This window comes from Ktedonobacter racemifer DSM 44963 (genome assembly GCF_000178855.1).
Taxonomy (GTDB): domain Bacteria; phylum Chloroflexota; class Ktedonobacteria; order Ktedonobacterales; family Ktedonobacteraceae; genus Ktedonobacter; species Ktedonobacter racemifer.
This window is the reverse complement of the sequence record NZ_ADVG01000001.1, coordinates 1,268,775-1,384,117: the sequence shown is the minus strand read 5'-3', so window position 1 is coordinate 1,384,117 and position 115,343 is coordinate 1,268,775. Positions and strand designations below refer to the sequence as shown.

Below are 115,343 nucleotides of genomic sequence, written 5' to 3'. Positions count from 1 at the left end.
AGCCGCGCTGGCCGTGGGCACGGTCCAGACAATCATCTATCCCAGCTTCAATTTTCTCTACCCAAGCAGCGGCAATACCTGGTTGGATGCCCAGGCAACTCCCGTCAAAACGGCAACCCTTTCCTCAACCGTCGAGGCTGAGGAGGCTGTGGCGCGCTTCGCAGAAAGCGATCCGACCAAGCAGCGCCGCGGGATCTCGCTGCGGCTGGGCTCATTTTACGGGCCGGAAGCGCCTTCAAGCTGGGAGATGTTGGACTACGCGCGCAAAGGGATTGGTGCTCTTCCCGGTGCACGTGCTGGCTATCTACCACAAATCTGGTTGCAGGATGCCATCAGTGCTCTGCTGCTTGCGCTGACCGAACCGGTGCCTTCCGGCGTCTATGACATTGTCGATGATGAGCCTGTGACGCGCGCACAGATGTTCACGCTCCTTGCTCACGCTGTCGGTCGCAAACGTCTGCTGGTCCTGCCGGATCTGCTGATGCGCCTGATGACGGGGGCCAAGTATGCCGATATCAGCCGCAGTCTGCGCATCTCCAATCGTTTGTTCAAAGCAGTCAGTAGCTGGCAACCCACCGTCCCCAATGCGCGAATAGGTTGGGATCTGATGGCACAGATGCAGAACAAGTAGGAGGGAACAATGGCAGTCGAAGAACATAAGAAAAACGATGAAGCAGTAATCCAAGGACTCCTAGACGATTGCATCAGATCGCTTCATGACAAGAATATCGAAGGCATCATGTCTCTCTACGCGCCGGAGGTCGTGTCGTTCGACATCGTGCCCCCGCTGCGATATGTGAGAGCAGATGCATTCAGAAACGTTTGGGAAGAAGTATTCTCGTCGTTCCAGGGTCCGATCGGCTATGAAATGCACGACCCCACCATTACTGTGGGCTATGACGTTGCATTCGCCCACAGCCTCAACCAGATAAGCGGAACCATGAACACCGGGCAGAAGACCGATCTCTGGCTGCGTTGGACCGCCTGCTTCCGTAAGATCAATGGCACGTGGCTGATCGTGCATCATCAGAACTCGGTGCCTGTCGATCTGCAGCATGGCAAAGCGGTGCTCGACCTCAAGCCATAGGAAACTGGCTCAATCTTGGTGAAAGCATATCAGCAAGAAAAGCATGGCGCTTCATTCTCTGCGGAGAAAAAGAAGCGCTACCCCAGATAAGCTCATCATATAAAGTTGATAATTAAATGGGTGGATTGTCAAAATTTCCGCTCACAGAATTCCAAAATTTACAATGACAGGCCCGAAAGGACCGAGGTAACCGTCAAGGAGAGAACTCATGAACCTCACTCTGTGGATCATCGCTGGCCTGCTGTCCGCTGTCTTCCTACTTGCGGGCGCTAACAAGCTGTTCATCTCTCAGGAGAAACTGGCCAAGGCTCCTGGCGGGGGATGGGTCTTGGATTTCAGCGCCGGCTTCGTCAAGGCCCTCGGAGCAGTCGAGATCCTGGGCGCCGTCGGCCTGATCCTGCCTGCCCTGCTCAACATCGCACCGATCCTGGTGCCGCTGGCGGCCGTCGGTCTGGCGTTGATCATGGTCGGTGCGGCGATCGTGACGTTCCGCCGTCAAGAGTTCAAGCACATGCTGTTGAACCTGACCTATCTCGCCCTGGCCGCCTTCGTTGCGTGGGGCCGCTTCTGGTAAAAGACCTGAAGGATCGAACGAAAATGCAGGTCTGAGCACCTCTGTGTCGAACCTTCGCCCCTAAAAATTTTTGGCTGAATATTCGACGCAGAGGCAATCCACGCTCAATTTCCGTCAAACCTTCAGCCAAATTACCACTTACAGATTGCTTGCTTGATATATCGAGCAGGATGTTTCTTTAGGGAGTGTGCTCTTTGTGCAGGGCAAGCAAGCCGTAATCCCCAAATCTGTTACTGGTGGCGAAGTCAAAAATCATGCTCCATGTCAGACACTCCGTCATATGAGTGTTGACAGGGGTGGTCACTCAATTTGAGCAAAAAACGAAAGCTTCTTTGGGCTTATAAAGCCGACTCAGACAGTTGACCTCCTGGCGTTTTTGCTCATTTCGACTGCCCACGGGCGTCAATACTCATGTGACGAGGTGTCCCATGTCAGCTTGAATTCATTGAATCCCAAGCGTGAACATCGACTTCGCCACCAGTAATAAATCTGGCTATGAGCCGAATAATGTTGGGATTTACAGATAGAGTTGCAACAGGGTGATAGAGTACGCGTAGTAGTGCGCCTTTGTGCCACAAATGTCTCCCTTACCCGTCGGGGTAAGCTCACTAGAGCAAGGTGAGTAACACAGCGACTTACCCGTTCTCATAGAGAGCGGGGACACCTTCACCCGAAAGGCGTGGGGGGAAAATAGCATGTCGTGTCAAAGGTGAGTGAAGCTCCAGTCCCAGGAGCCAGAGGCTCATCAGTGAAGCTGTATAGGGTGAAGTCTTGATTGGCTGAATTCAAGTCACGGCGGAAATGGAGCAGCCCACAGGAGAAGGGACTATCGCCTGTGTCCAACGTGTAGGGGAACGGTACTACTTTCCCTACAAGCTCTCGTTGGAGCCAGCCCTCACGGAGAGGGAAATGACGAAATGGGCACCTACGTACAGACTGAGACATTTGATGGAACTAAGGGATCGCCTAAACCCCGTAAGGGGCATGGTGACGGAGCGACCATACGAGTTGGGTATGTACCCAGCAAAGGGTTGCAGGAGGCCACACTCAAAAATGGTGGTTGACACGGATGTGTCAGAAGACCACTGTGGGAGTGGTGTTGAAAAGACACTGGCCTCTGGAGAGCTTCATGCATCGAAAGGGTGCACGTGGAGTTCGGAGGGGAGGGGTTGATGCTCCCGAGCAATCGGGACTTGGCCTCTTACCCTACCTCAACGGGCAAGTTATATCAATTCATCATTGAGCAAAGGGAGAAACACATGGAAGAACGAGACGAACGAGACGCGGCAGAGGTCGGTGAATGTTCCTTTCTCGGTAGGCAGGCCGTGGGCGGGAAACCCACACACACGGAATCGAAGGAGGACAGGGGAACCGGGTCGGAATCGACACCGCGCCTCCAACTACCCATGCCAGACCTTCAGTTGGTCCGCCACGCGCCAGCCCTGCTTGCGTTCGAGCGGGAGAATCGGGCCTACTTCGCGGCGTCGGTGCCGGATCGGGGGGACGAGTTCTTCGCCGAGTTCGACACGCGGCATGCGCAACTGCTCGAGTGGCAGGCCGCCAGGACGGATTACTTCCACCTGCTGGTGGCCGAGCGCGGCGAGGTGGTGGGGCGGGTGAACCTGGCCGAAGTGGCAGACGGGGCGGCGGAGCTCGGGTACCGGATCGCGCAGAAGGCCGCGGGGCAGGGACTGGCCACAGCGGCGGTGCGCAAGGTGCGCGAGCTCGCCGCCACAGAGTACGGACTCACCAGGCTGCGCGCGAGGGTCACGCTGGACAATCCGGCCTCGCGCAAGGTGCTTGAACACAACGGATTCGTCGCCGGAGGTTCGCTAACGCTCAACGGCAAGCCAGCCATGTCCTACATCTGCGAGCTCCGGTGACGCAACGCACTCGCCGTATGACCAACCGTCAGATCACGAACGAGAACTGGAGTACTAGGCCGCGGAGACCTTCTGACCTTCAGTGCAAATTGTACGGATAGGTAGGAGCTTACGCCCTTTCCCCCCGTCCACACCGGACATGCGACTTTCACCGCATCCGGCGTTCCAGTACTCGGATAAACACTCTTACGTGTACCTCAGGGGGAGTCGATGGATTGGGGTTTTACCCCCCCAGAGCGCACCAGCCAGAGCACAGCTTCACCTGTTGCATGGAGTCCCCCGCTATGCCGGAGAACAAGGCTCCACTACTCTGACCGTCATTTGCTTTCTCTGGTTCATCCATTTCTTCTCTCTTCAGGTTCCTTTCCCTGGCGAACCTTCGCCCTGTCCAGCCCATTACAGGCTGGCATTTGACTACTACGCCGCCGCCGCCCTCTCTCCCGCATGCTGGCATTCTCGCATCCCTTTCGGGTAAAGCGGTTTGAGAGTTCCCTGTCTTTCTCCTTATGGAGTTATAGTGATCCGTAGCTGCCTTCTATACGCCGCGCGAACAAAGGAAGAGTCCCAGATATCAGTGGAACATATCTGGGCAGTCGCGATACCATTTTGGTCAGAGTGTGTCAGCCAGTTTCACTCTTCACTGATCACGACGCTTCAGATGAAGGTTCCTCTCGTCAGCATAGATCACAGGGTTTGCCCTTCTTTCCCTTCTGACTAAGTTGGTCGGGCGTTATCAGCGGGCTTCACACCCCCGGAAATGCCGTTTCCAGACGCATGCCGCCTAACCCTAGCACCACTCTTCAATTGCTGCTCTTTTGAGCAACTCCATAAAGCCTTGCAGGCGCACCCCACCCTTCAGTGCAAAATCGGTCAACCCTTCAGTTAATTTACCAATTAAGCAATAATAATAAGCAAGAAAGAGCGAGAGGCGCGGGCATGTATGCCGCGCCTCTCGCTCTTTCTTGCTTATTGGGAGGCGCTTTCGATATCGGTACCGCTCTCATCGGGCTTGTTGACCCAGCCACGATAGGGGCGTTTCCCCGGCGTGGGTTCTAGCGTCTTGGCCTCGTGTGCCAGGCGCACGGCCTCGGTAATGGCCCTCTCCAGTTGGGGATCGGTGTTATTCATATAGTCTTGAGGTGCGATATCCACCTCGATATCGGGTTCGGTGCCATAGTTCTCAATGTCCCAGCCGACATCGGCGAACCAGTTAGCAAACTCGGGTTGTGTTGTTGTGGTGCCGTCGACGAGCTGGTGATTGAGTGTATAGCCTACAACTCCGCCCCAGGTACGTGTCCCGATCAGGGGACCCAGTTGCAGGAGTTTGAAGCTATGGCTAAAAATGTCGCCATCGGAGCCGGCGTGCTCATTGGTCAAAGAGACCATGGGGCCGCGTGGTGACTCCTTCGGGTAGGGCATCGGTTTGCCCCAGCGTGAGAACTTATAGCCAATACGGCGGCGCGAGAGCTTTTCCAGGAGCAGGCTGGAGACATTGCCACCGCCATTCCAGCGTACATCGATAATCAGGGCAGGATAGTCATATTCGGCCAGAAAGCCGCGATGAAACTCGGCGAAGCCCTGTGGCCCCATATTGGGTACATGGATATAGCCTACCAGCCCGCGTGACTTCTCATGTACCACCCGCCGATTTCTGTCCACCCAGTCGCGATAGCGGGCCGCGCTCTCAGTTGCAAGTGAGATGGCATTGACCGTCACAACACGCCTGGTATTGCCTTCGACGGGTTCAATAATCAGGCTGACCGCGCTGCCGGACTGATTGACGAGTAGCTCCTGGGGACTCAGGCGTGGGCCGACGCGTTGTCCATTGACCGCGATGATCGCGTCTCCAACGGCAACACCAAGACCTGGCTCACTGAGTGGTGAGGTCGCATCTTCATCGGAAGGATCGCCCACGATGATGCGCCCGATGCGGTAGCGCTCAGTTGTGGGATCATAGCTCCAATCGACGCCGAGCGATCCCTGGCGGTAGTATTGACCGCGTCGGTATTCGCCACCATATTCAAAGGCGTGAGAGGTTCCCAGCTCGCCCTGTAGTTCATGAATGAGGTCAGAAAGCTCTGAGCGTGATCCCACGCGTTCGATCAGTGGAGCATAGCGCTGGTAGATGCTCTCCCAGTCTACGCCCGACATATCTTCGGTCCAGAACTGTTCGCGTTGGAGGCGCCAGGCTTCGGCAAACATCTGTCTCCACTCAGCGGCAGGGAGCACTGAGACCTTGATACGCCCCAGATCGATCCAGCCAGTTTCACGTCCGGGAAAATCGCTATCCGAGCGGGGTTTCTCCGCATTGCGTAGCACGCGCAGGCGAGCGCGCGAGCGATAGAGGAGCGTATTGTGATCGCGGGAAAGCATGGCTTCATTGACATTATCGAAGATGCGTTCCAGGCGCTGGGTCTCGATATCAAAGCTCTCAATCCAGCCGCGACTCTGCCCATCGGAGAGCGCGCCGGTAAGCGGATGGACCAGGAAGAGCACGCGTCCCCGCATCGCGAGAATCCCTGAATAGCGTGCCTCGCCCGTGGGGAAGGCCACGGCGCGACGGGTGATACCATCCAGGTCGATATACACGCGATTGGACGTGTTAGGAGGCTGTGTAGTCGGAGCTGGTTGTGGTTCGGTGCCGTTGCTGTCGTCGGCGGTGGCGGCGGGGGCAACTTCAGGCACAAAGCCCGGGCGACGGCGCAGGTCTTGCGTGAGTCGGGTCTCGGTCACAAAGGGGGAGCGAACATCTTTGCGCAAAGGAACGGCGTAGGGCTGGACCCCACGTGGAAAGCTCCACTCAAACTGTAAGTTATCCGAAAGGGGATTAAAGACGCGATAGCCCAGGAAGTAGAGGTAGCGCCCTTCGGGATCGAAGGCCGGGCTAACATCCGCCAGGATAGGTTCGGTCGCGAAATGTGTCTCGCCTGTTTCAAGGTTACCCAGCTTAATGGCGCGTTTCTGGGCACTGCAGGCAAAGCTATAGGCCAGCCAGCGTCCATCTGGCGACCAGGCCAGGTCATAGATGCGGCCATGTTCGCTATGGTCGAGGACTCCATGCTGCCCTGATGCCAGGTCAACTACAATCAATTCTTGCCGATGATTAGTGATAGCCACAATATTCTCGACCGGGCAGACTGTAAGCTCAATCACGCGCCCAAACTCGATATCGGGCAGGAGCTTGTATTCATTATCGCTTGCAGGATCGATAATCACGAGGGTTTCGCGTCCGGGGGAATCGCAGATGGCGACGAGCCGCCAGCCGTCATTGAGCCACTCAAGGAAGCGATAACGCACGCCATCCCGGATACCATGCTGGATGGAGGCCCCCTCCCAATTGCTGAGACAGAAGGCTTTCCCACGCGTGGTAAGTGCGAGCGCATGTCCCTGGGGGTGGAGCGCGAAGGTATCGATATACTGGTCGGCGGCCACGAATTTGCGGCTAAGCTGTGTGCGCTGACTTGGTAGGGTCACGGTGAGCTGGCGTACCTGATTGGTTGCTGGATCAAAGACGTAGAGATCGGCGGCCGATTGCAAGACCAGGCGCTCGCCATCGGTGGAGAGGTGACGGGCGTAGAAGGTGTCGAAAAAGGTGTGGCGTGTAAGCTCCTCGCCCAGGGGCGTGCATGAGTAGATGTTGCCTACCCCTTCATGATCAGAGATGAAGTAGATGCGCTTTCCAACCCAGCAGGGATCGGCGACGTTGCCATGAATATTGAGCAGGCGTTGAAAGGTGCCGCTACCTGTAGTATCGCACCATAGGTGGCCTACGGTCCCGCCTCGATAGCGTTTCCAGTAGGCAGGTTCCTCGATATTGCGCCCAATAACGACTCCCCCCTCCGGGCCGTAGGAAATGGCGTTAGCCATGCCAACCGGCAGTTGCTGGGGTGGGCCGCCAGCCGGGCTGATCGCGTAGATGACGGTATATTTTGCCGTGAACTGGCCGGAGCTGCTTGCGTAGAGAATCGCGCCCCCATCGGGCGTCCAGCCAAGGACGGTGCAGGTGCCTCCATCGAAGGTAAGGCGACGCGCGGGACCACCGAGCGCAGGCATGACGTAGACCTCGCCCGGCCCCTCTTCGCGTCCAACGAAGGCTAACCAGTTGCCGTCTGGCGAGAAATGGGGATGGCTCATGCGCCCCTGTCCCGCGGTGAGGCGCTCGGCCCGGCCTCCTTCACTGGAGACGAGCCAGAGATCATCCTCAGTCACAAAGACGATATAGTCTTTGTAGATGGTGGGATAGCGGATATATCCCTGCGCTGGAACGTGGGGAATGTATTCAGTTGTGGTGAGCTGTGTCAGCTCTTCTTGTTCGTTTGTTGTCATGATGAAAATGAATGTGCCTGTATCGCTAGGTTAAAAAAGGTATTCGCAGTACTTATGATACCAAAGCCTGACAACTTGATGGGTGTGGTTTTTAATTATAGCATACTTCGGAAAAGGGGGCTATGAATTGTAGAGTTAGTAGAGGTAAAAAATATGGTAGAGCCAGAGGGAGTGAAATTTCATCTTACCGGGCCCATTCCTCTCCCTTTTGGAGTTTGGGCAGGGTGGGAACCATATATTCTTTCACTCGTTTTCTGTATTTGACAGGTGGGTGAACATTTGATATACTTCTCTATTATGAAGACGACAATCAGTGCGAAAATCAAATTACAAACGACCCCAGAGCATTTTACCGCATTGCGCGCAACACAACTGGCGTATCGCGAGGCATTGAATGCCGTCAGCCACTATGCCTTTACGCAAGGAAAGATCAGCAATGCCAAAAAGCTGCATAATGGCATGTATGCTGAGATTCGCACCCACTTTGGTCTTCCCTCACAAATGGCCTGTACAGTGTCGCGACAGGTCAGCGCAACGTACAAGGGGCTCTGGACCAAGGTGAAGCACAACGCCACTCAACGCAAAGCGGGTCTCACCAAGAAACGCTACAAAGGGCTGGACAAGGCTCCGAAGTATGTTTCGCCTACACTGACCTATCAGTATGGTTACGACTATAGTTTCAAGAAAAACCAGCGAGTCAGTGTGCTGACGCTGAATGGACGCATGGTCGTTCCCTACACGGGCTACGATACACACGTGGCTCTCATCCAAAAGGGCGCGGACATCGGCGGAGCCAAACTCTGGTATGATAAACCTCGCAAGCAATTCTATCTGCTGGTCTCCCTAGAAATCGAAGTGGCGGACCCCACGCCGCAAACGCAAACCAGCGTCGTCGGTGTGGACGTCGGTGTCCGTTATCTGGCCGTCACCAGCGATACGACAGGGGCCTGTTCGTTCCATTCGGGCAAACAGATTGTCCCCAAGGCTAACCACTACGCGAGACTGAGAAAGCGTCTGCAAAAGAAAGGCACCCGTTCGGCCACCAGGAAACTGGTCATCATCAGTGGACGGGAGAGACGGTTGAAGCACAACGCCAATCATGTGGTCTCCAAACGCATCGTGACCCAGTATCCCCACAGCCTTATCGGCCTGGAGAACCTGACAGATATCCGAGAGCGAACCCGGCGACGCAAGGGGAAGAACACCACGAAGAAGCAACGGAAAGCCAACGCTACGTACTCCAAGTGGAGCTTCGCCGAGCTGCACACCATGATTGCCTATAAGGCCCTCATGCAGAACTCAATGGCGATCAAAGTGGACGCCCACTACACGAGTCAGGCCTGTCCTCGCTGCGGACATACCGCGCCGGAGAATCGTCCCAAGAAGGGGTTGCTCTTCGTTTGCAAGCATTGCCAATATACGCTGCATGCTGATCTGGTGGGCGCCAGGAATCTCACGATGCGAACGTTGCTCGCCCGGCAGGACTGGGCAAGCACGGGGCACTTGTGTGCGCCCAGAGAGGCGCAGTGAACTTTGCCGTCAGAGGACGGTGCCACTGAAGCGAAGTGGCTAAAACAGCACCTTACCTTCTCCCGAAAGGACAGAGGGGACAACAGCATGGTGCCAAAAAGGCCAATGACGTTTGAACGCTACAAACCAGAAGTTGGTCAGTTAGGTCGTATATGGCGAAGACTGGATTGTCTAAACCCAAGTCGTGGTGATGCTACCCCCATCCGCAGGCCCAATTAGCGTCGATGCCTGCTGTTCGATGCCGCAGAGGATGACAAGTACTCCTGCGGAGCTTCCATCGAAACCAGCCTCTAGGGAAGAGGAAACGACGAGCGGGAACCTACGTACGAACCGAGTTCGCTGTGTAACCTGGGGATCGCCTACACGTCGCGAGACGCAGGGCGACGGAGGAGTCATAGTAGTGCGCCTTTGTGCCACAAATGTCTCTCTTACCCGTCGGGGTAAGCTCACTAGAGCAAGGTGAGTAACACAGCGACTTATTCGCCCACGTAAGTGGACGGAGATACCTTCAACCGAAAGGACTGAAGGGAAAGTAGCATGTCGTGTAAAATGCTGGTGAAGCTCCAGTCCCAGGAGCCAGAGGGAAGTCAAGCGAAGCTGTATAAGGTGAAGTCTTGATTGGCTGAATCCAAGTCATGGCGGAAAAACGCCAGCCCACAGGAGAAGGGACTATCGCCTGTGTTCAACGTGCAGGGGAACGGTACTACTTCCCCTGCAAGCTCTCGTTGGAGCCAGCCTGCAAGGAGCAGGAAGTGACGAAATGGGCACCTACGTACAGACTGAGACATTTGGAGGAACTGAGGGATCGCCTAAACGCTGTAAAGCGCAAGGTGACGGAGCGACCATACGAGTCGGATTTTATCTGACAAAGGGTCGCAGGAGGCCAGACTCAAAAGTAGCGGTTGACATGGATGTGTCAAAAGACCGCTGTGGGAGTCGTGTTGAAAAGACACTGGCCTCTGGAGAGCGTAGTGCATCGAAAGGTGCATGCTGCGTTCGGAGGGGAGGGGTTGGTGCTCCTGAATCATCAGGACCCGGCCTCTTACCCTACCCCAAACGCTCACCGTAATGGGTGAGACACGAGGAAGGACTCCAGAGAGTACATTCCACTCGAAAGGGGTTGACTCGGATGAGTCACAAGATCCCAGAGAGACTGGAAACTTGAAAAAGGTACTCTTGGCGAGCCGTGTGCATGGAAAGCGTGCAAGCACGGTTCTGTGGGGGACCGTTGGAAAAGGGTCTTATGTCGTTGTGAGTGCAACGGATAAGGCACCTCGCTGGCGGTCTACCCTACCAGTTGCCCCTCCTGATGGATCAAGCGACGAAGCCAAAGCCGCACGTCTTTCGAGATATGCTGAATTGAGGTGGAGCTTAGATCCAAGCCCCTCGTCTTTAGACCGGGGTATCTGACGTCAATAAGTACTTCCTTGTGTTTCCCTCTTGTCAGATAGAAGAAATAATGGTAACCTCAACCTGCAATTATTCTACATAGATACGAGGAGAGAATGTGCTATGTCGCAGACTATACGCCGTGAAAACAACCCAACATCGGGCCGTCCTGGCCAGCGCCAGCAAGAGCGTTTGTATCGCAGGGAGCGCCGTCGGCGCCGCATTCGGATCTGGACCTCCGCTATTGTAGCGGTTGCGTTGATTGTCATTGGTGTTTTTGGTGTCTTGCAATATCAGCAATACAATAACCAGTTGATCGCAACCGCCAATAAGAACGCGACGGTAACCGCGAATGCCAAAAGCACCGCCAGTGTGCACGCGACCGCAACAGGTGTCGCAAACGCCGTTCTGACTGCGACGGGTGGCTCTCCTACGCCAAGCGCGGGTCCAAACACACCTCCTCCCGCGGATGACAGCAAAATTGTGAAGCTTCCTGATGGATTGCAATATATCGATGTAAAGACGGGCGAAGGGAAAGAAGTGGCCAAGGGGAGCACCGTCAATGTAGAGTATACGGGCTGGCTGCAAAAGGATGGCAAAAAGTTTGATAGCTCCTATGATCGCAAGGGCGCACTCTTCAATCTGCAAAACGTTGGACAGGCCCAGGTCATTCCGGGCTGGAACGAGGGCTTGATTGGGATGAAGGCTGGTGGTACGCGCCGCCTGATTATTCCCCCCGCCCTGGCGTATGGTGCGCAGGGGAGTGGCCCTATCCCGGCGAATGCCACCATTATCTTTGACGTAACCGTGGTGACTGTTGCCTAACTTTCTCCTCGCTTGACTTTTCGCGCCTATGGCGCTCGCTTTGAAAGGAATATTGTGGCACGGTGGTCGCCATCGGCAGACCACCGTGCCACAATATTTCTGGTAGGAGGGGTGGTGTGCCTGAGTAGTGCTACTCAGGCACACCACCCCTCCTACTTATTGAAGAAGAGAGAGGGGGTGTCGATTAGAACATAGTGAGGAGAAGAGCATTGCATTGGCGTGGGGGCGCCAGACCTATCCCTGGTCTCAGGAGGCAGGCAAAAAAAACCTTTATTTCCCTTGACTTTTGCGAAATCAGAAGGTATACTTCTAGCAATTTGAGACCAGTTCCCAAAAACATTTACACTGAAAAGGTGCGGTATCGTCATGGCTTCAAACATACGGGGGAGAGCAATACAGACAACGGCAGTAGCCGGGTATTGGTATTTCCATTGGGAAGTCGATTCCGCCATTGGAAAATTTTCTAGTTTCTCCTCTCTCCTTTCATTTGGAGGTGAGGAATTTTTTTTGCCCAGAAATACAACCTGACGAGATAAGCTACGGGAAGAGAAGGGGAGGAGCCGGGCGGAGACCATCTTACCGGGCTGGCAATCGGAGAAGGTTTCAATGATGACCTATCAACCGGTTGTGTTTTAACACGCGAAGCGTACAACGTCTGCATACATTAGCTATTAGGGGGATCTATGAGCCAGATTGCTGTTGAGAAGACATATGACACGTTAGCGATGATCAATGGAGATTTCAAGGGCAAGGACATTGTCTCGTTCGACCAGTTCAGTGCCGATGATGTGCGCCGGATCTTTGCCCTGGCGGGTCATATGAAGCAGCTTGTGCTTGGCAAAGAGCCATGCCAGTTGCTCGCGGGCCAGCTTGTCTCGCTGCTCTTCTTCGAGCCTTCGAGTCGTACCTTCGGGTCTTTCGCGGCCGCAGTGAAGCGCCTGGGTGGGCAGACGCTAGAGATCCAGAATCCTGAGACGGTCTCCTCGGTCAACAAGGGCGAGACCTTTGAGGATACTATCCGCGTGTTTGAAGCCTACTCAGATGCAATTGTGCTGCGTCATCCCCGCCCGGGTGCCGCGTTGCGGGCTGCGGAAAGCGCTGAGTTCGTCCCGGTCCTTAATGCTGGCGATGGCAACAACGAGCATCCTTCGCAGACGGTGCTGGACCTCTATACGCTCTATGAGCGCTTTGGCCGCCTGGATAATTTGACAGGCGTTATGGCGGGTGATGCGCTGAACAGTCGGACGATACACTCCCTGATGCGTGGTCTCTCGCTCTTCGAGAATAATACAGTCTATCTGCTCTCTCCTGAAAAGCTGCGTCTCAAGCGCGAAGATCTAAACATGTTCCGCTCCCGTAATATTACTATCCATGAAATCACGAGCGAGAGAGATATCCCTAGGGATTGCCAGTACTGGTACTGGACGCGTATTCAAAAAGAGCGCTTTGGCTCGCTGACGGAATATAATGAAATGGTCGCACAACGTTTTACGGTTACCCCTGCCTTGCTCGCAGAATATGCCAGCCAGGAGATGATCCTGATGGACCCCCTGCCGCGCATTGGTACAATCGACACAGAGGTCGATAAAGATCACAGGGCTGTGTATCTACGTTCGCAGGTTCGTAATGGCTTGTATACCCGCATGGCGCTGCTGGCCCTCGTTCTGGGCCGCGCCTAAGCGTGGGGACTCTTACTAGTTACACTGACTCTGGAAGGATATCCAATGATGCTGCAAATTGACACTGCTAATAAGCTGCTAAAAGATGTTGTGGAGGATAGTTTGGCGTTTTCGGCAACGGCTCGTAAAGGCGTATTGTTATTAGAAGATGGAACGCGTTTCGAGGGCCTCTCCTTTGGCTACGAGCAGGCAACCGCCGGTGAGGTGGTTTTCTGTACCGGGATGGTGGGCTATCCAGAAGCCCTGACCGATCCCTCGTACACGGGCGAGATCCTCACAATGACATATCCAATTATTGGCAATTATGGTGTGCCTGATGCCAGGCGCTGGGAGGGTGATCGTATCCACGCGGCCGGGCTGATTGTCTCAAACTATATCCCGACGCCCTCTCACTTCGAGAGCACTATGGATTTGAGTACCTGGTTGAAGCGTGAGAAGATTCCCGCGCTGGAGATCAAGGATACCCGCCTGCTGACCCAACATATTCGTAAGCATGGCACGATGCTGGCAAAGATTGTTTTTGATGAAGATATTCCTTTCCATAACCCCTATGCCGATAACCTGGTCGCGCGTGTCTCTACCAGCGAGGTGCGCGAGTATGGTTCAGGCGAGACTACTATCGCCCTCATCGACTGTGGCGCCAAGCATAATATCATCCGCAGCCTGGTGGCACGCGGCGTACGCGTGGTAGAGGTACCATGGGATTACGATCTCTTCGCGGACGACAGGCCTTTCGACTTTGATGGCATCCTGGTCTCCAATGGTCCAGGCAACCCCAAAGTGGCTGAGAAAACCATTCAGACGCTGCGCGCCGCGATGGAGCACGAAATTCCGATTATGGGTATCTGTCTGGGACACCAGTTGCTGGCCCTGGCCGCAGGCGGCGATACCTACAAGCTGAAGTTTGGCCATCGCAGTCAGAATCAGCCTTGCCTGCTTGCTGGTGAGAAGCGCTGCTACATCACCACGCAGAATCATGGGTTCGCGGTAGGCACGGTCCCAGAAGGGTTTGAGCCCTGGTTTATCAACGCGAATGATAATACCAATGAAGGCATGCGCCATCGCTCACTTCCGTTCTTCTCGGTCCAGTTCCATCCCGAGTCTACACCGGGACCCATGGATACCGAGTGGCTGTTTGATCTCTTCCTGGAGAAGGTATACGAGGCAAAGGGGGCATTGATCTAAGTGAAGTCGCTAAAGAAAGTGTTGGTGTTGGGAGCGGGCGCGCTCAAGATTGGACAGGCTGGAGAGTTTGACTACTCCGGCTCGCAGGCCCTCAAAGCTCTTCACGAGGAAGGCATCTCAACGGTCCTCATCAACCCAAATATCGCAACCATTCAGACCTCGAAGCAGATGGCGGACCAGGTATATTTCCTGCCCGTGACGCCATTCTTTGTCGAAAAAATCATTGAAAAAGAACGCCCCGATGGCATTCTACTCTCCTTTGGTGGCCAGACCGCGCTCAACTGTGGTATCGCGCTCCACCAGAGCGGTGTGCTGGAGAAATACGGGGTGCAGATCCTGGGCACACCGGTCTCGGCGATTATCCTGACCGAGGATCGCGAGGAGTTCGCGCAACATCTCCGCTCGATCAATATTTCCACGCCCCAGAGCCACGTCGCTGAGACGCTGGACGAGGCCTTGCGCATCGGGCATGAACTTGGCTTCCCGCTGATGGTCCGTGCCGGGTATGCCCTGGGTGGACAGGGATCTGGTATCGCGCATAGCGAAGACGAACTGCGCCAGATTGTGGATGGCGCGCTGGTGTTTGCGCCCCAGGTCCTGGTTGAGCAGTATCTGCATCACTTTAAAGAGGTCGAGTACGAAGTCGTGCGCGACGCCTTTGATAACTGCATCACCGTCTGTAACATGGAGAACATGGACCCGCTGGGCATTCATACTGGTGAGTCGGTGGTTATCGCTCCCAGCCAGACCCTGACGAACAGCGAGTATCATACGCTGCGTGCGGCGGCGATCAAGATTGTGCGTAGCCTGGGCATCGTGGGTGAGTGCAATGTACAGTACGCGCTAGATCCCCAAACCTCGCAGTACTACGTGATCGAGGTCAACGCGCGCCTCTCGCGCAGTTCTGCCCTGGCGAGTAAGGCGACCGGATATCCCCTGGCTTATGTCGCGGCGAAGCTGGCGTTGGGTTACTCCCTCACTGAGCTGACGAACAAAGTCACAGGCGTCACCCAGGCCTGTTTTGAGCCGAGCCTGGACTATGTCGTGGTCAAAATTCCACGCTGGGACCTGGAGAAGTTCAAGGGCGTTAGTTGGACCATCGGCACCGGCATGAAGTCGGTGGGCGAGGTCATGGGTATTGGGCGCACCTTTGAAGAGGCCTATCAGAAGGCCATTCGTATGCTGGACCTGGAGCTGGAGGGCGCGACCGCCGAGCAACCTTTCTCCGGCTATACCTCGACAGAAGAGGTGCTCCAGCAATTCCTGCACCAGCCCACGCATAAACGCATGTTTGCCTTGCCGTTCGCCATGCGTCATGGCTACTCCATTGAGCAGATCCACGATATCACTGGTATCGATCACTGGTTCCTGACGCGCATCTGGAACATTCTCTCGCATGAGGAGACCCTGCGTCAGACGCATGATCTCTCCGCGGAGATGCTGCGCCGCCTGAAGCAACTGGGTATCTCAGATAAGCGCATTGGTCAGATGGTTGGCAAGGCAGGGCTGGAGATTCGTGAGCTGCGTAAGCAGCACGGTATTGTGCCTGCGATCCTCCAGATTGATACCCTGGCGGGCGAGTTCCCTTCGGAGACAAACTATCTCTACACGACCTACAATGCGCAGCATAATGACATTCAGGCCCTGGGCCAGAATGGTGTCGTGGTGCTGGGATCTGGCCCCTACCGCATCGGCTCCTCGGTCGAGTTTGACTGGACCTCGGTAAGCGCCGTCGATGCGCTCAAGAAGTACCAGAAACAGTCCATTGTGATTAACTGTAATCCCGAAACCGTCTCGACCGACTATGATACCTCGGATCGCCTCTACTTTGAAGAACTGACCTTCGAGCGTATCGCTGACATCTGCGAGTTCGAGTCGCCCCACGGCATCATTGTCTCGGTAGGCGGACAGACGCCAAACAACCGCGTACAGGCGCTTCATCGTTACGGCTTCTCGATTCTGGGTACCAGCGCCGAGAATATCGATGGGGCTGAGGACCGCAACAAGTTTTCATACCTGCTGGACACACTGGGGATTCGCCAGCCGGAGTGGGCATCATTCAGCAGCCTCGAAGAGCTGCGCTCCTTTGTGGAGGGCGTTGGCTATCCCGTCCTGGTCCGCCCTTCCTACGTGCTCTCGGGCAGCGCCATGAACGTCTGCTATAATCAGGAGCAGCTGGAGCGCTATGTAGGCGAGGCCGTGGCTGTCTCGCGTGAGTATCCCGTAACCGTGAGCAGGTTCTTCCAGAAGGTTAAGGAGATTGAACTGGATGCTATCGCGCAGCGGGGCGAGGTCAAAGCCTTCGTCATCTCCGAGCATGTTGAGAACGCGGGCGTACACTCTGGCGACGCAACCATCGTACTGCCCCCGCAGACGATCAATGAGGAGACCAAAGCGCGTATCGAGAAGGTTGGGCGCGCCATCGCCAGGGCCTTACAGATCACGGGTCCCTTTAACATCCAGTTCCTTGCTAAGGATAACGAGGTCTACGTCATCGAGGCCAATCTGCGCGCCTCGCGCACCTTCCCCTTCATCTCGAAGGTGACCGGCGTCAACATGATTGAGCTATTCGTCGACGCTCTCTTCCAGGAATCTATTCCTGACGTCAGCATGCCGCGCCCGTCCTTTGTCGCGGTGAAGGCGCCACAGTTCTCCTTCTCGCGCCTGACCGGAGCTGACCCCATCCTGCGCGTCGAGATGGCTTCCACTGGCGAGGTTGCCTGCTTTGGTGACGACCTGGAGGAGGCCTACCTGAAGGCGATCATCGCCACCGGCGGTCATGTGCCGCAGAAGGGCATCTTTATCAGCCTGGGTGGTGACGACAAGAAGGCCAAGTTCCTCGAAAGTGCGCGCCTGTTCGCGACCCTGGGAATTCCCCTGTACGCGACAGAGAAGACCACAGCCTTCTTGCATACCAACGGCATCGAGGCAACCAGGCTCTACAAGTTACATGAGCAGCAAGAGCCCAGTGTTCTGACCTACTTCCGCGAGAATAAGATCGACCTGGCCATCAACATCGTGGATCGTCATATCATGAAGGATATCGACGATGACTACGCGATGCGTCGCCACGCGATCGATCATAATATCCCGCTGTTCACAAAGGTCAAGCAGGCCCGCCTCTTTGCGCGAGCCATCACGCAGAAGCAGCTGAAGACGATTCCGATCAAGTCCTGGAACGAGTACACAGTTGATGAGGCCGTTGCTCAGAGCTAGTATTCTAGCTTGAGAGAATCTCATAGACATATGGGTAGGTAGTGTGGTGGGCTGTGGCTGCCTGCGGCAGCCACAGCCCACCACACTACCTACCTAAGCGAGCGCCGCAAGCGCGAGGGGTCAGTTAAGAACCAGAATGAGAAGGTGGGAAATATGAGTAGTGATGCAACATTGATGGAACTCTTTGAGCAGGCAGGCGCGATTATCACAAATAGTCATTTTGTCTATAGCTCGGGGCGCCACAGCTCGGTGTATGTGAATAAAGATGCGCTCTATTTAAGACCAGAGCTGATTTCATCGCTCTGCGAGCGCATGGGACAGCCCTATGATCCTGAGCAGATCGACGTGGTGGTAGGTCCAACGATTGGCGCGGTAATTCTCTCGCAGTGGACGGCCTATCATTTGACGCGGCGCAAGCCCTCGGGCGAGATCCTGGCGGTCTTCGCGGAGAAGGGGTCCGATGGCGTGGATAAGCAATTTTTCTTTGGCCGTGGCTATGATAAGTTTGTCAAGGGCAACAACGTTCTGGTGGTAGAGGATATTTTGACTACGGGCGGCTCGGCACGCCAGACGATTGAGGCGGTGCGCCGTTATGGTGGTAACGTGATCGGCTTGAGCGTGCTGTGCAATCGTGGCAATGTGGGACCTGAACAGGTTGGAGGCGTGCCTATTCATGCGCTAGTCGAGCTTCCGCTGCAAACCTATACCGCCGAGGAGTGCCCCTTCTGCCGTGAGGGGGTTCCGGTCAACACCGAATTGGGGAAAGGGCGTGCCTTCCTGGCCAAACAGCAAGCCGTCGACGCACAGAAGTTGTAGGGGCCAAGCTGGCTTGGACTTCAAGCGCTGAGGGTGCGGATCTCGTGGGAGCATGTCCATGCAAGCATGGACCCTACAATACCACGTATCCGCCGATCAGGTTATCAAACCGCGCCAGAAGACCCCTGTTGCGCAAACATGGGAATGAATGGCGCGTTCCTTTTTGGGGTGGATAGGGTGGGAAGACGTATTGCCTTTTTACACTGTAACTGCTACAATGTAACGTATGAAACAGAAACGCGCTTTCAAGTATCGGGTGTATCGTGCGACCCGTTTTGCTCCAAACCATGATAAATGGGGGACGAGCAGCGGTGTTTTTTTTGAAAGACACTGACAACTGTTTCTCTGACGAGAGGCGCAATTCCTCTCTCATTCGATAGGAATGGATAGCATCATCCCCACTGTAGCGACTGGCCCTCAATCAGTGAAGCGGGATGAAACGGGGGATGCCTCATAAACCTGATATGAGGACACCTTCTAGCTGGCTACTACGGTGAGAAGCCTGTCTAACAAGGCAGATAAAACGAATGCATGACTGAACCATCGTTACGGAAAACTGGCTTACGCAGGATAACAAGCCAGCCCAAAACGGGAACGAGTCGAGTACACAATGGAGATGGTACAGCTCCATTGCCTATCTGTCAGGACTCCGGTGGAGAATGCACACCTACGGTAGCGAAAAACAGAGCAACGGAACGGAGTAACCGCGTGTTTGCTCTCATGGGGGTCGATACCATGAGCAGGTGCCAACCGCAAGCAGCACGACGGAAGGATTGTCCAAGAAGCGAATGCCTCTCGGAAAGCGAGAGGATAGGCTGACGTGGACACAGTTGTATGGAAAGTAGAAGATCAAGTACGATAGCAAATAGGAAAGCACCCAGGATCAAGAAGAAAATTGACCCTGAGAGTGAGGCTTGGAACAAGTTGCCCTGGCGCAAGTTTGAGCAGCATGTCTACCGCATCCAAAAGAGAATCTACCGAGCCAGTCAACGTGGCAATCAACGTGCAGTCCAAAAACTTCAAAAGCTCTTGATGAAATCGGAAGCAGCAAGGCTTCTTGCTGTACGCCGCGTCTCACAGGATAACCAGGGCAAGAAAACAGCGGGGGTTGATGGAGTGAAGAACTTGAAACCTCAACAGAGGCGACAGGTGGCATCGCTCATTCATCCCAAACAATGGCCGCAGAAAGTAAAACCAGTCCGAAGGGTATTTATCCCCAAGCCTGGAAAAAACGAACAACGGCCTTTAGGGATTCCTACGATGTATGAGCGCGGACGACAATGTCTTGTGAAATCCGCGCTCGAACCAGAATGGGAAGCTCGCTTTGAGGTGAACAGCTATGGTTTTCGCCCTGGACGATCCTGTCACGATGCTATCGCAGCAATCTTTCTGGATATCGGAAAAAAGGCAAAATATGTCCTTGACGCTGACATCCGGGGCTGTTTCGATAACATTGACCAGACAGCACTCTTGAAAAAACTTCAGACCTATCCACGTCTGAGACAGGCCGTCCAGGCCTGGCTCAAATCGGGAGTCATGACAGAGGGGGAATTCACACCTACAACCAGCGGAACCCCGCAGGGTGGCGTTGTCTCTCCTTTACTCATGAATATAGCGTTGTACGGGCTGGAAGAGGCTCTCAAAGGCGTAAAGAGGACCACAAGGGATAAACCCCAAATGGTACGATACGCCGATGATCTAGTGGTCTTTCATTCAACGCTAGAAACCATCCTTGAAGTGAAAACAAGAATCAATGACTGGTTAAGGGACATGGGACTGGAACTGAAGCCAAGTAAAACGAGAATAAGCCACACGCTCACACCCTATGAAGGAAATGTGGGATTCGAGTTTCTAGGATTTTCCATCCGGCAATATCCGGTAGGAAAGAACCGTACAGGGACAAACTCACAAGGCACTCCGCTTGGCTTCAAAACGATCATCAAACCGAGCAAAGAAGCCGTCAAACGACACATAGCCCAGATGAAGCAGCAAATCAACAAACGGAGATCAGCGCCGCAAGGCCAACTGATTAAGGAACTTTCTGCCATCATCAGGGGATGGTCCAACTACTACAGAACAGTCTGCTCCAAGGCTGAGTACAGTAGATGTGACTACATTCTTCAGCAACAGCTATGGTCGTGGGCAATTCGTAGGCACCCAAACAAAAACAGACATTGGATTAGGCAAAGGTACTGGAAGAGAGGCGAAGGCCAATACAGCATCTTTGCAACCTCCGAAGATTATGACCTGAGAAGGCATGATGCGACGAAGATCCAACGACATGTCAAAGTAAAAGGTGCTGCCAGCCCCTATGACGGAAACCTCATGTATTGGAGCCAACGACTGAAAAACCACCCAACAACGAGAGGAACACTGGCGATGCTGCTTCTGAAGCAGCAAGGCAAGTGTAGATGGTGCGATTTGCAGTTCCGCGAAGGAGATCAAATCGAGATAGACCACATCACTCCTAAAAGTGAGGGAGGAGGAGAGGAACTGAGTAACAAGTGTGCTCTCCACCGACATTGCCACGACCAAAGACATGGTACCCATAACAAGGGCCATATGATTGAGGAGCCGAGTGAAGAGAAATCTTCATGCTCGGTTTTGCAGACGAGCGGATGGGGCGACCCATGCGCTTAGTTTATCCCACACCACAACAGCAACAGATGCTTGCTCAGACCTTTGGGTGTTGTCGCTTCGTCTATAACTGGGCCTTGCGCAAGAAAACGGATGCCTATTACAAAGACCATCAGCGACTCTACTACAAAGAGTTAAGTATCCTGTTAACTGACTTGAAAAAGCAAGAAGAGACGCACTGGTTGAACGAGGTTTCCAGTGTGCCATTGCAGCAGGCTCTTCGCCACCTGGACAAAGCGTTTCTCAACTTCTTTGAAGGTCGTGCCAAATACCCGACCTTCCACAAAAAGCGAAATACCCAATCCGCCACGTATACAGCCAATGCTTTCACCTGGCGCAATGGCTCTCTTACGCTTGCCAAGATGAGCGAGCCTCTCCAGATCGTGTGGTCGCGTCCTCTGCCAAACGAGGCCATTCCTTCGAGCGTCACTATCACCAAAGATTGCGCTGATCGCTACTTCATCAGTCTCCTTGTGGAAGAGGAAATTGCCCATCTGCCTTGCAATGAGAAGGCGATTGGTGCTGATCTTGGCTTGAAGTCCTTTGTGGTTCTCTCGACGGGTGAAGTAGTAGGCAATCCCAGATTCTTTCACAAGGACGAAAAGAACCTGGCGAAAGCTCAACGCCGCCATGCCAAGAAGAAAAAGGGCTCGAAAAATCGAGACAAGGCGCGTCTCAAGGTCGCACGCATTCATGCTCGTATCGCTGATCGTCGCCGTGACTTCCTGCACAAGCTCTCTACCCGCCTGATTCGTGAAAACCAAACGATGTGCGTGGAGAGTTTGCAGGTCAAAAATATGGTCAAGCACCCAACCCTGAGCAAAGCGATCAGCGATGTGGGATGGAGTGAGTTTGTGTCTCAGCTCGAATACAAGGCAGACTGGTATGGTCGAAATCTTGTCAAGATCGACAAGTGGTATCCCTCCAGTAAACGGTGTTTCGAGTGTGGTCATATTCTCACCTCCTTACCGCTTGATATTCGCCAATGGGATTGTCCTGAATGTGGTGTCCATCATGACCGCGATATCAACGCTGCCAAGAATATTGTGACCGTGGGGCTCACGGTCCTCGCCTGTGGAGAGTCCATAAGACCAGGACGGGTTTCGTCTCGTTCTGGCAAGACTCAGCGAAGCAGGAAACCCTAGAGGTGACTCTAGGAATCCCCTGGCTTTTAGCCATGGGGAGGATGTCAATTCATAGAAGAGGGTAAAAAGATGAACTTTGTCGAGAAGCTTCTAACCGCCTCACGCCGACAGGAAAGCCTGCTCTGTGTTGGACTGGATCCCGAGCCTGGACGCTTGCCTGCTTCGCTACGCCAGGAGCCGGTGATGAGTGCGATTGTGCGTTTCTGTCAGGACATTATCGCGGCGACGGCCCCATATGCGTGCGCCTTTAAGCCGAACCTGGCCTTCTTTGAGGTCCTGGGGCCGGCAGGCCTCCAGGTGTTCCAGGAAGTAGTCCAGGCTGTACCCGCTCATATTCCTGTGATCGCGGACGCCAAGCGCGGCGATATCGGCAATACCGCGCGCGCGTATGCGAAAACCTTTTTTGAGACCTATGGCTGCGATGCCGTGACGATCAATCCCTATATGGGTCGTGATAGCGTGGCTCCCTTTCTGGAGTATCGCGACAAGGGTACGCTCCTGCTGTGCCGTACCTCCAATCCGGGGGCGCGCGACATTCAAGATCTGCGCGTGCAGGATGAGGGCGGGACACTGCGTCACCTCTATGAAGTTGTCGCTCAGCTCGTTCAGTCCTGGAATACTGCGGGCAACTGCGGGCTGGTGGTTGGGGCGACCTATCCCGAGGAACTGCGTCAGATTCGCGCTATCTGTGCCCAGATGCCAATTCTGATTCCGGGCATTGGTGCGCAGGGAGGCGACCTGGAGGCGGCGGTCCAGGCGGGTGTGGACGCGCAGGGTGAGCTTGCGATTATCTCTTCCTCGCGTGCCATTCTCTACGCCAGCGAGGGCGAAGACTTTGCCCAGGCCGCGGCAGCAGAGGCCCGGCGCACACGCGACCAGATCAACGCCGCCCGTCAGAAGAAGGATTAGTTGTTTCGGCTCTGACGCCTGACCGGGAGCGCCTGCGGCGCTCCCAAGAATGAGAGAATGGGCATGATTTGTGGACGAATGCCCACAAATCATGCCCATTCTCTCATTCTTCTTCTGCTTTATACTTCCAGGTACGATGCAGATTCTTGGCCATTTTCTCCAGGTAGGCCTGTTGTAGATCGACGCCGGTATAGTTGGCTAGTTTAAAAATGTAGGCCAGGCAATCGGCTAGCTCCTGGCCCAGGTTTTCACGATGGATAGTCAGGGCCTCCTCAAGTGTTTTTACTTCTTGATTCGTGTGGGCAGGATCGATCATGAAATAGACCTGCTTCAGTACCTGTGCGACTTCACCAATCTCTCCACTTAACATCGTCATATTTAAGAAGATGTCAGTCGCGAAGCCTTTCTGGGCATCCAGCCAACGGTGAAAGGCCTGAAAGTCTTCGATGGTATGCATCTCATTGGGAAAGTTCGTTGTCTCGCCTTGCATTTTTTGATCCCTCAAAGGCAACGTGGAGGTTGCCACACTTGCCACAAAAAATTTTGTAGAGAATGCCGCGTGAGCGTAGTGAGTATCGCATGATGTTCCTAATGGTCCATGCGATACTTGCTACGCTCATGAATAAAAGACGTCTGATTAGTGATCTCGATTAGCAGACGGAGAGTTGCTCAAAGAGATGTGGGTAGTTAATGACGAGGCCGTCGTCATCAATTGTGATCTCGGTGCTGAACTCGCTATCCAGCGACTCATAGCGGTAGACGCGCTCGCCTGGAAGATCGCTCAAACAGGTATAGCGCTGGCGAATAGGTGTGACCTGCATGTCAGGCAGGGCGACATACGCTACCAGGATTTCCTTTGACTCATCGACTGCCAGTTGTAGGCGACGAATGGGCAGCGTATTGGTAAAAGGGGAGATGGAGATGTCGATATCGATGCAGCCTGCCAGGTCTGGGATGGGTTCTCCTTCTGCAAAGAACCAGTTTCCTTTCCCATCGGCGCGCAAGTGGAGGTCAGCCTGCAAGCGTCCCAGAATATCGATATCGAACTGGGTAACTTGCCAGTCGGAGTTACAACGGACAACATAGTGGGCGCGTAGGGGCATCCCTTGTTCCATGGTAATGGCCTGCCCATCGGCGAGCACCTCCTCTTCACGGGCATGGAGGAAGAGGTGCTCAAGACCGGGCTGACCGAGATGGGACCATAAAACAGAACGTTTCACGGTAACTCTCCGCAGTGGTGTCTAGATGCGCTCCAGGGGTTCAAAACCTAGAATGCGCAGAACATTATTCATTGTTTGAACCGTGGCTTGAACGAGCAGGGCGCGGAAGGCCTTCATCTGTTCGTTCTCTTCTTTCACGATTGGAGGCGTATGTTCGTAGAAATCGCTGATATGAGCTGCCAGGTCGTAGGCATATGCGGCTAGTGCCGAGGCCGACATCTGCTCAGCTGCCTCCGCTAGGCGGCGTGGGTAGGCATCAATGTGCCGCAACAGTTCCCACTCGCTCTGCTCAAGCTGTTCTGGTAGACCATTCAGCCTGGTAGGAATAGTATAGCCAGAGGCCTGCAAACGGCGCAAGATGCTGTTTGAGCGTGCGTAGGAGTACTGGAGGTAGACGCCGGTATCGCCATTGGGGCGGAGCACCTCGTCTATATCCAGGGTGATGATCTGTTGCAGGTTGAAGCGAATCATGAAGTAGCGAATCGCCGACGCTGCCAGCACAGAGGCCGTCTTCTCATCGATCTCGGGGCGTTCATCCTGGTGGCGAACCTCGCGCATGCGCTGTTCCGCTGTGTTGATCAGGTCATCGGCCTTAATCTCGATGCCTTTGCGTCCCGACATGGCGTAGAAATCGCGGCCATCGGAGGTATCGATGCCCAGGCTGGCGGCGGTCGCGGCCGAAAGCGTGACGACCTCGTAGCCCAGGTGCTTTGAATTCTCGGCCTGCTCGGTGTAACCTAAGCGGCGCAGGCTTTCGTATACAACCTGCTGCGGGTAGGACTGGCGCACATCGATGACGTTGACCACGTGCTGGGCATGGCCAAAGCGTTTGGGATCACTCTCTTGCTCGGGATGGAAGGCGTCCTTGGGTGTGCGCATGGTCCAGAGCTGGCGTCCATCATGCTGGGTGCCCCAGGGCACGAAGTGGAACTGAACGTTGAACTCGGGATCGTCGGTAAGGCCAAACTTCCAGAGCTGGTTGGCGATATCCTTGGCGGTATAGGTCGCGGTCCCATCGCTACGCACCAGAATCTTATCGCTCATGCGCTCGCCATCGCTCTCGCCGTCGCCAAAGGGGAGAATCCAGCAGCCAGCGGCGGGGCCAGTCTCAGGCTTTTCGAGCAGGTTATGCTTGCGCAAGAAGTCGAAGGTATGCTGCCAGAGTCCGGCCTGCAAAATCGCCGACTCCCAGGTCAGGAGATCATAGGAGATGTTGAGGCGTCCCATGGTCTTGAGATGAGCTTGCACGATCTGGTGCGAGAGATCAGCGGCCATCGCCGGGTAGTCGGGGCCAGCCTCTGGCTCATCGCCATGTTCAATGGAGTGTAGCACCTGGCGGCGTAGCTGAATCGCGGCGATACCTCGCTCCGACTCCTTCTGCTCATAGAGCCTGTTCACGGCCACATAGATGCGTGAGCAATAGTAGTCAAACGACTCGTCGGGATGCTGCTCATTGCCTTCGGCCAGTTGTAGCTCGCCCTTTTGCAGGAGCAGCATGCCAACTACCACATCCGCGACCTGGACGCCCGAGTCGTCGATATAGTTCTCAGCCTCGACATGGTAGCCCTGTGAGCGGAGCATACGCACGACGGTATCGCCCAGGCAGGAGTTGCGCAGGTGGCCGACGTGCGCGGCCTTATTGGTGTTGATCGCGGTATGTTCAACGATGATGCGTTGATTAAGCCCAACTTCGTTCTGGCCAAAGTCGGGACCCTCTTCGAGCACACGCTCGATAATGCTGCGGCCCACACCTGCGCGGTTCAAGCGGAAATTCACAAAGCCGGGCTTGGTCGCGTTGACATTCTCAAGCTCAGGAACATGTAGTTCGTTAATATAGGTTGCCAGCGCCTCCGCGATTTGCAGAGGGGGGCGACCGAGCTTATTCTTGACCCAGGGCATGACGGGAATAGAGTAGTCGCCAAAGCTAGATTGGGCTGAGAAACGCAGGTCGATGGGAAGCTGTTTGGCGTCGTAAGCGATTCCCTCGCGTTCAATGTATGCAGCTGCTGCACGCTTGATTAGCGCGGTCAAATAGGCATGAAGATCTTGTTTTTGCTGTACTTCGGGCATATGGCTCTGCCTCACTCACCTGGCGGGCGACATGCGAGCCTCCTGGATAGATGGAAAAGGCTCTGTCGCCACGCTTTCCTTTCGTGTGTTCACCCTTAACAGGGAGGCGTTTTTACAGAGGAACGTGCCAAACCTCGCGAACCCCCTCCAACCATCCCAGAAAAGAAGATGCATGTGGGGGCCTAAAAGGAATATCTTCTCTTCTTAGTATATAGACTGAGTTGTGTTCTACTATAACCTAGCTTTGATGTACGGTCAAGATTCGAAGGCGAAATAGCAGGGCTTGCCAATTCTAGTCGGCATGAGACACGACATAAAAAATAAGTTGATGGTGAGGTGCCCTGTGCAGCCTACGGCTGCACAGGGCACCTCACCATCAACTTATTTTTTATAATCACTAGGCGTCGAGCGTGCTGGTATCGCCGACTGGCTCACCAAGCTCACGGGCGCGAATGACGCGGCGCATGATCTTACCCGAGCGTGTCTTGGGCAGGCTGGAGACAAACTCTAGCTCATCAGGCACGGCCAGCGGGCCAACGTTGGTGCGGACATGGAGTTTCAGCGTCTTCTCCATCTCGTCGGAGGCCTCATGGCCGTCTTTGAGGATGACGAAGACCTTAACGTGCTCACCCTTGACCTCATCTGGCTTGCCAATAGCGGCGGCCTCGGCTACCGCGGGATGGCTGACCAGGCTGGACTCGATCTCCATAGAGCCCAGGCGGTGTCCGCTGACCTTGATGACGTCATCAACGCGGCCCTGCACGCGGAAGTAGCCATCCTGGTCTCTTGTCGCGGCATCGCCAGCGAAGTAGACATCGGGAATGGTATCCCAGTAGGTCTGGTAACGCGCGGGATCGCGATAGATGGTACGCATCTGCGAGGGCCAGGGATGGCGTACGATCAGGAAGCCGCCTTTGTTCTCTCCGACCGCCTTACCGTTTTTGTCCACGATATCGGCCTCGATGGTGGGGAATGGACGCGAGGCGCTACCGGGCTTGAGCGGCAGGATGACGGTTGGACTGATCAGGATTGCTCCGGTCTCGGTCTGCCACCATGTATCCATGATGGGGAGTTCGTCGTGACCGATGTTGCGGCGGTACCACATCCAGGCCTCGGGATTGATGGGTTCACCCACAGAGCCGAGAACGCGCAGGCTGGAGAGATCATGCTTCGCGGGCCACTCTTCGCCAAAGCGCATCAGGCCACGGATACCGGTGGGCGAGGAGTAGAAGATGCTGACCTTGAACTTCTCGATGATGCTCCACCAGCGGTCGGGGGCGGGATAGGAGGGGGTGCCCTCGAAGAGGACGCTGGTCGCGCCATTCATCAAGGGGCCATACACGATATAGCTATGTCCCGTGACCCAGCCGATGTCGGCCGAGCACCAGTAGACATCCTCGGGCTTCATATCGAAGACAAACTTCGTCGTGGTGTAAGTGCCCACGGCATAGCCAGCCTGGACATGCACAACGCCCTTGGGTTTGCCGGTGCTGCCGCTGGTATAGAGGATATAGAGTAGATCTTCGCTGTCCATGGGCTCGCAAGGCACAACCGTGTCTTCGGGAATCTCTTGAAAGAGCTCATCAAGGTAGAAGTCGCGCCCCTCCTGCATGTTGACCTCGCTGTCCAGGCGACGTACAACAAGCACCTTTTCCACGGTTGGCGTCTCTTCCAGGGCCTCATCAGTGATCTTCTTGAGCTGGATATGCTTGCCGCCGCGATAGTTGCCGTCCGCGGTAATCACGACCTTGGCTCCCGCGTCATTGATGCGCTCACGCAGGGCGTTGGCGGCGAAGCCACCGAAAATGACGGTATGCACCGCGCCCAGGCGCGCGACCGCCAGGAGGGCGGCAACCTGTTCGGGAATAGCAGGCATGTAGATGGCGACGCGGTCACCTTTCTGGATGCCCAGGTTTTGTAGAGCCTTAGCCATGCGGTTGGTCAGGACATAGAGCTGCTCGTAGGTCAGCGTGCGGTTGGAGCCATCGTCACCCTCCCAGTAGAAGGCAACCTTGTGGCGCGTCTCGCTCTCCAGGTGGCGATCCAGGCAGTTGTAGACGATATTGAATTTGCCGCCGGTGAACCACTTGAAGAAGGGCTTCTCCGTCCATTCAAAGGTTTTGGTCCATGGCTCGAACCAGTGGAGTTCTTTGGCCATGTCCTCCCAGAACTCGAAGCGGTTCTCCAGCGACCACTGATAGAAAGATTCATAGTCATTGAAGCCCTTGGATCTCATATAAGCGGTAATATTGGCATTCTCTACGACATCGCTGGGTGGGGAAAATAGGCGATCCTCAGTTAAAATAGTGTCTGTATCCTCGAAGTTGAGGTTGTTACCCATCGCGATTCCTCCTGGTTAATTCCTATCGGAAACCTGAGTGCGAAGCGCTAGTCGCGAAAGCGACGTTGGTTTCCGAATAAGAAGTTAGTAAGATACGTCGTTGTCTTTCAATAGATACCCTTGAATGCAACGTGTGGCACGTGTAGATGAAAGGCGCTGAAGTCCACTGTTCACCGTTGAAAAGCGGTCCTTATCGCATCCCTAGTAGTAGCTCATTATAGCATATAAGTGGGTTTTTCTGTCTCCTCGCGCTTACGGCGCTTACCCAAAAGGTGAGATGTTGTGCAGTGGCAGCCGTCAGCTGCCACTGCACAACATCTCACCTCTAAAAATTCTTAGCCAACGTTCTCGAAGACGGCTGCGATGCCTTGCCCGCCACCGATACAGAGGGAGGCGGCGCCATATTTTAAGTGATTGCGGCGAAGCTCATTGAGCAGCGCGAGAGTGATGCGTGCCCCGCTGGCGGCCAGGGGATGGCCGATGGAGATACCACCGCCGTTGACGTTGGTCTTGTCGCGATCCAGGCCCAACTCTTTCTCCACGGCCAGGTACTGGGCGGCAAAGGCCTCATTGACCTCCACGCGGTCCAGCTGGTCGAGGCTAAGATCTGCGCGCTTGAGCGCCTGGCGAATGGCATTAGCGGGACCAATGCCCATGATTTCGGGCGGTACGCCGACAACGCCCCAGGAGATAACGCGTGCCAAAGGCTTGAGGTTATGCTGTTTGACTGCCTCCTCGGTGGCCAGAATCACGCAGGCGCCGGCATCGTTGATGCCGCTAGCGTTGCCTGGAGTGACGACGCCGCCTTTGCGGAAGCGTGCTGGGAGCTTAGCCAGGGCTTCAAGCGAGGTATCACGAATGCCCTCATCCTGGGCAAAGGTGATTTCGTTGCCTTTGCGATCCTTAATCGTGACGGGAACGATCTCTTCGGCCAGGTAGCCTGCTTGCTGAGCCTTGCGTGCCGCGACCTGGCTGCGCAGGGCATAGGCATCTACCTCTTCGCGTGAGAGTTGATACTTCTCGGCCAGGTTCTCGGCTGTGATCGCCATGCCGCAGCCGATATAGCTGTCAACCAGGGCCTCCCACAGGCTATCTTCGAGTTGGGGCGCCGAGCCGAGCTTGAAGCCGTTGCGGGCGCCACGAATGACGTGAGGAGCCTGGGTCATATTCTCGCCACCGCCCGCCAGCGCGATCTCTCCCTCGCCCAGGCGCAGCATTTGGGCGGCATTGACAATGGCTTGCAGGCCAGAGCCGCAGAGACGATTCACGGTGAGCGCTGGAGTCTCGATAGGCAGTCCTGCTTTAAGCGCCACGTGCCGCGCGAAGTAGATCGCGTCTTTGCTGGTTTGAATGACGTTCCCCATCACCACCTGATCCACCTGTTGAGGATCGACACCACTACGCTGGAGTGCCTCCCTGGCTGCAATGACACCCAGGTCGATAGCCGACACATCGGAGAGCGAACCCTGGAGGACACCCACAGGAGTTCTCGCGCCCGCGATGACATAAATATCTTGCATGTACCACCTCTCTGTGTTTACAAAGCACCTTGCTCATCTTTCCTCAGTCTAGCACCTGGGACGAATTCTACGCAAGAATATGCTAATTAGCCAGGCCCTCCCATTCTCCTCTGGCGTCTGCCCTGGCTCGCAAGCTCGCCTTCGAGTAAGGTGTATCTGGTGATGGGCTGGCGGAGCCAGCCCATCACCAGATACACCTTATCCTCAAGCGCCGCAGGCGCGAAGGCTTCTCAGGAAGGGTAATAGGATATAAAAATTGTGTATACTTGTATATGAAGTGTGCCTAGCATCTAGGTACACAAGGAGGGATACGATGAAGGCTGTGACGAGTTTGCCGCAGGGATATACCCTGTGTGGCGAGGTGAATTTCGCGAAAGATAAAAAGCTCGCCTGGATACTCAATGGCGTTGGTTTGCTGCTCTTTATCTTGTTCGCCCTGGCTTTTGCTTATATTGCTTTCTTGTTTCATCGGGAGAGTCTGGGCCGGAGTGCATCGGTGACGATTGGCGGCTGGCAGTTGTTGGAGGGCATTCTGGCGATGGCATTTACCGTGTTTGGTTGCATACTTGTGCATGAATTAATACATGGAATCTTCTTCTGGGTGTTTACGCGAGCCTGGCCACACTTTGGTTTTAAGTGGATCTACGCCTATGCCTCGGCGCCGGAATGGTACATTCCGCGTACGCCGTTTCTCATTATCGGGCTGGCGCCTTTTCTCCTCATCACCCTCATTGGCGTTGCTGTACTGCCGTTTGCCTCATTGGGTCTAAGCTTGTTTCTCTGGCTGCTGCTGACGCTAAACGCGGCGGGCTCTGTCGGCGACTTCTATGTGATTATACGCTTGCTCTTCGCGCCTACTCCCCTGCTGGTGCATGATTATGGGGATGGCATGACCTGGTATCGTGGTATCTAAGCATTTCTCGCGCTCTACGCTTGACTTTATTCACCTGTTTCGAGTACCATTGCTATAAGCTATTATGCGTAACATGTGTTACGTGTGCCGCTCAACGAATGAGGTGTAGCGAGAAAATGCCCGAGCATGATGCGATGCGCTGGTTACAATTGACGTACAAAGTACCAAGCGAGCCGTCCCAGAAGCGCGTTTGGGTATGGCGACGCCTGCAAAACCTGGGTGCATATGCCTTGCAGAACTCGGTGTATCTCTTGCCGCATTCGGAAGAGGTGGAGAAGCATTTTACGCAGCTTGCCCATGATATCCAAGAATTGGGGGGCGAGGCCAGCCTCTTCTTTGTGGTCGCGCTGGATGCAGCCGATGAGCGACGCATCTTGCAGGCTCTCTTAGATGCACGTAACAGCGAATATTCTGCTGTGGTACAGACCTGTAGTCAGTTTCTCTCACAGGTGGCGTCGGCGCTACAGGAGCCACAGGAAGAAACTCCCCCTTCACACGAGACCCTGAGCGATCTCCTGGAGAAGGTTCACTCCCTCTTTCGCTCCGCTCGGAGGCATGATCTGCTAGGAAATATGACTGCGACCAGGCGCGCCATGGCCGCCGAGGCCTTGATGCTCTGCGAACAACTCTTCCGCGTCTCCCTTGAGCGCGATCATGTCAAAGCACGGCGTGTGCTTGAACGCTACCAGGATACAATCTCACCTTTGCCAGATCCAACTCTGACAAAATTGCCATAACGTAAGTCATCCCGGCATTGCTTTTCCGCCGCCGTTTGGGTACAATTGCTGTAATGTTACAACCGATTACGAGCCTGAATCGTATCATTTGTACAGAGGTTACTTACCACCCTGAATAGATATTCACTAAGGGGAAAAAGATGCAAAAACAAATACCATCGCGCAAAGCTGGCGCTAAAGCGGTTGCTCTTGATCGCAGCAAAGAACTCAAACGTTACTATACCTATGTGCTTATTGCGACTCTCCTATGCGCGGCATTCGCCCTTAGTCTCCACGCGATCTTTGGTCTTTAAACTGTCTTAAGACTGGTTGCATACAACGCTGGCACTCTGACTGCAAAGAGGGGTGCCTTTTTCTATGTCCAAAAGTGGGAAGCGTTGTTGGGTGCGTGGAGGCTTCTGTGTGCAAGACATCCACCTATGAGATACAATAAGGCTATGCATGTATGCACATCTTCTCTAATTAAGTGGAAATGCCTTTAGTCTGGCGAGGAAGCGATGCGTTCACCCAATTCCAGGCCCGGCAACTCAATTAAGGCACGCCCCTCACGTGAGGTTGTGCCTCGACGGCTGATTGTAACTGCTGGGGTAGCGGCCTTTGCGGTCTGTGATTGGTCGCTATGGGTCCTCTTGCGTGATGGCCCGTGGGGGCCTCCTATGCGCCTGGTGCTGGGGAATGAACTGGTTTCCGATGCCGTAGAGCGAACCCTGGAGGCATTGTTACTCTGGCCGCAGGATGCTTCGTTAGTACAATTGAAGGCGGATTGGCAGGAGCAGAAGGTGCAGGTGTGGGGAAGCGATGAACAAGGGGCAGGTATTACGCTGATCCATAGTATTTTGCTGCGCGCCAATCGGGATCAGCTACGCCCAAATCTGCACCATCAGCCAGTTCCAAGCCTGCATGTGAGCTGGGTGCCTGTGGTAGAGATTGAGACGGGAGAGCGCGAACTAGATCCCGAGGTGCGTCCGGGTTTGCTCAGTGCCCTCTATACATTGCGATCCTATGTGCAACGCGAGCCAGAGGTAATCCTGCGTTACCTGGCTGATATGGATAAAATGAGTATAGGGGCATCGCCAGAGGAGTGGTGGCAACAGGAGGGGCGCAAAGTAACTGGCGGTCGCGAGACACTACAACTCAACGTCATTCGCGAGCCGGAGAGCGGGGATGGGATGCTGACCCTTGCCGAGGCCGCTCTGCTCTATCGAGCCTTCTTCCCGCCCGACGAACCTATTGACCTCTCAAACCTGCGGCGTCGCTTCCTGGCAACTAACTGTTTGCTCCCTGGGGAGGAAGAGCGTCCCGTGCGTGGACGAGAGATGGATTGGCGGCGAGTAAGCCGGGCGTACCGTTATCTTGCGCAAGAAGTTGAAAGAGAAGGATAAAACATGGCGAAAGTAACCACCGGGACAGGCGATGCCGGGTATACCGGCTTATTGGGGGAGCAGCGTGTGCCGAAATATGATCCACGTCCTGATACCTTTGGAACCGTCGATGAGGCAACGTCAGCCCTTGGCCTGGCCCGCGCCGTCGCGCAAGATCCACATGTGAAAGCCATTATTTTTCAGGTGCAGCAGGAACTTTATCTCCTGATGGGAGAATTGGCGACGCCTCCAGAGAACTATGAGACCATGGGGCTGCGGATGACGATTGAGCATGTCCAGCGTCTCGAACAGGTTGAAGAGGAGTTGAAGCGGGAGGTCGAGATCCCCAACAAATTCATCATTCCAGGGGACACGGTAGATGGGGCCGCGCTGGACCTGGCGCGCACGATTATTCGCCGCGCCGAGCGCATGGCGGTCAAACTCCTGCACGACAACGTTATTCAGAATGGCGAGGTGGTGCGCTATCTAAATCGCCTTTCAGATATGATCTTTATCCTGGCGCGCTATATTGAGGTGAAGTCCTCGCTCGCACAGAAACCTAAAGAGATGAATGATCCCATCGCATAGCCTCCTGTGAGGTTAATGAGAACATAAGTTGAAGCTGGAGAGGGGCTAGACGTGTCTGTTTTACATGCGACGTGGCAAACGGTTGAAGAAGGGAAACTTTTCCTCTGGGGAGAGCGCGCGCAATTACGGTCAGAGGTGGAGGCGACAAACTCTGATGCCGCACCTCTCCATCCGTTTTGTTTATCGACACAGGAACTGCGTGCCCAATTTGAGATGATTTTATCGCAGTCGGGAAGCCTGGAAGCCTCGGATGATGTGATGGCTGTGCGCTTGCCTTCGACGAGCAAATACCCTCTTCCCTCGCCCAGGCTTGTGCTAGAAACACCTATTACAAGTAAAAGCAAGCCGCAGCTACGCGACTGGTCGGTAGAGGCGCTCTCTCTTGATGATTCCCATGCCTGTGACATGTTGCTTGCTCTGCCCGAGCAGCCACCCGCCTCTGGCGAGTATCACAGCTATGGCAGCGATTTACGCTTCTGGATGAAAGCGGCCCAGCTGGCCCTGGAACTCGTGCAGCGCCAGAGCTTTTTGCCCTCCCTAAAGATTCCCGAACCCGCCAGGGCGTCGAGCCGGGGAGGTAGTAAACAAGCTGTAAAGATGAAAGCCGCAGCCTCCTGGTCATTGGCGCTCATGCCAGAGGATCAGGAGCGTGTGGCACGCCTGGCACGCGCTATGCCACCTGCCTGCCGCGCCTTTCGCGTAGCTGGTACGATACAGCCTGTAGAGATTGATCCGCAGGAGCTTTTACTCAACTTCTTACAGCGCAGCGTCGACGCGCTGGTACGAACCTCAATGGAAAAGATGGAGGACCAGGGGCGCCTCCCACGAGGAATGTCTCTCTCGGCCCAGTGGGTGCAGGCGCTTGCCTCATCACATGGAGGGGAACTGGCCGCCTCCAAAGAAGACTTGCAGGCTTTTACTGACGCTGTAGTAACCTGGTTGCGGCCCGTTGTGACCCGCGCCGAGTTTCGCCCCTTTCGTACCTGTTTCCGCCTGGAGCAGCCAGGGAGAGAGCAGACAGACGACCAGGAGGCGCAGGAAGGGGAGGCAGACCAGGCGGTAGCCTCCTGGAAGCTGAGCTTTCATTTACAGGCCAACGATGATCCCAGCCTCTTAGTCTCCGCCGAGCAGGTCTGGCAGGCGCGCGCTGGCTCCTCCACCTTTCTCAACCGCGCCTTTCAGCATCCTCAAGAATCTTTACTGACGGATCTCGGGGTTGCCATTCGTCTCTTCCCACCTTTGGAGCGAGGTCTGCGTTCCGCTCGCCCCACTGAGGTAACTTTAAGCACGGAAGAAGCCTATCATTTTCTCAGCGATGCAGCTCCTCTCCTGAAACAGAGCGGCTTCGGGGTTCTGGTGCCATCCTGGTGGGGAAGCCGTGGCGCTCGCCTGGCAGCTAAATTGCATGTGAAGGGAAAAGAGTCAACTGCGAAAGAGAGTAGTGGCTTCCTGACGCTGGATAGCTTGTTGCAATATAACTGGCAGATGTCATTAGGGGGAGAGGTGCTCAGCGAGCAAGAGTTTCTCGAACTGGTAAGCTTAAAGCAGCCCCTGGTCAAGGTGCGGGGTCAATGGATCGAGCTACGGCCAGAAGAACTGGAGGCGGCGAGCGAATTCTTCGCGAAGAAGCTCATGCGTAAAGAGGAGCTGAGCTTGCGCGACCTGCTGCGCTTAGAGGCCGGGGCCGAAGAGCAGCAGTCCTTTGGCGTATCGCATGTTGAGGTTGAGGTTGAGGGCTGGTTGGACGACACGCTCAAACGCCTACAGGGGAAGGAGCAGTTGGAGGTGGTGGAGATTCCCACTACATTCCAGGGACAACTGCGCCCCTACCAGGTTCGTGGTGTCTCGTGGATGACTTTCCTCAAGCGCCTGAGCCTGGGCGCCTGTCTGGCCGACGATATGGGCCTGGGAAAAACCGCTTCGCTAATTGGTCTCTTGCTCTATGAGCGGGCGCATCTGCCCCAGGGCGCGCGGGCCTTGCCGACGCTGGTTATCTGTCCTATGTCTATTGTGGGCAACTGGCAGCGTGAGGTCCAGCGCTTTGCTCCCTCGCTCTCCGTGCATGTCCATCATGGCGCTGAGCGGCTCTCTGGCGAGGAATTTGTGCAGGAAGTGCGCCAACATGATGTCGTGTTAACAACCTACGCCCTGGCGTTACGTGACCAGGAATTACTCAACCAGGTAGCGTGGGAGAATATTGTCCTTGACGAGGCGCAGAATATCAAGAACGACGAGGCGAAGCAGACGCAGGCTATCAAGAAGCTGAAGTCACGCTATCGGCTGGCCTTGACGGGCACGCCCGTAGAGAATCGCCTCTCTGAACTGCGCTCCATCGTTGAATTTCTCAATCCTGGCTATCTTGGCTCGGCACAGGACTTTCGCCAGCGCTTTGTCTTGCCGATTGAGCGCTATCACGACACGGAGCGCTCGCAAGTGCTCAAGCAGCTTGTACAGCCCTTTATCTTGCGCAGAGTCAAGACCGATAAAAGCATTATCCAGGACCTGCCAGAGAAAATGGAGATGAAGGTGCTCTGTAACCTGACGCAGGAGCAAGCCTCGCTCTACGACGCTGTCGTCAAGGAGATGCTGGAAAAAATCGATGATGCTAAAGGCATTGAGCGCAAGGGCATGATCCTTTCGGCCCTGTTACGTTTGAAGCAGGTCTGCAATCATCCAGCGCATTTTATGGGAGACGAGAGTGCTCTGGGCAAGCGCTCGGGCAAAGTATTGCGCCTGGAAGAGATGCTGGAGGAGGTGCTGGCGGAAGGCGATAAGGCCCTGATCTTTACTCAATTCGCCGAGATGGGTCAACTGTTGCGCCGGCACTTGCAAGAGCAACTGGGGCGTGAAGTCCTCTTCCTTCATGGCGGCACGCCGAAGAAGGTGCGTGATCAACTGGTAACGCGTTTCCAGGATGAGCGCGACGACGCCCCGCTCTTTCTCTTGTCTTTGAAGGCGGGTGGCGTTGGGCTGAACCTGACGGCGGCCAATCACGTCTTCCACTTTGACCGCTGGTGGAATCCCGCAGTGGAGAACCAGGCGACGGACCGCGCGTTTCGTATCGGGCAGCATCGCAACGTCCAGGTACACAAGTTTGTCTGTGTGGGGACGCTGGAAGAGCGTATCGACGCCATGATTGAGAGCAAGAAGGCGTTGGCCGAGAACATTATTGGCAGCGGTGAGAACTGGTTAACGGAGATGTCGACCTCGCAATTGCGTGAATTGTTTGTGCTGGGTCGCGAGGCCGTAGGAGAGTAAGAACTATTTTCAAAAAACTCAAATGTATTAAATTTGATCTGCCTTCTAAAAAATAGAGTGGGATTTTCCTTTTCGCCACAATATCTATCCTGGTCCTACCTCTGAAACGAATAATCTGTTCCATTCGTGAAAGAAGTACGCCCCTTCCCGGCGATCGCGATAGAAAGGACCACGAGTCAATGCAAGCACCCGATACCCCATCTTCCCAGGAGGACCCAGGACCTGTTAAAACAATTCTCATTATCGAGGCGGTAAATAACCTAAAGGGTTAGCAGCTTACGTAGCACAGGGCCTGATAGGCCAGCAATTTTCTACTTGGTTTGCTTGATCTGTTGGACGTTCCCAATGTGGCTCGTCAGATGCACACTTTTGATGCTTGTCCCAGTTGCACCCTTCACCTTTTCCTTCTCCCTTTGGAGAGCATCACATTGCCTGAGCAGCTAGCAGATCTCGTTCTTTGGCCAGATCATTTCCTGGGCTATACTGGGCACTATATGTGATGCAAACACATCCTCGGACGCTTATCTTGCCTCATCATTCCAAAGATCGTCCGTCTTCCATACACCGTCTACTACTTGCCAGAGACCGTAGGAGTAACTAGCTCAGGAGAGCCATACTTATGCATTTGCATCAACCCCTGGAAGAACTGGGTATCTACGAGGCCATCATTGCTTCTTCCGATGATGCCATCGTTAGTAAAACACTTGAAGGTATCATTACCAGCTGGAACCCAGCAGCCGTATCACTCTTTGGCTACACGCCCCAGGAAGCGATTGGACAATCGGTTCTGCTCATCATTCCCGAGGAATTGCACGCTGAAGAAAAGGAAATCCTTGCGACATTGCGTCAGGGCAAGCGCATTGAGCATTTTGAAACCGTTCGGCAGCGCAAAGATGGCACCAGGATCGAAGTTTCCTTGAGTATTTCCCCCGTCAAAGATCGGAACGGTACCATTGTTGGGGCGACAAAAATTGCCCGTGATGTTAGCGAACGCCGCCAGGCAGAACGCGCTCATCTCCATCTTGCTGCTCTGGTCGAATCAGCCGATACGCCTATCATTGGGAAAACGAGTGAGGGCATCATCACCAGTTGGAATCGAGCGGCGCAGCACCTCTATGGCTACAGCGCTCAGGAGGCGGTGGGCCAACCAATCACCCTTATTTTCCCGGTTGATCGTCAGGATGAATTTATTACGATCATGGAGCGTATTCGCCAGGGAGAACGGGTCGAGCTCTATGAAACGGTCAGGCAACGCAAAGATGGCACACGTGTGCCGGTCTCCGTCGCTGTTTCTCCTATTTATGACCATGCGGGTCTGCTCATCGGAGCCTCTGACATTGCCCATGACATTACTGAACGCAAGCGCATCGAGGCCCAGGAGCAGATGCTCGCCCAGCTCAGTCAGGTATTGGCCTCCACTCTTGACTACCAGGAAACGCTGACCGCCGTGGCACACCTGGCGGTCCCGCGCATAGCCGATTGGTGTACCATTGAGCTGGTGAATGCGGCGGGACACCTAGAACTGGCCGAGCTCGCGCACATCGATCCCGAGCAGGTGCGCTGGGCGCGCACCCTATGCGAGCGCTTCCCTGCCGATCCTGATGCGCAACGAGGGGTAGCCCAGGTGCTGCGCAGCGGACACGCAGAACTCTACCCCGAGATCACCGATGATCTGCTGGTAGAAGCGAGTAGGAACGAGGAGGAGTTGGCGCTGGCACGGCAGATTGGTTTTACCTCCGCTATGCTGGTTCCCCTAACCGCACGAGGGAAGATCACGGGGGTGCTCTCCTTGGCAACCACCGCATCCGGTAGACACTACAACGCGTTTGATCTTGCTCTGGCGGAAGAAGTGGGACGGCGCATCGGTTTAGCCCTGGAGAATGCACGGCTCTATCGAGAAGTCCAACAGAGCCGCGACCAATTCGACATTATCTTGCAGGGCGTAGCAGACGGCATTATCGTCTACACACCCAATAATCGCGTCCTCTATGCCAACGAGGTTGCGGCCCAGATGAGTGGAGTGACCTTATTCCACGAGCTGCTGGACCAGCCAGACGAAATCCTGCTTACCACCTCTCCACTCATTGACGAGCAAGGACATGCATTATCTCTCGAGGCGCTTCCTCACTGCCGAGTTCTGGCCGGAGCACAGGAAGCGCAGGCCACACTCAGGGTTCAAGGAACTGAACGTTGGGTGCAGATCATCTCCCGTCCAGTACGCACACAGAGTGGTGCTGTAGCCATGGTCATTTCCATTTGGCATGATATTACCGAGCGAATGCGGGTTGAGCATCGCAAAGACGAGTTTATCAGTATGGCTAGCCATGAACTCAAAACGCCAGTCACCAGCTTGAAAGGATTTACCCACGTCCTGCAGCGCCGCCTGACAAAACGGGAAGACGAGCAAGGCCTCTCCTACCTGGCACGCATGGATGCCCAGCTCGATAAGCTTACCAGGCTTATCAGCGACTTGCTCGATATCTCGAGAATGCAGGCTGGCAAGCTTGCATTGCGCATCGAAGCTTTTGAGCTGGATGAGCTGCTCAACGAGATCGTGGACAATGTGCAGGCGACCACCACGAGCCATCAGCTACGTATCGAGGGACACACAGGAGCACAGGTGATAGGTGATCCAGATCGTCTGGGGCAAGTGTTCATCAATCTGCTGACCAACGCCATCAAGTATTCTCCAGAGGCTGAGCACATCATCATCCATCGTTTCCACGAGGGGAAGCAGGTCATCATAAGCGTCCAGGATTTTGGCATTGGTATTGACCAGAGCCATCATGATCGCATTTTTGAGCGCTTCTATCAGGTAGGCCCTGAAGAGAAAACGTACCCAGGGCTGGGTATTGGCCTCTACCTGGCTCGGGAGATCGTATCGCGCCATAAGGGGCGCATATGGGTAGAGAGCCGCAAAGGGGCTGGGAGCGCCTTTTTTGTCGCGTTGCCACAGATGGAGCCAAAAGAGTATACAGGGCCAGCAGACCCAACAGAGAGAGAAGGGTAGGAAGAAAACGATGCCACATACAACGCAACGTATTCTCATCGTGGATGATGACCCGGATATTCTCGAGTTCCTCCACATCATCCTGGAAGATGAGGGCTATGAGGTGGTGACGTCAGACAAAGGGGACTTCCTCATGCAACTGCACAACGGCGAACTTCCCCACCTTATTGTCCTGGATGTCTTGCTTTCAGGCAAAGATGGGCGCGATATTGTGCGATGGCTGAAGAGCCAACAGGAGACTCGAAAGATTCCTGTCCTGATGTTCTCAGCGCATCCTAGTGCTGAGCAAACCGTACGACAAGCGGGAGCGGATGATTTCCTGGCCAAGCCCTTCAACATTGAGGCATTCCTGGCAAAAGTCGCTCGCCTCACCTGCTGCGCTTAGAGGCCGGGGCTGAAGAGCAACAGTCCTTCGCTGGTCATCTGTCCTATGTCTATTGTGGGTAACTGGCAGAAGCTAATGGGTGGCCAGTGGAAAGGGGCGCCAACCAGAAAGGTAGGCGCACAGGAATGTGAAGTGGGTGTTTGTTTATCGACTACTTTTACCATCCGTTTATCTTACTTTCACCCAGATTGTCTCTTTCTTCGCGTCTCTGAACCACTATGCTAGCTGGCTCGCCGTCTCGTGTCTGGGCATCGCGCCCGCCACAGTTCGCCAGCCAGGCCACCATCATGAATAGAATGCCCTCGATCGTCCAATTTAATCCGCCAGCAGCAATATATGTCCAGAAGTGGCCTGCATGGATATTGAGAAAAGCAACAATAAAGTAGCTAAGCCCGTAGAGGGTCATCCCAATACCGAAGGTCCAGGTTGCAAAGGTCACCAACCAGCTTGGAATATTCTGGTTGCGAGGTCGTATAAAAGCAATGGGAATACTGAGAACGCTGACAGCAAGGCTGAATAATACCAACATATTATCGTGCCTGATCATACCGGTCAGCGCAAAGAAGAACAGACTTGCATATGCGTATATAAGGGTAAAAATCTGTATTCGGCTCTGGCTGATACGCTTTCCTCTCCATATCAGGGCGAGAGGGAACAAAGCCAGGACAGCAAACACCATAACATCTACGGCCCAACTGATGATATACGACGCGGGATTTTCGGCAAACTGACGTTGGAGTTCCTGTGTTGACCCAGAAGCCAGAAGCCAGGTGCCTCCAAAGGCCCAGTAGGCGTGTTCCATGGCAAACAGCAGTGCCCAGGCGCACGCAGCGTAGCCTGTCCACACGATCCACCGCGATGGCAAAAAAGACGGACTTAATAATGATATGTTGTCAGGTTTGGTTTTCATAATGCACTCTTTCATCTCTGCACGCTATCGACAGAGGGGGTAAATTGAAATCTCATGCCATCCTGGTGAGCCCTTTTCTAAAAAGCACTGTCCGCGTGAGCAGAAGAATGCCGGAGCGCTGGACCAGGACCACATGTGTTTGTTCTAGAGAGAGCATACAGCAGGAGTGGTATTTTGTGATGCATCAGATGGCCTGTTTAGAGCAAGACATTTGGCGTAGTGCTCGTCACAGTCAATCGCGATGGATGAGTCCCTGTTGCCAGGCAAAGACAGCGGCCTGCGTGCGATCCATCAGATGGAGCTTCGAGAGAATATTACTCAGGTGCCCTTTGACAGTCTTCTCGCTGATGGTGAGGCGCGCGGCAATCTCAGTATTGGAGAGACCGCCAGCGATCAGACGCAGAACTTCAAGCTCGCGCTCGCTCAGTTCGACAAAAGGATTGGGCGCCTCGCTTCTGGTGCCACGCAGTTCGCGCACCACGCGCGCGGCCACACGGGGATGCAGCACAGATTCACCGCGTACTGCCTTGCGCGCGACCTCCACTAGCTCATCGGGAGGGATACTTTTGAGGATATAGGAGAGCGCGCCGGCTCGCAGTGCTGGGAAGATATGCTCATCGTCGTGGAAAGAGGTGAGCACGATGATCTGCGAATGCGGACTTACCTGTTTGAGGCGGCGCGTAGCTTCCACACCATCCATGCCAGGCATCATCAGGTCCATCAGGATAACGTCGGGGACCAGTTCTGCAGCCAAACGCACCGCGTCCTCTCCCGACTCAGCCTCACCAACTACGCTACAGTCGGGCTGAATAGCGAAAAACGCGCGGATGCCTTCACGTACAATGGCGTGGTCATCGGCGATAAGGATAGTAATCAGTTCTGTTTCCGGCATGTTGTCTTTCTCCTGAAAAGAGTCCACTGCTCTTAGGAAGCATCTTTCTCTGTTTGTGGACACCAGACGATAATTGTTGTGCCCTGGCCTTTGCTACTCTGGATGTCGAGATGCCCACCAAGGGCCTGGACCCGCTCGCGTATAGAGGAGAGGCCAACGCCTCGTTGTTCTCTGTTGTGCACGTCAAAACCGCAGCCATTATCATTGATCGCGAGTGTTACAACCGTAGCGCAGGTCAGATGGAGCTTCACGAGTGATGCCTGACTATGGCGTGCGACGTTTGCCAGTCCTTCCTGCGCGATCCTAAAGAAGGCATTCTCAACCTCCAGCGACGTTGCTATGTCTCCGTCCACCTTTAGTTCAACAGGGATGCCCGTCTGTTCCTGCCAGGAATGTGTGTAATCCTGTAGGGCTTGCGCCAGGCTTCTGTCCTCCAGATCAACCGGGCGCAATTCGCGAATGAGCGTCATCAGTTCGCGCTGGGTCTGGCGGACCAAAACTTCTGCTTTGAGCAAATGTGCCTGCGCGGCCCGTTCATCATGTCTCATTAGAGCCTTTGTGGTGCTTACATGCAAAGAAACCGCGAAAATCTGTTGCTTGACACTATCGTGCAGGTCGCGAGCCAGGCGATTGCGCTCTTCTACAGTTGCCAGATCCTGACGCATCCTGAGCAACTGCTGCAATTGCTGAGCCATATGATTGAGGCGGTGTGCCAACTGTCCCACTTCGTCGCGAGAGGGATCGCTGACAAAAGTGGAGAAATCACCCAGGCTCCAGCCTTCGACGGCTGCTGCGATTTGCTGAAGTCGGCGGACCAGGCCGCGGGCCGTGACGGCACCGAACGCCAGGCCAACTACTCCCGCGCCGAGAAAGAAGATGACGGCACTCACCCCGAAGAACAGGAGGAAAGTAAGCACGTTCTCCCAGGAAAAGCGCACATAGTGCCCACTGACGACCAATATACCCTGAGTGGTTGTTCCTTCCAGTAGCGGAGCGACGACATACTCCCTACCCTGCTCAAAAGAAGTGCGGAGCAACGCGCTCTGAGGAGAGGATGGAGAAGCATGGGAGGAGAGCAATCCTCGGGTATCTTGCTGAACGCTGGCTGGTAACGCTGACCGCAGATCATATCCAGGAACAGGGGCGTGATTCCCGGCGGCCACAATCACGCGTCCTTGTGCGTCAACGGTAGCTATATAGCCCTGAAAGGCAGGGTTACTTTCCTGGAGTAGTTCCCATGCCGCTTGCAATTGCTGCTGGTGGGCAACCCTCGTCGCGGGAAAAGTTGGACCCGCGATGCGTGCGAGGAGCTGTGCGTGGTGTTCAAGTGTCCCTCTGTCTTGAGAGAGGGTCACACCAACGCCTATCAGGGCGACGAGCAGTTCAAGCAAACACAAGACGATGACACAAGTTATCAAATACGAGATCGTTAATTTCCATTGCAAGCGATGGAACCGCTTCAGCACAAAGGTTGGGAACTTCACTGTTATCATCTCTCTCCAGGCAGGTCATTCAGACGGCTATGCTCGTCAGGATATGCACCCCTGCTCATTGGAATGGATACGCCGCACTCCACACGAATAATGGTACCTCAGAACTACCGATCTGTCATGCGCCAGACGTTCTGGCAAGAATATGAAACGGCATCTTCTTTTTTTCGGTCTCCCCACTCACCAGGCTTTAGCGCTCATCGAGCGAGTGGCGTGCCAGCCAGGCGAGGGCACAGAATAGGATGCCTCCGAGCAGAAACCACGAGCCCCAGATGAGGTTTTGATTGATAAACTGCTGTACTGTGAGCGGAGCCTGTGTGGCAGGAGCACCTATCATGAGGTGTTCCTGTTGCCAGCCAATCATACCTGACACTGCCATTCCCTGTAGGATCCCGCCGTAGAGTTCATGAACTATCATAATCACACCACCGAGCCAGGCAAGCAGAAGCAACAGCCAGCGCGGAATGAAGCGCCCCCAGGGCTGGATCAGCGATAGCGAGATCGCCGCCCCGAACACACAGAGGGTACCGGGAGCTATGATCCACGCAAAGCCATTTATGGTAAAGCAATAGACCACATAGGCCGTCATAGTCACTACTCCTACTGCGGTTGCACTGCGTTGCATACCGTGGGACATCCTCTCGCCTCGTATGCGAAACAACGCGATGAGCCCACCCAGGATGCACAGGATGCCAACAGTCACGACCCAGGCCAAGATGACTCCACTACCAGTAGCAGGGCCGTTCTCCAAATGTATATTGCCACCAGGGACGGTGAGCACTCCCGTAGTGGCGGCCTCGATCCCCCAATAGAAGTGCGCGAGGGAGAAGAGCAACGACCAGGCACATGCGGCGTACCCAAACCATGTAGCAGCGCGTCTCCGCTTGCTAATCTCCGAAGCGCCTGAGATAGTATTCACTATTGTATTCTTTCTTTCTGAAATTACATAAAGACAACATACCATCGTTACGTCGAGAACACGCTTACGTGCTCGTCTGGTCTCATCGTTGCCGGGTGGTATGTCCAGCCTTCTTGTTCATCAGGCTGTTCTTCTGAACATGCTGTCTCCGCATTCGTTCACATGCCAAGCATACCGCAAGGAGGGAGTTTAGTGATGCGTCAAATGCCCTGTTGAGAGCAAGACATTTGATCTGTTCCCACTTTCATTGAGATATGAAATGCGTGTATACTTGCCATGAAAGAGGGGAAAGATGAAAAAAGCCAAAAAGAGCTTTTATGCCCAAGTACAAACGAGAAGCGTTGGTAGGGGGGCGATGGTCCCAGTGCAAGATGAAGCTCTGGTTGAGAACGTCTTATGTATGGCCTTGCTTCGCCGCCATCCCGATCCTGGTTTGCTACATCACTCAGATCGCGGCTCTCAATACACTAGTTCAGGGTATCAACGAGCTCTGGGAAACGTTCTACAATCGTCAGCGTCGCCATTCTTTTTTGGAGTATCTCAGTGCGGTGTGCGGATGTTTTCACCGCAATCGAAGATGTGGAGACTTCTCAAAACATTTAGAAAGGCAGAGTGAGAAGATGCCCAGGCGCAGATCATCTTATGGCAGCAGGCCATACCGCTATGATGACGACGATGAGGGATATTCTGGCTATGGATGGCGTGCCACCACTCCTATACGCAGCGAGCAGGGCATTAAGGCCAGGAGCAAGCGTGGGCAGATCGGGACCCGGTGGTGGTCGCAACGCTGGCTTGAGACGCTAGAGGCCCTGGGAATAGGGTCACGCCTGGCCCGTGGGCGCAGTTATGCCCGCTCAGGCCAGGTGCTCGCGCTCGAAGTAAAGGCCGGCTGTGTGACTGCAAGTGTGCAGGGAAGTTCTCCCCGCCCCTATAAAGTGGCTATTTATCTTTCTCCTCTCAGTGACCAGGATTGGGAGCATATTCTCGACATCATGGCGCAAGACGCCTTGCTGGCGGCGCGCCTGCTCTCAGGAGAGATGCCCCAGGAGATCGAGGCGCTTTTCGTACGTGAGCGGATCTCGCTCTTCCCCGAAGTAAGCGATGATCTGAGCACGAGCTGTTCCTGTCCAGACCCGGCCAATCCCTGCAAGCATATCGCGGCGGTCTACTATTTACTGGCAGAGCGGTTTGATAGCGATCCCTTCATGTTATTTACCCTGCGTGGGCGTAGCAAGGAAGCGGTTGGTGAGGCGTTACAGCAGCGCCGCAGCCAGGTGGAAGAGCTCTCTCAGGCTGAAGACTTTCTCCTGGCTGCGCAACCAGTGCCACTTCAGCCGCTAGAAGAACGCCTCGATACATTCTGGCAAGAGGGCGAGGAGCTTGAAGATTTCGCGCCCCGTCCAGCTCAATTGCCAGGTCCCAGCCCTATGTTGCGCGAGCTGGGAGATGCTCCCTATACAGTCGTGGGCGAGAATCTCACCAACTGGTTTGAACGCATCTATATGAAGGCTGCCCAGTATGCGCGTGATCGATTGGAGAACGAATAAGCAGGAAAAGAGGAGGAGGTGTGACAAGCTGAACGAATGAGCCGATTGGCACGAAATTGTGAAGTAGCTCACTGTAAAAATGTGAAAAATCAGGAATAATAACTCACAGGGGGCTTGACCCTGGACTAAATGATGTGGGGAAGAGGCAATTTGATATTGGTCTCAATATATGAATAAGCGTCAATATAATTCTTGATTCGAAACAAACATATGGCAACTTGCATTGTAGAAGGTAGAGGCCTAGAGCACAGCACCATCGCTGATGCGCGAGGGACGATGAACGCGGTATTCAATGAGCCTCAACTTGTCGAGGAGGCGTGTCAGGGGTCTATTCCAGCCTTTGAGGCTCTGGTAATGTACTATGAGCCTAAGATTCGGCGGATGCTCTATGGCATGACTCACGATGAGCAATTAACCCAGGATCTCTGTCAGGAGACGTTTTTAGCGGTTTACCGTGCTTTGCCACGTATGCGTGGGGCCGATTTACGCTTTGCTCCCTGGTTGTATCGCATTGCGCTCAATCAATTGCGGAGTGAATGGCGGCGTAAGAAGCATGTAACGGTAGTCTCGCTTGCTTCGTCTGTAGATTATGATGAAGAGTCTGGTGAGGGGAATCTTGAAGATGCGGCTCTCATGGCTCCTCGCTTTGAGGACAATGTTGTGGAAATGGATATGGTCAGGCGCGTCCTGGCGCGTTTGCCATCCAATTCCGCGCTCTACCTGCTGCTTGATGCTGAGGGCTTCTCCTACAGTGAGATAGCGGATATGATGCAAGATACGTTGGCAGCGGTGCGCAGTCGCCTTTCGCGTGCGCGCCATGCCTTTCAACGCCTGTATGCTGGTCTCGACCAGGATTCTACAATCACATGATTCCCCTCTTGATTTTCACCCCTGTGGGAGGCTTTATCAACCCTCAATTCCTGAGTGCCTACCTCTCCTCTACAGCGCTAAAAGCCCATCAATCATAATTGATGGGCTTTCTGTTTCTTTGGCTCCCCCTGTTTTTCCTCTAGCACCATCTTAGCCCATTCCACCTGAAGCTCCCCGCGCTAAAGCGACGGGGGTTCCAGGGGTTCGGCCCACGCTTCCCGTCCTTCTCGCTTCAGCAAGAAAGCTGGCTCTAGTGGTGGTCCCCCTGAACTTTCGGGCAGACGCGCTCTCGCACGAGTCAAACCCATGCTTCGGGGCAAGGTCTGCCCCTCTTTCGCGCGTTGTGTGAGACGCTCGTGTGCTGCCCGCAGGCGCGCTTCCGCACCTTCCCAATACTCCTGGTATCGGGCACACGAGGGAATGGGGTCTGCTGGATCAAGGTAGGCAGCCAGAAACGCCGAATACAGGTCGCGTTGCACGGGACCCACGCCACACGCGCACTGATGCCAACGCTGCGAAAGCGGCTCTTGAGCTTCTTGCCACAGCCATGACACCACTGGCTCAGCGCGGTGGTGCGTGTGGGGACTTCTACCAGGATGCCGCCCGTACTCTCAACGGTGCGCCTCAACAGTTCGACAAACATCCCTGGCGCTCGCAGTCCCACACTCTTGCCAAACTGCCTCTGCCATGCCTTATAGGAAATCTTTTCGATGATGATGGTGGTGCCCAGTTTCACTACCTGATGCACTTTGTGCCCATGCAGGCTCTTGCGATGCGCTACGAGTTTGCGCTCTTTGCTCGCCTTGCGTTGCCGGGTGGCCTGGTAGCGCTTACTCTGCTTCCAGTGCCGCTTTTTCTTGCCTTGTTTTTTGATGCGCCCCTTCTCGTCGTAGTTCTCAGGATTGGCCGCCCTTCGTTGCCGCTCCATCTGCCGTTGCAAGCGACGAATGGCTTTGGCATCGGGCGCCAGTTGTGCACAGAACACCTCCAGGCTTGCCTCCCCTTGCTGGGGAAAGAGGGCCAGGGTGGAGGGACCAAGGTCACCGCCAACAATACTCGTGCCAACCGTGTGCTTTTTCTTCTGGTGGGGCTTGCCCTCCAGTGCCAGTTGCACGACGTAGCGATACCCCTCTTCATCAGCACCCGCCGCTCTGGGGCTGCTGGCAGGACGCTGGATGAGGCGGGCATACTTGATGCGGTGCCTGAGCCCATGGGTCACCACTTCATCCTTCCAATCGATGAGGGCGGGCAGCTGGTCTCCGTTCCAGAGCAGAGACCCTGCGTTTCCCTCCTCGGGTGGTTGCAGGACGAAGCGCAGGCTGGTATCGTTGCGCTTATTCTCGAGACTGGAGAAGCCGCGTCCTCGGCTCTTGAAACGCACGCGTTTCGCTTTGCCCAGGCAGACGCGGTTGAGGGCACGATAGGCGCGAGTGGCCAGGGTTTGGGCCAGCACGGCCTCGATGTGCTCGGCAATCCAGCCCACGCGCAGCCCCTTGACGGCTTCATGCAGGGCGGCTTCGGAGAAGCCATACGTTTTGCGCAAGGCGGAGAAGGCTGCCGCTCGTTCCGCTTTGTGGGTGCGAGGAAGGGCACGGGCCTCTTGCCAGGCGGAGTCAGACCTCATGCGGCGCAGGCGCTGTTGTCCTTGGAAGAGGATGGCGTTGTAGAGCTGACGAGCGGCTTCCAGATGGGAGCGCAGGCGGGCGGCTTGCCCTGCATCGACGGCCAGAGGCAACTCGAGCAGAAAGGTGGGGGTCGCAGGTCGCTTCTCCTGCTGTTCCTTCTTCTTGCATTGTCCCTGACACTTCTTCGGCATTGTGGCCCCTTCTTCGAACATACACATGATCTCGATCCACTGACATCTATTGTACCAGAGGAACGGGAAGAACGCAAGTTCTAGGTATCTGACCCTGCTCTCTTTCCTCTCATCCAGCAGAGGCGGTGATTCATCCCCGGCATCAATGACCGGGGCTTTCTCGCCGCGTTCTCTGTAATACTTGGTACATAGGAAAGGCGTATCAATTTAGGTATGATACAACTAATAGTACTAGTTTGCGGTGCGAAATGCCTGAATCCGCTCCCTAGGCTGGTTTATGGTATATAAACTTAACCATATCAAGCCCCCTGAGAAGTGACTTGAATCACTCGGACAGATTTCCAGAAAGACGATTGGCTTGTGGAGCGGGTCGAAGGGGTCCATTTCGCACCGCAAACTAGTACTAAAGTTTTACGTCCTATTGAGGAACAAATTTTGCTGCCAGAAGGTGTCGTTCCTGCTATCATCGATGATGAAACCTTTCAAGCGGCACAGGAACAACTTGAAATAAATAAACAAGAGGCAGCCAGGAAAAATCCCCATCCAGAGGCATATCTATTGAGGTCAGGATTTCTTATCTGTGGTTATTGTGGAGGACATCTCTTTGGACGGGGCTTTGATCCGTATATTAGCAAAAAAGACATGTTAGATCCTGAGGCTGCAAGGCTAAGGAAAGCTCGGTACGGATGCGGAAAACGCATACGAAACAAAGAGGCTTGCCCGGGCGTTACTATTAATGTGAGTATTATTGATACGGCTGTATGGGAGGTTGTAGGAGAAATTATCAAGGATTTTTCATTAGTGCAAGAAGCAATGGAGGCTGTTAAGAAACAATATAACGGCCAGGCAGATCTAAAGGCGATAAAAAACAGCCTTGCCACAGCACAGGAGACACAAAAAAATCTTGTCGAGGATCTAACAAATCCCCTTATCAGAGGGACAGCTAGAAACCTTGTAATTGAAGAGCTAGGCAAGCTAGAGAAGCAGATAGAGAAATTGCATGCAGGCTTACAGGAGGTCGAAAAGGATCAAAAAGACTGGCTAGCTTTGGAAGCTGAAAGGGCGACTTTTATCAAGTGGTGCCTGGAATACAAAGATACTTATCCCAAAGCTGACAGGATAGGGCTTTAGCCCGCCGCAAGCCACGGTTCTTTAGACCGTAGTGAGGCGTGTTATTGGGCTTGAGCCCTTATCAAACATAGCACGAATAGAACACATGTTTGGCAATTTCACATCAGCAGAGTATTCTCTACGAGAGATAGCATATATTTTGTGAGAGGAGGTACTGAAAATGGCAAAAGCCACGAAAGCCATCAGGCAGGCGTTGCACCATCCGCCGCAGTATGCTGCCTACTTCGCGGCAAACCAGGTCCTCTTCAATCGCGTCGTGGCCTTTTATTTCGACTGTATTCAGGCACACGAAGGTCTTCTGGCCCTCAAAAATAAGGAGGCCCTCACGGCCCTGGAGAAACTCACCCATGGAACGGGTGCGAACCCCCATCCGATCATGCCACTCACCGATCTCGCGCCAGATATCCCGGCGATGTTCAGACGGGCCGCCATCAATGCGGCCCTTGGTTCGGCCCGCGCATTTTCCTCCTCCCTCAAAACATGGCGAGCACGTAAGGAGAAACACGAAGCCAAACAGACGAGATCAGGAGGGAAGAAGAAGCCATTCAAGGAGCGACCACCAGTCCCACCCCGATCATGGAACAAGTCGGTTCCCTTCTACGCAAGCCTTTGGCGTGAGCGTCATACGCATTGTATCGTGCTCAAGGTCTGGACCGGCTCGTGCTGGTCCTGGCTCAAAGTACACCTCCTCGGTCGCGATCTCCCCGATGGGTACGCGATGGGCAGTCCACAGCTTGTTCGCAAGGGGGATCGCTGGTGGTTACATACTCCCATTGAGAAGACCTTCGAGGCTCCCGCAAAGAGCGGAGAGCAACTCACCACCGCCCAGACGCGTCTCTGCGCGGTGGATCTCAATCTCGACAAGCATCTCGCTGTGTGCAGCGTCCAGACAGTTGACGGCACCATCCTGGCTACTTCCTTCATCGGAAATGGCACAGCGGTATCGGGCTGTAGGAAGCAACTGCTTGGACGCATTGCACGCAACCGATCACAGACTGGCATCATTGCCGAGAACGAACAGGACAATGCCGATCTCTGGGCGAAGATCAGGCACGTTGACGAACAGATCGCGCACCAGGTGAGCGCTCGCATTGTCCAGTTCGCGAGCGAGCACAAGGCGAGCATCCTGGTTTTTGAACATCTGGGCAACCTGCAACCGGAGAAGGGCACGTATTCGCGCCGGAGCAATACCAAACGCGCCTACTGGATGAAAGGGCGCATGTTCCGCTACGCAACGTACAAAGCCTGGCATGCAGGCGGCATCATCACCTGCCGTGTGAATCCTCGCAATACGAGCAGAGAATGCCATCGCTGTCACGCTGCTGTCGTTCGCTATAACCAGGGACACCCTGTGGAAGGCTACACCCCCGGCGCCGCGCTCTGTCTCTGCCCACAATGCCAGATGCGCGATCATGCCGACCGCAATGCCAGTTTGAGAATCGGACAACGCTTGATCGAACGTATGCAAGAACCTCAGAAAGAAAAGCCTCCTCCTGCTGTGCGATGTGCAAGCAGAGTCTCGAAAGAGACAGGTGTTGGGACCTCCCAGGATGCCAAACGCCAGATGGGACCATCTCTCCCTGCGGCCAGGCGCGGAGATCAGACCAACGGGCATGGCACCGCCCAAGGGAGAAAGCGCCGGATGGGTGCGCCTCTCCCAGATATTGCGTCCCAACTACGGGTTCACTTTGAGTAGTGGCTACGCCACCTGTCTCATGAACCCGACTACGGCACAGTGTCAGAAGCTGCTCGGCTTTTGCCGATGCGGAGTGTCACTATAAAGAAAAGCGTAGAGCATTACGCCAATTAGGGATAGTAGCAGTAGTGTATAGAGAGAGTGATCCTAATCACGAGAGATATGAAATCAGGGTGCAAGTCCCACGGATAGCTAGTGTGATTGGGAAATGCTGGTCTCGATCAGGAAGGAAATCATGAAGGACGGTAGGCCCAGTGTTGTGGATGGGAATCAGGTGCCTTGCCCCTGGAGTAAGGACTGCGAGCGCCTGGCGGATGTTTTAGATGGAGAGTGGATCTCTGAATTTGAATTGGTACATGATGGCGATGTAGATGCACAACTTCTGCAGCATCTTCGCGCGCATCTTCCTCATTGTGCCTCCTGTCGCGAAACCCTTAAGCAGGCCCGGCGTACGCGTGAGCTTGGGCGAGGTATGTTGCGCGAATATTTAGCGCGCGCGGAGCAAGAAGTCCCCTCAACGGTTGATAACATTCTCCAGGCCGTGCGTGCCGAGTCACGCCAGCAGGCGAAGGGCGCTCCAATACTTCAGCCTCCTCATGTACTGTCAGCGAAGTCTGCGGAGCCTACTGTCTCTGATCTCCCCTTTCCTGCTCCTTCCAGGCATCGATCCTTCAACAAAGGATTAGCCCTGGTTGCGGTTGCCGCGGTGATTATTCTTTCCTTTGGTCTCTTTAGCCGCCTGGCCTGGCTGCGTACGGGAATGCTCCAGACTACATCCAATACCTCATCCGCTACTCAAACCGCAGACAATGGTGTGGTATTGCCACCCGCTCCCGCACCCAACTTGAGCTTTTCCAGCGACTGGTCTTCGGCTGTCGCACTCGTAGCACAGAGTGGGAAGCAGCAGATTGTGGTCTTCGACCCACTCAGTGGCAAACAGCGTGTAATAACGAGCACGAGCTGCGATAACGCTCAGGCGGACGCAATCGCGCATAGCGGCAAGAATATGCTTTATCATTGCTATGATGGGCAATATACTGTCTATCGCCTCTTGACGGGCCAGGCCTATCGGCTTGAGGGAGGGCGGCGCAGTAGTGGTGGTGAGTATAACGCGGTCTGGTCGACGGATGATCGCTACCTTTTCGCTATGACGCCTCACTCTCTGATGCGTGTCGATGTTGCTCACAACAAAGTCGAACACCTGCCTTACAGCATTAGCGCTACACGTTTGCTTTTCTACTATCAAGATAATCTGTACTTCTCCCTGGTGCAGGGAGGGAGTACGCAACTCAAGCGCATTGACCTGGTGAGCGGCGCGCAACAGGTGGTGACGCAATCAACAGCGGCGCGGGCGCAATTCTGGCTCCGACCAGATGGTCAGGCTATTTACTACACGTCGGGATCTGCTGGCCGGGTTGGCATATATGCCGTGGGAATTGATGGTGGAAGCAGTTATCTCTTTTCACAGGACCAGGGGTTGGTGGGCTTCGACCAGGATAATGCTCCTATGACCATACGCAATATTCAGGGGCAATGGCAACTGGTCAAAATTGACGTTGTTACTCAGCAGGTGAAGGCGCGCATCCAGAATGTCGCTCCAGGGGCCAATGCTATTCCATTCGAAAATGTGCTTCTCTCCCCCTATGCGCATTATCTTCTCACAGGCGGCCAGTATGCCAGTAACACACAGCGTTACTGGCTAAGCGATCTTACCACTGGCGGGGCGCAGGAAGTGTTCCCGTGGTCGCAACAGGCCAACACCTCCACAGTGTCTTCCACCTGGCTGGGCTGGAGCAAAATGCAGCCATGAGGTTGCATTCTGCCCCTTAGAATGCCATCTCTTCTGGAACGCGCTGGCGCCAGGTACGGATGGAGGTGATCCCGGCTTCGCGTAAGAGCGGCTCTATATAGTGATGTGCCTGCGTGACCTGCGTAGGATTGTGCGCGTCAGAGCCAACGCTGATGGCGGTATGATGGTTCGCGCAGGCCCGCGCCAGGCGGCGGACAAGATTGATGTAGGTCAGGGTATCATAGCCATTGACTTCGAGCGCGACATCATACTCTGCTGCGTCAGCGGCCAGCTGCTCCAGCTCTTCGTCCAGGTTGGCGGGCAGATAGGGATTGGTGGAGCGCATACGCACGGGATGGCTGACGACACTGAAATAGCCACTTCGGACAGCGGCGCGCAGCAAGGTATAGTACCTGGACCAGAGACGCTCTCCCTCGGCACGTTCGAGGTCGTGAAGGCTCTCAAAGAGGACTCCATCGACTTCATGGACTGAACCAATGAGAAAATCCCAGGGCAAGCCCTGAAGGGTGCTCTGGATAACCTCGTTCTGCTCGGGGATAAAATCGACCTCCAGACCCAGGCGTACCTCGACATCCCTGTTTTTTCCGGCAGCCTGGACCTCCTCTACATAGTCTGCATAGGCGAGTATCGGCCCTTCCAGAGGCATATGCAGCAGATGGGGATGGGCTTCGCGCATCTGGAAGACATGCTCTGAGAGTCCCAGAACGCGTATGTCTTTGTTTCTGGCTGCCTCAACCATCTGTTGCGCTGAGCTACGCACAATATGGTTATGAAAATCGCTGGCGATACTCATGCAAACCTCCTCTTATGCCTCAGGCAGCACAACAGCGATATTGAGTCCATCTGTGTAGTCCTCATCCATGGCAAGCGCGATAGCGCGCAGGCGTGGATGCTTGAGTGTTTGAAGATTATACTGGTAAAGACCCGCTACTCCCTGGTCGTCAAGCGCGCTTTCGCTGAGGGCTTGCCCCGCGCGTATGCAATTATCGGCAACGATGATGCTTCCAGGGCGACTGAGGCGAATGGCCCAGTCCAGGTAGTGTGGATAGGAGGGTTTGTCTGCGTCAATGAAGACCAGGTCAAAAGGGGCCTCATCTACCAGTTGGGGCAGCGATTCATGGGCGCTGCCAACGCGTACCTCGGCTCGGTCGGCAACTCCTGCTTGTTCAAACGAGCGCTGAACTACCTCAGCATGTGCAGGACTGACTTCCAATGTAATCAGGCGACCAGTTGGAGGAAGTGCTCGCGCCAGCCAGATGCCGCTGTAACCAGCCAGGGAACCAATTTCCAGAATTTTCTGAGCGTTGCAGGCTGCTGCTAAAACCTGGAGGAGCTTGCCTTGGAGCGGATTAATCTGAATGGCTGGTAATCCTGCCTTCCTGGCTGCGGTGATGGTTGTGCGCAGCGCCTCGTCCTCGATCGCGAAGAGTTGAACAAGATTTTCTTCGACTTCATGTCGTATACGAGCCTGTTGCTGGAGTTCAGTTTCTTGTTGCATTGGGTGTAAAAATCCTTTTCATGAAATAGCTACTGGGCGAGAAGAGGTGCATATGTTAATGCACGCTATCGTTATATCACATGGACGCGTTTGCCCGGGGTGGGAGGTCGAAAGGCTGGCTGGGGTGTTATAAGTGCGTATACTCTAGAGACGTTAGTAGGTGCTCGATTGTGAAAAGGTCACGCGTGGCATGGCTGCTGGCAAAGAGGTCTCGGGCCTGGTGAAGAGCGGCCAATGCCTGCTCTGTTGTGCTCTGGGTCAGGCCTGGCTGAGAGGGACGTTGGAGCAGTGAGAAGCCGTGGCTGGCCAGAGTTCGGGCATAGTCCAGGCGTAGCTGATGCTCCTGACAGAGTTGTAGCGCTTGTGCAAAGTAGTGATCACTCTGGACATAATTCTGGTGCATACTCTCGATCTGTCCAAGCAGGCAGTAGGCACGCTCAAGAGCGGTCTGGATCTGATTATCCTGGGCCTGTTCTAATATTGAGTGTGCTAGCCGGGTGGCTGTGGCCAGATCGCCACGCACGAAGTGCAGCTTTGCCAGGAGAAAGTTACCCTCCAGAAGCATTTCACATTCGATCTCCTCTTGATTCTGGGGGGTGACCGCGCGCTGTAGTGTCTGGGATACCTGGCGTAGCAGGCGTTGTTGCTGTGGCGTAGAGGGTGGTTGTGGCTGCCCTGGGTGAAAGGCGTTGGCCTGGTGTAGGCGCAGTTCGCCTAGCTTGAGGAGCGCATAGCGAGCGTTACGTGTACTTTTGATGCCACGACTGATACGCAGCGCTTGTAGCAGATAGGTACGTGCCCTATCCAGGTCCCCTTTATCGATCTGAATGCCTGCCATCTCAAGCGTAAACCAGCTGAGGTTATCGTCGTTCTTGACTTGCTCGCATGTGGCGAGACATCGGAGCAGCAACTGCTCGGCCTCCAGCAGGTCTCCATTCTGATGTGAAAGCTCGCCAAGGTTGCCCAGGCCCAGGGCGACGATGGGCAGCTCTTCAATGCGTTCGGCCAGCTCAACCGCGCGTCGCAAGTACTTCCGCGCTTCCTTATGCTCGCGCCTGAGCATATAGACGGCGCCAATATTGTTGCAGGTGACGGTCTGGTGGGAGACCAGCCCGGCTTGCTCAAAAATCTCAAGCGATTGAAACAGGTGGCGCAGGCTCTCCTGAGTATCTCCCATGCATATTTCGACGGTACCCAGCCGCTCATAAACGTAACCCAGCTCTACTGGATCACCGCTTAGTGCACGTTCAATGCGTGTTTGTGGCCGCAATGCCTGTAGCGCTTCGGAGGATGTAGATGACGAGTATTGATAGATGCCAGGCAGCCAGTAGTCATCATGCTGTCTCTGCCCCGCCAGCGGAATCGCTGCTGAGAGAATCTCCAGGGCTTCTTGTAGTAAGCGCAGGGCTTCCTCAAAATGTCCGAGTAAGCGTAGCAGGGCCGCGTACTGCGATTGAAGACTTGCCCAGGTTATTCCGCTAATGATGCCTGCTTCTTGCATTACAACGCGTCCCCGAATAAAGCACTCCTGGGCCAGGCGATAATTTCCGGAGGATGACCAGGTATAGCCGATCATACGCCAGAGGAGGGCGCGAATCTGAGCTTCCTGGTAGGCCTGGTCTGCTTGTGACATATGGGAGGGATAGGCACGTTGCATAAAACTATAATCGGTGCGGATCGAGAGCATGCTATCATAGCATGCTCGTGCGATCTCATAATTCCCTAAAACCAGGTTGCACTCGGCGATACGCTCAAGGACGCGGCACACACGGAGCGGGTCTTCAACCGCTTTCTCCAGAGTGCGCGAGGCGATATGGCCTATCTGATGCTCAATGTCTTCGGTCTCGGCCTCATGAATAGGCATATAGGCAATAGCATAGAGAACCTGGCGATAAAAGTTTTGCGCCTCGGGATAGGCTGCCAGGGCATAGGCGTGATGGCCAGCTAACTCAGCATAATGGCTAACCTGCCGGGTCTCGCCGCCACCTCGTATAAGATGGTAGAGAATATCGGCCGCCAACTTCTCCTGGGGGGTCATACTATTGGCGCTCTTAATCGCTTCAACCGCGCGCCGATGAAACTGCGCTCGCCGCGCCGCTGAGAGGCGCTCATAGAGATGACTGATGATAAGCGGATGCCAGAAGTGATAAGTAATATGCGCCCCATTCCCCTCTTCTGTCAACAGTCCCGCCTGCAATGCCTCGTCGAGGAGATCTAGAATCATGTCCTCACTGTGCTCGCTTGCCATTGGTAGCAGCAGATTCAGCTCAAAGGAGCCACCAAGCACAGCGGCCCTGTTAAGCAGTGAACGGCAGTTGGTGCTTAGCCTATGGAGGCGGCGTTCAAGGACGGCAGAGATGCCCTCGGGTAGGGCTGAGCTAGCGAGCTCTCCTCTGATGCCCTGTTGCAGCGTAGGCTGCAAGGAAGTCCCTTTGAGGAGGGCGTCTGGTGATCCTGAGAGGGCGTGTTTGCTTATGGGAATAGCTACGAAGCGAGCAAGCTCCTCGGCGAAAAAGGGATTGCCGGCTGCCTGCTGTTGAATCGTATGTACCAGGTCACGAGGTAGGTAGGAGACAAGAGTTCCGATCTGGTCGCTAGAGAGTGGGGCAACCGGGAGATTGACCAGGGCCTGTTCCCGGCAGAGGTCCGCATTCATCGTCCGAATTTTATGCTGGGCGGTGAGTTCTTTATCGCGACAGGTGGCGATGACGAGGATATGCTGTTGGCGGAAGTGATGAATAAGATACGTGAGCAGGTCCAGGCTACTATCGTCCGCCCAGTGAAGATCATCCAGGACCAGGAGGAGCGGTGCCACCTGGCTTAAGCTCTCAAGGAGGTGCAAGGTGGATTCCCACAGGTGCAGGCGATCCTGTTCAAGTGAAATAGCCGAGGGTGGCGGACTGGGATTGGTGAGATGCGTAATCTGTGAAAGCTCAGGCAGGAGTGTGCTGAGTTGTTCCAGGCGTAATGAGAGTTTGAGAGGCTCTGAGGTTGCTGGTGATAGTGTGTGATAGGGGGAATCTGCATAGATGGGAGCAAGCTCTGGAATGCTTTGCAGGAGTGTGCGGAGCAACTCGATCCAAGGGCGATAGGGAATCGTAATTTCTTGTTCAAAGGAGCGGCTCCAGGCGACGGTCCAGCCCTGGGTGTAGGCTTCCAGGCTTAGCTCCTCTGCCAGACGTGTCTTCCCAATGCCAGCCTCGCCTTGAAGCATGAGGAAATGTGGGACACGTCGTAGTGGTTGAGTCTGTGCGAGAGGAAGGGGGGATGTCTCTACGAAGACTAACTGCGGTTCTGCGCTTGTAATGGCGTGCATAACGTTGCGCAGTATCTCCTGTTCGTGTCCACGGCCAATTAAGGGACTTCGATTGTGGCGGCTCAGCTGGAAGGATGGGCGCGTGAAATGTAAGGTCGAGGTAGCTGTGAGCGTATGGAGTGCATGGGCCATAATGGCAGGCTCTTGCTGGAGAGCTGCCTCTGGCCTGGGTATGCCTGGTGTAGGGGAAGCAGGTACCGCAGGCATGGCGGAAGGGGTGCTCTCAGCAAGAAGAGGAACTTGCCCCTTGAGAAGGGCTTCATAGAGCTCTGTGGTCTCAGAGAGTGGCTCGCCCTCATATTCATTTTCTAATAACTTAACGTGCTGAATATAGGCTTGTAGCGCCTCCCCACGGCGATCCATATGTGTAAGCAAGATCATCAGGCGTTGGAGCGCGATCTCATTGGTCGGTTCGACGGTGCGTAAACGGTCCAGCGCCTCAATGGCGTTGATGGGTTTTTCTTCTGCGATATAGAGTTGAGCCAGGCGTAGCAACATACCTACCCAGGTACGCTGTAAAGCATCCCGCCGTGGCGTGGCCCACTCGGAATAGAGTTCTTCCAGTAAATAGCTCCCTGCATAGAGGTTTGCGGCCTCTTCTAGCCATTGCAGAGCTATATCCTGGTTTGTGGCTGCGCTGGCCTCCTTGACGCGCTGCTCAAAGGCTTCGGCATCAACCCAGATGCGTGAGCTATCGGCAAGCTCTAAAATGTCGCGTTCGAGGCGGAGCATACGCGAAGTGGCGGGGCGCTCCAGGTCAGGCTCCAATATCTGGCGTAGCTCATGAACGGCACCATTGAGGCGATTCGCAGCAATCTCAGCTTCAAGGTCAGGCCAGAGATGATACCTGATCTGTTCGCGATGCATTCTACGACCCGGGGTGCTCAGCAGATAGCCTAGTAGGGAGCGTGCGCGTTTACGATGCCAGGTACGGCTCTCCACTGGTTCCCAGGCGTCACCTTGTTTACGCATGATGCGATACTGCCCAAGCAGATATACCCGAAGAACTGGTTCTGCCTGGGATTGATCTGAGGAAGAGGGAAGAGCAGGGGTCTCTAGTGGAGCGTCCTTTGCATGTGCAAGCTCTAATGCGATCTCTGGTGGCAGTATCGCGCCAATATAGCGGCTAACTGTACGCCCTTTTTCACTCCAGTAGGCATACCAGTAGGGGCCGTGACCTACACCTTCTCGGCATTTCCGGCAGCGTTCTTTTCCACACCGCGTGTACTGTTGACGATATGTCACTTTTCCGCTGGGTTTTCCACTCATAACAAACTGTTCACTTGCGATCTGCCGTAATGGCAAGTAGAGTGATGCAATACAAGGACAGGTGTGTCGCTGCGGGTAAGCGATGTATTAGCTATTATATCCTAAGTCATTCTTTCTCACAACAGCGTAGGTAAATATAGCAACAATGCGTATAGGCATAAATGACGCTTTTGTTAGCAGTATATAAATGCTAATACAGATCTCCTTCCCCTGTGCTAAGATAGGGGTGTAGAAAGAGAAGGATGTTTGCATTGATTGCTTACTCTAGATACCGCAAACCGGCGGGCAATGTGGAATAGGTTTGTATGGCAACGCTTGAAGGATCTGTAGAAAATATCGTCTTTCGTAACGAAGATAACCACTATATGGTGGCGCGTTTTCGTCTCAACAGCAACAAATTATTTCGGGACGATTTGACAACCATTGTGGGCGTCTTGCCTGGCGTACATGTTGGCGAGTTGTTATCGCTTGAGGGTGAGTGGGAGCACGATCCGCGCTATGGGCGCCAACTGCGTGTAACGAACTTTACTCAGCGTCTCCCCTCATCGCCCGAGGGCATTCTTCGCTACCTGAGTTCGGGCCTGGTCAAGGGCATCGGGCCAAAGAAGGCGGGCTTGATTGTTGATCACTTTGGTGAGCAGACACTGGCCATCCTTGAGCAGCAGCCAGAGCGTCTCGGCGAGGTGAAGGGTTTGAGCCTGCGTGACCGCAATCAGATTATCCATACCTGGCTGGAGCAGAGCGAGATCAAGGAGCTGCACCTCTTTTTGCAGTCGCACGAGGTCTCCATCAATCTGGCAACGCGTGTGTATAAGCAATATGGTCGCGAAGCGATTCAAGTAATTCGCGAGAATCCCTACCAGTTGTCTGAAGATGTGTATGGCATCGGGTTTCGCACGGCTGACGAGATCGCCCTGAAACTAGGGTTACCTGCTGATAGTGTTGCGCGCCTCGCCTCGGGCCTGAAATATGTGCTGGCCCAGGCGGCCAATGAGGATGGACACTGTTTCCTGACCGAGCGTGATTTGCTGTTGCGTGCCTCCGATGAGTTGCGTATCGCGCCAGAAACGCTTGACCAGGCCTTACAAGCCTCGCGCGACGACAAGAATCTCTTTCTTGAACCAGCGCACCAGGATCTTCAAGCCGCGAAGCACTCAACAATCCATGAGAGCCTGCTTGAAGAGTCACCAGCCTCCCAGGCTCACGTCTATTACGCGCCCTTCTGGTATGCTGAAAATGGCTCGGCGCGCCTATTGAAGTTTCAGATGCAGGCTCCCAGTCACCTGCCACCGGTCTCCCAGCAACTCTGGGAGAACGTCTTCCAGTTGCTTCTGCAGCGACGCAATATGCTCTTAACGGATACGCAACGCCAGGCGGTGCAGCAGGCCTATACGCAGAAGGTCTCCATTCTGACCGGTGGCCCTGGTACTGGCAAGTCAACCTCTATGCGGGCGCTGCTGATGCTGCTCCGCAATCGAAAAGTTGATGTGGCTCTGGCGGCACCCACGGGCCGGGCCGCCAAGCGCTTGAGCGAGGCGACTGGCACCCAGGGCACAGGTCTTGAGGCCAAAACGCTGCATCGCCTGCTGGAATATACCCCGCATGATAATAGCTATCAGCGCAACGAAGACCATCCCCTGCCACATCAATTTGTGATCGTCGATGAGTTCTCCATGGTCGATATCTTGCTGTTCTACCATCTTCTCAAAGCCCTGCCTCGCAACGCCCACCTCTTGCTTGTTGGTGACGCGGACCAGTTGCCATCCGTGGGACCAGGGAACGTGTTGCGCGACCTGCTCAAAAGCGAGGCTATTCCCGTGGTGCGCCTGACGGAACTCTTTCGCCAGGCCCAGCAAAGCCAGATCATTGTGAGCGCTCACCAGATCAACAATGGGCAGATTCCCTCGCTTAAGGTCGAGCCACATAGCGATTTCTTCTTCATGCACGAGGAGGACCCGGTGCGTGGTCAGCACCTACTGATTGACCTGGTGAAGCGCCGTTTGCCTGCGCGCTATAACTTTCACTCCCTGACAGATATCCAGGTGCTCTCTCCCATGTACAAAGGGGCCATGGGCGTCACCTTGCTCAACGAGAAGCTCCAGGAGAGCCTAAATCTCAACACGCATGTCCAGGTTGAATGGGGAGACCGCGTCTTTCGTATTGGTGACAAGGTCATGCAGACGCGTAATGACTATGATAAGGGCGTTTTCAATGGCGACGTGGGCTGGATACGTGCCATCGATAAGGAGAACTCCACGGTCAAAGTTGAGTTTGTAGAAGAGGCAGGACCACTTTTTGTCAGCTATGCTTTTCATGAGTTGGACGAAGTGGTGCTGGCCTACGCCGTGACCGTGCATAAGAGTCAGGGGAGTGAGTATCCCGTGGTGATTTTGCCGCTCTATCGTGAGCATCGTATGCTGCTCCAGCGAAATTTGCTCTATACAGCGATCACACGTGCCAAGCGCTTTTGTGTCATCATAGGGCAGCCGCAGGCGCTGGAGATGGCGGTCCGTAACGACCGGGTGGCACTACGAAACACCGCCCTGGCCGAACGTCTTGAGCATCTCTTCCGGGGTACACATAACGACTTGTTTAATTCCGAGTTGGATAGTAGAATATAACGAGTGTCCATTTTGTTATCCCTGGTAACGTACGGACGTTATCGGGAATGCTTTGAGACGTTTCACCCTATGGCAACCATTGTATTCTCATGCAGAAACCAACCCCCATTCGGGGGCACGCGCCACTCTCGTGGCTAGCGCTCCGCGCTCAGGGTTTCTGAGAGGAAGTTTGAAGCGTTTGCTATAGATTTTATAGGTATTTTGAGGAAGGGTTTGACATATGTCAGGAACAGAACAGACTACTGCGGCTGTAAATGCGGCCTCCGGGTACGCGCATCCAGAGGTATTGGTTGAGACAAGTTGGGTTGCTGAGCATCTAGAGGATGACTCGATTCGCATTATCGAGGCTGATGAAGATGTCTTGTTGTACGAGATTGGTCACATTCCAGGGGCGGTAAAGCTTGACTGGCATGTGGATGTGCAAGATAGGCTCGCGCGCGATTTTGTTGATCAGCAGGACTTTGAGCGCTTGATGAGCCGCTGGGGCATTACCAACGATACCACGATTGTGCTGTATGGTGACAAGAACAACTGGTATGCCTGCTATTCGTTCTGGCTCTTCTCGATGTATGGGCATACGAAGATGAAGATCATGAACGGTGGTCGCACAAAGTGGGAGGCCGAGAAGCGTCCCCTGACCAAAGCGGTGCCGCAGATAACTCCTTCAACTTATCATGCGCAGCCTGCGGATGAGTCACTTCGTGCCTATCGCGAAGATGTACTGGCTGGCCTCAAAAATCCTGGACGCCGCCTGGTGGATGTGCGTTCGCCACAGGAGTACACAGGCGAGCTTATTCACATGGTCAACTATCCCCAGGAGGGCGCGCAGCGTGGTGGACATATCCCTGGCGCGAAGAGCATTCCCTGGGGCACAGCAGCCAACGCCGATGGCACCTTTAAATCAGCCGAGGAGCTGCGCCAGATTTATGGCAGCAAGGATGTCACACCCGATGCCGAGGTCGTGACTTACTGCCGCATCGGCGAGCGCTCCGCCTATACCTGGTTCGTGCTGACCAGGTTGCTGGGCTATCCTCGTGTGCGCAACTATGATGGTTCCTGGACCGAGTGGGGAAACCTGGTGCGCTCTCCTATCGAGAAATAGAGCAGTAAGCCGATAACAAGAAGGTATAAGCCATAAATTATGTACAGGGAGTAGCGATAGCCAGCGAAGTGTGGAGAGATGTGCTTCTCCCCCAAAGGCAGGTATCGCTGCTCTTTGCGTTACAAGATAGATGCAAGGAGCAGGCGAACATAAGAGCCTGTTTCAGTCCCAAGGAGGCCCCTACATGGATCGTCAAGAGGCGATTGAGTTTCTGCTTGATCACTACGAAAATCCGCGCCACAATCATGTTGTAGAGCAACCAGATGTTAGCCTGAGCGGTGGTAATCCTGGTTGTGCTGACGTGATCACTATGCAAGCTCGTTTTGGGCAGGATGGCAAGCTGGAGGATATTGGCTGGGAGGGCGAGGGTTGCACCATCAGTCGGGCCGCAGCCTCCTATGTCACTGAGCTGGTTGAGGGGCTAACCCCTGATGAGATTGAGGCCCTCAGTTTTGAGGACCTGATGGATCAGCTTGGGCGCGAACTGGTCATGACGCGCCCGACCTGTGCCACTCTGGCGCTAGGAACGCTCAAGAAGGGCGTGCATGAGTATCATATGCGCGAGCGGGCGAAAGAGTAGCCTGCTTGCAGCGCACTGCTACAAGCAAGAAGCATAATCAAAAAGGGCACGATTCACTGAGGAGGGGCGGGCGGATGGCGCATGTGGTTGAGTCGTGCCTTTTTGCGTTATCTTATAGCTCATACGCTATACGCCATTGTGCAAGCAACTGCAGTGCCTGTTGGAGGAGCTGTTGATGCTGGAGATCGTTGAGCCAGCGGCTCACGCCCGAGGGATGAGGGAGGGGTAGGAAGAGGGTGCCATCGCGCTCGGTATAGGTGCCAATCAAATCTTCGAGCCTTGTTTTTCCAAAAAAAGTTTCAATCGCCATGGTTCCCACCAGGAGCACGACGCGTGGCTGAACGAGGCGCAGTTCGGCGTCAAGAAAGGGGCGACAGAGCTCAGTTTCCTGGCGCGAGGGCTTGCGGTCGCCATTGCCACGGGGATTTTTCCCTGGATCGCAGTGTGTGAGCGAACTCAAATACGCATGCTCATAGAGATAGCCCGCGGGGAAGCCTGCTTGCTCCAGCCAGCGTTGGAGGAGAAGACCCGCCGGACCGCTCCAGGGTTTATTATTTGCGACTGAGCGGTGTCCAGGAGCCTGTCCAATGACGAAGACCTGGTCGGCTATCCGACCGCTGACGATAGGTTGGGCGCAGGGAATATAGCCTGCCTCCTGGCAGCGTCGACAGGCCTTGATCTGTGTTTGCAAGACCTGGAGGTCCTCTTGCCTGGAATGTGATGTATTAGTTGGATCCATCTTCATGGGCGGTCCCGGTCGTGGTTAGTGTTGGCTTGCGTTGTAGATTTCCAAGATGGCGATATTGCCCTTGATAATAGAGCAGTGGAGATGGATCTGCATGCTGGCTAGAGCCATTCTGGCCATTAGCTATAGCTGCATCATAGTGCTGGTCAAAGCCATCCTCCACGAAGAGTGTGCGCTCGGCCGTTCCCATTGCCGCGACCTGTCCCAGAAAAATGCTGTGATCACCGCCAGGGTATTCCGCGACGACGCGTGCATCAATGAAGGCCAGCGTTTTGTCGAGAATAGGTGCACCTGTTACCGCGGTATGATGCGTCGCGTTGCAGAAAAAGTCAAAACGTTCTGGACTTGAGGTGGCAAAGCAGTTGGAAAGCTCTTCTTGCTGCTGCGTCAGCATGTTGACAGCGAAGATTTTGCTATCGCGAATCAGGGGGAGTGTTTGACTTTTGAGATCCACACAAATCAGAATCAGGGGTGGCTCAAGCGAGACGGAGCAGAATGCGTTCACGGTTAAGCCGCCCAGAACCTCTTGATGACGCGTCGTTACGACGGTAACGCCAGTGGCAAAGCGACCCATTACCTGTCTAAAAAAAATTTTTTCTAATGCCATTAACCTATCCTCATAAAGCATATATATGTGCTAAGCATGCCTGCTGGCTCTTCATTGAACGCGGGTGTAGTGGCGCTCTTCTTCCCTATCATGAAAGCGATGACGCTGCTCCCAGCTGCCAGGATGGCTACTTCTGACTAGTTGTAGTATCCTGCCTGCCCTGATTCTTGTCAACTGTACCTAAGTTCAGGCCCCCATGTTACTTCCGGGCATGAGACCTCATGCATTGACACAGGTAAAAATGATTGCCTATACTTAATTATTCGTATCAAACCTGGTACTTTCGTAGTTCTTGTCGAGATGTGTTGTTGTGCTGTGAAAGGGCGTGTGCTTATTGAAGCAGGCAGCAATGCGCAGGGAAGATGGTGTTGAAAACGTTTGCAAGAAACACTGTCATATGTTGACAAATAACGTCATCTATGCTAAAATCTTTCTATGAAGTTAAGTCAATACGCGAAGCAGCAAGGCATTAGTTACCGAACGGCATTTCGTTGGTGGCAGGCCGGACAAATCAAAGGGTATCAGGCTCCTTCAGGAACCATTATTGTCACTGAAGGGGAAGCTTCTTTGCTTCCTCCTCAAAAGATTGCCATTTATGCTCGCGTTTCCTCTCAGGAGCACAAGGAGAACTTAGAACGCCAAGTTGAGCGATTGTAGCTTTACTGCCGGGCGAAAGGCTATCAGGTTGCTCTCGTCGTGAAAGAGATTGCATCCGGTGTCAATGATAGCCGCCCGAAGCTCTTGAGTTTACTCAAAGATACAAGCGTCACGCGCATTGTGGTAGAGCATAAGGACCGGCTGACTCGCTTTGGGGCCAACTATATTCTCACGTTATTAGAAGCTCAAGGCCGTTGTGTTGAAATTGTCAATCTGGCTGATGACGACAAAGAAGATTTGATACAAGACTTGCGCAGCATTTTTTATAGCTTCTGTGCTCGAATGTATGAACAACGACGTGCTAAGCGCAAGACAGAAAAGATCGTCAAGGAATTGGAAGCAAAGGAAGAGTAAGGATGCAACTGGTCGAACGTCATTTCATCCATCAAGGTGATGCGCGCTATGCTGCTCTCGACGCAGCTTCCTTTGCCTCTAAAAACCTGTATAATCTGGCAAATTATCACATGCGCCAAGCGTTCATCCAGACGGGCGCGTACCTGGACTATGTAGAGGTCTATCAGGTAGTGAAGCACACTGATGCCTACCAAGCCTTACCCCGTAAAGTGAGCAATGATGTGCTTCGGCTGCTTGAGAAGAACTGGAAGGCGTTTCGCAAAGGGCTTGCAGCGTGGTTTGAAGACCCATCCAAGTTTTTAGGTCGCCCCAAACTTCCTAAGTACAAAGACAAGCACAAAGGGCGTAATATCCTCATCTACGATAGGCAGGCCCTCTCAAAAAAAGCGCTCAAGAAAGCAGTGATTGCGCCCTCGCAATTGGGCATTGAAATTCCTACCAAACAGGCAGTGGTGAAGCAGGTACGCATTGTCCCTAGACATGGCTTCTATGTGGTGGAGGTGGTTTACGAACAAGAACCCAAACAAGCAGCAGTTGATCCTTTGCTTGTGGCTGGTATTGACATTGGGTTGAACAATCTGGCGATGCTAACTTCAAACAAAACAGGCTTTGAGCCTGTACTTGTTAACGGGCGTCCCCTCAAGAGCATCAACCAATGGTACAATAAAGAACGCTCACGACTCCAAAGCCATCTGGGCAAGCATGAGCGCTTTACCTCTCCTCGTTTAGAATGCCTGACGAACAAACGTACGTGCAAAATCGATCACTACCTACACACCCAGAGCCATCGCATCATTGAACGGTTGGTCATGGAAGGTATTGGAACGCTAGTGATTGGCAAAAATGATGGGTGGAAGCAAGAAGCGAACATGGGGCGGAGAACCAATCAGCAGTTTGTGCAAATCCCCTTTGCCCGCTTCATCGATATGCTTACTTACAAAGCCGACTTGGTCGGAATCAGAGTCATCCTTCAGGAAGAAAGCCACACCAGCAAATGTAGCTTTCTTGATCGAGAACCCATCTGTCACCAGAATCGTTATCGAGGGAAGCGAATCAAGCGAGGGTTATTCCGTGCCAGTTCTGGGAAGCGCATCAATGCTGATGTCAATGGCAGCCTCAACATTATCCGAAAAGCAATCCCTGACTCCTTCGGGCAAGGGATAGAGGGCGTGGCAGTCCGTCCCGTGGGTGCTCCCACATACTGAGCAATGCTTGTCATTGTTTGGGTGAACTGTGAAACCGTCGCAGTCGCGCTACTGTAACTGGTGAGTTGCTCTCCCCTCTTCGTAAGAGGTATGCCACTGTCTTGCTGATGGGAAGGCAGGTAGAGCCGCGCTATAAGCCAGGAGCCAGGATACCTGTATTCGACCAGGACAGAGAGGTTCCTTCGCGTGTAAAAAAGGATCTCATGAAAACGCTATTCCCTGTCTCTCCTAAAGAGAGCCTGCCTATGCCGCCTCCTGTAGGGCATCGCAGGTCATCGGTAGTCGTCTATGGCCTGCTTATCGTCCTTTTGCTAGCTGTCATGTTGCTAGCGGTCAGCCTTGGCTCGACACCTATTCCCCTCGTTACAATTGCACAGGTGATCATGAATGGAACGGGTCTATTTCATTTTCAGCCCACCTGGGACCCCAGCGTCGAAATTATTATCTGGCAGTTGCGTATGCCCGTGGTAGTGGGCGCGGCCCTAGTGGGAGCTGCGCTCGCGGTCGCAGGCGTCCTTTTTCAGGGGCTCTTGCGTAATCCCCTGGCGGACCCCTTTCTTATCGGCACCTCGTCGGGCGCGGCCCTGGGGGCGACCATCTCCTTTGTCTTGCCGGTCGCGGCGCTCTATGATACCTTCTTTCCCCTCACGGCTATCCTGGCGTTTATAGGGGCGCTTGCGACGGTGCTATTTGTCTATAGTATCGCGCGCGTGGGCGGGCGGACCCCTGTAGTGACGTTGCTGCTGGCGGGTGTCGTCGTTAATTCGGTGATGGTGGCGTTGCAGACCTTGCTTCTGACGCTCTTTCCGCGCAATGACTTCTCCTTGCAATCGCTGTTTAACTGGCTCTCGGGCGGGATCGCGGTCACTGGCTGGTGGCAAGTTCTGCTGGTGGGGCTGCTGGTCCTCATCGGGTTACTTGTGGCCTCACGCCTGACGCGTGTGCTGGATGTTTTTGCGCTTGGGGAGGAGAGCGCGGCCTTCCTGGGCCTGCATGTCGAAGGCTACAAATTTCTCCTGGTTATGCTGGCTTCACTGATTACCGCTGCCGCGGTCTCTATTAGCGGCCTGATTGGCTTTGTGGGGCTGGTTACTCCGCATGTCATGCGCTTATTACTTGGTCCACGGCATCGCGTTTTGCTGCCCGCCTCAGCGCTGGGGGGCGCGATCTTTCTTGTAATCGCGGATTTGCTGGCGCGGACTCTGATAGCTCCGACCGTGCTCCCTGTGGGCGTCTTTACCGCCCTGGTTGGTGCTCCGTTTTTCCTGTTCCTGTTGCGCAGGCGGAGGAGGGAGTATCAATGGTAGCGTTAGAGAATGGACACCAGCAACCGCTCCTTGAGGCGCGCCATGTCTCCTTTGGCTATAGCGAGCAGGCGTTGTTATATGATGTCTCCCTTGCGGCTTCTTCGGGAGAGATGATTGCTCTTTTAGGTCCTAACGGTGCCGGCAAAACTACTTTGTTGCGCTTACTCAGCGGTGTCTTGCGCCCACAGCGTGGAGATGTTCTCCTCCAGGGGCGAGCTGTGCATACCTGGGGACGGCGAGAGGTCGCGCGCCGCGTGGCAGTGGTACCTCAAGACTTGCAGATGCCCTTTGCCTTTACCGTTGAGCATATGGTAAACATGGGACGTACCCCTTTTCAATCCACGTTCTTTGCCTCCTCCACCAAAGAGGATGAGACAATCGTGCAGGAGGCAATGGAGACCGCAGGCATTGGAGATCTGGCACAGCGCGTTTTTAATGAGCTTAGCGGAGGTGAGCGACAACGGGTGATGATCGCCATGGCCCTGGCTCAGCAGCCATCTGTCTTATTGCTCGATGAGCCAACGGCGCACCTGGATATCAGGTACCAGATTGAGACCTTAGAACTGGTGCAGCGGTTGCACCAGCAGCGTGGAGTGACAGTGATTGCAGCCATCCATGACCTGAACCTGGCGGCGCGCTATTTCCCACGCTTGCTGCTCTTTCAACGTGGAATCGTTGCCGATGGCTCTCCAGCGGAGGTACTGGCACCTGCCCTGCTCAAGAAGGTCTATGGTGTTGCCGTGCAGGTTGGGATTATGCGCGGTTCCGTCCATCTGAGCGTTCTGCCGCCAGGTGAGGAACCCAGAGATCCGCAGAAGGAGGTCAACTCCCGGATCCATGTCATCGCCGGAGGTGGATCAGGCGAGGTGCTGATGCGTGCCCTCGCTGACGAAGGCTACGCCTTCAGCGCGGGCGCATTAAATGTCGGCGATAGTGATCATACCCTTGCGCTGCGCCTGGCTGACGAAGTCGTGACCGAGCAACCTTACGCACCAATATCTGAAGCGTCGCTTCAACGGGTCCGTCGCGCGTTGCAGCGTGTCGCGTTGCTGATACTCTGCCCCGTGCCGATTGGCCCAGGAAACCTGGCTTTAGTGCAAGAAGCTGTGGTGGCAGCCCAGAGCGGTATTCCGGTGCTGTTGCTAGAGGCGCCAGAGTCCCAGGAGAGCGTTTGCGTGTCTCCTACTCCTGGAGATGAACACTCACCATCATGGGCGGCGCGTGACTATACAGGGGGCCAGGGAGCTATGCTGCTTGAAGAACTCAAGCGCCTGGGCGCGGTTACACTTCCTACCGTACAGGATGTGTTGGAGTGGTTACGCCAGCACCTGGCCGGTGAGGTGTTTACAGATGCGGCCGACTCGGCTGCGTTGTAGGGAGAACCTTATTCTGTGGTCGTAGAATAGATTGCTGGAGGGTGTCTCTCTTTACGAAAGTAGAGAGACACCCTCCAGCATGTTATATGCGCCCCCCCTTGCATTTCATGCCTTCTCCCCCTATACTTGCTGTAAGTTTTTCCAAAAGTGAGCATGTGTCAAAGGACAATCGGCTTTATTGAGGTACTTCGCCCTGTTGAATGGGCCGGCCGCTCTTCGTGCAAGTACTTCATAAGCGCTATGGGTTGTCTCGCTACCTCGTCGCCAGAAATAAGGTCAAAAACAAGGATATATATGTATGGCTGAAGAACAAAGAACGGTCACGTTGCGCCTACCATCTACCTTGAGCGCCTATAGTGGTGGGAAGAGTCAGATTGCCCTGCAAGCGAGCACCTTCGAAGAGCTATTAGCGCAGCTTAAGCAGCACCATCCAAGTATTTGGGAGTGTTTGTGTACAGAGCAGGGACAGGTGAAGCAGCACGTTACTATTTTTGTCAACAACGAAGTGATCCGCGATACTGGTAACCAGCAAATCTCCTTGAAACCGGGCCAGGAAGTTATTGTCCTACCCACGTTTGGCGCCTAAAAAAGCTCTGGGACGCCTTTGGGTCCATTCTCTTCCAGATGAGCATGATATACTCTGTAGAAAGTATTTGTTCTATGCAGATTTTTGTTCATTTGGGATTGATGCATGAAAAAGGATGGATATCAGGAATCGCTGGCGCGGGTCGCTGTAGAAGCTGAGATAACGACCCGCGGTGTTGCTTTACCCCCTTCAAAGCCCCCCAGTCATTGGAGTGTGCTACGCAATCGTAACTATGCCTTACTGTTTTGGGGACAACTTATTTCCGCTGCGGGCACACAGATGCAGATTGTGGCCGTTTCCTGGCAGGTGTATCTGTTGACGCACTCCGCGATTGCGCTTGGTATTATTGGCTTACTACAAGCGATTCCTCGCTTACTCTTTTCGCTGGTGGGAGGTGTGCTGGCTGACATCATTGATCGTCGGAAGATGCTGCTGGTAATTGAAATAAGTATGGCCGGTATGTCAACGCTCCTGGCGCTGTTTACGCTCTCGGGGGGCATCAATGTCTACCTGGTCTATGTGATTGTCCTCATCTCGGCCTCGGTCTCAGCCTTCGAATTTCCCGCTCGTCAGGCGGTGGTACCAACGCTTGTGCCTCGTGAACAGATCGCCAGCGCAGTCTCGCTCAACTCGGTCATGATGCAGCTTACCTTTGTCATTGGTTCCGCCTTTGGTGGCTATGTCATAGGCTGGCTGGGCGTTGTGGCTACGTATTGGCTAGATGTTGCCACGTACTTTGTGGTGATTGGCACTTTGCTTCTCATGCATATTCCACGCGTGGCCGTGGAGAAGCGTCCTCAATCTGGCTGGAAGGCGCTTGGCGATGGGATACAGTTCTTGCGCGCCCATCCCATTATTTTAAGCGTGCTCTCGATTGATTTCTTTGCCACGTTCTTTGGCTCTCCCAAGGCCCTGCTTCCCGTCTATGCCAACGATATTTTGCATGTGGGCGCGCAGGGGCTTGGCGTACTGGTAGCGGCGACCTCGCTTGGCGCGGTGGCCCTGACGCCGCTGACGGGGATCATCAACCGTATTCCACGGCAGGGGTTAGGCGTCGTGGTCGCGGTGCTGGGCTGGGGACTCTGCATTGTCGGGTTTGGTTTTGCTCCTGGCCCACTCTGGCTCTCGACGCTTTTGCTGGCTGGTGCTGGTGCGGCCGACATGGTCAGTATGATTCTGCGCGGCTTAATTGTGCAGCTTATAACACCGGATGAGTTTCGGGGGCGCATCAGCGCGGTCAACGCCATGTTTGTCATTGGCGGCCCCATGTTGGGGCAGTTTGAGTCGGGCGTCGTCGCGGGTGTTGCCTCGCCGCAACTCTCCGTCATAAGTGGTGGTCTGGCCTGTATCGTGGCAACGCTGGCAATTGCCTGGCTGGTGCCCTCCCTTTTACGCGTCAAAGTAGAGTGATTATCCTTGCAGGCACATGCCTTCGTGTCTGTTCAGGCTTGCGTGCCCTTGAGGAAGGAGGTTTGCTCTCGACATACACATGTCTAATAGTATTTCCTTCCTTATTTTTATTGTTTGCGAAAAAACAAGGACTATACTTTTTATAGCCTGCCTTGATGCGAAGTTTTCTCAATCTAGATTTAACTCGCGGAGAGAAATTACGCTGCGGGTAACTTTTGATGATTCCTAAGTTATTGAAGAGATGATAGCCTAGAGGTCACATGTGAGAGGAGTATTGTCCTGGGTAGACCACGCCGCGTATAACACGGCCTCTGGGTGTAGGGCAAGTGAAACAGCTTGCCTGGACAGCGAAGAGGCATACAGACTGCTTGTGGTACTACAGACGTTGTTTAGTGCGCAATAAAGACTTAGGGCAGATAAATCCATTTATCTGCCCTAAGTCTTTTTAATTACCCTCTTTTGTACCCGGCTTATATCTATGAGCCTCAAGATAAGCTTCTATATCACTACGTTTGAGTCTCCAAACAAAATTTACGCGATACCCTGGAATTTGTCCAGACTCTATCATACGGATAATGGTTTTTGATGTTACACCAAGCATTTTCCCCGCTTGTGTAGTTGACACCATTTCCTCTGACTGAGGATTATCACTTGCCATAATACAGATGACTGGTTTCCTGTACGTGTGGCTTGTACCTAATCGCCTCTAGGTAGGCTTCAACGTCACCCCGTCTGACTCTCCATGCCTCTGATGCTATTCTGTATCCAGGTAATTTGCCAGCCTTTATTATGTTAAGGACGGTTGCGCTTGAGACTCCTAATATTTTCCCTGCCTTCGCAAGTGAGATCATTTCCTCTGATGATGTGGAGGTTTTAGAATGGTCAGGGGTATCGGTTTCAGGCAAACTGTAATTTATACCATACTTCGACTTATTCGTAAGGTGGTCGATGCCATAGATCAAGTGAATTAAAATCCATTCGTATATGTAGGCATTAAGTTCTACGCCAGTAGTATATACCTTCTGCTTGAGAACCTGACCTCCCTGCGCCCATATATCTTGAATTGTTTTGCACTTTTCATAATTAAACCTTCGCCGTTTGATTTCAGATAGAGAAAATCGTGCCTCTTTTTCGTGATCGTCAATTCTGTCGAACACCTTGTCTCCGACTTTCCTTGTTGTGCCTTTGCCCACATAGAACACTGTGCCATCAGGCTTTGCGAGGGTGTATACATAGAAATCTTTCTTCATAGAATGCCTCTCCTTGCTAGCCATAAAGATGAGGGCAATCGCCACGCCCTAATTAATTATACGACACATACGATATTTTGTCAATTAAATCAGGGTAAATTATCGTTAGGTATTGAATATTCGCCTCTCTTCGCGTATAGTAGTACGCAGGTCTTGTTTTTTGTGAGAGGTGACACGATATGAATATTAACCAAGCAATGGCGAAGGACTTAACTGATTCGGTGGGCGCGTCTCGCCTGCTTTCACGGCGCTTTAATCGAAGTTTTAGCGTTGACAGCCTGCATCAGTTAGTGAAGCAAAATAAGTTACGGGCATTCATGTTCCATGAGGGAGAGTTAATAGAGCGTACTCCTGACATCCACACTAGGGGGAAAGACTTGCTGTTTCTCTATGCTGATCTGTATGCCTTAGAGCCACCACGTAAGCCGGGACGCCCATCAGAGGGAGTCAGCAAGGATAGTTAATTTTCCGACACTTCTGAAATTTCCCTCAAAACCTCTTGGTTAATTATCGTAAGTATCGTACGATATTCTTGTCAGGGGAACACAGAAACCCTATGCATATGATATCTCCCTGCTCAGACAGGCGAGCGAGGTTGAGTATGTACAGGATATGGCCGATGTGCGTGGGCAGGAGCATGTCAAGCGCGCGCTGGAGGTTGCGGCCAGTGGTGGACACAATATTCTGCTGAGTGGCCCTCCGGGATCGGGGAAGACGCTCCTGGCGCGGTCTGTTGTAGGATATCAGAATTAGTGTCAATATATTCTAAATTAGTGTCACTAGTGACATTACCTTACGCTCAATTTTGCGGTTTCCCCACTCTTTGGCAGGCGTGTTTCATGAGAAACTCCAAAAGAGTGTCAGCAAAATAAAATAAAAAGTCGAAATTAGTGTCGCTAGCCCACTACTTTTTGGCTAAATTTGTACACCTTCTGAAAACAGGGATGTAAGAATTATCAGATCAATTATCTTGCATTATTGTCTGTGTCAAACGAAATAGCTGAGTGATGTTGCTACTGATGAGGAGAAACGCGATTATGTTGGCAATGGTTCGTAGTTGTGCGGTTCTTGGTCTAGAGGGTTCTTTAACCAAAGTCGAGGTTGATCTTGCCAATGGCCTTACAGTGTTTATCATCGTTGGACTTCCCGATGCAGCTGTCAATGAAGCGAAAGAACGTGTGAAGGCGGCCATCAAAAATAGTGGTTGTCAGTTCCCTTTCAAACATATCACTGTGAATCTTGCTCCTGCTGACCTGCGTAAAGAAGGTCCTGCTTATGATCTTCCTATTGCAGTGGGAATCCTGTTGGCTTCTGGGCAAGTCAACATTGATAAGAGTGTTAATGAATACCTCTTTTTGGGGGAACTCTCGCTTGATGGGAGTGTCCGCCATACGAACGGTATCCTTCCCATGGTCGCATTGGCTTGCGAAAAGCGTGTAAAAGCCGTGTTTGTGCCTGCCGTTGACGCGGCTGAAGCGACGTTAATTGAAGGGGTGAATATTTATCCTGTTGAAACCCTTGGACAACTTGTGGCTCATTTCAATGGTGAGCGACCAATTGAGCCATACCAGCGTAATCCTCATATCTTAGATTGTGCTGATGAGGTAATGTATCTGCAAGATATGTCAGCTGTGCGTGGGCAAGAACATGTGAAACGCGCATTAGAAGTTGCAGCTAGTGGGGACATAATATTTTAATGAGCGGCCCCCCAGGATCAGGAAAGACGCTCTTGGCCGGTACTGTCCCTTCTATTCTCCCACAAATGGTGATTGATGAGGCCATCGAACTTACTAAAATTTATAGCGTGAGTGGCATGCTACCTCCAGAAAAGCCGCTGATTGTGCAAAGACCTTTTCGTTCTCCACATCATACCATCAGCCACGCGAGATTGGTGGGTGGTGGACGTATCCCGCGTCCTGGCGAGATTAGCTTGGCTCATCGTGGTGTCCTCTTTTTGGATGAATTGCCTGAATTTGGGCAGAATGTATTTGAAGTGTTACGCCAGCCCTTGGAAGATAAAGTGGTCACAATTGCTCGTGCTCAAGGCACGATCACCTATCCAGCAAATTTTATGCTCGTTGCTGCCATGAATCCGTGTCCGTGCAGATAACAATGGAGATTTTTGACTTTTGATTGAAAGGAAAGCATTGTGTACTTGAGCGAACCAAACGTCAGAATAGGTAAATATGATATTTACGAGGATGCAATGCTCAGTCAACCAATCACATTTGTGGAAAGCAGCTTATTATTTACGAGTCCACTTATCATATTAGCCCTATTCCCCTGTGTTTCTTTGCTCGTCCGGGCGAGCGTCTCGATGTATCGAGAAATGCGATCTAGTCGACGTCAGGGAAAACGTTGGATCACGCCGGGTTGATCTGGATGATTTTCTCTTCTGGAGCCAACAGCACTTGCACACAACAGATGCTGTCGTCCTAGAAGCAACCACCAATGCCTGGTATCTCTGCGATCAGCTTCGCCCCCTGGTCGCCTCGGTCACGGTCGCGCATCCATTGCTTGTCAAACTGATTACGACTGCTCGCGTGAAGACTGATGCACGCGATACACTGCACCTGGCCAAACTGTGAGCTGCTTGTCTGATCCCTGCCGTCTGGATTCCTCCCCAAGACGTACGTGAGTTGCGGGCTCTCGTTGCACACCGCACACGTCTGATCCGCCAACGGACATAGGCCAAGAACCAGCTACAGAGTACCTTACATCAGTATAATATCGTTCCTCCTGCTGGAGGGCTCTTCGCTCCAGAGCAACGCGCCTGGTGGGAAACGCTTTCTCTTTCGGTATTTGAGAAGCCGCGCATTCGTCAGGATTTGCGCGTACTTGACAGCCTGGAGCCACTGATTGAAGAAGTGGATACGGAATTGATACACCTGAGTGGAACAGAGCGCTGGAGAAGTCAGGTGACCTTTGTCCTTCAGTTGCCTGGAATTGGAGTCATCAATGCTCTCGTTCTACCGGCCGCCATTGGTGATATTACGCGCTTCCTGAAGTCGCGAAGCATCTCGTTGGATATGCTGGCTTGGGGGCGAGTGTCCATGCTTCTGGCCAGACCTACCAAACTGGAAATATTACTAAGCAAGGGCGAAAAGAGATGCGAGCGGCCCTCGTCCAATCGGCATGGATGGCGGTTTCGCATCATCCACAGTGGAAAGAGCAGTTCGAGTGGCTTGCCATACGCATTGGGAAAAAGAAAGCGATTGTCGCCATTGCGCGTAAGCTCCTCGTAATCGTCTGGCATGTGCTGATCCTGGCAGGAAGCCGATCGGCATGCGGATCAGGAGAGGGTTGCCCGGACGATCCTGGAAGGGGCACGAAACAAATCGACAGCGACACGACTTGGTCTCTCACGCCTTGAATTTGTGCGTTGCGAGTTAGATCGGCTCGGGATAGGAACGGAGATGTAACGTTTCGTCTTCGGAGGTCGGACCTTTCATCTCCCGAAATCAGCATCTGCAGGCTAGCTGATCCCTGTAGAACACGCTTTGCTCTTGTATCAAGCACTTGAGAGGATACCACAGCGCTCCGCCGCGTCATGGCCAAGCCCTACGGGTGCTCCGCTTCGCTCCGCAGCCTTGACCCAGCTCGCGCTTCTGTGGTCAAGGACCCTTTGTGCTTGATGAAAGGCAAAAAACAGGACTTCTGTTTTCGTTGTCGATTTGAAAGGGTACTTCATCGGTATGTGCAAACGCGGCTCGTAAAGCGTGGATATACGCAATAAAAGTCTATTAGCAATTGAGCGGTGATTTTATTGAGTATTAAGCGCTCATATTTTAACTGGTTTTTTTCTTGACACCTCTGCAAGGCTGTGGTATGATCGAATTATAGGGTGATAGTGTAGCGAGGGAAAATTGTATATCCCATAGATATGCAGTCGAGGAGCCACTTTAAAAACTGAATCCTTGTGATATCCATCCTCTGATGCATTATCGCTTAAATGATCACTTGTGGAAAGGGGGTTGTTCTTGTTGATTTATTGCATTATATATGCAATAATAAACTGTAGTTCTGGAGGAATTTGATGGATCATCACCACCAGCAGATGTGGGATTTTTCAGATGATGATATTGAAGAAGCCACAGATGCTGATGCAACTTATAATCTAGGATACCAATCATCCGATGGGGCAAATCTTATTCAAGATCTTGACCCCATCAAACAATTGGATGATTTGAGGAAGGAAGCGGATTTTCGCCCATCCACTACTGGTCATCAGCAATTGAGAAAGTTTATACTCTCTCATATGATTGGAGCTTTCTATGTTCTGACTGGCATCAGTATCATAGTGTTCCTTTTCACTGGAAGTATTCTTCCTCTTTCTGCTGTTTTGGCCTTTTTCCTCGCCTTGATCTCTAAGCTAACTAGCTAGCCAGGTGTGTTTCTTAGAGACCTGATTATTAACGAATGGAGCTTTCTTCTCGTCACTTGCCTTGTGACAGAAGTAGGCTTCATTTATTTTTGTACCATAGCATCATGCAACAAGCTAGCCTTAAAGACAGAGGTCGGGTTACCTTTTTCATCTGTGATACTAATAGTGCTTGTTGGCTTTGTCTCACTAATAAACCAAGCATACAATCGGATTGCGTTACGAATGACTTCTGCTCGCGTTGTAGCACCTACCATATGTTGGATATCTTCTAGGCGCTGCAACGCTTCTGGCGTAAAATCCAACTGCACTCTTTCCTTTTGCTTCGTTTCTCTTATTGGTTGTTTCTTAAGCTCTGTATCTGTACCAGACATCAGCTGCTCCTCCTTTGTGTTTTAACTGCTACTAACTTGCAGCGCTTTAAGTTCATACTTCTAGAAAACAAGTTAAATACAGATTGCTTTAATGATTTTTTGCAGTCTTCCAGCCTGGTCACCGGAATATTCTGCTGGTTAGTCCCTGTGTTTAGGAAGTGATCATTAGCCCATCTCGATCTCTGGTTGTATTCGGAGACAATATCAACCCAATACCGTAGCGAATTGTTGTAACGGGGTGATACCGTACCGCCACGCTTATAATATTCCAGCGCAATTGCATCGCCATCAGCTGGGATTGCTCTATAGCAGTAAATTGACATAATTCTGTGAGGTATTCGTATCTCACTTCTTTCTTTTAAGTTACATCTCTGAAATGGTTTATTGTTAGACCACGAAACTTTGCTACAAATATTGATTTGATAACTTCTTTCATCTTCTACCATTTCACTCTTCTTATAAAAAGTCCATAGATCAGTATGTGACATGGATAAATGTTTGTTTTTTTGAAGATACTCAGAAAGTAAAGACAAAAAGGAAGAAAGAAGTGTTTTATCACTTTCTTCTCTCTTTAGTTTTATTTCTATAAAGTTACGACCTGTTTGTGAAATGAAAGTAGGTACTCGATTATCTTTGGTTAACCTCTGGTTGTATATAGATGCTGGTATTCGAAATTGAGTCACTCCAAATTGAAATTTGTCCTTTATTGGTTTGTTCAATTTATCTGAATCGTGGAACATGAGCGCTGATAGGGCTAGAGCAGCATAGGTTTTCCCTGTACCAGTATTGCCAACAATAAACAATTGAATTTTATTTTCTCTGTAGAGAAAGGAGTAATCATGTGCATATGATGCATTGTGCATTATTCTTCCCATGCTTTTCTCCTCCTAAAATTGCTTTATCTGTGATCAGTATACAAAATATCATTACAAATTGCAAGCTTTTTTACTCATTCGAATCCTATGTTATTAGACGTAATCAGCAGCCAAAACTTAAAATTAGGAGAAAACGCACTCAAATTCACAAGGAAATAAAGGCTAAAAATGCATCTCTATTTGTATTCTGAGCTAAGATGTCCAAAAAATCGGAATAACCATACCAATTTTTGCCTCAATTGCTGGCTTGTTTCACTGCAATCTTATAGAACCATATTTCTGACGCCAGAAATTAGGACTGATAAGAAGCCAGATGATTTAAGCTGATTTGAAATCTTTATTGTTTATATCCTTTCTTAATAAATGCGAATTTGATTCGCCTCAAATCTCTTGAGTTCAATTTTTGAGGTAGGTGACTCTCACAAGGAGCAGATAATTGGATAGTATTCTTATCTTAACTGTATGAGAATGAATGATGCCAATAAACAGTTTATCTGTGATAGATCCTCTCAGGCTCTGCCTTAAACTCTAGAAAAGTTAGTTTTTACGTAAGAGATGATTTTCCGTATCTGCTAGGATGGTTCTCCCAGGTCTGACGTTCTCAGATGAGTTCCTTAAGGAAGACTCTCTATGTCAAGCCCTAAAACGGTCAATTTGAAACAAGGCAAAAATTGAGAACAGGAGGAAAAACGATGCTTTCAACACGGCATGAAGGAGTGTACCACGCCGCTCAGGCGTGTCAAGCCGCTGCGCTTTCCTTGACACACCTGAGCTTGCGTGGTCAAAAAAAGGCATGCCGAGTTGAAAAGGCAAAAAACAGGCGCCTGTTTTGCCTGGGAGAAGGAGCGCTTCGCTCATCTGTGGTTGGTTGAGCACTCACGCTGCACGAGGCGCATGCATGTGTCTGGCTTGTTCAAAGATCGCAGACTGGTAGTGTTCTCCTTTAAGCCACAGCGCAAAGAGAATGCGTACCCAGACATTAGCCAGCGCACGGACAGCGACGGTGTGGCTTTTGCCTTCCCGACGTTTGCGCTCATAGTACTCGCTGGCCCAGGCTTCGGTCTGGATGCTTTGCCAGGCAAACTGCTGCAGCACGTTGCGCAACGGTTTGATGCAGGCATAGCGCCGATGCGGTTTGGCATACTTGCCACTTTCATAAGGTACTGGCGAGGTGCCAGCCAAGGCTTGCAAACTGGCAGTATCCTGATAGCGCGAGCGGTCATCCCCAATTTCAGCCAACAGTCGTGGGGCAATCCGCTTGCCTGCACGAGGCAGCATGCGAAAGAGATGACTGTCAGCATGCATCAAAAAAAGGCGCTCAATCTCCTGATCATAGGCGGCAATCTCTTCCATCACGGGCTGCAATTGACGGATCAGAGCAATCAACAAACGAGATTTGGTCCTGCACGTCACGTCATCGGCAGTCAACTGGGGCTGATGCACCTGGTACACAATCGAGGCCGCGGTCTTCTTTGGCGTTGGATACCCAGTGCTTCTCAACAGCTCAGCAATCTCTTCACACGAAGCGTTCATCGCCTCCTGCGGGGTCGGATAGGCGAGCAAGAAGTGCAAGGTCGAAGGTTGCTGCACCTTGGTAAACAGAGTAAGCGCAACTGGATAGTACGCTTTGAGACAGGCGGTAAGTTGATTGACCAGGCGGGTTTGCATCTGGATCAAGCCATCTTGGTCGAGTGTCAGGGCTTTCAGTTCGGCAATCAGCGGGCTATCGGGTTCCAGTCGCCGCAGATCAGCAATTTCCGACCGCCCGTGTTTCGCCAGCAGATACGCATCGATCTGGTCCGTTTTGGCTCCCGATGCCGAACGTTTACGATCCACCGTCTTGGGATTGACCGGATAGACAGCAAAACCTGCTTCCAACAAGTGGGTAATCAACAACCCCCGAGTGGTCTCGACAATGCAGGCCAGTTCTGCCTTGTGCTCTGGACCACAAATGGCTGTCAGGCGGCTGGCCAGCTCGTCGAGGCCTTTCGAGGTGTGCATGATCCGAAACGAGGCGAGTTTTTGCCCTCGTTCATCGAGGACGAGAATGTCGTGATGGGTATCTGCCCAATCGATTCCTGCAAACCACATAAGCAGGTCCTCCTGCTGAAACAACGGTTCCTGGTGAGGCGAGAGGGTCCTTTTACTGCGGCGCTCACGGCGCGACTCTCCAATGATTCGTTTTCCAGGAACCCAGGAAGGCGAAGAGCGATCTTCCTTCATTGGTCAAGCCACGTGGGAAAGAGAGTCTTTCGCCTTCCAGATTCGAGCATTCATACCAGCAAGTGTACCGCTTGCTGTGGCCTTGTGTCGAGAAGGCCTGGTAGTAGTTTACTGTAAAAGAGGAAGTACCCTGGTAAGCATATGGGCACTTCCTCAGGTCTATAAAGCTAATTTAAGAGCCCTTGAAACTCTTTTACTATTGATTCGAGATCGCTGGTGTTGCGATATGTGTAACGTTTAGCAGTAAACATATTACCGAGATCGCTGGCCATCTTCTGTGCTAAAAAATCCCACAGGTCTAGATGGCTTTGATAGTCATTTTCACTATTCTGTGCGAAGATGTGCATGAGGTGTATTGGGCGTGTGATGTGTCCTTTTCCCAAGCAGTACCAATACTTTACCTGATTCGTTGCTCCTCCAGCGCTTTCTGCCTCAACAATAAGTGTCCTTTGAGGGGTTTCCACACGCAGATCGCCAAACTGGAAGTATGACCGTCCCGATATCGCAATTCGATTTCCCTTTCCCTGACTGCCATAGACTTTCATATTTTTCTCTAGGGCAACTTCTTTAAATCTTGCCAGTGCCAGTTGTTCTAGATTTTGTCGTTTCTTTTCTGGGTTTGTTGTCATTTGCATCCCTCCAAATGTGGCAAAAACGTGAATGTCTCTTGATAAGAGAAAGAATTGAAAACGTAGTAAATTAACACATCTTTTGCATTGTTTGCACGCGATGTGAAGATGGATGGTACTGGCTGGTTCGCTTTACTAAATTTTCTATAGAGAGAACTTACTACGGCGGTGCTAAGGGGACTATCCTACATGAGTTGTTCTTTTTAAGGTAGGTTTCTGCTTTGGGTTTTGCTATTTACAATGTCACTTGAAAAAGGTCATCTACGTTATACTCATCCATATAAACCAATGGGCTGTCTACCTCTACACAACGATGGAATTGGGCAATCTCTTCCGTAGAAAGTAACATATAATAAGCGCGCTTTACCCGTTTAAAGGCAGGTTTTGAAAGCCAGTAAGCAGACTTCTTTTTGTCTTTAATGTCAGGGAAACGGGAACGCATATTTATGCAGTGATAGTTCAGAGTGGCATCGAAACTACCTCGAGTCCCTCCTTTGCCAATCCCTGGATTGGTTTGTATATATGCCTCATATAATTCTGTGAGTGATACAGGACGCCGATCTGCGCCAATTTTGCCAGCAACTTCAATGATGAGATCAACCAAGTTACGTTTTGACAGAATACCTGGCCCTTTGTTTGTATTTCCGGCGGCCTCTTTTTGAGCTTGGGCTATTGTTTCGTAGATTAGTGGTAAAAGTTGCCTTGGAACAGGAACGTAAACAATATCTGTATCATTCTTGGTAAATTCGTTCATTATCCTGATTCTCCTAAGCTTTTCTTTAGCAAATTATATCACAAAAATATAATAAAGTAAAATATAACATATATTTTACTTTATTATATTTTTGTGAGCTCTTGTTTAAGCTGCGTATTGCTTACTAATGTGTTTGGCGACTGGCCGTACTAAAATTTGCTTGTAGAGTATAGATTATTAGGTTTGTATAATGCTTTTAAAACAAAAAATGTGTATACTAATGAATGGTAGTAAATGCCTATCAGTGCTTATGAAGTGATAAATTATTACAGTTGGTGATTTATTGTATGCTTGTTTCGATAGAAGAGCTGAAAATCAAATAGAAAATGCTCGGAATGAAGCGCACAAAATTAGAGTTTACCGAACAATAGCCTGATATGCACAACAACGATGCCAATATGCCTCTATAAAGTTTGCTCTTGGAAATTATTCAGATGCTGAAATTTTTAAGAGGAAGAATCATGGTTGGCAGTGGGAGCTGACGCCTGGATAGTAACACCTTCTCGATTGGATGCCAACTATGAATTATGGCTGGTTGACCTTTGCAGCTTTGTGCTTAGTGCAAGATTACGAAACCTTTTCGGGAAGAGATAAATGTGGCTCATATGCACACCCATAATAGGCACAGACTCGCTCAGCGAGGTGGTGAGCCGAAAGCAACCCATTGGTTTCGGCCACATTGCGTTTGCCATGGACCCACTTGGGCTCAATTGGATTGAGCCAGGGACTTTTGGTGGGCAGTTGGAAAGGCAAAATCCGTACCCCTTCGTCCGTTTGTTTGACAGCGAGGTTGTGTTTTCTGATCCAGGTGCGCACCATCTTACTCACATGCCAGGAGGCGTTGTCCCAGATGAGGAGCCACTGACGTTTGCCTTGTGCGGCCAATTGCTGACAACACCAGTCCAGAAACTGGATGGTGATCTCACTCACCGGGCGTCCTGTGACAAAACGAAGCCACATCTGCTCTCGCACGGGTTCCTCCGTGGTTCCGTTTTGCCAGAGGACACCATAGCAAGCCAATGCTTTTGGGTCAGGGTCATTCTTTTGCCAGGATTGCTCAACCAAACGGACTGGGTACTCTGGATCTTGCCAGGTGTGAAGGCGTGGAAGAGCAAATCGGCTCCACCAGACCTCGTCGAGGAAGCCAATGGCCCAATCAGAGCGGGGTTGAGCGTACGCGATCAAGCGGTCACGAGCCTTTTTTTTCGTGCATACTGCGGATCGGGGCTGGTAATCCAGTGCTTGGCTCGTTTCCAACTGACGCCCAAGCGCTTGAGCGCGCGGCGGACACTGGCAGCAGTGGTCGGGGCAGCTACGAGTCCTTGTGACAAGCAGATTTGCGCCACCAGTGGGAGAGACCAGAGATTGCGCTCGATACCAAAATCGCGCGGGCTGCGATGGAGCAGATCGCGCAAGGCTGGCAGATTCTCGTCGGCAATGCTGGTGCGTAGCCGATGAGGGCGACAGGACTCCTTCTTGAGCACGTCGAGCCCCTGCTCGTTGAAGTCTTTGATCACATTGCGCACTGTCTGGTCGTCGCAGCCCAGCTGCCGCGCAATGGCGATGGCTCGCTCTCCACGGGCTGAAGCCAGAAGGATCTGGCAACGGCGTAGCACAAAGGCTGAGCCGGAGCGTAAGTGAGCCTCGATATGGGCTCGCTCGGATTCGGTGAGTGGTCGAATGAAAATGGGTTGCATACCTTCTCATATCGGCTACTTTCCTACTTTCTTTTGGACGATTGCATTAGGGACATTCGATGGCAGAAGATCACCGGGAATACTACACTCTTGAAAAAGATAAAGCTTGTATTGCTGTGGTGTATCCCTTAATCGCTTAAAACCTTTCGTTCCTTTAGTTATTCTGTGTTCAGAGGAGCTGTGTATGCCTCTACTTGGGAAACAACGACTTAGCGGATCTCAGATGTGGCAGTTATGTACTGCTATTAGCGCTGCATTCGACAAAGATAGTTTCGAAGAGACTTTACTCTATCGACTGAATAAAAAGATGAGCAATATTGTGCTAGAGGGGAACTTCCCTACACGTGTACGTAAGGTGATTGAACGTGCCGAACAAGAAAGCTGGACAGCCAACCTTGTATTAGCTGTCCGTGAAGAACGTCCTGATGATGTGAATTTATTTTTGTTCGCCCAGCAATTTCATCTTGCATGCGAGGCTCCACAAGAGCAAGCTCTTGAGCGAACGATTCGTGAAACGAACAGTGACCTGGATGTTTCCTCTTGGCGCAGGAAATTAAGCCAGCTTGAAAATCAGATCTGTCGTGTGGAAGTATGCACAAGGCAAGGCGACACAATCTTTGGTACTGGTTTCTTAGTGAGGCCAGACTTGGTGATGACTAATTATCATGTCCTTAAAGAGCTTATTGAAAAGGCGATTCCTGCACAAAATGTTCGCTTTATCTTTGATTACAAGGTGCTTGAAGATGGAACAACGTTGTACCAGGGCACTTCTTGTTCACTTTCTAAGCAAAAGTGGTATTTTGACCACAGTGTATATAGCGAGCTTGACTTAAAGGTAGATAGTGGGAATGGCAAGCTTCCTCAAGGAGACCAGCTTGATTATGCAATCGTTCGTTTGGAAAAGGCTGTAGGAAATGTGCCTATTGAGATCGAAAAGGCCACGCCTACGGCGCCTCCTCGTGGATGGATACAGCTTTCTACAAAGCAATATTCGTATCAACCAGAGACAGCATTGTTTCTTCTTCATCATCCAGTGCATAATCCCTGCGAGCCACAGTTTGCGCCTCTGAAACTGACCTTTGATACTCAAGCGATTCTTACAATCAATGCAAATCATACACGCTTGCGCTATACAACAAACACAACAGGCGGCTCATCAGGTGCACCATGCTTTAATGCAAATTGGGACTTGATTGCCCTGCACCATGCTGGAGATCCGAACTTTCAACAATGGTATAAGCCTACGTACAACCAGGGAATACCCATTTCGGCAATTATTACTTTGTTGCAACAAAAAGGGAAAACAGAAGTATTGCAGTAGGAGCATAAGGAAGTTAGTTGGTGAGGAATAACATATGGAATTAAATCATACTTTTCGTAGGCAGTTCTTGAAAGCGTTGGATCAGGCATTTACAAATAAAGATGAGATAGAAAACCTTGTATGGCTTACATTTAATAAATCATTGGATCAAATAGCTATCAACAAGGAAACTTCGTCCGCCATTATTTGGACAGTAATACATGTAGCAGAAAAAGAAAAGCGTGTCCCACAATTACTTGCTGAAGCCATCAAATTGCGGGAGAATGATGAGGCTCTTCGGCAACTCTCGCAGCAATTGAGATTTGTGTTAGATGAAACTGAAGACAAAGATCATTATGAAGCACTTTTTCTCAAAGGTGATCGTGTCCTGGTGAATCGTAAATACCTTCGGGATGCACTGCGTGATTTTATGCGAACATCAGGTAAACCAATTTTGCTTGTGCAAGGACCATCGGGGAGCGGAAAAACTCATACCAGGTATTTTATTTCCTATCTTGCTGAGACCCTAAAAAGTTTTCGTGTTATTTTAATTGATTTTGCGGATATGATGACTTATGCCAATGGTAAAATTGAGGCGGAAATGGTAGGGAATGCCCTTGCAGCGCGGATGTGTTTTGATGGAATGCCAAAAAGGTTCGAGGAACAGGAGGCACGCTGGGTTGGGCAATATTATAACTGGCTTCTTCCTCACTTGCGATCTGAATTAACAACTTACTGGTTTGTGTTTGATCACTTTGAAAAAGCGTTGCTTTCTCCAGGCGTGCTGGACCTTATACGCGAATTAGCTTTTTTGATTGATACTGACCAACTCGATGCTCGATTAGTTTTGCTGGGGTACCAAGAACTACTTCCGATATCTGTTGATGGGAGTATCTGCCGCGAAACTTTGCGTGCCATAGGAAAAGATGATGTAGTAGATTACTTTATCCGTCTTTATGCAGATCGTAAGCAGCATAAGGGGATAGCGTATTCAGTTCGCGATGTTGCAAGCTCTATCAACGTTGTGTGGCGAAAGCGAAGTTCCCTTCAGAGCCAAAAAGAGAATGCGCAAGCTTTGAAAATCCTGGGAGAGGCTATTGTGCAAGAAATTAAAAAACTTTATGCCAATCCTGATGAGCCTCACGTAGATCAGAAGATGTGTAATGCCGTATATGAAGAACTTTCGATCTTGGAAGCCACCGTTTCACCCCAAGAGGAACAGCACACTGCTCAAGTACAATATGGCCCCTATCATAGAGCCGCTGCAGTACTTTCGACTTTTGATAGTAACACCTTAAAACCTACTAAACAAGTAAAAAAGCAAAAAGGACTTCAAGATCTTCTTGCCGATAGCGTACCTGTTCACACGATGGGAGAGAGCAACCGTTGGACACTTCGTCCCGAGGTTCGTCGAGAAGTCCTACAACAGATGAGGACAAGAAGAGTTTTTCGCCAAGCCTTGCAAGTGAATAACGAGAGATCTGATGATGACTTGCAGCAGATGATAGAAGCATATATTGAGGATAAAGCGCTTCCTATTGAGGAGCAAACGATTCGTCAGCTAGCGGCAACTATTCAAATATCTGAATGGTTCCATTCAATTCTCGAAAATGTTCCTTCCCTGGAAAAGTTGCAGCAACGTCGTGATTTTCTTCTACTGCTTGAGCCATTTCGTGAACTTGCTGATGTCCATTTTAGAGGGCGTGAGGCGCAATTGGAGACGTTACGTGAGTATGTTGGCGTCCTTTCATCGTCCAAACCCGCTCAAACAACCTCCTTCTCTTTTTCTTTAAAACCTATTTTTATTTATGGTTTAGGAGGAATTGGAAAATCTACCTTGGTGGCGCGTTTCTTATGGGAGCACGCCACTCTGCCTGATAGGGAACGCTTTCCTTGGATCTACATTGACTTTGATCGCCCTGGCTTGTTTATAGAGGAGCCACTTACATGGTTGGTTGAAGGCATACACCAACTAGGGATTCAATATCCATTATCACGTGAGCAGTGTGAGAGTGTACGTGAAAAAATCGAGAAGGATATTCTTACACAGACAAGAGCTTTACGAACACGTATTAGCGGAGGAATCAGTCAGCATGCTCTTCCTGTCTATTCAGGTATACGTGAGTGGAAGCATGCGCTCACTAATTTTGCTAGTCTTTTGAAAAAGATTAAGGTTGCGCAGGATCCTCTACTCTTGGTTTTGGATACCTTCGAAGAGGTGCAATATCGTAGTGAACTTGCAGTACAGGGAGTGTTTGATTTTCTACGAGTATTGCACCAGAGTGTGCCACAACTACGTGTAGTGTTAATTGGCAGAGCTTTTGCTACAGAAGCTCCTTATAAGTTGCAAGAAATGCATTTAGTTGATTTTGATGAAGCTGCAGCTCAGGGTTTTCTTGAGTCACAGGGAATACCTTCTATAGATGCGGTCTCTATCGTTCGGCAGGTTGGTGGAAATCCATTGAGCCTGAGGCTAGCAGTTGAGATTTGGAGAGCTGAAGATAAACAATCCCATAAAAAAACTACTTTTGATCTTCAACTCTATCATACCCGTTTGCAAGTGAGTGAAGTACAGGGCATTCTCTTCCGACGATTGCTCGATCATATTCACGATGAAAAGGTGCGCAAATTGGCACTTCATGGTCTTGTTTTACGTCGTATTACTCCTGGCTTGATTCGCGAAGTGCTTGCTGGACCGTGTGGAGTGGAAATATCCGAAAAAGGTGCTGAACAGATATTGTTTGCTGAAATGCAACGAGAGGTAGGGCTTTTTACATATGAAGCTGGTGCATTGCGTCAGCGAAGTGATGTACGTCGTGTTGTTGTGCGCCTACTTCGTGCTAGTGGGGCAGATAAAGTACGTCGTATTGGAGAGGCTGCTATTGCTTATTATGAACACTTTGATGACCCTGAATCACGAGCAGAGGAACTTTATCATCGATTAATGTTACAGCAATCACCGGAAGTGCTTACCAAGCGTTGGATTGATAATATTGGCCTTGAGCGATATTTGTATAGTGCACTAGAGGATATACATTTACAAGAGAAAATCTGGCTGGCGCCTCGACTGTCCATTTCTTTGACGGCACAAGAACTTCTACAAGCAGATATAGAAGGATGGGAGCGTAACACACTTCAACGTGTACAAGAATATCTTCTGCATAACCGTCCTTCAGATGCCCTGATAATGTTGAGGGAAAGAGAAGAACGTACTTTGGGGAGTCAACTCTTTGAGGTAGAAGCACAAGTTCTTGAACAATTGTCTCGTTGGGAAGAGGCACGTGAGGTATTGAAAAAGGGACTGCAAACGGCTACTCGTTTTCAATGTGAGTACTACTTCCACTATATACAGCTTTCCATACGTGTGGGGGATTTACAGGAGGCACGTACTTCTCTGAACGCTGTTGCTACATTTTTGCATAGCCATGAGGATGCTACGCTGCTTGTCCTTGAACGGGATCTTATACTCCTTGGGTTGTATGCAGCAGAAGGAAAATCTCTACATGATAGTGCTGTAGCTGAACAGAGAGTGGTCCTTCACACTCAGTTCGACTTATTGTCTGATGAGCAAGTACAGGCACACCCAAAACTCATGGGTTGGTTTGCAAGTGAGGTGGGAGATTTGTATCCAGAGAGTGTATTGAGAATTCTGCTTCTTAATGGTCTGAATGTACAGCAACGCTCTCTCTTACGGTTACTCATCCATGCCTTTGTTGACTGGGATTTTGAGATATCGCGGGCTCATCGTGAATTACCTGGTTTCCTAGCACGTCAAATACATATGCCCGAGGCGAAGACTTTGCAGGAAGCATGGGCATGGGCAGTGCAAGAAAAAAGCCCTGATGAGCTAGCACAGTACATTGTCAAGCTCCATGAGCAGTATACTCTGCCTGCACCAGTGTTGGCTGTTGTTATCGATATTTTACGAGAATATGCTCGGGATGCTATTGTCTATTTCTTGACAGAACAGCGACAAAATCCTGCATTGCGAGAAGAACAACCTTCTGATGAAGAGACTCTATCAGGGGAGATATTTTCTTCCTCGCCTGAGGAAACACTTCACGTACAATATACTAAAGAGCATGATTTGAAGTTAACAAGAGAGCAACTATTTCAATTTTATCAGGCATTACTGGATGCATTTTCTGATCGCACCCTTCTATCAGAAATGCTTCATGCTCGATTAGGGCGTCATTTAGATGCCATTACGCTGAATTCGAATTTGTACTCCACTGTTGCAGATTTGATAAACACTGCTGAAGCAGAAGGATGGCTTGCTGATTTGTTAGTTGCTGTGCGGCAATCCCAGCCCTTAAATCCTTCACTTTTGCGTTTTGCAGCACAATTTGGTCTGGCTCCCTCGCTTCCTACTCAGTATGTAAGCCAGTTTAGAAGAGAAGGGGAAACATTTTTTGACTTACCTGAATGGTTACCCCGTTTAGGAAGAATAGAATCACAAATATGCCGTTTAGAAATTGCTCGGAATGTGAGAGGCACAGGTTTTTTGATAGGACCAGATGTGCTCCTAACCTCGTATGTAGTCGTGGAAGAGATTATCGAGAAAAAAGCGCCCCCCCAGGAGTTGACAATACGTTTTGATTATAAGTGGTTGGGATACAGTGGTGAAATTAATACAGGAACTACTTATCACCTGGCATCGGATTGGTTACTCGATTATAGTCCATATGATGGTTCTATGACGCAGGAATCGATTCAAACCCAACCCCTTAATTATGCATTGCTACGTATTCAAGGATCTCCGGGTAAGGATCCTATCGGGGGAGAACGTGCCGAATTGAGTGCAAATTTACGTGGATGGATTGATGTCCCTCGTCACCCTGTACCAATTATACCGCAATCACCCCTTTTGATACTACAATATGTCGAAGACCAACCTCTAAACTTTTCTAGGGGGACTACTGGAATTATCGGAATAGATCCAAGTGGCACACGTTTAGCCTCTCACGTAGATACTGGCCCAGGTTCTGCTGGGGCACCCTGCTTCAACGAAAAGTGGGAGCTTCTTGCCCTCCATCACAGCGTTATATTCTTAAAAGATGGAAAACGTGTAAATGAAGGTACATTAATTTCTGCTATTGTGAACCAGTTGCAGAAAAAAGGCTCTCTAAAGTTACTTGGATTGCAGGATGATCGCCTTAATTCTAAGGAAACAAGCGAGTCAATGAGAGTACCAGTATCCAGCCGTGAAAAAGCCTACGAGGAAGCTTATTCTGCGCCTTCTTTACAAGAAAAAGATGAAATTAATGTTGGTAATTCATTAAAATATACAAATTCAAGTCATATCACTTTTATTGGCGCTTTAGCTAAAAGTTATGGTATTGACGATTATAAGCTTGCAAAAGATGAAGATAAGATACGCATATATAAAAGTGCATTAAAAGAAATGGAGATATGCCTATCAAAAGATATAGACTCTATTACATCAGAAACTTTAAATGCTATACAAAAAGATATTTATGAGATTCGAACATATTTTAGCGAACTATCGTACAACGTTGCGGGACAAAAAAACTTGATCAAAGAGATAATTAATTATCTCGATATTGCCCGTATAAACGTACTGTCAGCGCGTGAAACTCCAAGAAACAAGAGGCTATTTGAGTATTTAATAAAGGCTTCTTATGCCTTAAGAGAAATTGAAATTTTTATTGAAAGTGTGATTGAAACATAGGAGGATCAATAAAAGGTTTAGATGCATGTTCTTGCTGAGGCATAAAATGAGACCAGACTTTGAGAGTGGGCCAATTGTTACGTTTCGCATTTTTTCTAATACATGAGTATGTATGATACTGCATGATTCGGTTGGTGATAAGGTACAAGCTCGTCTGTATGCTTTCTCGCTTTTTTTCTTAAAAGCATTTATGAGTACTAATACTGGTAATAGTAGCAAGCAAAGCTTGAAAAATATCTATAGCGAATTTATCAATTGCTCACGTCTATTAAAGGAAACACACTTTTCCTTTTGGCAGTCCACTAGAGGCAACAACAACGAAGGTTTCTGGTTGAAATGTAGTGTGTTATGAAAAGGAGACACTGTATGGAGGCACTGCTGCGCTATTTTGATTTAAATACACGCATTACCACTGCATATATTAAGGCGAATCCTCATGAGGCTTTAGAATTTGCAAAACCGGTTACTCTTCCTTCAATTCCTCTGTGGAAACAACTCCTGCTTTACCTAGGGACTATCATCGGGGTACTCTTCAGTTCGAGCATTATGCAGTTTCAAACAAATCAGGATATTCAACTCCATATTACCCTTCCTGCCATTGTACTCTCCGCAATCATCGCCATTGTTATTCTTCCAGGAATTTATGAAAAAGTTATCAACCCTATCTCACCATTTATTGTGCAGTTTGGGCTCTTTGTCCAACAAGGCGTGTTCTGGTCTGTCTTGCTCACCGCTGTTGGGAAAGCGATTGGAGCCCACTAATCTTGGAGGAGATGGCAACAATGGAGCCAGCGAAAAGTGTGGATATTTACTATAGCTATGCCCCTGCGTGAAACAATCGAGATTTTGCACTCTTGATTGAAATTTTGCTTATTTGTCTATATACTCCTTTTCTCTTCAAGATACAATATTTTTGTTGCGTTATAGAGGGTATATGATGTTGCTGGAGTATAGTTGCCTAGTAAGGAGAAAGTAATGTTAAAACTGCGAGAAGAAGATTACGCGTGGGCAATTACACATCTTCAAATGAAGGGTGATACTGATTTGTTTCCGCCGCCCTTGGAGTTGGAAGCAGTAGCAAGTTTCCCTGATGAGGCAAAGAAACTGCTCCAGGCAACTGACATAGGCTCATATTCTTGGCAGGGAGGAAGGAGCACTATTGTCCCTAAAGGCACCTTGTCTTTTCGACCAGCAACACAACTTGATCCTTGGGATTCATTGATTCTCACTGCTTTAATTTATAGATATGGTAGCTGTATTGAGAAAAAACGAGTTTCTTGTAGTGAAGAGACTGTTTTTAGCTATCGTTTTTTACCAATGAAACATGATGGTGATTTGTATGCTAGAGACGCTGATTGGCCAACCTTTTGGAGAAAATCAAGAGAGAGAGCAGTAAGTATAGGTGGTTACGTTGCCATTGCGGATATCAGTAGCTACTACAATCAAATTTATCACCATACACTTGAAAACCAATTGCAGAGCGCTGGTGTACCACAAGAAGCCGCAAAGTCTATTATTAGACTTTGCTCTAAAATCACTCAGGGTGTCTCGCGAGGTATTCCTGTGGGTCCCCATGCAACTCACTTGCTTGCAGAATGTGCATTTGATCCCATAGATCAAAGTCTACTCACTGCAGGATACGTATTTTGCAGATTCGTTGACGATATTCATATTTTTTGTAAGACAAGAGAACAAGCCCAAATAGCATTTTATGACTTGGCAGAGATTCTTGATAAGCAGCAAAAGCTGAGTTTGCAGAGCCATAAATCTAAAATACTTTCAGCTGACGAATTTATTGAACATGCAGATGGAATAATAGCAGAAACTCCTCATGCTCGCTTAGAGAAAGATATCATCGAAGTTATAGACCGCTACTCCAATGGCGACAGATATAAAAATATTGATTTTGTTGCTTTATCACAAGAAGAATTAGAAGTTCTTAGTCAGCAAAATCTAGAAACACTATTAAATTCTTACCTTTCTCATAGTGAACCCAACTTTGTGCGCATCCGTTGGTTCTTTCGAAGATTAAAACAAATAGGTGTGCCTGGGGCTGTTCCCTTTGCAGTAACGAGGTTAGACGAACTTAGCCCTGCGATAGCCGATCTTGCAGGTTATATCTTATCAGCAAGAAATAGCTATACTGGCGCTTGGAAGGATTTGGGCGATCAAGTTTTATATGCTCTCGATCTCCCAATAATACAGCATAGTGAGTATCTGACAATAATACTTCTTGATTTATTTGCCAGTCTTCCCACTCTTAATCATGCTGATAGTATCCTTCAGAAATACAAAAAAAGCTCTTCGATGGTAAAAAGAGAAATTATTCGAGTTGCAACTGCGCATAAAAAAAGCCATTGGATACGTCAACTGAAAGAGGAATTACCCTCAACAGACCCTTGGTTAAAAAGGGCAATTATTGCAGGAGCATCCACATTTAGTAAAGATGAACGTACTCACTGGTTGCGTCGCATTGAAATTGAAAAAGAAGTAACTACTGATTTGGAGAAACTTGTTGTAAAGTGGGCCAGAACTCAGAATCCATAGAGTAATGAGCTACTATTAGAAAACTAACCCTGCTTTATCAAGGATGACATTAATCATTAGCGTTAGGGCATACCAATTCCTTGGTGAAGGGAGTCAAAGCAATGAGCAGGATACTGTTTAAAAATCCCATATTGACTGCCATACCTAGCGAAAAACTTATACAGCGATATTTTCCCAGCCTTTGAGGGTGGAGGTGTAAAATTGGATAATTTAGAGCTAGTCGATGCTACTGATCTTGATGCTTGGGCCCGACGACGTGAAGCACAAGAACTTCTCCCACATTTGATTCGCCGTCTCTTAAGCTCAACGCCATGCGTTACTGGCCTTTCTATGCGTGCTAGCGACGGTATCAGTATTCCTGGCTGGGATGGGCGTGTGAATGGTGGAGGTGGGGCTGCATATGTTCCCTCAGGGTTATCTTGTTGGGAGATGGGTACGGATGAAGATTGTCGCGGCAAAGCACAAAGCGATTACAAGAAGCGGACAGAAGATCCACAAGGAGTTGATCCAGCATCAACAGCATTTGTCTTCGTCACGTTGCGTCGATGGGGCAAGAAAGATGGCAAAGATGACAAGGATGCCTGGGTTCAGAAAAAACAGTCAGAAGGCAAGTGGCGGGAAGTAAGAGCCTTGGATGCGGATGACTTGGAGGGATGGCTTGAAGCCACGCCAACTGTCCATTCCTGGCTATCTGAGCGAATGGGGCGGCGACCACTGGAGGTCAAAACGCTGGAACGCTGGTGGAATGAGTGGTCTGCACAAACCCATCCAGTTCTCCCAGCACAACTATTGCTTGCTGGACGACGACGCGAGTCTCAAAAGCTTCGCCAAGCATTACGCAAACCCGCTAGCCCTATCAGCCTGTACGGTAGCTCACAGGACGAGGCAATAGCGTTTCTTGCTGCTTCTTTACTCATCTCAGACGAGCAAGAGGCATACGCATCTGGAGACGACCCTCTTGCATCAATACTTGTCGTATCTAGCTCCCAGGCATGGGATCGTTTAGCAATGTCATCGTCTCGAGCCCTTCTCGTTCCTAATTTTGAGGACGCTAATCTGACAGCTGCCATTAGTGGAGGTTATCACGTTATAGTCCCAATGGGAAGTGGTGATGATGAGAGACGAGCAGACATTGTGCTTCCACGTCTCGCTCGTGAGGAGGCCAGAAATGCGCTTCTGTCTGCTGGATGGTCATTTGAGCTTGCTGATAGACACGCAGTACAAGCGCGTAAGAGCCTTCGGTCTTTGCAACGGGAACTCGCTGTAAATCCAGTAATTAAACGCCCAGGATGGGCGCATCGTCCTATTGCTGACCTATTTGCACCTCTGATGCTGGTAGGTGGCTGGTTATCCAAATCATCTGCAGACTGTGCCACTGTTAGCGCTATAACTGGACGAGAATATGAACGGATCGATCGTGATCTTTTAGAATGGGCGGCTGGAGATGATCCCCCATTTCGACATTCAGGTGCTTCCTGGCTGTTAGTGGCACCGTTGGATGCGTGGTCACTTCTTCGATCAGTTCTAACACGAGAAGATATGACTCGCTGGTATGACGCGGCTTTGCGTGTGCTAGCAGAGCCAGACCCGATTCTCGGGTTGTCTTCAGATGAGCGCCCCTTTGCAGCTATCAGTGGTGTGCAACGCACATGGTCTGATGATCTGCGGCGAGGAATAGCTCAGGGGGCTGCACTCCTTGGTACTGTGGGAGATAGCCTACACTTCGATCATCAGACAGGACCAGATCTTGCGGCTTCACTGGTTCGTGAACTGCTCTTACAGGCAAATGAGGATGGTAGTGGGAACATATGGCAGTCTTTCGCTGACATTTTGCCACTACTTGCTGAAGCAGCTCCTCGGGAGTTCCTTGAGGGAATCTCCGGGGGATTGGCTGGAGACCAACCATTGCTCCGGATGATGTTCACTGATTCTCAAGACACTACTCTGTTTGGAACTTCATCGCCTCACACAAATCTTTTGTGGGCCCTTGAAACGCTGTGCTGGTCGTCAGAATATCTATCGCGTGCCGTTGATGCTCTTGCACGCCTCTCAGAAATAGATCCCGGAGGGAGATTGGCAAACCGACCGAGTGCCAGCTTACGGGAGGTCCTCTTGCCCTGGGCACCAAAAACCTCTGCACCTCTAACACGGCGACTTGCTATCATTGATGATGGACTCTTGGCTCGGCGACCGAATGTCGGATGGCCCCTGCTTCTGAAATTGCTTCCCCATATGCACGATACTTCTGTAAATACCCGCAATCCAGCGATACGGTTTCGGGACTGGAAACCCAGAGAAGAGAAAGTGCCTCTCTCTGAGTATTTGGAAGCGGTTCATCAGCTAGTCGACAGAGCACTCACTGCAGTTGCGCAGCAACCTGCGCGGTGGGTGCAGTTCGTTAATCAGATCCAAGATCTTCCCTTAGAGGAACTCAATTAGAGGAACTCAATCGGGTTCTTGATATATTGGAGTGTGTCGAAAGAGATACTCTCGATCCCAACGATCTTCTCGCATTATGGACTGCTTTGACTGAACTAGTAGCGCGGCACAGGCGGTTCAGTACTGCCGAGTGGGCCTTATCCGATGAACCTCTAAAACGCATAGAAGCAATTGTGACGTATATCGAACCTGTGAAGTCAACGGAGCGACACGCATACCTTTTTGACTGGCACCCGAATCTCCCTGCCGTCAGTGATTCCAATCAAGAATCATATGATAAAGCTCTTGATGATCTCAGGCGTGCCTGTGTCCTTGACACATTGGAGCAGTATGGTATTGATGGGATTATTCGCATGGCTGAGAAAAGTAAGCTTCCACGGTTGGTAGGCATGACCGTTGCCAATGTCGGTGGCCAGGATCTTACTACACAGGTCTTGCCGGGGCTTGCTGCCAAGGGGTCATATAAGGAAATAGCGGTGGGATGGGTGTCCCAAATGAGAGAGATAAATGGTTGTGATTGGGCTGAACACACTATGGAATTTTTAACGGAATTATCCGACGAGGCTCGAATCACTTTCTACCTATCTTTGCCCATAGAGCCGCATACGTGGACTTTAGTGGCTTCAGATAGCGAGACTATTCAAAACGCGTATTATCAGTCAGTTCCTACCTGGGGAGTCGACCCAATTCACGCAACCACACTTGCTAAATGTTTGTTAGAACGTGGCCGCCCATGGTCTGCTATTGATTTATTAGCATTTTGCTGCCACGGAAACAACGATGCAGCGAAGCCTCCCGCTGATATCATCGAACAAGCACTACGAGCCGCACTTGATCCTGGAGTTCTCGAAACTCCGCAGCCAGGGTCGCTCACTTATGACCTCAGTGTGCTACTTGACAACCTTGAATCGATGGGAGTAGCTGCTGATGTCTCGTTTGAGCTAGAATGGCAATATTTCCCCTTGTTACAACACACACGTGCTCCCCGTGCAGTATATGCTCGGATCGCCTCAAACCCACAATTGTTTGTTGAAGCGGTACTTATAGCCAGTGGCAAAGAGACAGCAATGAACGAAGCCGATAGCACAGCAAAAGTACAGCGAAGGAGTTGTTACTTACTGCTCCATTCTTGGCGCGGTGTACCAGGAGTAGCCGATAACAATATCATGGATGGGGCAGTACTACGTACGTGGGTGAATGAGGTACGTCGGCTGTTCGCTGAGCATGATTGCATTGTTATTGGAGATGAATACCTCGGCAGATTGTTGTCTGGCAGCCCTCCTGGTATCGATGGCATATGGCCTGCTGAACCAATTCGGGATCTCCTCGAAGATCTTGCAGTAAACAAAGACATTGAAAACGGTTTACTCACAGGAAAGTTTTATAGCCGAGGAGTCACATGGCGTGGTGTATATGATGGCGGCAAACAGGAAGCGGTGCTTGCTAATCAGTTCAACTTATGGGCTGAGCAAGTGGAGGATCGGTGGCCTCGAACGGGAGAAGTGCTTCGAATACTTGGGGACGGTTATGCAAGGGATGCACGTCAAGCAGATGTGTCAGCTGAGAGAAGAGCGGATACAGACTGATATAAGTTTTCATCGATGGGAGTAAGTGTACATCCGTCTCAAGTGCCCGTAAGCTCTATCGTAATCCGGTCCACACCAGCACGAAAGGCCGTCTGACCTTGGATAGTCCGTTGCTGCAAGGGCGCCGATCAGAAACGCTGACGGGAGTTGATGAGAGTTTGAGCGGAACCGATGGGAAGGGCAGACCTGTCCATCTTACACGCTGGAGAGGATTGCACTTCAAGCAAGGTCGTGATGTCGAGGCTGTGTTGTTTGTCTTGTGCGCGAGGGAGCTAAGGACAGCAAGTGTGATCCGCATGAGAGTTGGTTTGTTCAGCTCTCGGCCGACATGCCTTTGCAGGAGGTGGCACCCACCTATGCCCATCGCTTGTCGTATGAGCATGGCTATCGCTTTATGAAGCAAGACTTGCTCTGGACGCAGGCCCGTGTGCGCATGCCCGAGCAATTTGAGCGTTGGAGTCTGCTGGTCTTTGAACTATTTGGTGTTGGTTCATTGGCGTGCACAAGCCGTCCATCGGCCTTGGGAACCTAAGCAATGTCCACTCATGCCTCGATAGGTTCGTCGGATCATGCTCTCGCTTTGGTTGCAGTTGGGAACCCCCAACGCGGATGTGCCAAACTTGAGGGGAATCGCCAGGGCGAGCGGTTGGTTTTCATTCGCAGCCTGCTCCACGCTATAGTGTGGTCCTCAAAAGTAAGCGCAGGCCAAAACGAGGGCTAACTCTCCTCTGAGAGTCGTCAATGTGAGCATGCTTTCCTTTTTGTAATGCACATTCTCATAGGTCTTGTTTATTAATACAAATAAGTACTAAGAAAAATTGAGAAATGCGTAAAAAACAAAAAACGTGATAAAACGGTGTTCCTTCTGTGGCAAATTACAGGATCAGGTCCTGCGTCTCATAGATGGACCTCCAGGATTATTCATTTGCAATGAATGTGTCAATCTGTGTCGGGAAATGCTCAGGGAGGGGGCTGAAAAGCCAAACGTTATCTCTGGTGATGTATCATTCTCGCTTGTTCCGATCACTGACGTGAAACGCCGTAAAATGTCTTCTCAAAGTAGAAAGGATGCACTACAGTGTTCCTTCTGTGGCAAGTCGCAAGATCATGGCCTGAGGCTACTAGCTGGACCTGAAGGTATGTTCATTTGCAGTGAAACCGTGAATCTCTGTGGTGAAATACTCGATTACTATGAGGAAGAAAGAACAAGAAAACGTGAAAGAGAAGAAAAAAGACCAGCAGTAAAGAGTGAAGAAAAAGGAAATAGTGCACAAAAATGGGAATATCTCGTAACTACACTAGATCATCTGCATCTTCAAGGCGATGACGAGATAGAGGAGAGGATGTGTACATGGGGAAAGGATGGTTGGGAACTCGTTTCTGCTACCGCATTTTCTCATGATAACGGAACTAATGGTATGCAGTGTCATGATGATAGTGTGGGCAATACAGCCACGAAGGCATCTGTTAAGTTGTTTTTTAAACGCCCCAAACTATAAATTTTGTCATGAATACTACTTTGGCGATTTCTAAGGGATGAGCTTTGTAGTGAACACCAAACATTACCGTAATGCTCAGCTTAGCCCTTGGCTCTAAGCTCCCTTCTACAAAACTAACAAAGTAGTATTCGCTAGCTGGTGGGATCGACGCAGGGCTTAAAGACGAAGCAGGAGAAAGCGCACTTAATCCGCCATTTTGATGTGTTGCAGGGGAAAGAGCCCTTTGATATGGTTCCCTTGCTCTCATCGATGAGTATCCGCTTTATCCGCTTGAGGCAGTTTACTGTGTATCCCTATCCCTTCGGGTTGATTCATTGAACGAGTGAATGTGCAATCTGAAATGGTCCATCTGGAGAATGATGCGAGGGGAAGCAGCATGCGTTGAGGCGTAGCAACCTTCTGGGAGTAGTGAGAGGAAGAGAGCGGCGTAACGAGCAAGGAGTTGCTCGACAAGAAGCCTGTTTCAGGGTAAACTATTCTCCTGGCCGTCAGGAAAACTCTCTTCTTGCATCAATTGCTCATAGCATATGTCCCTGAAAGGAATGCTCAGATGTACTATACATTGCTCATGCTTGGCTCTGGCCTTTTTTGGACAATAACGTATGTCCTCATCATCTGGCGAAGCTGGCACGATCGCTCCTATGGAATGCCTCTGGCTGCTCTCTGCGCCAATATTGCCTGGGAGGCAATTTTCTCGTTTCTACTTCCACCCCATCTCATTCAGCACATTGTCAACATCATCTGGTTTACCCTCGATGCCATCATTTTTGCGTTGACCATACGGTTTGGCCCCAGGGAATTTCCTGGCCTGTCGAAGCAAACCTTCTATGCCATGTTTGGTCTGACTCTTGTGACCAGTATTGGTGCAGTCTTTCTGGTCACGTTAGAGTTCCATGATGGGGGAACCTATTCTGCCTTTGGACAAAATCTGATGATGTCGGTGCTTTTCATCTGTATGCTATTTCGACGTCGCTCGTTGCGAGGACAGTCACTGAGTATCGCTCTCTGTAAATGTATTGGTACTGCCTGTGCATCACTGGCTTTTTATTTCTATTCTGCTCCCTGGCAGCACTCGGTGCTCTTGCCTTTCCTCTATGTGGCGACGTTTTTCTATGACGTGCTGTATGTGGGAATGGTGGTTGTGCAGATGCGAGCTCTCCCTAATCTCAGCAAGAGCGCAGAAATGGACGTGGTGCAACCAGAACTAGCACAATAACAAAGCGAATCGTTGTATGGGTAAACATGGCACCTGGAGCGTGGGTATCTATTGACCCAAGAGAGTACCAGGATGTTTGCTTGTGATGTGTATCTCTTCTCGATCCTGAGAGACCAACAAATACCACATAGATACAGGCACCCTGTAGCAGAAGTCGCGGTGGGCGTGTTGTTACTTCCATCGCGACTCCTGCTGCAATGAGAGAAGCGGCAAATTTTTGGTGAGAAAGTATTGCAATTAAGGAGAAGCTTGCGTATTCTATGAAAGATGAGAGGAAGAACATATCAGGTGAAAGAGTGTAAAAGATGTAAAAAAGTGTTGAAACAGGAGGGTAATATGAGTAAGAGATTTCATCCATCCTCCCTCTTCCTTTTTGTATTGTGTCTACTGGTGACTTTACTCGTAGGATGTGGAGAACCATCACAAAAACGCTCCTCTTTTACAGTCACGCCTACGAATATCCCTGTTAGGAAGACGAGCAACACTCCTACTCGGAGCGTTCCTTCTCCAGAAATTCCTCACCCTGTAGCACGCTTAGGTCGTTCAATCACTGATTTCCGATTGGTGTTAGGAAATGAATTTGCCCTGAATAAAAACACTAATACTTATGAGTTTCAGCAAGATCCACATTTCCCAGAAGCACAATATGAGGTAACTGTTGATGATATAAAGAAACCCATTCCTCAACAACGGGTAATAAAAATAAAATTTAATGTTCTCTTTGACGATAATCCACTTTCTGAACATGATGCAAATAGGAAATGTGGAGCGTTTCTTCCAAGTGATGCTGTTACAACAGGGCACTATCGTCCTGAGGAATATGGATTTACTGCTGATTATTTCTACAGCGCTGAGATGAAGAATGAATTTCGCGCATCTTACTTTACTGAGGTTGATGGAACGCTCGTAAGACCTGGTGCAGTCTATATCCTTTACGGGTGGTCTATTATCACCACAGGTGTTTTATATTGCTACATTGGACTTGGTAGGTAACTACTAATGAAGAGTGCGCTCAAGGCTGCTGCGGATTGAGGAACTGGAACGGCGACTGGACAAAGATAGCCACAACAGCCACAAACCGCCATCGAGTGATGGATGGAAGCACCAGCCCAGACCTCATCAGAAGACGAGCAGACCTTCTGGGGGCCAGCCTGGGCACCAGGGCCATGCGCTGGCTCAAGTGGAGGAGCCAGATGAGGTGATCGTGCATCGGCCTGCGGAATACTCGACGTGTCACCGGGAGTTGGCAGAGGTGGCTGAGCACGTCAGCGAACGTCGGTAAATCCGCGAGCTTCCTGACTTACGCTTGAGAGTGACCGAGCATCGGGTCGAAACTGTGTGCTGTCTGAGATGTGGGCATTCCACCCGCGGCCAGTTTCCGGCAGATGTGCGCGCCCCCGCTCAATACGGCCCGCACGTGCAGGTCCTGGTGGTGTATCTGTCGCAGTTTCAGTTGCTGCCCATGGAACGCGTCTGTGTGGTGTGGGAGGATCTGTTTGGTTGCACCCTCTCGGAGGGGACGCTGGCCAGCTGGGTCCAAGAGGCAGCCCGCACACTCTACCCAAACCTGCTCATCCTCAAAGAGTTGCTCCTGCGCAGTTACATCGATCACGTGGATGAAACTGGGGGCGGATCAAAGGGATCTTGCATTGGTTCCATGTGAACGCAACGGCCTGGCTCACGTTCTATTCCTGGCATCGCAAACGGGGTCAGGCCGCGATGAATGAGGTAGGGGTGTTACCGAACTACACTGGTCGCGCCATCCATGATCGCTTGAGTAGCTACGATCACTATGGCTGTGAACACAGCCTCTGCGGGCCCATTTGCTGCGTGATGGTGTCGCAGTGGCCGAGCAGGGCAAACAGTCATGGGCTCAGCCATGTACGAGTTACTTCGACGTATGTGCCAGGTCGCGGGACGGTGGCGCGCGCAGGGAGCCACAGCCCTACCCTAGGCCGAGCGAGATGCATTCGTGCTCCAGTATTTTGAGATCCTCCGACAGGGCTTTGCTGTGAACCGAGCGTTGTCCCCACCTGAACAAGATCCAGCATGCCAAGAGCCGGGGCGCAAGAAACAAGAGGCCGCGAAAAATCTGCTGGATGCCCTGCTCAAACGAGCTGAACAGGTGCTGGCTTTCCTGGATGGTCTCTCGATCCCCTTCACGAACAATCTGGCCGAGCGTGATTTATGCATGATCAAAGTCCAGCAAAAGATTTCCGGCACCTTCCGCAGTGAGCAAGGGGCCACCGCCTTTTGCGCCATTCGCAGTTATTTGTCTACCATGCGCAAGCAAGGCCGTTCGATGCTGGATGCCATGACGGCTGTTTTCAACAGATCCCCTTTTCCCATGGCCTGGGAACCGGGGACCTGAGTAGTTATGAGATTCCTGTCTTTTTCTCCGTGTTTAGCTTCCATTCATGAAAAATAGCATTCCTGTCAGCGAAAGATTTCCTTAGCTATACCCAAGAAACAGCTCATTCTCCTGAGCGTACGCCAGCACGCCGGGAGCGATAATGCTCAGCAGTCCTTGCGGAGGCAGTGAGAGAGCCACTTCAAAGGCCGTCTGTCCATGCGTATCACAACAGAGGAAACCGTCCTTCTGACGGATAAAAATGAAGCCCTCCTGATCGACCAGCGGCTGCTCGATCCAGCCAAGGGAGCCGCCTGGGCAGATATCACGCCCCCAAAGCTCTTTGCCATCGCACGTCAGGCGGGCTAGTCGTTGCTTGGAGAGCGCGACCCAGCCGCCATCAGGGAAGACCGCAAACCTGGCAGCATGGGGATAGCTACCGATCTGCTTCCCATCTGGGGTAAAAAACGCCGAGCAGTCATCATTGAGTGAACCTACCGCCGCAATCTGCTCCTGGTTGAGCGTTGGCAGCAAATCGGCGTATTGGAAAGATGTGCTCCATTGGATGGCACCTTCCAGGCTCACTCGGCAGAAGCCCTTGCCAGCATAGCCCGCAATTGCCAGAGAATGGTCAGGATAAACAGCGGGTGTGACGATATCATAGCCAAAGCACCCAATCTCCTGCCATTGATTGTCTCTGAAGAGATAGACTTCACCGGAAGGGGAAGAAAGGATCAGCAGTCCGCTCTCGGTCAGATTCGGGGAGCCGCCAGAGTCATCGGGGCCAGCCCATCCATTATCATCAGGCAGTCGATACGCCTGGCGACGAACACTGCCAGCACGATCAACCAGCAGCAGGTGATCGGGCTGAAAAAGCAGGGTTTCACCGGTTCGCAAGGCGGTGGGAAGGGAGGAGATCCAATGCACCTTTTCCCTGACGAGGCTCCTGAGGTCGACCTGCCAGAGGATTGTGCCATCCAGTGTGACCGCGCTGAGCATGCCTGCATGACATACCCGCAGCGTCTCATCAGGCATAACAATCACGCCATTATACGCCCTTTTCACCTGGTCAGGCGTACTATCAAGAACCGGCAAAGCGATAGTGTGCCAGTGGGGAGTGGTATGAGGGCCAGCAATGGTGAGAAGCGAGCGATTAGCCTGATCGCCTCCGAAACGAGGCCAGGCCGTTTGAGCCAGTTGAAACATTGGCTTATGCTTCCTCAGAGGGGAGGAAGGAACCACTTGACTGGAAAACAATAGGAATAGAAGAGAATATAGCATTCCTTCAAGAAAAGATCAAGCGATATGGTAACTGCTCAGGTTGGCTCTTTCGGCGGCCTACAGGACCTGAGTAGTTACCATATCGCTTGTTATATCCCTTTTATGCATAAGAGCACATCATGTTATATAAAAACAGCTTCATTCTTTATCTCATGTATACGTGCTATATGGATGGAAAGGGTGTTTTTGGGGATGAATCATGATTCCACTCACCGTAATTTGGGCTGTAAGAGCACAAACAACCAAGTAGAGCCCGTACACAATGAGTACCATGCCAGCACAACGAATGAGTGTTCGATACCGGTACTTTGTTGACAAGGAAAGCCCCATCCGCTGATGACCGATGTGACCTGAACTCCTCATACCAACGAACACATCGCGTCTTGGCTCTCTGAGCGAGGGAATGCCCTTCCCAACAAAGTACCGGTAGGATACAGTTCTGTCTAACATGCACACTTCTCCCCTTTTTGCGAAAGATATCGTTGCTATACCCAAAAGTAGTACTCTATTGCCAAAAACGTTATTGTAGAGATAATATCAAATACGAGAAGAGAAAAACATACTTGGTGTGATAATGAACACAAAAAGATGGAAGGGGCACATCGTTGGTAGAACCCCGCTAACCGGTGGCTGAGCACAGGACCCCCTTGCGTAGCCGAACCAGCGGCCGAAGGCGAGCAGGCTCGGCTACAGAAAGCGGCTCACGTGCCTGTTTCTTTCGCCGTCCTCGTTGCTTGGGTTCAACCCATGCAGGAGGAGCCACTTTGTAGTGCAAGAGTTCGCTTATGCTCCAGATATGATCAGTCAGCCCAGCCGCCATGGCAGGCGTGCAGGCTCTGCCCTCATGGACTGGCTTGCCGAGCTCATGATGCGGCCAACAGAAGTTATAGGTCGTCCCAAGCAGGTACATTCCCGTTTCCAGTGGACGCAGGTGGCGAGCGCTTTGACGACATTTGCGCGTCAAGGTGGCAAGCCGCTGGCGCATGGTGGCATTCAAGCGCTCAATAAAAGCCGTGTTGAGCACATTGCCTCCTTGTGACTGCTGGAGGAGCCGCTCGGCCTCCTCTTGTGAGCCATGCGACATCTTACGCGTGACCTCGACCACCCGTTTCTTCTGCGTCCGCTTGATGACCGTCCCAATATGCAACTCTGACCAAACGACCAAGCGAGCGCGTCCTCGCCCTGGCATCGCTTTCACCTTTTCACGAAAGGCTCGCTTGATACTGCCCGGATACGCGCACCAGCCATCAGTCAAGACCAGCAGCGCTTTCAAGGGCTCTGCACAGCGTCGTACCTGTTGCAAGAGCCGATCAGCCAGGGCGCGATCACGGGTACGTGAGACGGTCCCGGCCACCCACAGACGTGTCTTGACCATGATGGCCAGACCCATCCAAGCGACCATCTTGCAGCCTTTGACGCGGATCTCATCGGCCTGCACATGTTGCAGATCCAATTGGGCGGTCTCAACGATGTCTTGATGGACCTGTTGGCAATGGATTCCGGCTCGATCTCGCCAACTGGCCACGGTGCGTTCATCGAGGCCGAAGGCATGAACGATGGCTTGAAGCGGACAGCCATACGAGAGCAGCGTCACCACAATGACAATGAGCTCGGTTGGCTTGCGCAGTCCCTCAAGCATGGTTCCTCGGCGCGCGCTGAAGGTTTTGCGACAACGCGTACAGCGATAGCGCTCTCGCTTGCGATCATGAATGACGATGTTGCCTGCCCCGATTTGCCCTCTTGCGCAACACATCGAATGAGGGCAAAATTGTTTCGATGGCTCCATTGAGGGAAATATGGTCTTTTGCATATCCATATCTTGTCAATGGAGCCTAATTTTTGCAAGCCTCTCCCACTTTCACCAGTTAATGGAGTCCTACCACATCGTTGTGGAAACACTTCAGGCGAGGCTCAAGAAGTGATTGTCCATGTTCCCTTTGATCTTATAAGGATGCCTCTCTCAAAGCAGAGTGCATCACCTGTCGTAAAGGTCCTGCATTAGTATTGTAGCGCGTCCTCGTGTGCCGGTTGGAAGTGAGGCTGGTGAGGAAGAATACCAGAGCATTCCTCGGATTCTGTGTCTCTCTCCGTTTCTCAACATCATCCATTTCTTGTGGCGGTAGAAGAAGGGAACATTCACTACGATGAACAGCAACAATTACGCTGCTTACTACTATCGTACCATGCAAAATCACGCAACTGGGTTGAAATCGGTCGTGGGTGGAACTGGACTCGGCAAAACCCATGGCGCCCGACTCATCGTTGCTGACCCGCAGTATGCGGACCGCAAATTCATGTACATGGCGAACCGAAAGCAACTCCTGGTGGAGATGGCGGAAAAACTCGACCCCACTCTGTACGTCATGGTCCCACGCGACCTGGAAGCCGTACAAAATACGCTTCAACGCCACCGAGGCGCCTTGTACCGTATGCTGGGAGATCACACCTTTCGCGTCTTTGCCGAGTCGTATTCCCGTTACAACGGCTCGTGGCGCATTGACTTGGGGGCAACGCGACAGGCCTGCAAGGACCTGGAAGAATTCTCGAGCCGAGACCCATACGTCCAGAAACGGCTGGAAGACGTGATGGAAGGCCAGGCGCGTCGCGTCCTCGACACCTTCCGGGCCGCGGTCCTTGCAGCACGTGGCACGCGAGGCAAAAACGCCGCCTATGAGCGCTTGCTTGATGACCCGGTCATACAATCACTGTTCCCCGGGATTGCCTTCAGGCGCAGGCCAGAGGCGAGAATCATGCTGATCACCCTGCATAAGGCGTTCTATGGCTTCTTTGATGGGGAGAAGACGCTGAACCTGACGCGGTTGCAGGGAGAAAATAACACCCCCTATACCATTTTTCTGGACGAATTTGACTTTTTAGAGCATGACCTGGTCGATCTGATTTGCCGCTCACGCGAAATTAGCGACCCCTTTTTGTTCATGGAACTCTTCTATCGAAGGATGGTGTACCACAAACTGCCCCATGAGCCGTATCTCTTAACACAACAGCCAATCCGTGATCGAATTAACAAGATTATCGAGCTCATTGAGCCGCTCCGCCACCATCTGGGGTTCCCTGATCTCAACCACTTTACCAGCACGCTACCACGTGACGCTGAGATGAGGCGTAGCACCACGAAGGGACCACGTCCAACACCGGCCATTTTCCGCACACAGCACACGATCAGCACCAACCCGCTGTACCTCTACCGCACGGAGCGCTCCTTTGACCTGGTCGCCTCGCCAGATCCTGCACGGGGAACACCGTATTCTGCCCTGCGCTTCTTTGGCACAATCAGCCGTGCCTGCCATTTAGCCCTCAATTTGTTCAAGGAGCTGGAACGAGAGGACCCCATCATTCACCGGGAAATTGTGCGCCAGTGTTTTCGGGGAACAGACTTCCCGGAGCAAATGGCGCGCCTGTCAAACTATGCACGATTGAACGAAACGCCACTGACGACGCGTGCCTCGTTCCTGGAAGGTGGCTACAGCCTCTATGATATCAAGGACCTCCAGCAGGTGACCGATCGCGAAGAGGTCGATGTGCGCCATTACGGGATGTACCTGACGCCTGAAGCCATCCTCTATATGCTGGCAAAACAGCATCTGGTCTTTGGCCTCTCGGCAACAGTCGACATCGCACGTCAGGTGCATAACTTCGACCTTGACTGGTTACGGGAGAAGCGCATTTTGTTGGAAGTGGACGAGGAGGAGAGGGCCATTGTCCACGCCCTCAACCAGGAGAAGGCAAAAGTGCGCGCCAATCGTGTCCACCTCAAAGTGGTGCAGGACCTGGACTCGTCCGACCCCTATCAGTCGCAACTGGATCAACTCGTGCAGGTCGCTTCAACTGACGAAGACTTTGCGGCGGTGACGGCAAGCGAACCGATCAAGGAACGTGTACGCCTGTTCTTCTCCGCCCTGCTCACGATACAAGCCCAACTCAAACAACAGCAACAAACCACAGCACCCGCCCACGCGTTGCTGTTCTTCAACACGTTTCGCCAGGTGAAATTCATCTTTGATCGCTATCCCGGGCCGGACCATCAGCTCTTTACGGTCAAAAAACGCGACGATCACCGCTGGTTTGAGGTGTATGACCTGGAGATGCAGAACGAACACTCGATCATCGTCTTTTACAATGCGGAACTGGCCAAAGCGGTCCGCCATAGCGGTGCGGCACAATCCGCCTTTGACCGCCTGTTCTGGGAAGGGCGGTCAGTGATCCTGGTTACTCAGTACCTTTCAGCTGGTAACGGCATCAATCTGCAGTACCTTCCCACACCAGAGAGCACGGATAATGATCGGCGCGACTTTACGGTGATCGGGCTCTTAGAGCGGCCCTACTACTACTTTAGCAAGCCTTCCGATGATGCGACCGCCGACGAGCAGGCTGCCGCACAAAAAAAGAACATCTGGTACCTGGCGAAGCTCTACTTCAGCAAAGCGCTCTCCGAGCATGATTTTCGCTACCTGTTGAGTATCCTCAATTATCCAGACACCTGGAATACACGGTACCGGACCCATGAGGATACGCGCACCGATGCTCTCTTGAACGATATGTCGACCTTTATTCAGGCACTGGGACGCGTCGAGCGCACCTGGAACGAGATGCCAGATCAAACGGTGCTGCTCAGCCCTGAAGTGGATCGCTATTTTCAGGCGTTCTGCTCGCCTGCCTTTGACGAACGACGTCTGGCGCGTGCCCCCATCCAGTCGGAGAACCTGCGCCAGCTCTTTGAACAGGTACAGGCGCGCAACGTGCACCTGGATCGGCAGATCCGCCGTCAGAAAGATGAGCGGTTGCGCCCCCAAAACGAGCTGTGCCAGCAGAAAGTGGGTGCGTTATTACAGCGTCTAGTGCAGGTACGACAGGGGAAAGAGGACCATGAGGCCTGTCGCCACTGGGAACAGCTTCGCAAAGCCGTCCTCAGGCATGATTTTAAGGACGCGTTACTGCAGACCTACTAGTGTGTGATGGAGTCGCCCCACTACCAGAAAGGGAGACTCCATCTGGATGCCCAAAACAACATTGTGCCTGCGGACCTCTTGCGGCACGATGGGTATCGGTGGAATATGAACGCTCTCTACGAGCGCATTCGCCTCAATCCCGTGATTGCGGACTACTTCCGAGGGGAGGGCTATGAGCTTGCCTTTGATCACATCAACAAGGCATTTTTTGTGCCCTATTGTTTTCAGGCCATCCTGACCGGAGCCATTGGTGAGGAGGCGATCAGAGCGCTCTTACTGGAAGAGGGGTTCACCTTTGAGCCAGTGCCCGAACGCCTCTTTGGGGTGGCAGATCTCAAGATGGCAGCCGTTCCCTACTATATCGACTGTAAATACTTCAGTGATTGGACCATGCAGCGTTTCTCCCTTTCGCCTGAGGATCCAGCCTACCATGACAAATTAAATGATGCCCATTTCAAAGTACATGCACGAAAGAAACTGGACACCATCTCCACCTATCATGGCGAACCAGGCAAGTTGCTCTATATCAACCTGGTCAGTCATTTCTCACGGCTCCTTGATTACTACACGGCGGATTTTATTACCCCAGTTGAGCAGTTTACAGATGCCTCGATTGTCTGGTTGCAGGGGGCCCTGCAGGAAGACACCGTCGCGTTACCCCAGGTCGCGTTTCAGCGCTTGTGTCAGGATATGAAACGGGCTATGGCCCACGAGAAAGAGAGCTTTGACGTCAATGCCAACAGTTGATACCATTACCTTACTCATTGCGCGCCCCACAGATTTTGCTCAATTAGAAGCACAATTTCAGTTGATACGCTACGTCTTGCCGGAGACGTTAGGGGCAAAAACGTCTCAGCGAGGAAGAGGCAATGCGGTGTATGCACGACTCCATACAAGTTTGCGGGGACAATTGAACTACCCGTATCGGACGTATTCCTTTGACAAGCTCGATGGGAGCGAGAAATGGGTGGTGTATGCCCTACTTCCCCATGGAGAGACGGCTCCTGTCCTTCGACTCAACTTTGCCCATGATGCCGTGGTTCAACCACAGCGTATCGCCTTTGAACAGCTGGAATTTCATGTTTTGCTCAAACTCTTACAGATTGCCTACTTTCGCGGGGTCCAGCCGGGCTACTTTGTTGGTATGGATGATTGCTATATCTTTGCCAGCCGTTCAAAGAAGCTAGTGCAAGATTACGAAACCTTTTCGGGAAGAGATAAATGTGGCTCATATGCACACCCATAATAGGCACAGACTCGCTCAGCGAGGTGGTGAGCCGAAAGCAACCCATTGGTTTCGGCCACATTGCGTTTGCCATGGACCCACTTGGGCTCAATTGGATTGAGCCAGGGACTTTTGGTGGGCAGTTGGAAAGGCAAAATCCGTACCCCTTCGTCCGTTTGTTTGACAGCGAGGTTGTGTTTTCTGATCCAGGTGCGCACCATCTTACTCACATGCCAGGAGGCGTTGTCCCAGATGAGGAGCCACTGACGTTTGCCTTGTGCGGCCAATTGCTGACAACACCAGTCCAGAAACTGGATGGTGATCTCACTCACCGGGCGTCCTGTGACAAAACGAAGCCACATCTGCTCTCGCACGGGTTCCTCCGTGGTTCCGTTTTGCCAGAGGACACCATAGCAAGCCAATGCTTTTGGGTCAGGGTCATTCTTTTGCCAGGATTGCTCAACCAAACGGACTGGGTACTCTGGATCTTGCCAGGTGTGAAGGCGTGGAAGAGCAAATCGGCTCCACCAGACCTCGTCGAGGAAGCCAATGGCCCAATCAGAGCGGGGTTGAGCGTACGCGATCAAGCGGTCACGAGCCTTTTTTTTCGTGCATACTGCGGATCGGGGCTGGTAATCCAGTGCTTGGCTCGTTTCCAACTGACGCCCAAGCGCTTGAGCGCGCGGCGGACACTGGCAGCAGTGGTCGGGGCAGCTACGAGTCCTTGTGACAAGCAGATTTGCGCCACCAGTGGGAGAGACCAGAGATTGCGCTCGATACCAAAATCGCGCGGGCTGCGATGGAGCAGATCGCGCAAGGCTGGCAGATTCTCGTCGGCAATGCTGGTGCGTAGCCGATGAGGGCGACAGGACTCCTTCTTGAGCACGTCGAGCCCCTGCTCGTTGAAGTCTTTGATCACATTGCGCACTGTCTGGTCGTCGCAGCCCAGCTGCCGCGCAATGGCGATGGCTCGCTCTCCACGGGCTGAAGCCAGAAGGATCTGGCAACGGCGTAGCACAAAGGCTGAGCCGGAGCGTAAGTGAGCCTCGATATGGGCTCGCTCGGATTCGGTGAGTGGTCGAATGAAAATGGGTTGCATACCTTCTCATATCGGCTACTTTCCTACTTTCTTTTGGACGATTGCACTAGGATGTGATATCTGCGTCCAGATTCGATTGCAGGGGTATACACGCAACCAGGAACAGGATCATCTCCAGGTCTTTCACGTGGTGGGTGGGGCACGCCCTTTTCGGCGTATCGAGGAGCCAGAACAGTGGCAGGGTGTGCTCTTTGGCCGAGAGGAACTCCGTCATGGGAAGGCGTATTATATCCACTTGAAGGCAGACAAAGTGCGGGAGTATATCGAGCAGGGGAAGCCTGTCTATGCCATGCAGACGATCGAGGGGCGCCGGACCACGCTGCCGTATCAGTGTGCGATCATTGAGAGGTGGCACGCTACGGTCGATGATGGGGAAGGAAAAGAACGTTATTTCCTGGGTCTGGCAGAGTGCAGCTTCCCCCGCAAGCTCAATTCATTGACCTCTAGAGGGGTGAGCAGGGAAACCAGCATATGAGCGCCTGTTTTGCGCAGGGTAGTAACGCGCATCCATTAGCCAATCTCCGCCGCGTGGACGGACCATAATGCTGATGCGCTCGGCAGATAGTTCGCAAAGAGAATACAATCGTGCATGCATGTTGGACCTCCCTCTCATAACTTCTTCGCAATCTTTATTCGCATCAAAACGCTTTATGCCTCTTCTGATTTTGGTAGAAGCGGGCCTAAACTACGCAGGACCACTTTGAAGATCACAAAGTGCTTCCTTCCCTCAACTTAATCTAGTGAAGCAACAATCATCTCCAGAAACGAAGACAGAAGAATCTGTTCCTTGTATCTTAGATGTAGGAGTATTTGATGCTGAAGTGACCAAAGAAATATGTACGTAGCTAAGCGTTAACTCTTTTGGACATGAAGTATAGAAGATTTTGAGCTAAAATTTTCTCTTTTATAGAGAAAACGTGACATATGATTAGTGCTTGTTCAAAAACATAAGTGTTGAGCAGCAGAAGTTAGATGTAGGAGTAATTGTTAATGGCGTTGTCTACTTTACCTCTTCTTATCAACCTCGTAAGATCTGAGAAAGCATATGTAAACGCACTCTTCGATGCTTTTTCCTGCTCATTTGAAAAGTCTGTTCCTCTCCTTGATAGATCCAAATCAGCAATTGAATATCTGGATACATTAGGCGTTAAAATAACATATGATAATGCGTCACGTGAAGTATCCTGTCAGGATCTCTGGGAAAAATATGGCTCTTTGCTTGGAAGAAGTGCTATACCTCCAGTTGATGATGTACATCGCCTTACAATATGGTATCAAAAAAATTTAAATTACTCTTCACATATTGTTTTGGTTCTGGATGCAGAATTATTTGCCCCTGCCTTGTTTTATGCAGCTTTCCATCGTATACCTTTAATGCAAGTGCAAGACATCAAAGCCGCATCAGTAGCTATTGACCGTCTCGCTCCCAGCTATGTGACGGTAGTTGCAGAACCAGGGAAATTATCATTTCATAGCTTGCAACAAATTTACCGATTCACGAGTCAAAAACGGTCTGATCAGCAGTCTTTTTTTCACAAGACAGCATTAGGGTTTCTTACTGGTCGGGATCATGATGCAATTACTTGGATGGTACTTAAAGCTACTGTACTTTCTTCTATTATATCTCCTAAACAAAGGATTATCTCTTGGCTGCCACATCATACCAGCTCCTTTTTTTCTAAAATTATCCCAGAAAATACTCTCTTAATGGAAAACAAGATTCATGGCCCCAAAGCCTCTTTTCGTAGTGTCATATCACAACTACTTAAACAGCCTGTTGAAAATATGCCCGATTTATTTGTATGTGAGACTCACGGAGGTGAGCATCATATTAAATTTGATGATGGCGTTTTATGTGGTGCTTCTTTAAATGCGCACAACACTACTATGCATGCTGCTGGAACATTTTCTACACCTTCGTGTGGTTATGGTCGAAGCTGCTTTATGCAAGATGTAATACCAATACGCGATCTGACTGTAAAAAATATTTTCACAAGCGCTTGTAATAGCCTAAAGCCAGGAGAAACAGCCTACGCAACCCGCTATAACATCGGTCTAAATGCTTTAGACGGTGTTGCATTGACCTATGTTGGTGCATGTATGGTGGATGAGGCCAAAAGTTCAGATGTATTTTTGTATATTGCAGCGTTACAATCTGGAATGTCTGTTGGAGAAGCCGTATGTCTCCTGAATAATGTTTCTAGGGGATATTTTCCTTCCTTCTGTACATTTTTTTTAATTGGTAATCCTCAAGGGCGGGTTATCGAGCCAATAGAACATATTTATCAGGCTACAGTAAAAAGGCTCAAAGACCAGCATTGGGAAGTCGAGGTTAATGTAACCTCAGCATCTCTCATTACCATTAGGATTCCCTTGCAAAAGGGCCTGGATGTTAATCTGTTGTGCTGTAAAGCACTTGATATGCAAAAAAACCTTCCCGATCCTTTGTATTTTACCTTCGTTGATCAGCAGGACGAAGTTCTTCTTTATCTTTATACAACAGGTGCAGGCTTCTCCCCTGGTCAATACTCGTTTAGCGTGAGTCAGATCCCTTCTGTTGTTACAGATATACGTGCGCGTGTAAGTCGATTTCTTGCTGCATATCAAGCGGTAATTGCTACTCGTCTCCTTCCAGAACGGTGGGTGGAGCAGCATATCAACGACGCAAAAGAAATGGTTGCTGTTCTTATTCAAGAATTAAGTGTAGTGTTTGTTCAAGGCAATCTGACTATACAAGTTATATCTGAGATTGAAAACACTGTCCAAACATTACTCGAACATTTAAAGCAAATAGATCACGAGTTGCTGCAATATCTTCTGCAGTACAATGGTGCAGGGCTACGTTCATATCTGCTCAAAATAGAAGATACATTCTATCCTGGCCATGCCACAGAAGGTACCTTGCCTTGTCTATGCGGAAACGATATGACTATTAGGCCAGTGCATCATGTCGCTTTAGACTATACTTTAACAGGTCATTTCTGTCCTCGTTGCGGTTTTATCTACCACAGTCTGCGTGGAGGGCTTACAAATCCCTTTTTGACATTCAGGCATGTATCTCATGCAATTGATGGACAAGACTGGATAGTTGAAGCGATGGTTTGTAATCCTACCAATAGATACATAGAAGGCTATGCAAGTTTATTGGTAAAATTGAACTCCGATCAAATCCGCCCATCCAAAGATCAACAACTCATTTGTATTCCTCAACAAGCATTCCTTTCCATTGCTCCAGGTGAAACAGTAACACAAACATTTAATCTAAGGTCAAACGGATTTAGGTCTGGGATGCACGATCTATTTGTGTGTTTTGTTTCGGAATTAACAATTCATTTACTGCAATGCGAAATTTTCATGACTGCGCTTCCCAAAGATAGTATTACCATCAACTAATTGGGAACCTATAAGAACGACCTTTCAATGCAAAAGAAGGAGAAAAGCTATGCTTCAAATGAATTCAATAGAAGACTACGTGCGAAAATTATTGAATTCGCTCTCCCGTCCTCAAATAGATGTTGATCTATACAGACAAAGTGGCGTCATTCAAGAATTAAAAGATAAGCATATGCCTTATTGGAGCCAAGTGCTTCATGATGTACCTGACTTAGTAGCACTTCCTACAGATTACCCTCGTTTAGCTG

85 protein-coding genes, 6 pseudogenes and 1 riboswitch (2 of these 92 cut by a window edge) are annotated in these 115,343 nt (G+C 51.7%); of the genes and pseudogenes, 62 read left to right on the top strand and 29 right to left on the bottom strand.

What is annotated here, in order from left to right; translation table 11 throughout:
• The 4 genes from KRAC_RS06100 to KRAC_RS06080 all read left to right on the top strand — a co-directional run.
• Positions 1-631: the 3' portion of an NAD-dependent epimerase/dehydratase family protein gene (locus tag KRAC_RS06100; RefSeq protein WP_007905307.1), read on the top strand. The gene continues 308 nt to the left of window position 1, outside the view; only the last 631 of its 939 coding nucleotides appear in the window; its start codon lies beyond the left edge, outside the window; the stop codon is at positions 629-631.
• Positions 632-640: 9 nt separating this feature from the next.
• Entirely contained in the window at positions 641-1,087 is a 447-nt protein-coding gene (locus tag KRAC_RS06095) for a YybH family protein (protein WP_007905306.1), read from the top strand.
• Positions 1,088-1,295: 208 nt separating this feature from the next.
• Positions 1,296-1,661, top strand: a complete 366-nt coding sequence (locus KRAC_RS06090; RefSeq protein WP_007905305.1) for a DoxX family protein — start codon at positions 1,296-1,298, stop codon at positions 1,659-1,661.
• Positions 1,662-2,920: 1,259 nt separating this feature from the next.
• On the top strand, positions 2,921-3,544 hold the full coding sequence (locus KRAC_RS06080; RefSeq protein ID WP_244421972.1) for a GNAT family N-acetyltransferase: 624 nt from the start codon (positions 2,921-2,923) through the stop codon (positions 3,542-3,544).
• Between the two features lie 966 nt (positions 3,545-4,510).
• Here the strand turns inward: KRAC_RS06080 and KRAC_RS06070 are convergent.
• Positions 4,511-7,870 (bottom strand): S41 family peptidase, encoded by a 3,360-nt coding sequence (locus KRAC_RS06070; protein ID WP_007905299.1) that lies wholly within the window; start codon positions 7,868-7,870, stop codon positions 4,511-4,513.
• A gap of 297 nt (positions 7,871-8,167) precedes the next feature.
• On the opposite strand from KRAC_RS06070, the gene KRAC_RS06065 reads away from it, so the two are divergent.
• The 9 genes from KRAC_RS06065 to pyrF all read left to right on the top strand — a co-directional run bounded on the left by KRAC_RS06065 (position 8,168) and on the right by pyrF (position 23,201).
• Positions 8,168-9,400, top strand: coding sequence for an RNA-guided endonuclease InsQ/TnpB family protein (locus KRAC_RS06065; protein ID WP_040441990.1), 1,233 nt, complete (start codon positions 8,168-8,170; stop codon positions 9,398-9,400).
• 1,512 nt (positions 9,401-10,912) lie between these two features.
• Positions 10,913-11,614, top strand: coding sequence for an FKBP-type peptidyl-prolyl cis-trans isomerase (locus KRAC_RS65410; RefSeq protein WP_007905296.1), 702 nt, complete (start codon positions 10,913-10,915; stop codon positions 11,612-11,614).
• A gap of 683 nt (positions 11,615-12,297) precedes the next feature.
• Complete coding sequence (gene pyrB / locus KRAC_RS06050) at positions 12,298-13,293, top strand: aspartate carbamoyltransferase (RefSeq protein ID WP_007905292.1); 996 nt, start codon at positions 12,298-12,300, stop codon at positions 13,291-13,293.
• Between the two features lie 45 nt (positions 13,294-13,338).
• Positions 13,339-14,478 carry a glutamine-hydrolyzing carbamoyl-phosphate synthase small subunit gene (gene carA / locus KRAC_RS70150; RefSeq protein ID WP_007905291.1) on the top strand — a complete coding sequence of 380 codons (1,140 nt, stop codon included), beginning with the start codon at positions 13,339-13,341 and terminating at the stop codon, positions 14,476-14,478.
• On the top strand, positions 14,479-17,694 hold the full coding sequence (gene carB, locus KRAC_RS06040; RefSeq protein WP_007905290.1) for a carbamoyl-phosphate synthase (glutamine-hydrolyzing) large subunit: 3,216 nt from the start codon (positions 14,479-14,481) through the stop codon (positions 17,692-17,694). It begins immediately after the preceding gene.
• A 153-nt stretch (positions 17,695-17,847) separates the two neighbouring features.
• On the top strand, positions 17,848-18,510 hold the full coding sequence (locus tag KRAC_RS06035; RefSeq protein WP_007905289.1) for a phosphoribosyltransferase family protein: 663 nt from the start codon (positions 17,848-17,850) through the stop codon (positions 18,508-18,510).
• A gap of 834 nt (positions 18,511-19,344) precedes the next feature.
• Entirely contained in the window at positions 19,345-21,150 is a 1,806-nt protein-coding gene (ltrA, locus tag KRAC_RS06030) for a group II intron reverse transcriptase/maturase (RefSeq protein ID WP_007905288.1), read from the top strand.
• Positions 21,105-22,292 (top strand): RNA-guided endonuclease InsQ/TnpB family protein, encoded by a 1,188-nt coding sequence (locus KRAC_RS06025; RefSeq protein ID WP_244421970.1) that lies wholly within the window; start codon positions 21,105-21,107, stop codon positions 22,290-22,292. Before ltrA ends, KRAC_RS06025 begins: the two co-directional genes overlap by 46 nt.
• A gap of 69 nt (positions 22,293-22,361) precedes the next feature.
• Positions 22,362-23,201: an orotidine-5'-phosphate decarboxylase gene (pyrF, locus tag KRAC_RS06020; RefSeq protein ID WP_007905285.1), complete on the top strand. Its 840-nt coding sequence runs from the start codon at positions 22,362-22,364 to the stop codon at positions 23,199-23,201.
• A 103-nt stretch (positions 23,202-23,304) separates the two neighbouring features.
• Here the strand turns inward: pyrF and KRAC_RS06015 are convergent, their stop codons facing one another.
• From KRAC_RS06015 to KRAC_RS05995, 5 genes are all read right to left on the bottom strand, one after another.
• Positions 23,305-23,691: a MazG nucleotide pyrophosphohydrolase domain-containing protein gene (locus KRAC_RS06015; protein WP_007905283.1), complete on the bottom strand. Its 387-nt coding sequence runs from the start codon at positions 23,689-23,691 to the stop codon at positions 23,305-23,307.
• A 160-nt stretch (positions 23,692-23,851) separates the two neighbouring features.
• Complete coding sequence (locus KRAC_RS06010) at positions 23,852-24,421, bottom strand: putative glycolipid-binding domain-containing protein (RefSeq protein WP_007905281.1); 570 nt, start codon at positions 24,419-24,421, stop codon at positions 23,852-23,854.
• Between the two features lie 21 nt (positions 24,422-24,442).
• Positions 24,443-26,491, bottom strand: a complete 2,049-nt coding sequence (locus KRAC_RS06005) for an arginine--tRNA ligase (protein ID WP_007905279.1) — start codon at positions 26,489-26,491, stop codon at positions 24,443-24,445.
• A 397-nt stretch (positions 26,492-26,888) separates the two neighbouring features.
• Positions 26,889-28,832: an acetate--CoA ligase gene (acs, locus tag KRAC_RS06000; RefSeq protein ID WP_007905277.1), complete on the bottom strand. Its 1,944-nt coding sequence runs from the start codon at positions 28,830-28,832 to the stop codon at positions 26,889-26,891.
• A 335-nt stretch (positions 28,833-29,167) separates the two neighbouring features.
• Positions 29,168-30,352, bottom strand: a complete 1,185-nt coding sequence (locus KRAC_RS05995) for an acetyl-CoA C-acetyltransferase (protein ID WP_007905275.1) — start codon at positions 30,350-30,352, stop codon at positions 29,168-29,170.
• Positions 30,353-30,665: 313 nt separating this feature from the next.
• On the opposite strand from KRAC_RS05995, the gene KRAC_RS60900 reads away from it, so the two are divergent.
• The 8 genes from KRAC_RS60900 to KRAC_RS05960 all read left to right on the top strand — a co-directional run bounded on the left by KRAC_RS60900 (position 30,666) and on the right by KRAC_RS05960 (position 40,604).
• Positions 30,666-31,265: a DUF3267 domain-containing protein gene (locus KRAC_RS60900; protein WP_007905274.1), complete on the top strand. Its 600-nt coding sequence runs from the start codon at positions 30,666-30,668 to the stop codon at positions 31,263-31,265.
• Between the two features lie 116 nt (positions 31,266-31,381).
• Positions 31,382-32,002 (top strand): Chromate resistance protein ChrB, encoded by a 621-nt coding sequence (locus KRAC_RS60895; RefSeq protein WP_007905273.1) that lies wholly within the window; start codon positions 31,382-31,384, stop codon positions 32,000-32,002.
• A 140-nt stretch (positions 32,003-32,142) separates the two neighbouring features.
• Positions 32,143-32,295, top strand: a complete 153-nt coding sequence (locus KRAC_RS70845) for a hypothetical protein (RefSeq protein WP_007905272.1) — start codon at positions 32,143-32,145, stop codon at positions 32,293-32,295.
• A gap of 204 nt (positions 32,296-32,499) precedes the next feature.
• Complete coding sequence (locus KRAC_RS05980; protein ID WP_007905271.1) at positions 32,500-33,384, top strand: hypothetical protein; 885 nt, start codon at positions 32,500-32,502, stop codon at positions 33,382-33,384.
• A 3-nt stretch (positions 33,385-33,387) separates the two neighbouring features.
• Positions 33,388-33,951, top strand: coding sequence for a cob(I)yrinic acid a,c-diamide adenosyltransferase (locus tag KRAC_RS05975; protein WP_007905259.1), 564 nt, complete (start codon positions 33,388-33,390; stop codon positions 33,949-33,951).
• Positions 33,952-34,002: 51 nt separating this feature from the next.
• Positions 34,003-37,209 carry a DEAD/DEAH box helicase gene (locus KRAC_RS05970; protein WP_007905258.1) on the top strand — a complete coding sequence of 1,069 codons (3,207 nt, stop codon included), beginning with the start codon at positions 34,003-34,005 and terminating at the stop codon, positions 37,207-37,209.
• A 619-nt stretch (positions 37,210-37,828) separates the two neighbouring features.
• Positions 37,829-40,219, top strand: coding sequence for a PAS domain S-box protein (locus KRAC_RS60890; protein WP_007905257.1), 2,391 nt, complete (start codon positions 37,829-37,831; stop codon positions 40,217-40,219).
• A gap of 10 nt (positions 40,220-40,229) precedes the next feature.
• Entirely contained in the window at positions 40,230-40,604 is a 375-nt protein-coding gene (locus KRAC_RS05960) for a response regulator transcription factor (protein ID WP_007905256.1), read from the top strand.
• A gap of 157 nt (positions 40,605-40,761) precedes the next feature.
• Here the strand turns inward: KRAC_RS05960 and KRAC_RS05955 are convergent, their stop codons facing one another.
• The 4 genes from KRAC_RS05955 to KRAC_RS05940 form a co-directional block, all read right to left on the bottom strand.
• A complete protein-coding gene (locus tag KRAC_RS05955) occupies positions 40,762-41,514 on the bottom strand; it encodes a DUF3995 domain-containing protein (RefSeq protein WP_007905255.1) in 753 nt (250 codons plus the stop codon).
• Positions 41,515-41,746: 232 nt separating this feature from the next.
• Positions 41,747-42,406, bottom strand: coding sequence for a response regulator (locus tag KRAC_RS05950; RefSeq protein WP_007905253.1), 660 nt, complete (start codon positions 42,404-42,406; stop codon positions 41,747-41,749).
• Positions 42,407-42,438: 32 nt separating this feature from the next.
• Positions 42,439-43,899, bottom strand: coding sequence for a HAMP domain-containing sensor histidine kinase (locus KRAC_RS05945; protein WP_007905252.1), 1,461 nt, complete (start codon positions 43,897-43,899; stop codon positions 42,439-42,441).
• A gap of 187 nt (positions 43,900-44,086) precedes the next feature.
• Positions 44,087-44,815 carry a hypothetical protein gene (locus KRAC_RS05940; RefSeq protein WP_040441986.1) on the bottom strand — a complete coding sequence of 243 codons (729 nt, stop codon included), beginning with the start codon at positions 44,813-44,815 and terminating at the stop codon, positions 44,087-44,089.
• Between the two features lie 331 nt (positions 44,816-45,146).
• Between KRAC_RS05940 and KRAC_RS79330 the strand changes: the two are divergent.
• The 3 genes and pseudogenes from KRAC_RS79330 to KRAC_RS05930 form a co-directional block, all read left to right on the top strand.
• Positions 45,147-45,366: pseudogene (locus KRAC_RS79330) on the top strand (hypothetical protein); the annotation flags it as partial.
• A gap of 69 nt (positions 45,367-45,435) precedes the next feature.
• A complete protein-coding gene (locus KRAC_RS78995; RefSeq protein ID WP_007905250.1) occupies positions 45,436-46,362 on the top strand; it encodes an SWIM zinc finger family protein in 927 nt (308 codons plus the stop codon).
• 276 nt (positions 46,363-46,638) lie between these two features.
• Positions 46,639-47,232 (top strand): RNA polymerase sigma factor, encoded by a 594-nt coding sequence (locus tag KRAC_RS05930; protein WP_007905249.1) that lies wholly within the window; start codon positions 46,639-46,641, stop codon positions 47,230-47,232.
• 179 nt (positions 47,233-47,411) lie between these two features.
• Here KRAC_RS05930 and KRAC_RS05925 read toward each other — a convergent pair.
• Positions 47,412-49,048: pseudogene (locus KRAC_RS05925) on the bottom strand (nuclease/transposase family protein).
• Positions 49,049-49,483: 435 nt separating this feature from the next.
• Here KRAC_RS05925 and KRAC_RS05920 point away from each other — a divergent pair.
• The 3 genes from KRAC_RS05920 to KRAC_RS05910 all read left to right on the top strand — a co-directional run bounded on the left by KRAC_RS05920 (position 49,484) and on the right by KRAC_RS05910 (position 53,685).
• Positions 49,484-50,179 (top strand): recombinase zinc ribbon domain-containing protein, encoded by a 696-nt coding sequence (locus KRAC_RS05920; protein ID WP_007905244.1) that lies wholly within the window; start codon positions 49,484-49,486, stop codon positions 50,177-50,179.
• Between the two features lie 160 nt (positions 50,180-50,339).
• Positions 50,340-51,875: a zinc ribbon domain-containing protein gene (locus KRAC_RS05915; RefSeq protein WP_007905242.1), complete on the top strand. Its 1,536-nt coding sequence runs from the start codon at positions 50,340-50,342 to the stop codon at positions 51,873-51,875.
• Positions 51,876-52,110: 235 nt separating this feature from the next.
• Entirely contained in the window at positions 52,111-53,685 is a 1,575-nt protein-coding gene (locus tag KRAC_RS05910) for a hypothetical protein (RefSeq protein ID WP_007905241.1), read from the top strand.
• A 16-nt stretch (positions 53,686-53,701) separates the two neighbouring features.
• Here the strand turns inward: KRAC_RS05910 and KRAC_RS05905 are convergent, their stop codons facing one another.
• The 3 genes from KRAC_RS05905 to KRAC_RS05895 form a co-directional block, all read right to left on the bottom strand.
• Positions 53,702-54,478: a PHP domain-containing protein gene (locus KRAC_RS05905; protein ID WP_007905239.1), complete on the bottom strand. Its 777-nt coding sequence runs from the start codon at positions 54,476-54,478 to the stop codon at positions 53,702-53,704.
• Positions 54,479-54,490: 12 nt separating this feature from the next.
• Complete coding sequence (locus tag KRAC_RS05900) at positions 54,491-55,183, bottom strand: O-methyltransferase (RefSeq protein WP_007905237.1); 693 nt, start codon at positions 55,181-55,183, stop codon at positions 54,491-54,493.
• Positions 55,184-55,310: 127 nt separating this feature from the next.
• Positions 55,311-59,768 carry a DUF6788 family protein gene (locus tag KRAC_RS05895; protein WP_007905235.1) on the bottom strand — a complete coding sequence of 1,486 codons (4,458 nt, stop codon included), beginning with the start codon at positions 59,766-59,768 and terminating at the stop codon, positions 55,311-55,313.
• A 305-nt stretch (positions 59,769-60,073) separates the two neighbouring features.
• Here KRAC_RS05895 and recD2 point away from each other — a divergent pair, with 305 nt between their 5' ends.
• From recD2 to KRAC_RS05880, 3 genes are all read left to right on the top strand, one after another.
• Positions 60,074-62,389 carry an SF1B family DNA helicase RecD2 gene (gene recD2, locus KRAC_RS05890; protein ID WP_007905232.1) on the top strand — a complete coding sequence of 772 codons (2,316 nt, stop codon included), beginning with the start codon at positions 60,074-60,076 and terminating at the stop codon, positions 62,387-62,389.
• Positions 62,390-62,609: 220 nt separating this feature from the next.
• The gene (locus tag KRAC_RS05885; RefSeq protein WP_007905231.1) at positions 62,610-63,491 is read left to right on the top strand and encodes a sulfurtransferase; all 882 of its coding nucleotides are present in this window, start codon (positions 62,610-62,612) and stop codon (positions 63,489-63,491) included.
• A gap of 184 nt (positions 63,492-63,675) precedes the next feature.
• Positions 63,676-64,071: an iron-sulfur cluster assembly scaffold protein gene (locus tag KRAC_RS05880; RefSeq protein ID WP_007905230.1), complete on the top strand. Its 396-nt coding sequence runs from the start codon at positions 63,676-63,678 to the stop codon at positions 64,069-64,071.
• A 112-nt stretch (positions 64,072-64,183) separates the two neighbouring features.
• Here the strand turns inward: KRAC_RS05880 and KRAC_RS05875 are convergent, their stop codons facing one another.
• On the bottom strand, positions 64,184-64,762 hold the full coding sequence (locus tag KRAC_RS05875; RefSeq protein ID WP_157506327.1) for a uracil-DNA glycosylase family protein: 579 nt from the start codon (positions 64,760-64,762) through the stop codon (positions 64,184-64,186).
• Positions 64,763-64,796: 34 nt separating this feature from the next.
• Positions 64,797-65,423, bottom strand: a complete 627-nt coding sequence (locus KRAC_RS05870) for a flavin reductase family protein (RefSeq protein ID WP_007905228.1) — start codon at positions 65,421-65,423, stop codon at positions 64,797-64,799.
• 435 nt (positions 65,424-65,858) lie between these two features.
• Here KRAC_RS05870 and KRAC_RS05865 point away from each other — a divergent pair.
• The 6 genes and pseudogenes from KRAC_RS05865 to KRAC_RS05840 all read left to right on the top strand — a co-directional run bounded on the left by KRAC_RS05865 (position 65,859) and on the right by KRAC_RS05840 (position 72,318).
• Positions 65,859-66,434 (top strand): annotated as a pseudogene (locus KRAC_RS05865) (IS607 family transposase).
• Between the two features lie 2 nt (positions 66,435-66,436).
• On the top strand, positions 66,437-67,639 hold the full coding sequence (locus tag KRAC_RS05860) for an RNA-guided endonuclease InsQ/TnpB family protein (RefSeq protein WP_007905226.1): 1,203 nt from the start codon (positions 66,437-66,439) through the stop codon (positions 67,637-67,639).
• Between the two features lie 24 nt (positions 67,640-67,663).
• Positions 67,664-67,783: riboswitch (cobalamin riboswitch) on the top strand.
• Positions 67,784-67,842: 59 nt separating this feature from the next.
• Positions 67,843-68,946, top strand: coding sequence for a FecCD family ABC transporter permease (locus KRAC_RS05855; protein ID WP_007905223.1), 1,104 nt, complete (start codon positions 67,843-67,845; stop codon positions 68,944-68,946).
• Positions 68,940-70,322, top strand: a complete 1,383-nt coding sequence (locus tag KRAC_RS05850; RefSeq protein ID WP_007905218.1) for a heme ABC transporter ATP-binding protein — start codon at positions 68,940-68,942, stop codon at positions 70,320-70,322. Before KRAC_RS05855 ends, KRAC_RS05850 begins: the two co-directional genes overlap by 7 nt.
• Before the next feature lie 298 nt (positions 70,323-70,620).
• Positions 70,621-70,908, top strand: a complete 288-nt coding sequence (locus tag KRAC_RS05845; protein ID WP_007905216.1) for a MoaD/ThiS family protein — start codon at positions 70,621-70,623, stop codon at positions 70,906-70,908.
• A gap of 105 nt (positions 70,909-71,013) precedes the next feature.
• On the top strand, positions 71,014-72,318 hold the full coding sequence (locus tag KRAC_RS05840; RefSeq protein WP_007905214.1) for an MFS transporter: 1,305 nt from the start codon (positions 71,014-71,016) through the stop codon (positions 72,316-72,318).
• A gap of 445 nt (positions 72,319-72,763) precedes the next feature.
• Here the strand turns inward: KRAC_RS05840 and KRAC_RS65405 are convergent, their stop codons facing one another.
• Both KRAC_RS65405 and KRAC_RS05830 read right to left on the bottom strand, forming a co-directional pair.
• Entirely contained in the window at positions 72,764-72,976 is a 213-nt protein-coding gene (locus KRAC_RS65405; RefSeq protein WP_007905213.1) for a helix-turn-helix domain-containing protein, read from the bottom strand.
• Entirely contained in the window at positions 72,966-73,568 is a 603-nt protein-coding gene (locus KRAC_RS05830) for an LEM-3-like GIY-YIG domain-containing protein (RefSeq protein ID WP_007905210.1), read from the bottom strand. Before KRAC_RS05830 ends, KRAC_RS65405 begins: the two co-directional genes overlap by 11 nt.
• 179 nt (positions 73,569-73,747) lie before the next feature.
• Between KRAC_RS05830 and KRAC_RS05825 the strand changes: the two genes are divergently transcribed.
• The 6 genes and pseudogenes from KRAC_RS05825 to KRAC_RS05810 all read left to right on the top strand — a co-directional run bounded on the left by KRAC_RS05825 (position 73,748) and on the right by KRAC_RS05810 (position 77,952).
• The gene (locus KRAC_RS05825) at positions 73,748-74,032 is read left to right on the top strand and encodes a hypothetical protein (RefSeq protein ID WP_007905209.1); all 285 of its coding nucleotides are present in this window, start codon (positions 73,748-73,750) and stop codon (positions 74,030-74,032) included.
• Between the two features lie 142 nt (positions 74,033-74,174).
• A pseudogene (locus KRAC_RS65400) lies at positions 74,175-74,306 on the top strand (ATP-binding protein); the annotation flags it as partial.
• Positions 74,307-74,605: 299 nt separating this feature from the next.
• A pseudogene (locus KRAC_RS79325) lies at positions 74,606-75,672 on the top strand (YifB family Mg chelatase-like AAA ATPase); the annotation flags it as partial.
• 307 nt (positions 75,673-75,979) lie between these two features.
• Positions 75,980-76,156: a hypothetical protein gene (locus KRAC_RS70840; protein WP_157506326.1), complete on the top strand. Its 177-nt coding sequence runs from the start codon at positions 75,980-75,982 to the stop codon at positions 76,154-76,156.
• 449 nt (positions 76,157-76,605) lie between these two features.
• The gene (locus tag KRAC_RS60870) at positions 76,606-76,941 is read left to right on the top strand and encodes a transposase (RefSeq protein WP_211221247.1); all 336 of its coding nucleotides are present in this window, start codon (positions 76,606-76,608) and stop codon (positions 76,939-76,941) included.
• A gap of 663 nt (positions 76,942-77,604) precedes the next feature.
• On the top strand, positions 77,605-77,952 hold the full coding sequence (locus KRAC_RS05810) for an HPP family protein (protein ID WP_007905207.1): 348 nt from the start codon (positions 77,605-77,607) through the stop codon (positions 77,950-77,952).
• 83 nt (positions 77,953-78,035) lie between these two features.
• Here KRAC_RS05810 and KRAC_RS05805 read toward each other — a convergent pair whose 3' ends face one another.
• The 7 genes from KRAC_RS05805 to KRAC_RS70830 form a co-directional block, all read right to left on the bottom strand.
• Complete coding sequence (locus KRAC_RS05805) at positions 78,036-78,323, bottom strand: hypothetical protein (protein WP_007905206.1); 288 nt, start codon at positions 78,321-78,323, stop codon at positions 78,036-78,038.
• Positions 78,323-79,198, bottom strand: coding sequence for a hypothetical protein (locus tag KRAC_RS05800; RefSeq protein ID WP_007905205.1), 876 nt, complete (start codon positions 79,196-79,198; stop codon positions 78,323-78,325). Before KRAC_RS05800 ends, KRAC_RS05805 begins: the two co-directional genes overlap by 1 nt.
• A gap of 876 nt (positions 79,199-80,074) precedes the next feature.
• Complete coding sequence (locus KRAC_RS05790; protein WP_007905203.1) at positions 80,075-81,289, bottom strand: IS110 family RNA-guided transposase; 1,215 nt, start codon at positions 81,287-81,289, stop codon at positions 80,075-80,077.
• Between the two features lie 299 nt (positions 81,290-81,588).
• Positions 81,589-82,050, bottom strand: coding sequence for a hypothetical protein (locus tag KRAC_RS05785; protein ID WP_007905202.1), 462 nt, complete (start codon positions 82,048-82,050; stop codon positions 81,589-81,591).
• A 235-nt stretch (positions 82,051-82,285) separates the two neighbouring features.
• A complete protein-coding gene (locus KRAC_RS05780; RefSeq protein ID WP_007905201.1) occupies positions 82,286-82,804 on the bottom strand; it encodes a hypothetical protein in 519 nt (172 codons plus the stop codon).
• A gap of 567 nt (positions 82,805-83,371) precedes the next feature.
• On the bottom strand, positions 83,372-83,989 hold the full coding sequence (locus KRAC_RS70835; protein ID WP_007905171.1) for a transposase: 618 nt from the start codon (positions 83,987-83,989) through the stop codon (positions 83,372-83,374).
• Positions 83,986-84,501, bottom strand: a complete 516-nt coding sequence (locus tag KRAC_RS70830) for a helix-turn-helix domain-containing protein (protein WP_007905169.1) — start codon at positions 84,499-84,501, stop codon at positions 83,986-83,988. The genes KRAC_RS70835 and KRAC_RS70830 overlap by 4 nt, the downstream gene beginning before the upstream one ends.
• A gap of 184 nt (positions 84,502-84,685) precedes the next feature.
• Here KRAC_RS70830 and KRAC_RS05765 point away from each other — a divergent pair, with 184 nt between their 5' ends.
• The 14 genes and pseudogenes from KRAC_RS05765 (at position 84,686) to KRAC_RS75550 (ending at position 103,151) form a co-directional block, all read left to right on the top strand.
• Positions 84,686-85,822: a trypsin-like peptidase domain-containing protein gene (locus KRAC_RS05765; RefSeq protein WP_007905199.1), complete on the top strand. Its 1,137-nt coding sequence runs from the start codon at positions 84,686-84,688 to the stop codon at positions 85,820-85,822.
• A gap of 34 nt (positions 85,823-85,856) precedes the next feature.
• Positions 85,857-91,493: an effector-associated domain EAD1-containing protein gene (locus KRAC_RS60865; RefSeq protein ID WP_007905197.1), complete on the top strand. Its 5,637-nt coding sequence runs from the start codon at positions 85,857-85,859 to the stop codon at positions 91,491-91,493.
• Between the two features lie 366 nt (positions 91,494-91,859).
• Positions 91,860-92,255: a hypothetical protein gene (locus tag KRAC_RS05755; protein ID WP_007905194.1), complete on the top strand. Its 396-nt coding sequence runs from the start codon at positions 91,860-91,862 to the stop codon at positions 92,253-92,255.
• A gap of 213 nt (positions 92,256-92,468) precedes the next feature.
• On the top strand, positions 92,469-94,040 hold the full coding sequence (locus KRAC_RS05750) for an RNA-directed DNA polymerase (RefSeq protein WP_007905193.1): 1,572 nt from the start codon (positions 92,469-92,471) through the stop codon (positions 94,038-94,040).
• A gap of 201 nt (positions 94,041-94,241) precedes the next feature.
• Positions 94,242-96,479, top strand: a complete 2,238-nt coding sequence (locus KRAC_RS70825; protein WP_157506325.1) for a hypothetical protein — start codon at positions 94,242-94,244, stop codon at positions 96,477-96,479.
• A 173-nt stretch (positions 96,480-96,652) separates the two neighbouring features.
• Entirely contained in the window at positions 96,653-98,065 is a 1,413-nt protein-coding gene (locus tag KRAC_RS05730) for a hypothetical protein (protein WP_157506324.1), read from the top strand.
• 259 nt (positions 98,066-98,324) lie between these two features.
• Positions 98,325-98,597, top strand: a complete 273-nt coding sequence (locus KRAC_RS74420; protein WP_007905192.1) for a hypothetical protein — start codon at positions 98,325-98,327, stop codon at positions 98,595-98,597.
• A 313-nt stretch (positions 98,598-98,910) separates the two neighbouring features.
• Positions 98,911-99,033: pseudogene (locus tag KRAC_RS79320) on the top strand (ClpX C4-type zinc finger protein); the annotation flags it as partial.
• Entirely contained in the window at positions 99,022-99,564 is a 543-nt protein-coding gene (locus KRAC_RS05720) for a ClpX C4-type zinc finger protein (RefSeq protein ID WP_040441974.1), read from the top strand. The pseudogene KRAC_RS79320 and the gene KRAC_RS05720, both read left to right, overlap by 12 nt.
• A gap of 550 nt (positions 99,565-100,114) precedes the next feature.
• Complete coding sequence (locus KRAC_RS05710; RefSeq protein ID WP_007905190.1) at positions 100,115-100,780, top strand: transmembrane-type terpene cyclase; 666 nt, start codon at positions 100,115-100,117, stop codon at positions 100,778-100,780.
• Between the two features lie 336 nt (positions 100,781-101,116).
• The gene (locus KRAC_RS70820) at positions 101,117-101,773 is read left to right on the top strand and encodes a hypothetical protein (protein WP_007905188.1); all 657 of its coding nucleotides are present in this window, start codon (positions 101,117-101,119) and stop codon (positions 101,771-101,773) included.
• A 13-nt stretch (positions 101,774-101,786) separates the two neighbouring features.
• On the top strand, positions 101,787-102,062 hold the full coding sequence (locus tag KRAC_RS75560) for a DUF6444 domain-containing protein (protein ID WP_052568002.1): 276 nt from the start codon (positions 101,787-101,789) through the stop codon (positions 102,060-102,062).
• 30 nt (positions 102,063-102,092) lie between these two features.
• A complete protein-coding gene (locus KRAC_RS78125; protein WP_274532109.1) occupies positions 102,093-102,443 on the top strand; it encodes an IS66 family transposase in 351 nt (116 codons plus the stop codon).
• A gap of 309 nt (positions 102,444-102,752) precedes the next feature.
• Complete coding sequence (locus KRAC_RS75550) at positions 102,753-103,151, top strand: IS66 family transposase (RefSeq protein WP_052567997.1); 399 nt, start codon at positions 102,753-102,755, stop codon at positions 103,149-103,151.
• Between the two features lie 81 nt (positions 103,152-103,232).
• On the opposite strand, the gene KRAC_RS05690 is transcribed toward KRAC_RS75550, so the two are convergent.
• Both KRAC_RS05690 and KRAC_RS05685 read right to left on the bottom strand, forming a co-directional pair.
• Positions 103,233-104,336, bottom strand: coding sequence for a hypothetical protein (locus tag KRAC_RS05690; RefSeq protein WP_007905181.1), 1,104 nt, complete (start codon positions 104,334-104,336; stop codon positions 103,233-103,235).
• 694 nt (positions 104,337-105,030) lie between these two features.
• Positions 105,031-106,227, bottom strand: coding sequence for a hypothetical protein (locus KRAC_RS05685; RefSeq protein WP_007905179.1), 1,197 nt, complete (start codon positions 106,225-106,227; stop codon positions 105,031-105,033).
• A gap of 328 nt (positions 106,228-106,555) precedes the next feature.
• On the opposite strand from KRAC_RS05685, the gene KRAC_RS05680 reads away from it, so the two are divergent.
• From KRAC_RS05680 to KRAC_RS05670, 3 genes are read left to right on the top strand one after another with little or no spacing between them, the layout of a single operon-like run.
• A complete protein-coding gene (locus KRAC_RS05680; protein WP_007905177.1) occupies positions 106,556-109,378 on the top strand; it encodes a hypothetical protein in 2,823 nt (940 codons plus the stop codon).
• Positions 109,379-109,381: 3 nt separating this feature from the next.
• Complete coding sequence (locus tag KRAC_RS05675) at positions 109,382-110,125, top strand: hypothetical protein (protein ID WP_157506323.1); 744 nt, start codon at positions 109,382-109,384, stop codon at positions 110,123-110,125.
• Entirely contained in the window at positions 110,112-110,624 is a 513-nt protein-coding gene (locus KRAC_RS05670) for a hypothetical protein (protein WP_007905173.1), read from the top strand. Before KRAC_RS05675 ends, KRAC_RS05670 begins: the two co-directional genes overlap by 14 nt.
• Here the strand turns inward: KRAC_RS05670 and KRAC_RS70815 are convergent.
• Positions 110,573-111,190 carry a transposase gene (locus tag KRAC_RS70815; RefSeq protein ID WP_007905171.1) on the bottom strand — a complete coding sequence of 206 codons (618 nt, stop codon included), beginning with the start codon at positions 111,188-111,190 and terminating at the stop codon, positions 110,573-110,575. The two genes, KRAC_RS05670 and KRAC_RS70815, sit on opposite strands and share 52 nt — an antisense overlap.
• Positions 111,187-111,702: a helix-turn-helix domain-containing protein gene (locus KRAC_RS70810; RefSeq protein WP_007905169.1), complete on the bottom strand. Its 516-nt coding sequence runs from the start codon at positions 111,700-111,702 to the stop codon at positions 111,187-111,189. The genes KRAC_RS70815 and KRAC_RS70810 overlap by 4 nt, the downstream gene beginning before the upstream one ends.
• On the opposite strand from KRAC_RS70810, the gene KRAC_RS05655 reads away from it, so the two are divergent.
• The 3 genes from KRAC_RS05655 to KRAC_RS05645 form a co-directional block, all read left to right on the top strand.
• Positions 111,692-112,177: a hypothetical protein gene (locus tag KRAC_RS05655; RefSeq protein WP_040441965.1), complete on the top strand. Its 486-nt coding sequence runs from the start codon at positions 111,692-111,694 to the stop codon at positions 112,175-112,177. The two genes, KRAC_RS70810 and KRAC_RS05655, sit on opposite strands and share 11 nt — an antisense overlap.
• Before the next feature lie 515 nt (positions 112,178-112,692).
• A complete protein-coding gene (locus tag KRAC_RS70805) occupies positions 112,693-115,095 on the top strand; it encodes a hypothetical protein (RefSeq protein WP_007905162.1) in 2,403 nt (800 codons plus the stop codon).
• 49 nt (positions 115,096-115,144) lie between these two features.
• Positions 115,145-115,343, top strand: partial view of a non-ribosomal peptide synthetase gene (locus KRAC_RS05645; RefSeq protein ID WP_007905160.1) — the 5' end (the start) only. The gene runs 5,654 nt beyond the window's last position; only the first 199 of its 5,853 coding nucleotides appear in the window; its start codon is at positions 115,145-115,147; its stop codon lies beyond the right edge, outside the window.

Excerpts from the sequence above, each read along its gene's own strand:
- KRAC_RS06095 (WP_007905306.1), top strand. The coding sequence starts at position 641 with ATGGCAGTCGAAGAACATAAGAAAAACGATGAAGCAGTAATCCAAGGA.
- KRAC_RS06090 (WP_007905305.1), top strand. The coding sequence starts at position 1,296 with ATGAACCTCACTCTGTGGATCATCGCTGGCCTGCTGTCCGCTGTCTTC.
- KRAC_RS06080 (WP_244421972.1), top strand. The coding sequence starts at position 2,921 with ATGGAAGAACGAGACGAACGAGACGCGGCAGAGGTCGGTGAATGTTCC.
- KRAC_RS06070 (WP_007905299.1), bottom strand. The coding sequence starts at position 7,870 with ATGACAACAAACGAACAAGAAGAGCTGACACAGCTCACCACAACTGAA.
- KRAC_RS06065 (WP_040441990.1), top strand. The coding sequence starts at position 8,168 with ATGAAGACGACAATCAGTGCGAAAATCAAATTACAAACGACCCCAGAG.
- KRAC_RS65410 (WP_007905296.1), top strand. The coding sequence starts at position 10,913 with ATGTCGCAGACTATACGCCGTGAAAACAACCCAACATCGGGCCGTCCT.
- pyrB (WP_007905292.1), top strand. The coding sequence starts at position 12,298 with ATGAGCCAGATTGCTGTTGAGAAGACATATGACACGTTAGCGATGATC.
- carA (WP_007905291.1), top strand. The coding sequence starts at position 13,339 with ATGATGCTGCAAATTGACACTGCTAATAAGCTGCTAAAAGATGTTGTG.
- KRAC_RS06035 (WP_007905289.1), top strand. The coding sequence starts at position 17,848 with ATGAGTAGTGATGCAACATTGATGGAACTCTTTGAGCAGGCAGGCGCG.
- ltrA (WP_007905288.1), top strand. The coding sequence starts at position 19,345 with ATGGAAAGTAGAAGATCAAGTACGATAGCAAATAGGAAAGCACCCAGG.
- KRAC_RS06025 (WP_244421970.1), top strand. The coding sequence starts at position 21,105 with ATGCTCGGTTTTGCAGACGAGCGGATGGGGCGACCCATGCGCTTAGTT.
- pyrF (WP_007905285.1), top strand. The coding sequence starts at position 22,362 with ATGAACTTTGTCGAGAAGCTTCTAACCGCCTCACGCCGACAGGAAAGC.
- KRAC_RS06015 (WP_007905283.1), bottom strand. The coding sequence starts at position 23,691 with ATGCAAGGCGAGACAACGAACTTTCCCAATGAGATGCATACCATCGAA.
- KRAC_RS06005 (WP_007905279.1), bottom strand. The coding sequence starts at position 26,491 with ATGCCCGAAGTACAGCAAAAACAAGATCTTCATGCCTATTTGACCGCG.
- acs (WP_007905277.1), bottom strand. The coding sequence starts at position 28,832 with ATGGGTAACAACCTCAACTTCGAGGATACAGACACTATTTTAACTGAG.
- KRAC_RS05995 (WP_007905275.1), bottom strand. The coding sequence starts at position 30,352 with ATGCAAGATATTTATGTCATCGCGGGCGCGAGAACTCCTGTGGGTGTC.
- KRAC_RS60900 (WP_007905274.1), top strand. The coding sequence starts at position 30,666 with ATGAAGGCTGTGACGAGTTTGCCGCAGGGATATACCCTGTGTGGCGAG.
- KRAC_RS60895 (WP_007905273.1), top strand. The coding sequence starts at position 31,382 with ATGCCCGAGCATGATGCGATGCGCTGGTTACAATTGACGTACAAAGTA.
- KRAC_RS70845 (WP_007905272.1), top strand. The coding sequence starts at position 32,143 with ATGCAAAAACAAATACCATCGCGCAAAGCTGGCGCTAAAGCGGTTGCT.
- KRAC_RS05980 (WP_007905271.1), top strand. The coding sequence starts at position 32,500 with ATGCGTTCACCCAATTCCAGGCCCGGCAACTCAATTAAGGCACGCCCC.
- KRAC_RS05975 (WP_007905259.1), top strand. The coding sequence starts at position 33,388 with ATGGCGAAAGTAACCACCGGGACAGGCGATGCCGGGTATACCGGCTTA.
- KRAC_RS60890 (WP_007905257.1), top strand. The coding sequence starts at position 37,829 with ATGCATTTGCATCAACCCCTGGAAGAACTGGGTATCTACGAGGCCATC.
- KRAC_RS05960 (WP_007905256.1), top strand. The coding sequence starts at position 40,230 with ATGCCACATACAACGCAACGTATTCTCATCGTGGATGATGACCCGGAT.
- KRAC_RS05955 (WP_007905255.1), bottom strand. The coding sequence starts at position 41,514 with ATGAAAACCAAACCTGACAACATATCATTATTAAGTCCGTCTTTTTTG.
- KRAC_RS05950 (WP_007905253.1), bottom strand. The coding sequence starts at position 42,406 with ATGCCGGAAACAGAACTGATTACTATCCTTATCGCCGATGACCACGCC.
- KRAC_RS05945 (WP_007905252.1), bottom strand. The coding sequence starts at position 43,899 with ATGATAACAGTGAAGTTCCCAACCTTTGTGCTGAAGCGGTTCCATCGC.
- KRAC_RS78995 (WP_007905250.1), top strand. The coding sequence starts at position 45,436 with ATGCCCAGGCGCAGATCATCTTATGGCAGCAGGCCATACCGCTATGAT.
- KRAC_RS05930 (WP_007905249.1), top strand. The coding sequence starts at position 46,639 with ATGAACGCGGTATTCAATGAGCCTCAACTTGTCGAGGAGGCGTGTCAG.
- KRAC_RS05915 (WP_007905242.1), top strand. The coding sequence starts at position 50,340 with ATGGCAAAAGCCACGAAAGCCATCAGGCAGGCGTTGCACCATCCGCCG.
- KRAC_RS05910 (WP_007905241.1), top strand. The coding sequence starts at position 52,111 with ATGAAGGACGGTAGGCCCAGTGTTGTGGATGGGAATCAGGTGCCTTGC.
- KRAC_RS05905 (WP_007905239.1), bottom strand. The coding sequence starts at position 54,478 with ATGAGTATCGCCAGCGATTTTCATAACCATATTGTGCGTAGCTCAGCG.
- KRAC_RS05900 (WP_007905237.1), bottom strand. The coding sequence starts at position 55,183 with ATGCAACAAGAAACTGAACTCCAGCAACAGGCTCGTATACGACATGAA.
- KRAC_RS05895 (WP_007905235.1), bottom strand. The coding sequence starts at position 59,768 with ATGAGTGGAAAACCCAGCGGAAAAGTGACATATCGTCAACAGTACACG.
- recD2 (WP_007905232.1), top strand. The coding sequence starts at position 60,074 with ATGGCAACGCTTGAAGGATCTGTAGAAAATATCGTCTTTCGTAACGAA.
- KRAC_RS05885 (WP_007905231.1), top strand. The coding sequence starts at position 62,610 with ATGTCAGGAACAGAACAGACTACTGCGGCTGTAAATGCGGCCTCCGGG.
- KRAC_RS05880 (WP_007905230.1), top strand. The coding sequence starts at position 63,676 with ATGGATCGTCAAGAGGCGATTGAGTTTCTGCTTGATCACTACGAAAAT.
- KRAC_RS05870 (WP_007905228.1), bottom strand. The coding sequence starts at position 65,423 with ATGGCATTAGAAAAAATTTTTTTTAGACAGGTAATGGGTCGCTTTGCC.
- KRAC_RS05860 (WP_007905226.1), top strand. The coding sequence starts at position 66,437 with ATGCAACTGGTCGAACGTCATTTCATCCATCAAGGTGATGCGCGCTAT.
- KRAC_RS05855 (WP_007905223.1), top strand. The coding sequence starts at position 67,843 with ATGAAAACGCTATTCCCTGTCTCTCCTAAAGAGAGCCTGCCTATGCCG.
- KRAC_RS05850 (WP_007905218.1), top strand. The coding sequence starts at position 68,940 with ATGGTAGCGTTAGAGAATGGACACCAGCAACCGCTCCTTGAGGCGCGC.
- KRAC_RS05845 (WP_007905216.1), top strand. The coding sequence starts at position 70,621 with ATGGCTGAAGAACAAAGAACGGTCACGTTGCGCCTACCATCTACCTTG.
- KRAC_RS05840 (WP_007905214.1), top strand. The coding sequence starts at position 71,014 with ATGAAAAAGGATGGATATCAGGAATCGCTGGCGCGGGTCGCTGTAGAA.
- KRAC_RS65405 (WP_007905213.1), bottom strand. The coding sequence starts at position 72,976 with ATGGCAAGTGATAATCCTCAGTCAGAGGAAATGGTGTCAACTACACAA.
- KRAC_RS05830 (WP_007905210.1), bottom strand. The coding sequence starts at position 73,568 with ATGAAGAAAGATTTCTATGTATACACCCTCGCAAAGCCTGATGGCACA.
- KRAC_RS05825 (WP_007905209.1), top strand. The coding sequence starts at position 73,748 with ATGAATATTAACCAAGCAATGGCGAAGGACTTAACTGATTCGGTGGGC.
- KRAC_RS05810 (WP_007905207.1), top strand. The coding sequence starts at position 77,605 with ATGGATCATCACCACCAGCAGATGTGGGATTTTTCAGATGATGATATT.
- KRAC_RS05805 (WP_007905206.1), bottom strand. The coding sequence starts at position 78,323 with ATGTCTGGTACAGATACAGAGCTTAAGAAACAACCAATAAGAGAAACG.
- KRAC_RS05800 (WP_007905205.1), bottom strand. The coding sequence starts at position 79,198 with ATGGGAAGAATAATGCACAATGCATCATATGCACATGATTACTCCTTT.
- KRAC_RS05790 (WP_007905203.1), bottom strand. The coding sequence starts at position 81,289 with ATGTGGTTTGCAGGAATCGATTGGGCAGATACCCATCACGACATTCTC.
- KRAC_RS05785 (WP_007905202.1), bottom strand. The coding sequence starts at position 82,050 with ATGACAACAAACCCAGAAAAGAAACGACAAAATCTAGAACAACTGGCA.
- KRAC_RS05780 (WP_007905201.1), bottom strand. The coding sequence starts at position 82,804 with ATGAACGAATTTACCAAGAATGATACAGATATTGTTTACGTTCCTGTT.
- KRAC_RS70830 (WP_007905169.1), bottom strand. The coding sequence starts at position 84,501 with ATGCAACCCATTTTCATTCGACCACTCACCGAATCCGAGCGAGCCCAT.
- KRAC_RS05765 (WP_007905199.1), top strand. The coding sequence starts at position 84,686 with ATGCCTCTACTTGGGAAACAACGACTTAGCGGATCTCAGATGTGGCAG.
- KRAC_RS60865 (WP_007905197.1), top strand. The coding sequence starts at position 85,857 with ATGGAATTAAATCATACTTTTCGTAGGCAGTTCTTGAAAGCGTTGGAT.
- KRAC_RS05755 (WP_007905194.1), top strand. The coding sequence starts at position 91,860 with ATGGAGGCACTGCTGCGCTATTTTGATTTAAATACACGCATTACCACT.
- KRAC_RS05750 (WP_007905193.1), top strand. The coding sequence starts at position 92,469 with ATGTTAAAACTGCGAGAAGAAGATTACGCGTGGGCAATTACACATCTT.
- KRAC_RS05720 (WP_040441974.1), top strand. The coding sequence starts at position 99,022 with ATGCTCAGGGAGGGGGCTGAAAAGCCAAACGTTATCTCTGGTGATGTA.
- KRAC_RS05710 (WP_007905190.1), top strand. The coding sequence starts at position 100,115 with ATGTACTATACATTGCTCATGCTTGGCTCTGGCCTTTTTTGGACAATA.
- KRAC_RS70820 (WP_007905188.1), top strand. The coding sequence starts at position 101,117 with ATGAGTAAGAGATTTCATCCATCCTCCCTCTTCCTTTTTGTATTGTGT.
- KRAC_RS05690 (WP_007905181.1), bottom strand. The coding sequence starts at position 104,336 with ATGTTTCAACTGGCTCAAACGGCCTGGCCTCGTTTCGGAGGCGATCAG.
- KRAC_RS05685 (WP_007905179.1), bottom strand. The coding sequence starts at position 106,227 with ATGGATATGCAAAAGACCATATTTCCCTCAATGGAGCCATCGAAACAA.
- KRAC_RS05680 (WP_007905177.1), top strand. The coding sequence starts at position 106,556 with ATGAACAGCAACAATTACGCTGCTTACTACTATCGTACCATGCAAAAT.
- KRAC_RS05670 (WP_007905173.1), top strand. The coding sequence starts at position 110,112 with ATGCCAACAGTTGATACCATTACCTTACTCATTGCGCGCCCCACAGAT.
- KRAC_RS05655 (WP_040441965.1), top strand. The coding sequence starts at position 111,692 with ATGGGTTGCATACCTTCTCATATCGGCTACTTTCCTACTTTCTTTTGG.
- KRAC_RS70810 (WP_007905169.1), bottom strand. The coding sequence starts at position 111,702 with ATGCAACCCATTTTCATTCGACCACTCACCGAATCCGAGCGAGCCCAT.
- KRAC_RS70805 (WP_007905162.1), top strand. The coding sequence starts at position 112,693 with ATGGCGTTGTCTACTTTACCTCTTCTTATCAACCTCGTAAGATCTGAG.